This window comes from Kosakonia sp. N21, assembly GCF_050587465.1.
Classification (GTDB): domain Bacteria; phylum Pseudomonadota; class Gammaproteobacteria; order Enterobacterales; family Enterobacteriaceae.
Window position 1 is genome coordinate 57,167 of sequence record NZ_JBOBHR010000001.1, and the last position, 115,343, is coordinate 172,509.

The window sequence follows — 115,343 nt, forward strand, 5'->3', positions numbered from 1 at the left end:
GCACCCAACCGATCATCATCCGACGGTGCGCGAGCGCCTTAAGCAGTTGAATGTACCGCCAGATAATGTGTTACTGATGCGGGCTTCACGTCAGGTCAATGAAGCCGATTATCTCTGGCTGCATCATCTGTTGCCTGACTTCCCGGCACTTTGCCGGGCGCTCACCGCACAAGTCAACGATGAACTGAATGCCAACCATCATGCTTACCTGGAGCAGTTGCAAGAGATGGCTGCACAGGCCAGTGATGCCGTCGTGGTGTCGCTGAAAAAAGGCAATGTATGGGGCTACATTGCGCTGGCGATGATAGTGGGTTTCCCGGCATGCGTATTGTTTATCCTGAACAGGCTGTGGGGTTTGACTTTTCTGCAGTTTGATATTGTGGTGGGCGGCCTGGCAGCGATGTCGCTAATTTTGGCGCTGGGTGCCTGGGCGATGTATCAACGCGTACGGCAACCCTTGTTGACTCTGCACCCGCAAGCGATTGAGAGTTATCAGCTCAGTGCGCCGTTGGCGCTGTCGAAGATTGAAGCGACCCATGTCAGCAAGTTTCGCGGGCAGAACTGCATCGAGCTGTACTGGACTGAGGGATATCAGCCGCCGGAATGTATTGTCGGGCGGTTTGTGCATAATTTCATTTTTGATACGCAAAAGCGCAAAGTCATCATCACGATCCCTGGCGGGATGACACAGGGCGAGGCGCGAGAAAACATCACCCTCGGCGAGTTGCATACGCGTATCCGCGAATACATTGGCGCAGCCTGGGCGCGGCAGACGCTCAACGATCTCTAACCGGACTGGCAGACCCGGTGTTTTTCACTCTATGTTGCCTCCAGCAGCAATAAATCCATCAACAGCACCAGGTTGGATTCAAACGAGGTGATCCCCGCCGCTTCCGCCGCGAAATGCACTGCTTCGTCGTAGAGTGCGAAATGGATATCTGCCAGCGCGGCCAGTGAGTTCGCAGACGCGCGGGTAAACGCGACGACCGTCATGCCGACGGTGTGCGCGATCCGCGCTTTATCCAGCACTTGTTCGGTTTCACCACTGCGCGATACGGCGATAAACACCTGATAGCGCGACGCATTGCTGAGAAAGATATTGCGGCTGTCACCCGGACCGGAGATAAACGCCGTCTTGCCCAACACCTGTAGCTTCTTGGTTAAATACTCCGCGAACAAATATGAGAAACCTGCGCCATAGAGAAAGAAACTCTCTTTGTCGCGCAGCAGTGCGGCGAACTGGCTGCGCTTTTCTGTCGTCACCCATTGAAAAGTTTGCTGGTAATTCGCCAGAAACTGCTGAAACAGCGCCGGTAGTTCAACGCTGCCTTCACTGCGTTGATCCGCAATGTGCGGCGTATCGGATAAAAGCTGTTTGCAGTGCCAGATAAATTCGCTAAAGCCGCTGAAGCCCAGTTTCTGGCACAGACGGATAATGGTGGCGGTGGAGACATACGTGGCCTGCGCCAGTTGCCGCACGGTGATGTTGCCTACCAGCAGCGGGTGCTCCGTCAGGTGCGCCAGTACGCGGTACTCGGCGCGGGTCAGTGACTCCCCGCGCGTCAGCAATGGCGCAAGTCGGTTATCCATTTACGCCGGTTCTACGGGTAAATCGTCGCGTGCGCCCCATTCACTCCAGGAGCCGTCATACAGCGTGACGTTATCCGCGCCCAGAGTTGCCAGCGCGAGAATCACCACCGACGCAGTGACGCCTGAACCGCAGCTGGCGATAATCGGCTTATGCAAATCCACACCCTGGCGGCGGAAAATGGCGGCCAGTTCATCGGTGGTTTTCAGCTCGCCTTCCGTCACCAGATCGCCCCACGGCACATTCTTCGCACCGGGAATATGACCGCGTTTCAGCCCCGGACGGGGCTCGTCCATTTCGCCATTAAAACGCGGTGCCGGGCGCGCATCGACAATCTGTGCTGTTCCTTCGTGACTGACTAACAGGACATCCGTCAGCTTTTTCACCACGGAGGGGTCAAAGTTGGCGTTAAAATCGGACTCCGGCAACGCCACATCGCCTTTTTGCAGCGGCAGGGCATCGCGTTGCCAGCCCGCCAGGCCGCCGGCAAGAATCGACACCTTTTCCACACCGTAATTGCGCAGCATCCACCAGGCGCGCGGGGCAGAGAAGAGGTTGCCTTCATCGTAGACCACAAGGTGCTTCTCCTGGCTAATGCCCAGTTCGCGCATCGCGACAGCAAACGCTTCCGGGCGGATGAGCATGTGCGGTAAGGAAGAGGTGTGATCGGAGAGGGCTTCAATATCAAAAAATACCGCACCGGGGAGATGCCCGGCGCGGTATTCCGCTTTAAGGTCACGATGTTCCTGTCCCGGGGGCGCCATACGGGCGTCAATCAGCTGGATTTCAGGATCATCGCTGTGTTCTATCAGCCAGTCGGCCGCGACAAAAAACGAGGTAGACATGGTTGCCTCCGTGTCATCAACAGTAACCTGAATTGTTCACGTTTTTTCCTGACCCGACAAGCCACCTTCGCTCATGTCGCGAGCAACCTCGTTATTTTTGTATGGCTTTGCCGTTTTCCCAGGCTTTTTGCAGCGCAGGCCAGTAATCCCGGTTCGCTTCAATCATCTCATCAAGGATCGCTTTCGCATGCTGCATGGTGGGCACGGTTTTGTTCAGCGTAAAGGCCTGCAACGCTTTTTCGTAACTGCCTTCAATGGTGGCTTCGACCAGCAGTTGTTCAGAGGCCAGTTGCTGCATCAGCAGGGTCTGGTGGAATAAAGGCACCGCCCCCATACGCACCGGCTCCGGGCCTTCGCTGGTAATATAGGCAGGCACTTCGACCATCGCATCGTACGGCAAATTGGCAATCGCGCCTTTGTTTTCCACAATCACCAGATGGCGCTGACGCAGGTCAAACGCCAGTGAACAGGCAACATCAACAATAAACGCGCCATGCACGCCCACGTGGAAGGCATCCGGCAGGATCCCGCTGCGCTTATACTCCTGGGCGGCGGCAAACAGTTTTTTCTCGCGCCCGTCCATCACTTCATTGGCGCGGGTGTAGTCGGGATCCTGATGGGCGACGATCTCGTTTGGCATCAGGTAGTACTGCAAATAGGGGTTTGGCAGATATTCCGGAAAGTGATCCATGATCGGTTTGATATTGCGCCAGGTTTTCACCCATGACGGATCGGCATGCTGCGGGTCCGTTTGGGCGGCATCTTCAGTCAGCAGACCAAAACGGGCAATATGCTCGCGCAACGCCGGCAGGCAATCCTCGCCATCTACGCGCACCTGGGTAAACCAGCCAAAGTGGTTCAGGCCAAAGTAATCGACCTCCAGTTTATGGCGATCCACGCCGAGGATAGCGCCCATATTGCGCATCGCCGCCACGGGCATATCGCAGATATTGAGTACCCGCGCCTTCGGGCGCAAACGGCGTACGCCTTCGGCCACGATGGCCGCCGGATTGGAATAATTGACGATCCAGGCTTTTTTATCGGCGTAACGCTCCACCAGATCGATCAGCTCTACCATTGGCAGAATAGTGCGTAACCCGTAGGCCAGCCCGCCAGGACCGCAGGTCTCCTGACCCACCACACCATGGCGCAAGGGAATTTTCTCATCCTGCTCGCGCATTTTGTACTGACCGACGCGCATCTGAGCAAAAACAAAATGTGCGCCGCTGAGCGCCGTTTCGGCATTGCTGGTCACGGTAAATTTGATGCTCTGGCTGTGGTCGCGGATCACTTTCTCCACCACAGGCGCAATGGTGTTCTGCCGCGCTTCATCAATGTCATACAGGCGAATTTCCGCCAGCGGGAACGCCTCCAGTCTGACCATCAGGCTTTTCACGATGCCGGGGGTATAGGTGCTGCCGCCACCGGCGATGGATAAAATAAACGGGGGTTTAACCATTTCTGGACTCCTTCAGAGAAACATCTCAACGGCTTCTCGCATTTTTTTGACATGCAGCCCGTAGACCACCTGAACGTTATTACCTTGTTTGATTACGCCTTTTGCACCGGTTGCTTTCAGTTGCGGTTCATCAATCGCCGCCACATCGATCACCGTCACGCGCAGGCGGGTGTAGCAGTTGTCCACCACGTCAATATTGGCGCGCCCGCCCAGACCTTCGATAATCGCTGCGCCTACGCCAGCATTACTGCCTTTTGCCTGATACTCCTGCTTGCTGTACAGACGCGTCTCCTGCTCATCATCTTCACGGCCGGGTGTCTTCATGCGGAAGTGCAAAATCAGGAAGCGGAAGATAAAGAAGTAGAGGGCGAACATAATGAGCCCAACGAGGATGTAAATCGGCCAGTTGGACTTTTCGGTGCCGAGGGGCAGGTTGTAGAGCACAAAATCGATAATGCCGTTCGCGCCAATGGCATGAACGCCAAGCAGTGAGAACAACATCATGCCGATACCGGTGAGCACGGCATGCACCACAAACAGCAGCGGGGCGACAAACAGGAAAGCAAACTCGATAGGCTCGGTGACGCCGACCAAAAATGAGGTGAGCGCAGCAGGGATCAGGATCGCTTTGGCCGCAGCTTTGCGCTCGGGTTTCGCTGTCACATACATCGCCAGCGCGGCGGCGGGCAGACCGAACATTTTACTGATGCCGCGCGCATCCCAGACGACGGTGCTGCTGAGTTGCGTCACGCTCGGGCAGGCTATTTCGGCAAAGTAGATGTTACGTGCACCCTGATAAGTCGTACCGCAAATATCCGCCGTACCGCCGAGTTCGGTGTACAAAAAGGGCGTATAGACCAGATGGTGCAGCCCGGTCGGCACCAGAATGCGCTCAAGGAAACCGTAGACCGCAACGCCGAACGGCCCCGCGCCTTTGATCGCCATCGCCAGGGCGCTGATGCCATGCTGGGCGAAAGGCCACAGTTCGCTCATGACCACACCCAACACCATCGCCACCGGTAGCATGATAATGGCGACGAAGCAGTGACCCGAGTAGATAGCCATCGCCCCGGAAAACTGTACACCGGAATATTTATCGTACAGATAACCTGACAGCGCACCGGTGAGGATCCCGGCGAAGACGCCCATCTCCAGTACCTGCACGCCTAACACCATGCCCTGGCCTGCGGCTTTCATCTGCGCAGCAGGCGCCAGCGCCCCCTGAAATTGCAGCATGACATTCATGGCGTTAATAAAAACGATAAAGGTCACCAGACCAATCAGCGCCGCATAGCCTTTATCCCGCGAGGCAAGACCCACCGGAATGCCGACCGCGAAGACCAGGGCAAGGTTAGCCAATACCGATACAGCGGATTTGGCAATCAACTGACCGATTTGTTGAATAATAGTGTGGCCAAGAAAGGGCAGATACTCGGCCAGGTTGCCATTGCCGAAGATATTTCCGCAGGCAATAAATAAGCCGACAATCGGCAAAATGAGCACCGGACCAAAGAGGGACTTACCAAAATTTTGTAGGGCATTCACGGCTCTGGACATAATGTTCTCTCTGATTAGAACCGCGCACAAAGGTGCACAGACAGCTTAACGGTAGCAGCACTCTGCGTTGCTTTTCCATCTATCTCATTGTTTTAAAAACAAATGACATGAAACGTAACATGTTACGTTTCGCACTGTGATCCGCGTAACAGGGCGTGCGGAAAAACGTGACGAGACTTTGCGAAGCGCTTTCCAGAACCAAAGACACATTTTGTAATTCCTGTCGTTGCGAATAATAATGTCTGGCAATGTTCAACAGGCTGTACAGGCCAGGGATAAAGAATGAAACCGCTACGCATTGCGGCGCTGACCGTCGCGCTGTTCACTACGTTTACGTTAGTCGGCTGTGATAACAACGATAAACCGCAGGCAGCCAGCTCGCCTGCTGCGGCATCCGCGCCGCAGCAAAGCCAGGCAGCCCCCGCGCAAAGTAAAGAGAAACTGGCGCAGCTTGCCGCGCGTAGCGAAGGTAAGCCGCTCACGCTGCTGGATGCCTCTGAAGTGCAACTGGACGGTGCCGCCACGCTGGTGCTGACCTTCTCCGTTCCGCTTAACCCCGATCAGGATTTTGCCTCGACCGTCCACCTGGTGGACAAGAAGAGCGGCAAAGTCGATGGTGCCTGGGAACTGGCGCCGAATCTGAAAGAGCTGCGCTTGCGCCATCTGGAGCCGAACCGCGAACTGCTGGTGTCGGTGGATCGCGGGCTAACGGCGCTGAACAAAGCCACGTTCGGCATTGATTACGAAAAAGCCATTACCACCCGCGACGTGCAGCCCAGCGTCGGCTTTGCCAGCCGCGGTTCGCTGCTGCCGGGCAAAGTGGTGGAAGGACTGCCGGTGATGACGCTGAACGTCGATAACGTCGACGTGAATTTCTACCGCGTGAAACCGGAGTCGCTGGCGGCGTTTATCAGCCAGTGGGAATACCGTAACGCCCTGTCAAACTGGGAGTCGGACACGTTACTGAAAATGGCCGACCTGGTGTATACCGGCCGTTTTGACCTCAACCCGGCGCGCAATACCCGTGAGAAGTTACTGTTGCCGCTCAGCAGCATTCAGCCATTGCAACAAACCGGGGTCTACGTCGCCGTAATGAATCAGGCCGGGCATTACAACTACAGCAATGCCGCTACCCTGTTCACACTCAGCAATATTGGTCTGTCTGCGCACCGTTACCATAACCGTCTGGATATCTTTACCCAGGGGCTGGAAAACGGCGCGGCGCTCTCCGGCATCGAGGTGATGCTGCTCAATGAGAACGGGCAAACGCTGGCGCAGGCCACCAGTGACAAAGACGGTCACGCAACGTTAACCACCGACAAAGAAGCGGCGCTGATCCTGGCGCGTAAAGACGGTGAAACCACGCTGCTGGATCTGAAATTACCGGCGCTGGATCTGGCGGAATTCGCCATTACCGGCGATCCGGGCTACAGCAAACAGTTCTTTATGTTTGGCCCGCGCGATCTCTATCGTCCGGGGGAAACCGTGATCCTCAACGGTCTGCTGCGCGACAGCGACGGTAAGCCGTTGACCGCGCAACCGGTGAAACTGGACGTCGTGAAACCGGACGGGCAGGTGATCCGTACGGTGGTCAGCCAGCCGCAGAACGGGCTGTATCATTTTACCTACCCGCTGGAAGCCAGCGCGCAAACCGGGATGTGGCATATCCGTGCCAATACCGGTGACAACCAGCCGCGCGAGTGGGGCTTCCATGTTGAAGACTTTATGCCGGAGCGCATGGCGCTGAATATCACTCCGCAGACATCGCCGGTTGCACCAGCGGATGACGTGGTGTTTAACGTGAACGGTCACTATCTCTATGGTGCGCCCGCCAGCGGCAACACGTTGCAAGGGCAGCTCTATTTACGCCCGCTGCGCGAAGCCGTCCAGGCGTTGCCAGGGTTCCAGTTTGGCGACATCGCGGAAGAAAACCTCAGCCGCAGTCTGGATGAGGTGCACCTGACGCTGGATGACAACGGTCATGGCGAAGTCACCACCGCCAGCCAGTGGCAAGAGAGTCACTCGCCGTTAGAAGTCATTTTGCAGGCCAGCCTGCTGGAGTCGGGCGGTCGCCCGGTTACCCGCCGCGCGCAGCAAGCCATCTGGCCTGCACAGGCGCTGCCGGGTATCCGCCCGCAGTTTGCTTCAAAAGCGGTCTATGACTATCGCACCGACACCACCGTCAACCAGCCGATTGTGGATGAAGACAGCAACGCGGCGTTCGACATCGTCTATGCCGATGCCGAGGGCAAGAAAATAGCAGTCAGTGATTTGCAGGTGCGGTTGATCCGCGAACGTCGCGATTACTTCTGGAACTGGTCAGAAAGCGAGGGCTGGCAGTCGCAGTTCAATCAGAAAGATTTGGTTGAAGGCGAGCAGAGCCTCAACCTGGCGGCGAATGAAACCGGTAAAGTGACCTTCCCGGTGGAGTGGGGCGCCTATCGTCTGGAGGTGAAAGGGCCGGACGATACCCTCAGCAGCGTGCGTTTCTGGGCCGGTTACAGCTGGCAGGATAACAGCGACGGTGCGGGCGCTGTTCGCCCTGATCGCGTCACCATGAAACTGGATAAACCGGCCTACAAACCGGGCGATACCGTCAAGCTGCACGTGACTGCGCCTGCTGCGGGCAAAGGTTATGCGATGATCGAGTCGGCCGAAGGCCCGCTGTGGTGGCAGGAAATTGATGTGCCGGCAGACGGCCTCGAGCTCTCTATTCCTGTCGATCAGAAATGGCAGCGCCACGATCTGTACATCAGCACGCTGGTGGTTCGCCCTGGCGACAAGTCGAAGTCCGCGACGCCGAAACGCGCCGTCGGTCTGCTGCATCTGCCGATGGGGGATGAAAACCGCCGTCTTGATGTCACGCTGAATACCCCGCAAAAAATGCGCCCGAACCAGCCGTTAACGGTGAAAGTGAAGGCGGCAGTGAAAAATGGCGAAACGCCTAAACAGATCAATGTGTTGCTTTCCGCAGTAGACAGCGGTGTGCTTAACATTACGGATTACGTGACGCCAGATCCGTGGCAGGGCTTCTTCGGCCAAAAACGCTACGGTGCGGATATTTACGATATCTACGGCCAGGTAATTGAAGGACAGGGGCGTCTTGCTGCGCTGCGTTTCGGTGGTGACGGCGATGAAATGAACCGTGGCGGTAAACCGCCGGTCAACCATGTCACCATTATTGCCCAGCAGGCGCAGCCGGTCACGCTGGATGAGCACGGTGAAGGCACGGTGACGCTGCCAATTGGTGATTTCAACGGTGAACTGCGCGTGATGGCGCAAGCCTGGACGGCGGAAGATTTTGGCAGCAGCGAAGGTAAAGTGATTGTTGCGGCCCCGGTGATTGCCGACATGAATATGCCGCGCTTCCTTGGTAGCGGCGACACTTCCCGCCTGACTCTGGACGTCACTAACCTTACCGATCAGCCGCAAACCCTGAATGTGGCGCTGGCAGCGAGTGGATTGCTGGCGTTGGAAAGTGGTCAGCCTGAAGCGGTAAAACTGGCTGCCGGGCAGCGTAAGACGTTGTTTATTCCGGTGCGTGCGCTGGACGGTTTTGGCGAGGGTGAAATCAGCGCGCAAATCAGCGGGCTGACGCTGCCAGGCGAAACGTTTGCGCCGCAGCAGAAACAGTGGAAACTTGGCGTGCGTCCGGCATTTGCTGCGCAGACCGTCAACAGCGGCGCGATGCTGAACCCCGGTGAGAGCTGGCATGTCCCTGCGCAGCACCTTGCCGGAATTTCCCCGGCAACGCTGCAAGGGCGTGTACTGTTCAGCGGCAAACCCCCGTTGAACCTTGCGCGCTATATTCAGGAACTGAAAGCCTATCCGTACGGGTGCCTGGAACAAACCGCCAGCGGCCTGTTCCCGTCGCTGTACACCAACGCCGCACAGCTTAAAGCGCTGGGCATTAAAGGTGAGAGCGACGAGCAGCGCCGTGCTGCGGTGGATCTGGGTATCTCCCGGTTGTTGCAAATGCAGCGTGACGACGGTGGTTTCTCGCTGTGGGATAAGAGCGGTTCAGAAGAGTACTGGTTAACTGCCTACGTCACTGACTTCCTGGTCAGCGCCTCCGCTCAGGGTTACAGCGTACCGACAAATGCGCTGAATAATGCCAACAATCGCTTGCTGCGCTACCTGCAGGATCCGGCGACGATGGCGATCCGTTATAGCGACGATCTACCCGCCACCAGGTTTGCCGTACAAAGCTATGCTGCGCTGGTGCTGGCACGTCAGCAAAAAGCCCCGCTGGGCGCACTGCGTGATGTCTGGCAGCGCCATGAGCAGGCCAAAGCGGCGCTGCCGTTGATGCAACTGGGTGTGGCGTTAAAACTGATGGGCGATGCGCAACGCAGCGAACAGGCGATCAACCTGGCGCTGAAAACGTCACGGGTGCAGAACAACCGCTGGCTGGCGGATTACGGCAGCGATCTGCGTGATAACGCGCTGATGCTGGCGCTGTTGCAGGACAACAACCTGCTGCCGCAAGTGCAAACGCGCCTGCTGACCACCTTGTCTGAACAAGCGTACGGTCAGCGCTGGTTATCGACTCAAGAGAGTAACGCGCTGTTTTTGGCCGGGCGTAACCTGCAAAACGCATCCGGTAGCTGGCAGGCGCAAACCTCGCTCGATGCCGCTGCATTGGGTGGCGATAATGCGCAGAGCCGTAACCTGGATGCCGATCAACTGGCTTCACTGCAGGTAACCAACAGCGGCTCAACCCCGTTATGGTTACGCCTGGACAGCAGCGGTTACCCGGATCATGCGCCGACGCCTTCCGCCAATGTGCTGCGTATTGAACGCAACATTCTGGGTACTGATGGTCGTAGCAAGTCCCTCTCATCGCTGAAAAGCGGCGATTTGGTGCTGGTATGGCTGGAAGTGAGCGCCAGCCAGAACGTACCGGATGCGCTGGTGGTGGATTTACTGCCTGCCGGGCTGGAGCTGGAAAACCAGAATCTGGCCAGCAGCAGCGCCAGCTTGCAGGACAGCGGCAGTGAAGTGCAGGAACTGCTAAACCGTATGCAGCAGGCGGATATCCAGCATATGGAGTTCCGCGACGATCGCTTTGTGGCGGCGGTTCCGGTAAGCGAAGGTCAACCCGTTACGCTGGTCTATCTGGCGCGGGCGGTGACGCCGGGTCATTACCAGATTCCTGCGCCGCAGGTGGAATCCATGTACGTACCGCAGTGGCGGGCGACAGGCGCGACCAGCGGCTCGCTGACTATCGTGCCGTAACGTGAAGATTGTGCGTCTGATGCGCACCCGCTGGCGCTGGCTGGTGGGTGCGCCCCTGTTATTGGTGCTGGCGGTGATCGCTGCGGATAACATCTGGCCATTACCGCTCAGCGAGGTGGATCCCGCGCGCGTGGTGGTGGCGGAAGATGGCACACCGCTATGGCGTTTTGCCGATGCTGACGGTATCTGGCGCTATCCGGTGACCATCGAAGAGGTTTCGCCGCGTTACTTGCAGGCGCTGATCCAGTATGAAGATCGCTGGTTCTGGGATCATCCCGGCGTGAACCCGTTTTCCATTCTCCGTGCAGCCTGGCAGGATCTCAGCTCCGGGCGCGTGGTGTCGGGCGGCAGTACACTCACTATGCAGGTCGCTCGCCTGCTTGATCCTCACCCACGGACTTTCGGTGGCAAAGTGCGCCAACTCTGGCGTGCGCTGCAACTGGAGTGGCACCTTTCCAAACGCGACATTCTCACGCTCTACCTGAACCGTGCGCCCTTTGGCGGCACGTTGCAGGGCGTGGGGGCGGCAAGCTGGGCTTACCTGGGCAAACCACCTGCAAAACTCAGTTATGCCGAAGCCGCGTTGCTGGCTGTCCTGCCGCAAGCGCCAAGTCGTCTGCGCCCTGACCGCTGGCCGGAACGGGCGCAGGCGGCGCGCGACAAAGTGCTTGAGCGCATGGCGTCACAGCAAGTATGGCCTGCGGCGCAGGTGAAAGAGTCGCGGCAGGAACCGGTCTGGCTGGCACCCCGGCAAATGCCGCAACTGGCGCCGCTGTTTGCCAGACGTATGCTTGGCGAAAGCCGGGCGTTAAAAATCACCACCACGCTGGACGCCACTTTGCAACGGCAGCTTGAAGAGCTGGCGCTGAGCGTCAAAACGCGTCTGCCGCTGCGCAGTTCGCTGGCGATGATCGTGGTTGATCATACTGATATGAAGGTGCGCGGCTGGGTTGGCTCGGTAGACATCAATGATGACAGTCGTTTCAGCCATGTGGATATGGTCAGCGCGGTGCGTTCGCCAGGATCGGTGCTGAAGCCGTTTATCTACGGTATGGCGCTGGATGAAGGATTAATCCACCCGGCGTCGTTACTGCAGGATGTGCCGCGGCGAGTCGGGGATTATCGTCCCGGCAACTTTGACAGTGGTTTTCACGGCCCTGTCAGCATGAGCGAAGCGCTGGTGCGTTCGCTGAATTTACCGGCGGTGCAGGTGCTGGAAGCCTACGGGCCGAAAAAGTTTGCCGGTAATCTGCGTAATGCCGGATTGCCGCTGAGCTTACCGGCCGGGGCTGAACCCAATCTGTCGCTGATCCTCGGCGGCGCTGGGGCGCGGCTGGAAGATATTGCTGCCGCTTACAGTACCTTTGCCCGCGGTGGTAAAGCCGGGCAACTGCGCCTGACGCCGGATGCGCCGCTGGTGGAACGACGGTTAATGTCGCCGGGCGCGGCGTGGATCATCCGCCGTATTCTGGCCGGGGAAGCGCAACCGATGCCGGACGCCGTATTGCCGCAGGTCGCGCCGCTGGCCTGGAAGACGGGCACCAGTTATGGCTACCGTGATGCCTGGGCTATCGGTGTCAATGCCCGCTACGTGATCGGGATCTGGACCGGCAGGCCGGATGGCACGCCGGTCGCCGGGCAGTTCGGTTTTGCCAGCGCCGTACCGCTGCTTAACCAGGTGAACAACCTGCTGCAGGCGCGTTCGGCGCTTGAGCAGGGGAAATTGCCGCGCGATCCACGCCCGCAATCGGTCAGTCAGGGCGTGATTTGCTGGCCTGGCGGGCAAAGTTTGCCGGAGGGAGACAGCAATTGCCGTCGCCGTCTGGCAACCTGGTTGCTGGAGGACAGTCAGCCCCCCACCTTGCTGATGCCAGAGCAGGAAGGGATGCACGGCATCAATTTCCCGCTGTGGTTAAACCGTGAAGGCCGACGCGTTGCGGCAGACTGCCCGGATGCGCAGCAGAAAACCTGGATTGTCTGGCCGTTGCCGCTGGAGCCCTGGCTACCGCCGGGAGAACGGCGGGCGGCGCGTTTACCCCCGGCAGATAAGCACTGCCCGCCGCGTAATGACAATGCGCCGCCGCCGCTACTGCTCAGTGGCGTGCGTGATGGCGCGGTGATTAAGCGTATTCCGGGGCAAGCTTTTGTGCTGCTGCCGGTGCAAAGCAGCGGCGGGGAAGGGGGGCGCTGGTGGTTTCTGAATGGTGAACCCCTGTCGCCGCACGAGAATTTATTGAGCCTGAAACTTGATAAGACCGGTGAGTATCAGTTATTGGTTATGGATGACGCGGGGCAGGTCGCTGCGGTGCAGTTTACTGTGCAATAATCTGTTAAATAGTGAGTTTAGTGAAAGGTGTTGCTGAAACTCGTCTTATTTTAAAAAAATGTTACCTTAATCCATAGGCAACGCCCCCGTTGCTCTTTATAATCCGCGCCAGGTCATACTCATATGTATGTACGACAACAGAACAACTTACAGAGGTAATCATGGCTATTGAACGTACTTTTTCCATCATCAAACCAAACGCGGTGGCAAAAAACGTTATTGGCGGCATCTTCTCTCGCTTTGAAGCGGCAGGATTCAAAATTGTCGGCACCAAAATGCTGCATCTGACCGTTGAACAGGCTCGCGGTTTTTACGCTGAGCACGAAGGTCGCCCATTCTTTGACGGTCTGGTTGAGTTCATGACTTCCGGCCCGATTGTGGTCTCTGTTCTGGAAGGCGAAAACGCGGTACAGCGTCACCGTGACCTGCTGGGCGCAACCAATCCGGCGAACGCACTGGCGGGCACGCTGCGTGCTGACTACGCTGACAGCTTCACTGAAAACGGTACCCACGGCTCTGATTCCCTTGAATCTGCTGCCCGCGAAATCGCTTACTTCTTCGCTGAAGGCGAAGTGTGCCCGCGCACCCGCTAATCACCCGTTAAGCTGTGTAACGAGTTTTACACTTTAATTTGTGAAATGCCGCGTGCAAACGTGGTATCTGTGCGTCAGAATTTGTACAATGCTGCGCCCCAGGATGAGCAGACGCTTACCTGGGGCGCTTCTTTTTAACCCTCCAGGGGCCATAACGTGTAATAACGAGGCCGGAATAAATTATGTCTGAACAAATTGTCATACCTGAGAACGACGCTCTCACGATCCCCAATAAAGATGCAAAAATTAACCTGCTGGATTTAAACCGTCAGCAGATGCGCGAGTTTTTCAAAAACTTAGGTGAGAAACCCTTCCGTGCCGATCAGGTCATGAAGTGGATGTATCACTATTGCAGCGATGACTTTGATGAAATGACCGACATCAACAAAGTCCTGCGCGGCAAGTTAAAAGAAGTCGCCGAGATCCGCGCGCCGGAAGTTGTTGAAGAGCAACGCTCTTCCGACGGCACCATCAAATGGGCGATTGCGGTAGGCGATCAGCGCGTCGAAACCGTTTATATCCCGGAAGAGGATCGCGCCACCTTATGCGTCTCTTCACAGGTCGGTTGTGCGCTGGAGTGTAAATTCTGCTCAACCGCACAGCAGGGCTTTAACCGCAACCTGCGCGTTTCCGAAATCATCGGCCAGGTGTGGCGTGCGGCGAAAATCATTGGTGCGGCAAGAGTCACCGGCAACCGTCCTATCACCAACGTGGTGATGATGGGCATGGGCGAGCCGCTGCTGAACCTGACCAACGTCGTTCCGGCGATGGAAATCATGCTGGATGATTTCGGCTTTGGTCTGTCCAAACGCCGCGTGACGCTCTCTACTTCTGGCGTGGTTCCGGCGCTGGATAAACTGGGCGACATGATCGACGTCGCACTGGCGATTTCCCTGCATGCGCCGAACGATGAAATTCGTGACGAAATTGTACCGATCAACAAAAAGTACAATATCGAAACCTTCCTCGCGGCGGTGCGCCGCTACCTGGAAAAATCCAACGCCAACCAGGGGCGCGTGACTATTGAGTACGTCATGCTCGATCATGTGAATGACGGCACTGAGCATGCGCACCAACTGGCGGAGTTGCTGAAAGATACACCGTGCAAGATCAACCTGATCCCCTGGAACCCGTTCCCGGGCGCACCGTATGGCCGCAGTTCTAACAGCCGTATCGATCGCTTCTGTAAGGTGCTGATGAGCTATGGTTTTACTACAATTGTACGTAAAACTCGCGGCGACGATATCGATGCCGCTTGCGGTCAGCTGGCGGGCGATGTGATCGACCGGACCAAACGTACCCTGCGTAAGCGTATGCAAGGCGAACCGATTGCGGTGAAGTCACTGTAATGTGAAAACGCAGCACGAAGAATGTGCTGCATTTTCTAAAAACGACGAATATTTGGCCTGTACGTATGCAGGTCATCAATAATTACGGTGCGTTTCTCCTGACTTTGAGGCAGTATGTAGTGATGGAACAACGGCTTAGCAAAAAGTGCTGAAAGCTGTTCTGTTATGCAAAGCCTGACAGTCTTATACTATGGGTCCAGTCTTAATTGACCCGGTTTTTTCGCGGCGCGTGTGGGCATTGCGGTCACGCGCGCCTGAATGTTTAATTTCACGTACCAGTAGTTGTAGCGAATGAATACTGAAGCCACTCACGACCAAAATGAAGCACAAACCACTGGCGTACGTCTGCGCAGCGCCCGTGAACAACTTGGACTCAGCCAACAAGCGGTTGCAGAGCGCTTGTGCCTGAAGGTTTCCACGGTACGCGATATCGAAGAAGACAGATCCCCTGCCGATCTGGCTTCTACCTTTGTGCGTGGTTATATCCGCTCTTATGCCCGCTTAGTGCACATCCCGGAAGAAGAATTACTGCCGATGATTGAAAAGCAAGCGCCGGTCAGAGCTGCGAAAGTAGCTCCGATGCAGACGTTCGCTTTGGGCAAACCGCGTAAGAAACGCGACGGCTGGCTGATGAGCTTTACCTGGCTGGTGCTGTTTGTGGTTATTGGCCTGACGGGTGCCTGGTGGTGGCAAAACCATAAAGCGCAGCAGGAAGAGATCAGCACCATGGCCGATCAATCTTCTGCTGAACTCAATGCCAACAACAGCAATGAGCAGAGTGTTCCACTGAATACCGACGCCTCCTCCGCGCCGGTAGATAACTCCTCTACGCCAGTTGAACAGCCCGCGCCAACCACAACAGCTCAGGCTCCGGCTGTTGCACAGCAAGCTCCGGCAAACACGGCTAACCAGAATGCCGTGGTACCGCCGTCTCAGGCTAACGTTGATTCTGTTCCTGCGACAATGGCGAACAATGGGCAACTGCCGACCGATCAGGCGGGCGTTGCTGGCGCGGTTGCCAACAGTAATGGTCTGGCGATGACCTTTAACGCTGATTGCTGGCTGGAAGTGAGCGACGCGACGGGCAAAAAACTGTTCAGCGGCATGCAGCGTAAAGACGCGACGTTGAATCTGGCGGGCCAGGCGCCGTATAAACTGAAAATCGGCGCGCCATCAGCTGTTCAGATCCAGTATCAGGGTAAACCTGTCGATCTGAGTCGTTTTATCAGAACTAACCAGGTTGCGCGTCTTACCCTCAATGCCGAACAATCAGCAGTACAGTAACAGACGGGCAACGCGGGAGATTTTTCATGCATAACCAGGCTCCGATTCAGCGTCGGAAATCGAAACGGATTTACGTTGGTAATGTGCCAATCGGCGATGGGGCTCCTATCGCCGTGCAGTCAATGACAAACACCCGCACCACGGATGTTGAAGCCACAGTTAACCAAATCAAAGCTCTTGAGCGCGTCGGCGCGGATATCGTCCGCGTTTCCGTCCCGACGATGGATGCGGCGGAAGCGTTTAAACTGATCAAACAGCAGGTGAGCGTTCCGCTGGTAGCGGATATTCATTTTGACTACCGTATTGCGCTGAAAGTGGCGGAATACGGAGTGGATTGCCTGCGTATCAACCCCGGCAACATCGGCAACGAAGAGCGTATTCGCACCGTTGTTGATTGCGCGCGTGACAAAAACATCCCTATCCGCATCGGCGTTAACGCCGGATCGCTGGAAAAAGATCTGCAGGAAAAATACGGCGAACCGACGCCGCAGGCGCTGCTCGAATCTGCCATGCGCCATGTGGATCATCTCGATCGCCTGAACTTTGATCAGTTCAAAGTCAGCGTCAAAGCCTCTGATGTGTTCCTCGCTGTTGAGTCTTATCGCCTGCTTGCTAAGCAGATCGAACAGCCGCTGCATCTGGGCATCACCGAAGCCGGTGGCGCACGCGCGGGCGCGGTGAAGTCGGCAATTGGACTTGGTCTGCTACTGTCTGAGGGCATTGGCGACACGCTGCGTATTTCACTGGCGGCCGATCCGGTAGAAGAGATCAAAGTCGGTTTCGATATCCTGAAATCGCTGCGCATCCGCTCCCGCGGTATTAACTTTATCGCTTGTCCGACCTGTTCCCGTCAGGAGTTCGATGTTATCGGTACGGTTAACGCGCTGGAGCAACGCCTGGAAGATATCATCACGCCAATGGATGTTTCTATTATTGGCTGTGTGGTGAACGGTCCGGGCGAAGCGCTGGTCTCTACGCTGGGCGTGACAGGCGGCAACAAGAAGAGCGGCCTGTATGAAGACGGTGTGCGCAAAGATCGCCTTGATAACAGCGACATGATCAGCCAGCTTGAAGCCCGCATTCGCGCGAAAGCGTCGATTCTGGATGAAGCGCGCCGTATCGACGTGCAACAGGTAGAAAAATAACGTGACTGGGAAGCGGCTGGCTTCCCGTGTATGATGAACCCGCCAGGCGCTCCGGCCCTGAGGGTTCATTTTTTGTATTCATAAAGAGAATAAACGTGGCAAAGAATATTCAAGCCATTCGCGGCATGAACGATTATCTGCCTGGCGAGACCGCCATCTGGCAGCGCATTGAAGGCACCTTAAAAAACGTGCTCGGCAGCTACGGTTACAGTGAAATCCGTTTGCCGATTGTAGAGCAGACCCCGTTATTCAAACGCGCGATCGGCGAAGTGACCGACGTGGTTGAAAAAGAGATGTACACCTTTGACGATCGCAACGGCGATAGCCTGACACTGCGTCCCGAAGGTACGGCGGGCTGTGTACGCGCCGGCATCGAGCATGGTCTTCTGTACAATCAGGAACAGCGCTTGTGGTACGTCGGGCCGATGTTCCGCTACGAACGTCCGCAGAAAGGGCGCTACCGCCAGTTCCATCAACTGGGTGTCGAAGTGTTTGGTCTGCAAGGGCCGGATATCGACGCCGAGCTGATTATGCTAACCGCCCGCTGGTGGCGTGAACTGGGTATTGCTTCCCACGTTGCGCTTGAACTTAACTCCATCGGTTCGCTGGAGGCGCGTGCGACCTACCGTGATGCGCTGGTGGCGTTCCTGGAACAGCATAAAGATAAGCTCGACGAAGATTGCCTGCGTCGCATGTACACCAACCCGCTGCGCGTGCTGGACACCAAAAATCAGGACATCCAGACGCTGCTGAACGATGCGCCGAAACTGGGTGATTACCTGGATAACGAGTCCCGCGAACACTTCGCGGGTCTTTGCGCGTTTCTGGATGCGGCAGGCATTGCCTACACCGTGAACCAGCGCCTGGTGCGCGGTCTGGACTACTACAACCGCACCGTGTTTGAGTGGGTCACCACCAGTCTGGGCGCGCAGGGCACCGTGTGTGCCGGTGGTCGTTATGACGGTCTGGTCGAGCAACTGGGTGGGCGTGCGACCCCTGCGGTAGGCTTCGCAATGGGCCTCGAACGACTTGTTTTGTTAGTTCAGGCAGTTAATCCGGAATTTAAAGCAGAATCCGTTGTCGATATATACCTGGTGGCGTCTGGCGCCAATACGCAATCCGCTGCAATGCAGTTGGGTGAACAGGTGCGTGATGCGTTACCTGGCGTACGGCTGATGATGAACCACGGCGGCGGCAATTTCAAAAAGCAATTCGCACGTGCAGATAAGTGGGGCGCTCGCGTCGCACTGGTGCTCGGTGAATCTGAAATCGCCGACGGTAATGTTGTGGTGAAGGATTTACGCTCTGGTGAGCAGAGTACGGTAACGCAGGACAGCGTTGCGGCGCATTTGCGCACACTACTGGGCTAATCTCCCCGGTGAATTATCGTTAAGGAGAAGGACTGCGTGGAAATTTACGAAAACGAAAACGACCAGGTAGACGCGATTAAGCGCTTCTTTGCCGAGAACGGCAAAGCGCTGGCTGTTGGCGTTGTTTTAGGTATCGGTACGCTGGTTGGCTGGCGTTACTGGACCAGTCATCAGGCTGATACAGCAAAAGCCTCATCGCAAGCTTATGAAACCGCGGTTTCCGCGCTTCAGGCTGGCAAACCGGAATCGTTCGTAGCGGCGGAGAAGTTCGCTGCTGACAACAAAAACACCTACGGTGCGTTGGCTTCGCTGGAACTTGCACAGCAGTATGTTGAGAAAAACGAGCTGGATAAAGCCGCCGCCCAGTTGCAACAAGGGCTTGCGGCAACCAGTGATGAGAATCTGAAATCGATGATCAACGTGCGTCTGGCCCGTGTTCAGGTACAACTGAAGCAGCAAGATGTGGCGCTGAAAACGCTGGATGCCGTCAAAGGCGACAGCTGGTCGGCTATCGTGGCTGATTTGCGTGGCGAGGCACTGCTGAGCAAAGGCGACAAACAAGGCGCGCGCACCGCATGGGAAAACGGCATTAAAAACAATGCTTCTCCTGCGTTGAGTGAAATGATGCAAATGAAAATTAATAATTTGTCCATCTAAGAGGGACCCGATGCAATTGCGTAAATTACTTCTGCCTGGACTGCTTTCCGTTACGTTATTGAGCGGCTGTTCCCTGTTCAACGGCGAAGAAGATGTTGTCAAAATGTCCCCGCTGCCGGTTGTTGAAAACCAGTTTACGCCGTCAACGGCGTGGAGCACTTCCGTTGGCAACGGTATCGGCGACTTCTATTCCAACCTGCATCCGGCCTTTGCGGATGGCGTGGTGTATGCCGCCGATCGCCATGGTGTGGTGAAAGCCCTGCATGCCGAAGATGGTCGTGAAGTCTGGTCCGTGAATCTGGCCGAAAAAGATGGCTGGTTCTCTACCCGCGCTGCACAGCTTTCCGGCGGCGTGACCGTTTCCGGTGGTCATGTGTACGTCGGCAGCGAAAAAGCCCGCGTTTATGCCCTGAACACCAGCGATGGTTCCGCAGCCTGGCAAACGAAAGTGGCCGGTGAGGCGCTGTCTCGCCCGGTAGTCAGCGACGGTCTGGTACTGATCCATACCAGCAACGGCCAATTGCAGGCACTGAATGAAACTGACGGTGCAGTGAAATGGACCGTTAACCTGGATATGCCTGCGCTCTCCCTGCGCGGTGAGTCTGCACCGACTGCTGCTTTTGGCGCTGCCATTGTTGGCGGTGACAACGGTCGCGTGAGTGCGGTGTTGATGCAGCAAGGCCAGTTGATTTGGCAGCAGCGCATCTCCCAGGCAAACGGACCGACGGAAATCGATCGTCTGAGCGATGTGGATACCACGCCGGTCGTGGTCAATGGCGTGGTGTACGCGCTGGCCTACAATGGCAACATGACGGCGCTGGATCTGCGCAGCGGTCAGATCATGTGGAAGCGTGAGCTGGGTTCCGTCAGCGACTTTATCGTCGATGGCAATCGTATCTATCTTATCGATCAGAATGACCGCATTCTGGCGCTCACCACTGACGGTGGCGTGACCCTGTGGACACAAAGCGACCTGTTGCACCGTAACCTTACCGCTCCGGCGTTGTATAATGGTTATATTGTGACAGGCGATAGCGAAGGCTATGTGCACTGGATTAATGTCGAGGACGGCCGTTTTGTGGCGCAGCAGAAAGTCGACAGCTCTGGTTTCCTGACCGAGCCGGTCGTTGCCGATGGCAAACTGCTGATCCAGGCAAAAGACGGTACGCTGTACGCCATCACGCGTTAATCGCGCTGAGGTTGTCGTTCCCGAAGACGGCTCCTGTTGCAGGGGCCGTTTTCCTGTTTTTAAAACGCTGCGTAAATCGCACCGTTTTGCTAATGAATTTTCTGTAATGAGGCTTCAAACATGGTACCTGTGGTCGCGCTTGTCGGGCGCCCTAACGTTGGAAAATCCACGCTATTTAACCGTTTAACACGCACCCGTGATGCGCTGGTAGCGGATTTCCCGGGTCTGACTCGTGACCGTAAGTACGGTCGTGCTGAAGTGGAAGGCCGTGAATTTATCTGCATCGATACCGGCGGTATCGACGGCACGGAAGATGGTGTCGAAACCCGCATGGCGGAACAGTCGCTGCTGGCGATTGAAGAAGCTGATGTGGTGCTGTTTATGGTGGATGCGCGCGCAGGCCTGATGCCTGCAGACTCTGCCATTGCGAAGCATTTGCGTGCGCGTGAAAAACCGACCTTCCTCGTGGCGAACAAAACCGATGGTCTGGATCCGGATCAGGCAACGGCAGATTTCTACTCGCTGGGTCTTGGTGAAATTTACGCGATTGCCGCGTCGCACGGGCGCGGCGTGACCAGCCTGCTGGAACACGTGCTGATGCCGTGGATGGACGAGCTGAACCCGCCGGAAGAGGTGGACGAAGACGCGGAGTACTGGGCGCAGTTCGAAGCCAACGAAAACGGCGAAGAAGAAGAGCCGGAAGACGATTTTAACCCGCAGGATCTGCCGATCAAGCTGGCTATTGTCGGTCGTCCGAACGTCGGTAAGTCCACACTCACTAACCGTATTCTTGGTGAAGACCGCGTGGTGGTGTACGACATGCCGGGCACCACGCGTGACAGTATCTACATTCCGATGCAGCGCGATGAACGTGAGTACGTACTTATCGATACGGCGGGCGTGCGTAAGCGCGGCAAAATCACCGATGTGGTGGAGAAGTTCTCCGTTATCAAAACGTTGCAGGCAATCGAAGATGCTAACGTGGTGCTGCTAGTGATTGATGCCCGCGAAGGCATCTCCGATCAGGATCTGTCGCTGCTGGGCTTTATCCTCAACAGTGGTCGCTCGCTGGTGATTGTGGTCAACAAGTGGGATGGCCTGACCCAGGAAGTGAAAGAGCAGGTTAAAGAGACGCTGGATTACCGCCTCGGCTTTATCGATTTTGCCCGCGTGCACTTTATCTCTGCGTTGCACGGCAGTGGCGTTGGTAACCTGTTTGAGTCGGTTCGCGAAGCCTACGACAGCTCTACCCGCCGCGTTAGCACCGCGATGCTGACCCGCATTATGACCATGGCATCGGAAGATCATCAGCCGCCGCTGGTGCGCGGTCGCCGCGTGAAGCTGAAATACGCGCACGCCGGGGGTTATAACCCGCCGATTGTGGTGATCCACGGTAACCAGGTGAAAGACTTGCCTGATTCCTACAAACGCTATCTGATGAACTACTTCCGTAAATCGCTGGATGTGATGGGTACGCCGATCCGTATTCAGTTCAAGGAAGGGGAAAACCCGTTTGCAGAGAAGCGCAACACCCTGACGCCAAACCAGATGCGTAAACGTAAGCGCCTGATTAAGCACATTAAGAAAGGTAAGTAACCATTCGCTCAAAACCCGCCGGTTGGCGGGTTTTTTGTCTGCGGCGGTGTATGATAAGCCCAGCGAAACATTAAGGAGCACGTTATGGATTTAAAATGCCCGACCTGCCACAACCCGCTGGAACTGGTAGGAACGCATGCCCACTGCCACGGCTGCGATACAGACATTGACGTACAGGCCAACTGCCCGGAGTGCCACCAGCCTCTGGAGGTGTTAAAAGCCTGTGGCGCGGTGGACTTCTTCTGCCAGCACGGCCACGGGCTGATTTCCAAAAAACGCGTTGAATTTACCCTGCGTTAAGACTTGCAGATACACGCTTCACCTTCGCGCCACAGCTCGACAAACGAGGGTGGTGCTTTGCTTTCCGGGATCAGCAACAGCACATCTGTCGGCTGTGAGGCCCAGGTTATCTGCACACGGTAAAAGCGCTGATCGCCGCGTCCTGGTGAGTCTGGCTGCCCGGGCGGTTGCCCGAGCGGCAACGCCTGATGAAGGATCTCAACCAGGCGCTGGCGCTGCTCGGCGCTGAGCCGGGCAAGGACTATCCGCCGTTTGCCGCTCAGCGCTGGCATAAAAGCCAGCCCGCCTTCACGGGCTAACTCCACCACCGCATCGTCGGTTAATTCCGGTTCGTTCATCATAATACTCCGACATCTTTCCACGCCCGCTCAATGGCCGCCGACACCTTTTTGCCGGAGCGTTTTTCGCCGTGTTTGATGGTGAGTTTCGCAAAGGCGGCGAAATCCGCGTCTTGCGCCAGTGACTTATCGCAGACGGTATCGTACCAGGCGTACCCTGTTTGCTTCCAGGCATGTCCACCAACGGCGGTCGCCGCCAGGTAAAACGCGCGGTTAGGAATACCTGAGTTCAGATGTACGCCGCCATTATCTTCCCGGGTTTTGACATAGTCCTTCATATGCGCGGGCTGCGGATCTTTACCCAATAACGGGTCATCATAGGCGGTGCCAGGCTCAGACATCGAACGTAGCCCGCGGCCGTGAATGCCTTTTGCCAGCAAACCTTCGCCAATAATCCAGTCTGCTTCGGCGGCGGTTTGTTGTTTGTGATACTGCTTCACCAGCGATCCAAAAACATCCGATAGCGACTCATTCAGTGCGCCCGCTTGTTCAAAGTAGATTAAGTTCGCTTCTGTTTCTGTGACGCCGTGGCTGAGTTCGTGCGCCACCACATCAATGGCTATCGTAAAGCGGTTAAAAATCTCACCGTCGCCATCGCCAAAGACCATCTGCTGACCGTTCCAGAAGGCGTTTTGATACTCTTTGCCGTAATGCACGGTGCCACTGAGGATCATCCCCTGGTTATCCAGCGAGTTGCGCTGGTAAATCTGCCAGAAGAAATCGTGCGTGACGCCAAGGTAGTCGTAAGCTTCATTCACCGCGACATCACCGTTCGACGGCTGACCTTCGTAGCGCACCTGTTCACCGGGCAGGGTCTCTTTTTGTTTGGCGTCGTAAATATCGCGCACCAGTTCACCGGGCGAGGTCACCAGCGGCGCATCCACTTTACCGTGGCTGTGCGCCATTAGCGTTTGCACGTGCGTTAAGGTCTGGCGGGCGCAACGCTGTTGCAGCTCGGAACCATTATCGATAATGCGGCGAAGGATATAGGGCGGGATAACGCTGTACGGGCGATATGAATGCATGTTGATCTCCTTGATAAAACAAAAAAGAACAACGAAAAGTATAGGACCGCAGGATCCGGGGGGCGGACAAATTAGGAGGATTTACGCTGGCGCGGTTTTTTTACGGGCTTGACGGCGCTGACTTCACTTTCTACCCAGCCATCGTTCAGCCGCGTGGTCAGCTTATCGCCTGCTTTCACCTGTTTAGTCTGTTTCAGCACTTTGCCATCCGTCGCGGTGGTCACGCTGTAGCCACGCGCCAGTGTCGCCAGCGGGCTGACCGCTTCCAGGTGGGTGATTGTGGTACCAAAGCGTTCACGTGTGTGACTTAAGCGGTCGCGAATGGTCTGGCTGAGACGATACTCCAACTGCTGCACGCGGGTTTGCGCCCGGTGAATACGCGGCTGCGGGTTTTGCTGGCTCAGACGCTGCATCACGCGCTGCTGGCGTAACGATGCGCGCTTTAATTGGGTATCCAGCGCGTTGTGCATGCGCTGTTGCAAACGTTCCAGCACGGTTTGCTGACGAGCCAGCCTCAATTGCGGGTGCTGCTGTTGCAGGCGATGATTCAGTTGAGCAAAGCGGCGGTTGCGGCCTGCCAGGTAATAATCCATCGCCATTTCGAGACGCTGCTGCATCGCCTGCACCTGGCGCAGCAGTTCCAGTTGATTACGGCTGACGATTTCTGCTGCCGCAGACGGCGTTGGTGCTCGCAGGTCTGCGACAAAATCGGCAATCGTCACATCGGTCTCATGCCCGACGGCGCTAACCACCGGAATGGTGCTTGCAAAAATCGCCCGCGCCACGCGTTCGTCGTTAAAGCTCCACAAATCTTCCAGCGAACCGCCGCCGCGCCCGACAATCAGCACATCGCACTCCTGGCGCGCATTCGCCAGTTCGATGGCACGCACAATCTGTGCCGGGGCGTCTTCACCCTGGACTGCCGTCGGGTAAATCACCACTGGCAGCGACGGATCGCGGCGTTTCAGCACATGCAGAATATCGTGCAGCGCAGCGCCGGTTTTCGAGGTGATGACGCCAACACAGTGCGCAGGCGAGGGGAGCGGGTGTTTAAACTGCTGATCAAACAGCCCTTCGGCAGCGAGCTTCGCTTTAAGCTGCTCGTATTTCTGTTGCAGTAAACCTTCGCCCGCCGGTTGCATGCTTTCGACCACGACCTGGTATTCACCGCGTGGTTCATACAGCGTGATATTGGCGCGCACCAGCACTTGCTGACCGTGCTGCGGGCGGAAGGTGACCCGGCGGTTGCTGTTGCGGAACATCGCGCAGCGCACCTGGGCGGTGTCGTCTTTTAAGGTGAAGTACCAGTGACCGGAAGAGGGCTGGGTAAAGTTGGAGATTTCGCCGCTGATCCACACCTGGCCAAGTTCGCGTTCCAGCAGTAAGCGCACCGACTGATTGAGGCGGCTGACGGTATAAATGGAAGGGGATTGGAACGATGACATGTGAGCCAGATCAAATTCTAAATCAGCAGGTTATTCAGTCGATAGTAACCCGATACGAGGGGATAGCAAGTATTTTTCTTAAAAAAGTGTGGATGCAATCGGTTACGCTCTGTATAATGCCACGGCAATATTTAACCCCCCAGGTCAGAGATATTGCCCATGCTACGTATTGCTAAAGAAGCACTGACGTTTGACGACGTCCTCCTCGTTCCCGCTCATTCCACCGTTCTGCCGAATACTGCCGACTTGAGCACGCAGCTCACCAAAACCATTCGCCTGAACATTCCTATGCTCTCTGCGGCGATGGATACCGTGACTGAAGCGCGCCTGGCAATCGCCCTGGCACAGGAAGGCGGCATTGGCTTTATTCACAAAAACATGTCGATTGAGCGTCAGGCGGAAGAAGTTCGCCGCGTGAAAAAACATGAATCCGGCGTGGTTAAAGATCCACAGACCGTACTGCCGACCACCACCCTGCGCGAAGTCAAAGAGCTGACCGAACGTAACGGCTTTGCCGGTTACCCGGTTGTCAACGGCGACAACGAACTGGTTGGCATCATCACCGGCCGTGATGTGCGTTTCGTGACCGACCTGACTCAGCCAGTCAGCGTTTATATGACGCCGAAAGAGCGCCTGGTGACCGTTCGCGAAGGGGAATCCCGCGAAGTCGTGTTCGCTAAAATGCACGAAAAACGCGTTGAGAAAGCGCTGGTTGTGGACGACAGTTTCCACCTGCGCGGCATGATCACCGTGAAAGACTTCCAGAAAGCAGAACGTAAACCGAACGCCTGTAAAGATGAGCAGGGTCGCCTGCGCGTTGGCGCGGCAGTTGGTGCAGGCGCAGGCAACGAAGAGCGCGTGGATGCGCTGGTTGCCGCAGGCGTTGACGTACTGCTGATCGACTCCTCTCATGGCCACTCCGAAGGTGTGTTGCAGCGCATTCGCGAAACCCGTGCTAAATACCCGGACCTGCAAATCATTGGCGGTAACGTTGCAACCGGCGCAGGCGCACGTGCGCTGGCGGACGCGGGCGTGAGCGCGGTGAAAGTCGGTATCGGCCCAGGCTCCATCTGTACCACCCGTATCGTGACTGGCGTGGGCGTTCCGCAGATCACCGCGGTTTCCGACGCGGTGGAAGCGCTGGAAGGCACCGGCATTCCGGTTATCGCTGACGGCGGTATCCGCTTCTCTGGCGACATCGCCAAAGCAATTGCTGCTGGCGCAGCAGCCGTGATGGTTGGCTCCATGCTGGCGGGTACTGAAGAATCCCCGGGCGAAATCGAACTCTACCAGGGCCGCTCTTACAAATCTTACCGTGGTATGGGCTCTCTGGGCGCGATGTCCAAAGGTTCTTCCGACCGCTACTTCCAGAGCGATAACGCTGCCGACAAACTGGTACCGGAAGGCATTGAAGGCCGCGTTGCCTATAAAGGCCGCCTGAAAGAGATCATTCACCAGCAGATGGGCGGCCTGCGTTCCTGTATGGGTCTGACCGGCTGTGGTACTATCGACGCCCTGCGCACCAAAGCGGAATTTGTGCGCATCAGCGGTGCGGGCATCCAGGAAAGTCACGTTCACGACGTGACCATCACCAAGGAATCCCCGAACTACCGTATGGGTTCTTAATGATTTTCGCGCCCGGTTTTACCGGGCGCTTTCGTAACTTGCCTCGGAAGTAGCGTCAATGACGGACAACATTCATAAACATCGTATTCTGATCCTCGACTTTGGTTCCCAGTACACCCAGCTGGTTGCGCGCCGCGTGCGTGAACTGGGCGTTTACTGCGAACTGTGGGCGTGGGATGTCACCGAAGCGCAGATCCGCGACTTCAACCCAAGCGGCATCATCCTTTCCGGCGGCCCGGAAAGCACCACCGAAGACAACAGCCCGCGCGCGCCGCAGTATGTGTTCGAAGCAGGCGTGCCGGTGCTTGGCGTGTGCTACGGCATGCAGACCATGGCCATGCAACTGGGCGGCCACGTTGAAGGCTCCAGCGAACGTGAATTCGGTTATGCGCAGGTAGAAGTTCAGACCGACAGCGCGCTGGTTCGCGGCATTGAAGACTCCCTGACCGCAGACGGCAAAGTGCTGCTGGACGTGTGGATGAGCCACGGCGACAAAGTAACGGCTATTCCGTCTGACTTTGTGACCGTTGCCAGCACCGAAAGCTGCCCGTTCGCGATTATGGCGAACGAAGAAAAACGCTTCTACGGCGTGCAGTTCCACCCGGAAGTGACCCACACCCGCCAGGGTCTGCGTCTGCTGGAGCGCTTTGTGCGCGACATCTGCGAATGTGAAGCACTGTGGACGCCGGCAAAAATCATCGATGACGCCGTTGAGCGCATCCGCCAGCAGGTGGGCGAAGACAAAGTGATCCTCGGCCTTTCTGGCGGCGTGGACTCTTCCGTCACCGCGATGCTGCTGCACCGCGCCATCGGTAAAAACCTGACCTGCGTATTTGTGGACAATGGTCTGCTGCGTCTGAACGAAGCCCAGCAGGTGATGGACATGTTCGGTGACCACTTCGGTCTGAACATTGTTCACGTGGAAGGCGAGTCCCGTTTCCTGTCTGCGCTGGCTGGCGAGAACGATCCGGAAGCGAAACGTAAGATCATCGGTCGCGTGTTCGTGGAAGTGTTCGACGAAGAAGCACTGAAGCTGGAAGACGTGAAATGGCTGGCGCAGGGCACCATCTACCCGGACGTGATCGAATCTGCCGCTTCAGCTACCGGTAAAGCGCACGTTATCAAATCTCACCACAACGTGGGCGGCCTGCCGAAAGAGATGAAGATGGGCCTGGTTGAACCGCTGCGTGAGCTGTTCAAAGACGAAGTGCGTAAAATTGGTCTGGAACTGGGCCTGCCGTACGACATGCTGTACCGCCACCCGTTCCCGGGTCCGGGCCTTGGCGTTCGCGTACTGGGCGAAGTGAAGAAAGAGTACTGTGACCTGCTGCGTCGTGCCGATGCGATCTTTATTGAAGAGCTGCATAAAGCCGATCTCTACAACAAAGTGAGCCAGGCCTTCACCGTGTTCCTGCCGGTACGCTCCGTGGGCGTGATGGGCGACGGTCGTAAATACGACTGGGTCGTCTCTCTGCGTGCAGTCGAAACCATCGACTTTATGACCGCGCATTGGGCGCACCTGCCGTACGATTTCCTCGGCCGCGTCTCCAACCGTATCATCAATGAAGTCAACGGCATCTCCCGCGTGGTATATGACATCAGCGGCAAACCGCCAGCTACCATTGAGTGGGAATGATTTAACGTCTGGCAACAGCCTGCACGTAAAAGCAGTAAAGTACCCCTAAGCCCGCGTAACTGCGGGCTTTTTTGTTTTTATGTCTGGCACTTTCTAGCAGCTGTTAGCAGCGGGAAGCACGGTTTTTTCAATGGAATTTTTGATGGTACTCTCTGGTTTTGAATTCAGGTTTGAAAAAGTACCATGTGATAAATTTCGGTTGAGTTATGGTATTTATTTTTTATAACTTGAATCGCCACGGATAATCTCGACAAAAATTACCACTACAGTCAGTGCTCGAAACCTCGACATAATCAGATTAAGGAAGATATGTAAGAAAGGCGATTATCGTGAACAGCGTAAAGCCAAGATGCAGGACTGAGCTGATATGATTGACGAGTGGGCATTATGGTGTCCGAAAGATCAGTGGTCCAAAACGGGGAGATAAGAATGAATATGGAAGAAGATCGAAAGAAGGCTGTTGCTTCTTTATTAAAGGATATGGAATCCACTGCTGCCCGAATGCATGAGTTGATTGTCAAAATGCCTCCGCATGATTTGCTCGGGTACATCTACGCTCAGCACATGATGAAAACAATGGGAAACCAAATTGGGGGTGAAAAGCAAGTTCAAGAGGATGGTCCCGATGACGTGTTTAATGAAACCCAGTTCTTACTGGAGTATGTTCACGCTGTTCTGGCATCTGATGCCGCACCTGCGGATATGGAATTCGACGAAGCACAGTGCACTGAGCTGTTTGAACTTGGCCGAAAACTAAGAGAACAGGCCATGTTCTTTGCTATGTTCACCTCCGCTGATACCAAAGATGGCATCTTCGGTCCTAACGCGGCCGACATTGAATTCCGTGCGAAATCCACCTGGGTCATGATCCGTGGGAATCGTTATCAAGTTTTGGAAGGCGAGTTTTATCGATACGTTCTGGCACCTCACAATGATGTTTTGGAGGAGGTGTATGGTGTTGGTGCAACCGATATTGCAGAAGGCTTTCAGGCTATGGCCGACGCCACTCGTACCGGGCACGCCAACGCAATTATGGAGATGAAGAAGCAGTTTGAGGCGGCAAAGGCCTTTTCGATAGAGCAAGGTAAGTCTATGGAAGACGCTATGGAGTCATGGGTTGCTGAAAATGAGGAGCAGTCCAAAGCGGCCCGAGGGGCGATGGAGGATATGCTTCGCGGTGGTATTGCCAATGTAAGCCGTCACACGAAGTTGCCACCGACATTGCTAGCAGACTTGTCATACCAGCGAGGAGAAGATACTGAGTTCTTCGCCGCGGGCGATTTTAAGGGGACACCCTTTCGGACACTGCCAGCACGTAAGAAACCTCTAATTCAGCTTGGGTCGGACTACTACGCAGTCGATCCCTGTTTTGCTCGCGATGCGGGGTATCGTGCGCTCCTATTTAACCTCCTTCAGCGAAAGCCGGATTACAATAAGGCCTTTAAAGATCGGCAGAAAATGATGAGCGAAGCAGCCTTTGCCGACATTCTCTATGCCCAGCTTCCGGGAGCCACAGTTCTCCAGGAGGTTTACTACAAGGATCCTGACAGCAAGCAGTGGTCCGAAAACGATACTCTAATCTTGGTCGATGATGTGCTGTTACTAGTTGAGGCCAAGGCTGGTGCAGCTGCCACCATTGCATCACCGGCGCTTGATTTTGGCCGCCATGCTCAATCAGTGCAGGACTTAGTACTCAAGGCATATAAACAATGTGCGCGCTTCTTCAATTATATGAATTCGGCGGATGAAGTGTCTCTCTATCACCTCGTGGATGGCAAATACGAAGAGTGTTGCCGTGTGCGTCGCTCTGACTACCGGGTGATGGTGCCGATTGGGTTGACAGTCGAGTCGTTCTCGCCCTTTTCCACGTACTGTAAAGAATTACCGCAGGTTGAGCCTTTACTTGGAAAGCACGCTTTCATTTCACTGTCCATCGACGATTTGTTTGTGCTCAAGCGACTCCTACCCACGCCCGGCGAGTTCATGCACTACATAGAAGTGCGGCAAGCTGTGGCTGGGATACGTGGAGCTCATCTCTTCGACGAGTTTGATCACTTGGGTGCTTATCTTAAGAAGAATCGTTTCGATCAGGATATTGTCGAGCAGCTGAAGGAAGGGAAAGCGAACATGCTTGTCTGGGATGGCATGAGTGACATCGTTGACAGGAGCTTCGAGGGTGAAGAGTGGGAAAGCAGACCGTTCCCAAGGCAGGAGTTCCCAGAGGAGGTGCTGAAGCTGCTTGGAGCACTCGATAGCACCCGAGCTAGTGGCTGGCTTTCAGCAGAGAGTCATATCCGTGACCAAGGAGAGGAAGGCCGGAATAATCTGGCCAAGATGCTGTCCGACCTTCGAAAAACACTGATTCAGCATCCCGTTCGTTACTTTGTTCTGGGCGGGGACGGTGTGCCGCTCTTCGTTTGGCTTCAACGGCATGGCCATCCAATTGACTGGACTAAGGTGAACAATAAGGCCAGCGCAGGTGCGTTGAGCGTCAAGGCGACTAACGTCATTGGCGTTGTGGCTGAAGTCAGTGCCGATGGTACTTATGTCCAAGCGCGGTCTTTCAAAGTTTGCATACCGACAGAGCAAACGTCAGAAAACGTCCACATTTATGAAGACGCGGCGAAAATGGCTAACCCTGCACGTACAGTCAATCTAAACCGGGGAAAACAAATCTCCCCTAGTCGCAAGAGCTTAAAAATTGGCCGTAATGTACCTTGTCCATGTGGCAGTGGCATGAAATACAAGAGGTGTCATGGTCGGTAAAATGTGTCTGCACGGCTGACTACAATCTGCTTAGGAGTTCAAAGGGAGATTGTGCATGGTTTTATGTAATGTACTGATTTTTATATGTTAAATTCAATATCAAATGCATGTTATGCGAGAATCTTCTCAGCATGGGCCTGAGCTGAATAAACGTCGATGAGCAGAAAAAACAAAAAAATTCTCCGCATGGTATAGATTATGGTATCGAGAATGATCGACTTTATAACTAACTGTTATTTAAACTGATTTTACTTTTATTGATAATTGAGAGGGAATGAGATTTAATTCCTGTTGATATATTAAATATCAAATATTGAAACCCGCGAAAGCGGGTTTTTTTGTTCGGGCATTATGGGAATTAATTACCGATTTGACCTGCTAAACATGTCGGATGCACGCAGTATTAGATATGCTCCTCATATATAACATAAATGACCGCTATCCTGGATGCCTGCTGTGTGCCAGGAACTGGCCAGGATACGGGACAGCGTCTCTATCTTTTATCCCTTTTATATCGAATCCTCTCTGGCTGCGTAGGTGCGCAAATAATACTTTTCCTGCAGCGAGAGTCTCTGATGAAACGCAGACGGTGTTCTTCAGAAAAAAACGGGAGAAAATCTATAAAACGGTTCGTGATACGCTGACAGGAATTGAACTGGGGGCCATGTTGAGCACATCTGACCACCGGCACGCAGAGCTGAAACATATCTCTGGGACAAAGTCCTGCCAGTGTCTGGAAGAACCTCTGAGATAGCGGCACGATGCCTTTCTGCTGCGCAGATGTTTCATTATATTGGCCGGAACCCGATGAGTGCAAAGGTTGAGAATGCTGCTCCCGTACTTTGTCTGGCCTCACTCTCAGCGGTAACCTGCGTAAAAATCCCGCCGGTTCCGGATGATGAAAGTTGGCAGCAATTAAAAAATTCTCCTCTGGATCTCGCGCCACAACCCTCTCACTTTAATGCTTTATGCAGGACTATGATCCCTAAGACGTTTTTTTATCGTAAAATGTTATGACTTAGATAAGACAAAGGAAGAGATGATGTCTGACGTTAAAGGTAACGTAGCGAATGCCGGGTTTAGTAAGCTGGAACTGCTTGGTTTTAAGCACCAGTTATGGGAATTAAAAAAAACCTATCATCCCAACCTGACTGAGCAGCTTTCGCTTCACACATTGATAATTGAAGAGGCCAGGAAATCGCTCATATCGACCAGATACTATATCGTCGCGATTGTCGTATTTTCTATTGCTGCACTGATGTTTGGTGAGTGGGATTATATCTACATGCCTGTCGGGATGATTTTCTTAGCATTACTGGATATTCGTTCTTCAGCCAAAGAGGCGAATCGAACGATTAAAAGCCAGTTAAAGCTTATGAGACTTGCGGTAACACTATGGTTTTAATAGTCGAATTTATAATCTTCATCGATAAACTCAGCTTTAGCTTTATGGAAAGAGCTACCTGTGAAATATAACTTCATTGCACCGTTCTTGCTGGCCCATTTGGATATAAAATCATTACTCACATGCCGAAATAACTTTCCAGTTCCTGGTTGATCACCAAGATATTTAATGGCCAACCGGCCTGGGTTCTGGGTAAGTACCGGAGTTCTGATAGCAGCATACACAGTCAGAGAAAACTCAACACCGCTATAAGCAAGGTCCCCTGCATCATCATCAAAACCCGAAATTTTTGCCGCTTCCCGATATATTTTACGTAACAAACCTGGTTTCTGATGTTCATAAATTAACGGCGAAACTGATTCATAGACATTGTTCAGACCATGAGCGGCGAGCATAACACCTATCCCACGCATAGCGCGTAAATTGAGAGATTTTCCAAGTCTGTTAAGTCGGAATCCCCCCCAGGTCTCTAATCCGCCGCCAACCACACCACCTGCAATTTTGGCATATTTCAGAACGCCATGCTCTTCAAATACATCAGTAACAACATAGATGACCCGATCTTTCATTCTGAGCATCTGATACTCTCTTTCCGTGAGTTTAACCTCCGCTTTCAGTTCTTCAATAATTTCTATCCTTTTTTGAGGGTTCATTTCCGCGTCGAAACGCGACTGATAATCCCGGATACTATTATCAATCTCGAGGAGATAGTCACTGCGGATTAATGAGTCTTTTATCAGAAATGAGGCCGCGAGAGTGGATATGCGCTGTAATTCAAGAATGTAATTATCAAGATCGTATCTAAGGTGAGAAAATGCACTCGTGCCCATGAGATCCTCTACGTATCAGAAGTAAGATGTTGAGTTTTTAATATCCCAGCCCATACGGGTTTCGGCACCTTTGCCACCCAAACCACCTTGTTCCCAGTACTGAAATTTCACCTTATCTGCTTCGAATTCGTATTCAATATCCGTTGCCGCCCCGTGATCCCTGAGAAGTACCTCAACGAGAATGACATTTTCCAGCGTAATTCTGTAATACTCCATTTGCCCGTCGCCGGCTTTACAAGCTGACAACTCAACAGTTCTGATCCTGTTACCGTTTGATGCGAATAACAAAGCGCCCGCGGTCGTCTTGTCTACCTGACAATGAACTGTCAGGTTATGATAATTAACCTTGCCATTGGTACCCGGCATGCCACTACGTCCACTTCTTTTTGAACCCCACGAATAAGCATTCACATCTGTCCATCCAGAATGCTGTGCATCTTTTGATTCACCGTTTATTCCATCAATTTTCAAAAAAATATTATTCATCCGATCCCTGCTCCGGTTAATTTGACCTTTATCTTTGTCTGCACTAGCCAATGTATTATCACTTAAAAGTGAAATTTATAAAACATCAGAGGGTATTTATCGCAGGACTGGCATCAGGCAGATATTATTGCGGGTTTACGGAAAAAAGGGACATCGTTGGCGGCGCTTTCCCGTGAATCGGGGCTGGCTTCATCCACGCTCGCCAATGCCTTAACCCGGCACTGGCTGAAAGGGGAGCGGTTAATTGCTGAAGCGTTAGATACCCGACCAGAAGCAATCTGGCCGTCGCGGTATCCGGGGTGTAAATCCGAGCAGTGTGCGTATGAAGAGCAGAGCGTATAAAGGCTGAAACATAAAACGGTAATGCCCCCGTGCCAGGGGCATTACCGCCTTCTCAATACATCCATTTCTCCACAACCTCATTGCCGAGGTGTTCGCGCAGCAGATCTTCATTATCCTCTTCGTCGTGGGCGGCTAGCAGGCATTTGAACATCAGCACGTCGAGGTACTGGCCCGCGTCGCTGAAAATCTGCGTCAGCATCGGCGAGCTGTCGTGATCGAAGTACCACACTTCGCCCGTTTCCCGGTGGAAGCACCACAAATTGCCGTTGCCGAGGTAGTCGCCAAAAGCAACCAACTGATCAACCAGCGCCGACAGCTGTTCTGCGTCCGGCGCATCTTCCAGGATGTCGCTAATGCCAGGGTAAGCATCCAGCAGCGGTTCGATGTTGGCGTATTTCTCGGGCGTTACGCTGCACAGCCTTTCCGCAAGGTCGAGTGTGCCAATCTGTTCATGATAACGGCGCAGCAGCGGTGGAAGGGCGCAGCCCAGCCGCTGTTCCAGTGCGTCTACATCCAGAGCTTTAACCGGAGCAATGGGCGGCGGGTTATTCCACAGGTCGAGGTAAGCCTGCGCACAGGCGCGCCACCACGCCAGCCGCTCTGCTTCGTCGGTAAATGCTGGCCACGCAAGTGGCGGCAGTGCCTGGTCATCTGAAGTCATTATCGTGTCCCGATTAATAAGTCTGGCTGTCGACAGTGAAGCGGTAATTCATATCCATATCGGCGGTTGCGTGCTCGCGTTCTGTTTTCTTCAGCACGAACTCAATAGCAGGTTCGTAATCGTCGCTGCGCAGCACTTCCCCGGCAAGGATCTCAACCTCATACATACCGTTGTCGATGTCAATTTGCGGTCGCCCTGGCTGGCGATAACGCTCCTCAAGCGCGCTGATTTGCGCATCGGTGAAGTTTTGCAGGACTCGCCAGGTGAAGAGCCGAAGCTGGCGGTTTTCGACCCGCAGCACATAGCCGCCGCGCTGGTGCTGTAAGCAGCTCTCTGGCTTGAGCAGTTCCGGTGTCTCACCAGAAAGGGTGAAAATAATGGTGTACGGGTAATTTTCGATGCCCGCGAGCGGGATGACGATGCCCTCCTGCACAGCCCGGTCGCTGCTCTCATTGCTGACAAACTCGGATGCCAGATCGTCATCAAGTGCTTGCTCTTCCTTCCAGGCCTGCAACAGGCGGATGTCACCCAGCAAAAAGTAATCAATCAGATCGTTGAGCACCTCAACAAATTCATAACGCATCATCAGTTCCTTTGTCAGCCTTGCCGCCATTGGGGGATAAGGTAACGCACTGTAGAGGTCGTGAGAACAGGTTATTGATCTTGCTGGTAGTATTGCCCATCGGCTGCGGCTTTTTATTCAGCATCCTGCACTTCCCCTTGGTATTAAAATTGGCATTTTTAAGCGGCGATTTTGCGTTTATTTCTGCCATTGAGAATTTACCGAATGTATTGCAAACCTGTTTAACCAGTGGCATATCTATTAAAAATACGAAAATAAAGCTACCTGCGAAATGTATATTTCGCGGGTTATGTTAGCGTCAGGGATAAGGTTTTATGCGTAAAGGTAAAATTATTGTTGCATCGATGATGTTATTTTGTGTTCTGTGTTTTGCGGCGGTGGCGTTATATTTTCTGGTGCTGAAAAGTGATGATGGGCAATCGGCAGATCAGCCACATGCCGCCGCCATACTTCAGGTCGCCGGGTTAGTGAGTGCTAATAAACCTGACCCGGAAACGATCAAAACGCTTTTCGCGCGCCGGGTTATTGTTCGCCAGGTCAACCTGGACAGTGGTGAATTACTGCCGGTGGCAGCGCATCAGGACACGCAAAAAACCTGTGTGACGCTGGCGACCGATCAGGATCCGGCGCAGGTACGCCAGCGTTGCAGCATTGTCGATATCTATATCATTCAAAACAATGAGCATGAAATTCAGCAGGTTATCCTGCCCGTTTCGGGCAAGGGTGCGAAGTCGATGATGCATGCGTTTCTGGCACTGGAGAGCGACGGGCGCACGGTGAAAAACCTGCTGTATTACGATCAGGATGAAACACCGGGCCTGGGTGCGAAGGTGGATGATGCAGACTGGCTGCGCCAGTGGCCGGGCAAAAAAGTGCTGGATGATCGGGCGCAACCGGCGTTGAAAGTGGTTCAGCAGAATAGCGGAAATAGCGATGACTACACGGTGGATGGTATTACCGGCGCGACAATGACCTCGGTTGGCGTGGAGAAAAGCATTAATTTCTGGACGGGCGATCGCGGTTATGGCCATTTCCTGCAACGCCTGATGAAAGATAAGCAAATATTATCGAATCAGTAATCCGTACCGCAGTTATTTACGTTAAGTATAAATACGCCAGCCATGTTGTTATTGCTGGCTTTTTATTAACGTTTAGCGAATGTTATTTCCCTGATCGCTGTGCGGGAAAATGCACAGCCGTTCTGCACCTTGCCAAAAAATAGACTGCGCTTACTTTCATGGAAAGTAAGGTTATTTCTGCCCGTTCTTCATCATTTATTTACATAACTTGTCACTGTTTGACAGTTTCATGATCCTGGTCATGTACAAAAACCAAAAAAGAATCATGATAATCATTATCATTTGTATTTAACGGGTGTGCGCAGTGGTGACTTTCCGTTCTTTTCTGGTGGCTCTGTTTGGCCTGTTCTTCAGCGCATGCGTATGGGCGGAGACCAACTACGCACCGTTCATCCAGGACATTGAGCAACGCCTTGATAAAACGGCGGAACTCTATCAGCAGCAAAAAACCAATGACGCCCGCCGCGAAGTACAAATGGCCTATTTTGAGGTGTTCGAAAACCTCGAAGGACCAATCCGCATTAACTTCTCTGCCAGTAAAAGCTACGAGATGGAAAGCACCTTCGGCGAGATCCGCAAAATGATTGGCGAAGGCAAGCCGCTCAGCGAGGTGCAGGGCAAAATCGACGGGCTGAAAAAAGCGCTGCGTGAGGTGGAACCGGTGCTCGATGGCGGGCATAAACTGGTTGCCGAAGAGCAGCATTCGGCGCTCTCCCGCGATGACATTGCCGTGTACTGGCAAAACAGCTTCCGCAGCATCGACGATCTCCTGGCCCAGGCGGTCACCGAATATCAGGCCGGGAACTTCACCGCTGCCAGCCAGCGCGTACAGCAGGCGCATTATCAGGGCTTTAAAAACTCCGAAATGGAGATGTCGGTGCGACAGAACCGTTCAGCGAAAGACGCCGCCGCCATCAACCAGCAGTTCACCGCACTGATTGCGCTGGCCGCACAGCCCGATCATCTCAATGATGTCTCGTATCAGGTGACTTCGCTGTTGCAGGACATCGAAGATCTGTTACCTGGCCTGCCGACCACGCGTGACGATCAACCCGTGAGTGCGCCGAAAAAAAGCGCCGCCACTGCGCCTGTCGCCAGCGACGCGCCAGAGAATGCCGACTGGGCCAGCATCGCATCCGCGATTAATCACAGCATCAGTAGCGCTATCACGCTCTACCAGAACGGCAGTGCACAAGAGGCGATCCTCGCGGTGCAAGACACCTACTTCGATCGCTTTGAAGCCACCGGCATGGAGAACAAAATCGGTTCCCGTGACTCGGCGTTCAAAACCACGCTGGAAAACCACTTTACCCGCCTGGTGAGCCTGATGAAGGTCGGGCAGCCGGTTGGCGCTCTGCTTACCGAGGCCAGCGCCCTGCAAAACGATCTGCAAAATGCCGTCACCATGCTGGGCGAGGGGGAAGAGACCCAGTGGAGCCTGCTGCTCTACAGCCTGATGATCATTGTTCGTGAGGGGCTGGAAGCCTTGCTGATTGTGGCGGCGATTGTCGCCTACATGGTGAAAAACAATCATCAGGACAAAATGCCGCTGATCCGCCAGTCGGTGATTGTGGCGCTGGTCGCAAGCGTAGTCACGGCGGTTATTTTCCAGATGCTGTTCACCAACTCCGGTGCCAGCCGTGAGTTGCTCGAAGGCTTCACCATGCTGATTGCCGTGGTGATGCTGTTCTCCATGAGCTACTGGCTGCTCTCAAAAGTGGAGGCCCGGCACTGGAAAGCCTGGCTGGAGGGCAAACTGTCCCACTCGTTAACCCGCGGCTCGCTGGTCGGCTTGTGGCTGACCTGCTTCCTTGCTGTCTATCGCGAAGGTGCCGAAACGGTGCTGTTCTACTTTGCGCTGATTGGTGATGCGAAAGACGTTGCCGGTCATCTCTCCATTGGCGCGGGGTTTGCCATTGGTTGTGTGGTGTTGCTGGTGGCCTGGCTGGTGATGCGCTACTCGGTCGTCCGCTTGCCGCTCAAACCGTTCTTTATGTTTACCGGCAGTTTTATGTACCTGATGGCATTCGTCTTTGCCGGTAAAGGGGTGCTCGAACTGGTGGAAGGCAAGTTGTTCCAGCCAACATTGATTAATGGCATGCCAGAAGTCAGTTGGCTGGGCATTTATCCCTATGTGGAAACGTTGGTGCCGCAGGCGGTATTGCTGCTTGCCGCATTGGTGGCGCTGTGGGTGATGCGCCGCCGCAACCACCTCCCGGGGGAGATGATTAAAAATAATTGATCGCCAATTTTACGACGAGAGGATAAGTCCAATGACCATGAAGAAAGCGCTTATTGCCGGTGCGGTAATGACCGGCATTTTCACTGCACCAGTAGCCCTGGCATTCCAGGAACACCCGGCGGGCGAGCCGGTAAAAATGAATGAAATGGAGCTGGCTGCCGTTTACTTGCAGCCGATCGATATGGAACCGCGTGGCATGGGGCTGCCTGCCGCTAAATCCGACATCCACCTGGAAGCCGACATTCACGCCACCGAAGGTAACAAGAACGGTTTTGGTGCGGGTGAATGGGTGCCGTATCTGACCATCAGCTACAGCCTGGTCAACACCGACACCGGCGAAAAACAGGACGGCACCTTCATGCCGATGGTCGCCAGCGATGGCCCGCACTACGGCGCGAACATCAAAATGATGGGCGTGGGCAACTACAAAGTGACCTACCACATTGAGCCGCCTGCCAAAGCGGGGATGCACCGCCATACGGACACCGAAACCGGTGTGGGCCGCTGGTGGAAGCCGTTCGACGTGAGCTATGAATTCAAATATGTCGGCCTGAACTGATTAAAGCGCAGGTGTTGATGTCGGTATCGCGGCGTGATTCCGCGATACCGTTACCCGCGCAGAGCCACTCTTTGTTTGCCCTACCCGAGTCGATGTCATGAGTTACTTTTTTGTCACCACACTTCAGGTTTTTTTCTGCGTAGCCCTGCTTTGCGGTCTGCTCTGGAGCCGTGGCCCGTGCCCGGCGGTGCGGCCACTGGTGTGGTCGTCGCTTGGCGGGTTGGCTGCCGGTCTGCTGTGCGGGCTGTTTTTCCGTGGCTCGCAGTCGGTTCAGTTGCTGCTGGTCTGCGCCGAAGTGCTGGTGTCGCTGCTGTTCTTGCTGAGCTTTTGGTGGGTGCCGCACCGCGTGCGCTACCTGTTGCAGGGCGTGCTGGTGCTGGGTGCCGCGCGTCACTGGGGGCTGGACCCCAACCTTGGTGGTCTCACCAGTACCCACGTTCTGAATACCGACCTGCTGCTTAATCTCACTTCCCTGGTGCTGGCCTTCGCGGTGCTGAGTCTGGCGGCGGTGCTGTGCGGGATGCTGGTCAGCCGTCTGCGCTGGCTTTACTGGCCGCTTACGCTGGTGGTGATGGTGCTGATCTGGTTGCCACTGAGCGGCAACGTGTTGTTACTGCTGATGAAACTGCAAGTCGTGCCGTTGCTCAAGCCGCTGCTGAGTTTTGTCGCGCGGGTAACGAATAACGCTGAGCTGTACAACTGGGCGGGCGCGGGTGTGTTGCTGCTCCTTGCGGTGTGCTGGCTGCCTGCGTTGAGCCGTCGTTTTCGCGCTGTGCGCCTTCAGCAGGAGCCGATTGCACACCGTCTTGCCCGCGCGCAACGCCGCAATGCCACACGTCTGTTACTGACCACCATCGCGTGTGCCGTCGTGGTGATTGCCGGTCAGCTTTGGTGGAACCTGGTCGCGTCGCAGCCGCCGCAGTTATCACAGGCGCAGCCGGTCACCCTGGCAAGCGACGGCATGGTTCATCTGCCGGTGGCGCAACTGCGCGATGGCAAGCTGCACCGTTTTGTCTGGGTGGCGGATGACGGTAAAGCGGTGCGCTTTTTCATCATCAACCGCTATCCGGACAAGCTGCGCTTTGGCGTGGTGTTCGACGCCTGCCTGCTGTGTGGCGATCAGGGCTATGTGATGGAAGGCAACCAGGTTATCTGCGTGGCCTGCGGCGTGCATATTTTTATTCCGTCTATTGGTAAGGCGGGGGGCTGTAACCCGGTGCCGATCGACAACTGGCGCAACGACGAGAAAGAGCTGACCATCCCGCGCGATGCGCTGGCAGCCGGGGTGAACTACTTCTCGACGGTGATGACCATCAGCGTGACTGACCCGGTGGATAAAACCACACTGACCAATACCTCTGCCGAATACAAATACAGCTGGGGTGGTAAAACCTGGTTCTTTGCATCTGAAGCAAACTATAACCGCTTCCGCAGTGCGCCTGAGCAGTTTGCGCCAGGCCTGGCGAAGGAGGAGTAGCCATGTTATGGCGAATGCTACGGCAATCCTGGGGGCGTAATATCCGGCGTAAGGCGCTGGCGATACTGACCGTTTTTCTGGCCTCCAGCCTGATTTCGGCGCTGCTGGCGGTGTCGATTGATATCGGCGACAAGATGTCGCGTGAGCTGAAATCCTACGGCGCGAACATCCTGATTGAACCTGCCGGGCAGGCTGCACTCCCGGCGATGTTCAGTGAGAAAAGCAACCCGCTCTCTGGCCAGGATTTCCTGGATGAGTCGGAATTACCCAACATTAAAGATATCTTCTGGCGCAATAACATTGTTGGCTTCGCCCCGATGCTTGGCGGCGAAGTGACGGCCAATGGCCGTGAGACGCCGGTGTTAGGCACCTTCTTCAGCCAGCCGGTCGACATCCCGGATGAAGAGGGGTATCAGACCGGGCAGCGCACGGTCAGCCCCTTCTGGCAGGTGGATGGCGCGTGGCCGCAGGAGCCGGTTGGTGAGGTTCCGCAAGTGCTGGTGGGGCATGCGCTGGCGCGTAACAGTGGCTGGAAAGTGGGCGATAAGATTGCGCTCCGCGCCGGGGAACACGCTCAGAATGTGGTGGTCAGCGGCATCCTCTCCAGCGGTGGCGAAGAAGATAATCAACTGGTGATGCCGCTCGCTACCGTTCAGCAACTGCTGGGGTTGCAGGGCAAGGTGCAGGCGATCCGCGTTTCGGCGCTCACCGTGCCGGAAAACGAACTTTCACGCCGCGCGCGGGAAAACCTCGAAGCGCTGAACGCCGAAGAGTACGACCTCTGGTACTGCACAGCGTATGTCTCCTCGATTGCTCATCAGCTTGAAGAAGCGATTTCCGGGGCGGAAGTGCGCCCGGTCTGGCAGGTTGCCGCGTCAGAAGGCGTGGTGATCGACAAGATCCAGTTGCTGATGGGCGTGGTGACGCTCGCCGCACTGGTGGCTGCCGCGATGGGGATTGCCTCGCTGATGACCAGCACCATTATGGAGCGCGCCAAAGAGATCGGTCTGATGAAAGCGCTGGGCGCGCGGCAGTGGCAAATTCTGCTGCTGTTTTACCTGGAAGCTGCCTCCAGCGGCCTGGCGGGTGGCGCGCTGGGGTGCGTTGCCGGTTGGGGGCTGGCAAAAGCCATCGGGTTAATGCTGTTTGCTGCCCCGCTTAATTTTGCCTGGATTGTGGTGCCTTGCGTGCTGGTGATTGCGGTACTGATTGCGTTGATTGGCACCTGGTTCCCGGCGCGGCGCATTGCCCGTCTTTACCCTGTGGAGGTGCTGTATGGCCGCTAAGCGCGACATGCTCTGGTTGCTGGTGTGGCGTGCGTTGCGCCTGCGTTTACAGCGCGTCAGCGTGGTGTTCGCAGCGCTGACCGTTGGGGCGATGATCGTCACCGCGCTCTCTGCCGTGTGGTTTGATATCAACAGCAAGATGAGTGAAGAACTGCGCACCTTCGGGGCGAATTTCTACATCGGGCCTGCGCACGGTTCGGGTATGCCGCAGCCGGAATTGCAGGCCATTCTGGATAACGCCCCTGCCGGGCTTATCCATGGCGCCAGTCCGTGGCTGTATGGGATGGCGCGCACCGAACTGGAAAAAGTGGTGATCGTCGGGGTGTGGTTTGAATCAATGCAAAAACTGGCGCCGTACTGGCAGGTTACCGGCAACTGGATTGGCGTGAGCTTTGACGATCGCAACGCGATGATCGGCGTCAAGCTGGCTGAGCGTCTCAACGTCCGGCCAGGCGACAGCATCACGCTTGTTGATCATCAGGCGCGTAAAAAGTTGCTGATTAAAGGCGTTGTCGAGGCAGGCGATGCGACCGACAACATGCTGATCGTCAGTCTGGATGTGGCGCAAAGCTGGCTGCATCAGCCGGGCAAAATCAGCCATGCTTTGCTGAGCGTGAGTAACGATGTCGGGCAGGTGGAAAGCTATGCGCAGGGTTTACAGCAGCAATACCCGGATCTTGAGATCCGCCCGGTGCGTAAAGTCTCGGCTTCTGAAGGCCAGGTGCTGGACAAGATCAAAGGGCTGATGGGGCTGGTTTCAATCGTTATCCTGGCGCTCTCATCGCTGTGCGTGAACACCACGTTGATGGCGATTGTGGGTGAGCGTTCGCGTGAGTTTGCGCTGCAAAAAGCGCTCGGCTCCAGCAATGGCGACATCATGCGCCAGATATTACTGGAGACCGGCATTATCGCGCTGGCGGCGGTGGTCTGCGGTTGGGTGTTGGGCTATTTGCTGGCGCAACTGCTGGGAATGACGGTGTTTAACGCCACCATTTCCCTGCGCCTGCCGGTACTGCCCATTACCCTGGTTCTGTCGTTACTGGTCGCGGTGCTCGCGGCCATTGTTCCGGTGCGGCGCGCGGTTAGCGTTGAACCGGCAAAAGTGCTTAAAGGAGAGTAACGCGATGTCTGTAACGCACATGCCGCAGATGGCTATCGAAACCCGCCATCTGTACAAGCGCTTCGGCGACGTCACCGCGCTGGACGATATCAATCTGCGCATCGAACGCGGTGAGTTCGTGGCGATCATGGGCGCATCCGGCTCCGGTAAAACAACGCTGATGAACATTCTGACCTGCCTGGACACGGCCACCGAAGGGCAGGTGATCCTCGACGGTACCGATGCCGCAGCACTGGATGAAGAGGGGCGGCGGCGTTTTCGTGCAGAGAAAATTGGCCTGGTGTTCCAGCAGTTCCACCTGATCCCGTTTCTTACCGCGCTGGAAAACATCATGCTGGCGCAGCACTACCACAGCGTGGTGGATGAAGCCGCCGCACGTGCCGTACTGGCGCAGGTGGGGCTGGAGCACCGCATCACCCACCTGCCAAGCCAGCTTTCGGGCGGTGAACAGCAGCGAGTGTGTATTGCCCGTGCGCTGGTGAATGAGCCGCCGGTGATTTTTGCCGATGAACCAACCGGTAATCTGGATGAAGAGAATGAGCAGCGGGTACTGGATTTGTTAACCGATTTACACCGCCAGGGGCGCACGATTGTGATGGTGACGCACAACCCGGCACTCGGTCAGTTTGCCGATCGGATCGTGCGCTTACAGCACGGGAAATACCTTGGCGAGGAGAGAACACACCATGCGTTGGCTTAACGGGATGGTACTGCTGCTGGTGGTGTTATTAGGCGGCTGTAAAGAAGAGAAACTGGCGCAGGGCGCGCCCGCACCTGCGCTGGCGGCATTTGATTTGCACGGCAAAGATGCCAGCCTCGAGAGCTGGAAGGGTAAGCGGGTGTATCTCAATTTCTGGTCAGCAAGCTGCGGCGGCTGCCTTGCTGAGATGGACTCGTTGCAGGCGCTGAGCCAGCAGTGGGGCGATAAAATCGTGGTGGTGGCGGTTAACACCGATCCGGATTCCGTGGACATTAATGCGCTGTTGGCGAAGCACCAGATAACCTATCCGGTATTGCGCGATCAACTGAAGATCACCCAGGAGCGTTACCAGGTGATTGGCACGCCAACTTCGGTGTTGATTGATGAACGGGGAAGGGTGCTCAGCCTGCATCAGGGGGCACGTAATCTGCCGGAATTACAGGAAACATTTACCCAACTTGCCCGTCAGTAAAACAGACGATGAGGGAGTGCGTGTATGGCATTTATCTGGACAGATAAGAAGGTGAGTTTTCTGCGTAAAAGCGCGGGGATACTGACAACACGCCAAATCGCCGACAAGCTAAAGACCAATATCACGGTGGTGCGCAATATGGCCTACCGTCTCGATTTACATCTCCGGGTGCCGAAATATAACGAGAAGCACCTTGAGCGGGTGCTGGCGCTGTATGACTCTGCGGAGAATTTCAGCCTGAAAGAGATTGCGCAAAAAACCGGGCTGACGCTCAGTACGCTGCATTACATTCTCTATGTTAAAAGCAACCTTCCCCTGTGCAGTAAAACGGAATATGTGGTGTTTGATACCGACGATGCCGTGCAATACCGTGTCCCGAAAGAGGTGCTGGATCTTGAAAGCTCAAGCCTGGATGGACCCAGTAACGACGACAGCGTACGCGATATTTACCTTATTGATGGCACCCGCTATGCTGCCCGCAATATCCGGCAGGAAGTGGTGATCAGTCGCAATCGCGCCTGAACGGCTTGCCGGGAAAAAGGAGCGAGCCATGCAGTCAGTACGGCGAATGGGGGACGGGTATGAACCGCAGGTCTGGCAGGAAGGCGACCGGCTGACTTACTCGCTGCCTGTGGAGTCCGGCTTTGTCAGCTTCGATTTCACCTTCGATATTCAGCCACGCGATCTGGATGTTCTGCTCGCCGACGACTACCGCCGCGCGGTGCTTGAAATTGTGGCTCACACACTGCTCCAGCGCGCAAGCGTGCGCGCCAGCTTTACGCAGAGCGACTTCGATAAACTGATCGCAGAGACGCTCCACGCTTCGCCCGAGGTTCTCCAGGCGTTAATTTCCCGCATCGCTCAGGAGCATAACATTGCGATTGAGCAGTACGTGCAGGAAGCCATCAAGCGGCGATCGCTGTAGACGCAAATGCAGCGCGACCCGCGACGACATTGTTAGCGGCAACCGGTGCTGGCTGTGCTGTGTCAGCGTTGTGTTCCCGGCCATCATCTCGCTGAACGGTTTTAGAAAACATAACCCGCTTTTGTCGACTTCAATTTTTGCCGTATTTCTCCCCTGTTATCCCACCAAATCCGGTAGCCCGGCGCTGTCATCCCGGCGTGAAGACGCTATAGTGCACTTTCGCCAGAGGCCGGTCGTTGGAATGGAAGAAGGGAATCTCGCATGTCGGGCAGTCAGAAATTCGTCTTAATTCTCCTTGCGTTAGCACTGCTGTTCGTGGCGGGGATTGGGTATTACTCCACGTGGTTTAACGCACTGTTCGTTGCCATTTTTATCTGTGTGATGCTGCTCATCGCTCGCCCGCTGTTGATGCCCGCCGGGTATGGCGCAAACAAAATACGCGCGCTGACCGTGGTGCTGGGGATGGGCATTATTGGTAGCGGCTCCAGCGTGCTGAATACGTTGTTGCCCACCATCTGGTCTTTGCCGGTGCTGCAAAATGCCCCGGCCTGGCTGAAGAGTATTCAGTTTATCAGTCAGCCCTCGCCGTGGGTCATCACCTTTGCGGGGCTGGTGGTGATCGGCGTCTTCTACTGCATGCGGGATAAAACGGTCAGCGGCGGTCACCCGAAACCGCTGAAAGACGATTTCCCTGAAGAGAGCTTCCCCAAAAAATTGCAGGCGTTTTGCAATGCGCTGGAGCGGGATTTGATCACCGTCGACCAGGACAGCAACTGGAGCCCGGAATACTATACCGAGCTACAGGCCGAAGTGGAGATCCGCAAAACGAACGGCGTTGCATCGCGCAAAAAAATCATGCGCCTGCAAGATGCCATCCGCAAAGACCGAAAGTCACAATCGTTTCTGATTCTGGGTGTGCCTGGTGCCGGGAAAAGCGTGGCGCTGCGCAAACTGGCTAAAGACATGCTGGCGGAAGTCAAAAAAACCAACCGCGTACCTATCTATGTCAACCTGCGCGAATGGGTGCCGACCAGCGCCGCGGCAGGCAACCGCTCCGGGTTCACTGTTCGCGAGCTGGAAGAGTTTGTCATCAACAATGTCTCCCAACGCGGCGACGTGTTCACCAAAGATTTTATGGATAAGTACTTCCGGGATCTCTGGCGTACGGGGCGCTTATTTTTTATTTTCGACTCGTTTGATGAAATCGCCGAACTGCTGGACGCCAACGAAGATTCCGATGTCATTAACTCGCTTTCCAGCGTTATCTCTAAGTTTATGGCTACGCACCCTGCGTCGCGCGGCGTTTTATCGTCGCGGATTTTCAGGCAGCCGACGCGGGCGTTTCTGGCAGATAAAGTGCTGGAGATCCGCCCGCTGTCCGAGTCCGGTATTTCGGAAGCATTAAGCCGGTACCCGCAGTTTACTGAGCAGGTCAGAAATGAACTGTTCAGCCATCGTCAGGATTTGATGCCGCTGGCGCGTAACCCCTTCATTATGGCGCTGCTGGGGGAGTGGATTGCAGTAAAAGAGCAACTCCCGGCAAACCAGGCGGAGATTTACAAAAACTATATCGATCGCCGCTTGCAGCTTTGCCATCACCGTCTGAGCAACGCGGGGATCACGGCGCAGGAAGTGATTGCGGTCTCGACCGATATCGCCTGGTTTGTCTTTCGCTCATCGAAGTTCGGACTTGAAGCACCGGTTAAGGTGATCAGTCAACACTTCAACTCCGGCAAGGTGGACGCGGTGTTAGAGGTGCTGCGCTATGCCAGAATTGCCAGAGTTACTTCCGGCGATGAGAAGTCATTCGCGTTCGTGCATCGTCGCTTCCTGGAGTACTTCGTCACCGCCCGGCTGCTGCAAACGCCGGAAGAGGTGCCGACTTCGCACATTCCAACGGATTCGCGTGGGCGCGATGCGCTGGTGCTGTATGCTCAGTTGTGCGAACCGGCGGAAGCACAAAGGTTAGCGGATCTCTGCTGGAGCGAGATCCAGCAGCATTTTGCCAATCCGCGCCAGCGGTTAAGGGCGATCCACTGCCTGCGATTTTTAATTGATGCGTTTGGCTCGCGGCGGGAGGTGATCCTGCCGTTTGAAGATGCACTGAGCGACTTTGTTATGGAGCACGTCAAAACCGGCGATAGCATCATCCTGGCGAAAATTTGCCTTGAAGCGACCGGCATACTCTCTGAATCGCGCGCTGCGCCGATCCTTGCTGTCGCCATTGTCGGCACGGATGGCTGGCTGCGGGAAACGGCCTTCCGGGCCTGCCGCCACTTGCCGAAAATGGAATCCGGGCTGGAAGAGGGGATTAAGAAATATGTGCTGAGCATCTCCGATGTTCATTTCTGGGCGAGCCGTAAGAATATCCTGCTGAGTTTATCCCTGTCGGATGCGTTAAGCGGCGTCTACCGGGTCGCGCAATTGCGCCTGTGGAACATGAAAGTCTCGATGGTCTGTTGCGCACTGCTTTGCGTGGTGATGCCGTTTATCGTGGCTTTCGGCGCGTCTTACGCGGCGGCGGCCAGCGCGTCTCTTTTTTTCGTGACAAAAACAGGAAAGAAAGAGAAACCTGATAACAGCCAAGGGAATAAGCCCGCCAGGCGATCTTTATCGTCGTTAACCGAATCCGGCTTTTTCGCCTGTAGCGTGGTGTTGTTCAGGATGCTGGGGTGTCTCATTCTGGCGTTTATGAGCATTATTGGGCTGTTCTCCGGGGTGATGGCCCATACGATCGCACCTTTTGCCGCTTATGGTGGGTTCGGTGGTGCGTATCGCTGGTGGACTGCCGCGCTGATTGTCGTTTCCGGCCTGCTTTTGCTGGACTGGGTGAATATCTGCCAGTTTGTTCGCCGCAACATCAAGGCTCTGCTTAATCTGCGAAAATGGCTCTCGAACCTGTCTATTCTGGCCGTGTCGGCATTGATGGTATGGGGCATGTTTACGCTGATCGACTATGTCACCAGGCGTCCGCTGGCGACGAAGGTGTTTGTCGGCATTATCCTCCTGACTTGCGCCGGGTTTGTTGTGGTTGTGGCAATAAGGGTTTTTGTGGCGTTAAGGGAGTGCTTGCGGGATCGGCGCATGCTCCGGTCGTTAACGTTGTCCCCAGCGCTTACCCGCACGGAGATCGCCCGCGTCTTTTCAGCCTGTTTATCCCACTATGGCCGTTTGCAGTATGTGCAGAAACTGGAAGCCGCCGGGGTTTCTCCGTCCGGGGAGTGGCCGGCGGAATTCCGTCTGGCTGTCGGCCTTGGCGACGCCTGGACGGCGCTGGCGCGGCTGGAGGAGCGCTGGTTAAAACTGGACAGATAAAAACAGAACAGACGCCCGATCGGTTCAGATAACGGTCGGTTTACTTTTATTCAGATGTGCGCATATCCACGCGGTGAAGCGTGTCGTAAAAGGGCGTTAAATTTTAGCGTTGTGCGGTGGGATCGATAGTCTGACTAACTTGTTGCGACTGGACTTTATCCTGATGATGATACCAGGCGCCAATAGTGGAATAGACGAAACGGCCGAAGAAAAAGAGAAAGCTGATAAGAAGTACGATACGGGTCATGCGACTGTCAAATCGATGTCGTTTTCGCATACTGGGTGCCTGACTCACAATGGTTCCTTTAGGAAAGCCCGATAAACGGGCGACAATGACATTAAGGCACAGTCTCCGGGGAAGGTCAATTCAGCCTGGCGCAAAAATGCCATGAATAAAAAATAAACAACAATTATATAAGATAAATTAAATATTTATGTGCGGAATATAATTTGCGCACAAAAGTGAAAAAAGCCGTGGAATAAAATGGCTTGCCGAGATTTTCTTGATATATATCAATTATAAGTTATTGTTCAGCACTAAACTTTCGGTTTCTTCGGGCATTTTTACCCCTTGCCCGGCATGGCCAGGTTGGATGCCTGCCTGAAATGCCCACCCGGATCAGGTTTTTTCGTTGAGCATCTATGACATTGATAAAAAAATATAATCATCTGAAAGATCAGTGGTGGGCACTGCCTCTCATCGTCCCCTCGATACTGTTTCCATTATTTAGTCTGGCTAATACATTTGCTGTAGTCTCCGGGCAGCATGTCATTCTTTACTATCTGCCGATGGCGCTGCTGATAAGCCTGATGATGTTTTACGGCTGGGCGGCATTGCCCGGTATTCTGGTGGCGCTCGTTTTACGTTACGGCGCTCTTGAGCCGTTAGTCCTGTTTCTGCAAAGCATGCGTTTACTGGTTCCGGTGATACTGAGCTGGGGCGGTTATCGCGTTTTCGTTACCCGGCGGCATCGCGTGTCGTACGGCACATCGATGCTGGTTTCCCAGCGCATCTTCTGGCAGGCGCTGTGCCCGGCTACCGTTTATCTGATCATTCTTGAAGTGGGCGTCTGGCTGAACCTGTACGATAAACCGCTCAGTGAGACGAATGCTCTGGCGCTCAATGTGCCCATGCTGATTAATTATCAGGGGTTGCTGGTCGGGTTGCTCACCGGCGTCCCCTTCAGCTATCTGGTGATCCGCATTATTCGCCATCCGCGTTATGTCATCACCTGGTTCTCGCAGTTGCGCCATGAGTTCGACCCAAAAGTCACGCGCGTGGAGGTGCTGGTATGGTCCCTTATTGTTGCCGGGATCGTCTTTTTACTGCTGATGCCGCTCAACATCCACAGCTCTATTTTTAGCACCAACTACACATTATCGTTGCTGTTACCGGTCATGCTGTGGGGGGCGATGCGTTACGGCTACCGTTTTATCTCGTTTGTCTGGACGCCATTACTGATCGTCTCCATTCACTATTTTGATCGCTATCTGCCCCGGTTTCCCTCATACGATCTGCAACTGGCTATTGTCTCTTCAAGCTACCTGGTGTTCTCGTTCATCATTATCGCCATGGCGGTGATGGCGACCCGGCAGCGTACTGTGAATGACCGCGCTCGCCGCCTGGCGTTTATCGATCCGGTAACGAATATGCCCAACCTGCGGGCGCTTAACCGCGCGCTGGCGGAAACGCCCTGGTCGGTGCTCTGTTTTTTACGCATACCGGAGCTTGAACTGTTAGGGCGCAACTATGGCGTGATGTTACGCATTCAGTACAAACAGCGGATGGCAAACTGGCTACAGCCTCTATTGATGGCGGAGGAGTGCGTCTACCAGCTCTCCGGCCACGATCTGGTGATCCGCCTGAACACCCAGTCGCATCAGACGCGCATTGAGGAGCTGGATGCGCGTATCAAAGCGTTCCGCTTTGTCTGGGATGAGATGCCGCTGCAACCGCAGGTCGGGCTGAGCTACTGCTATGTGCGCTCACCGGTGAAGCACTTGTCTTTGTTGCTGGGAGAAATGAGCACCATTGCGGATTTGTCGCTGGCGACCAACCATCCGGAAAATCTGCAAAACCGTGGTGCAACGAACCTGCAACGCAGCCTCCGGCTGAAAGTGGACATGATGAATCGCTTGCAATTGGCGCTGGAGCAGAACCAGTTTGTGCTCATGGCGCAGCGGATCCACGGCGTGCGCGGTGACGATTACTACGAGATCCTGCTGCGGCTCGGCGAGGAGGGGGGCGAGAGTATCAGTCCGGATGTGTTTTTGCCGGTGGCGTATGAGTTTGGTTTGTCGTCGCGCATTGATCTGTGGGTTATTGAGCATGTATTGCACTTTATGGCGCAAAACCGCGAGCGCCTGCCTGCGCAGCGTTTCGCCATCAATCTTTCCCCGGCGTCAGTGTGCCGCAAACCGTTCAGTCAGGAAGTCCGCCGTTTACTGCGCAAATACAGCATTGAAGCCTGGCAACTGATTTTTGAAGTCACCGAAAGCAATACGTTGAGCAGCATCATGCAGGCGAACCAGACGCTGGTGCACTTACAGTTGATGGGCTGCCGGGTGGCGATTGATGATTTTGGCACCGGTTATGGCAGTTATGCGCGGCTGAAAACGGTGAATGCCGATATCCTGAAAATCGACGGCAGTTTTATCCGCAATATTGTCTCTAACAGCCTGGACTACCAGATTGTGTCATCCATTTGCACGCTGGCGCGGATGAAGAAAATGCATGTTGTGGCGGAATATGTCGAAAGCGAAGAGATACGCAGCGCGGCCATTGCGCTGGGGATCGATTACTTGCAAGGGTATGTGATTGGTAAACCTGCGCCGCTCGAACAGCTTATTGCGCCGCCAGCGCAGGTTTAATCATGCTGCGTGGCGGATCAGGCCGCCACGTCAGACTGCTCTTCTTCGATTTTCAACCGCCAGCCGGTTACGGCTTCCCAGTATTCCTGCTCTTTTTCCAGATCGAGCAGCACCAGTGCATTCTGGCTGAACCAGTCATACGGGAAACTGAGCGTCCAGTGATTGTCATCGGTTTTCAGGTGCAGCGTCGGCGGTGTGGTGGTCGCCTGGCGCTGGTTATTCAGCAACACGCCCAGACGTAAAATCTGCACCAGCGGCAAATACTGCTTCTTCTTGAACAGCGTAAACCGCGGCAACTCGTCGAGCTTGATCCCTTTACGATGGCAGCGAACCAGCGTCGCCATCATCAGTTGCTGCTCCTGGTTAAAGCCCGGCAAGTCACTGTTTTGCAGAATGTACGCGGAATGGCGATGCATGCCGCTGTGGTTAATGTTCAGCCCCACCTCGTGCAGCATCGCCGCCCACTTCAGCAGCGCCGCCAGTTGTGGGTTGGCGAGCTTCGGGTTTTGCGCCTGCCACTGATCGTACATCAGGGTAGTGGTTTCCAGCACGCGACGCGCCTGTTCGCGGTCAATATTGTACTGGCTGGCAAGGCTCTGTGCCGTGCGGCTGCGAATGTCCTGGTGACGGAAACGGCCTTCCATCTCATACAGCACGCCTTCACGCAGCGCGCCGTCGGACAGGCGCAGCTCACGGATAGCCAGCGCATCGAATACGCCACACAGAATCGCCAGGCCCGGCACAAACACCGCTTTGCGCTCTTCGGAAAGCCCTGGCAGGCTGAGTTCGGCGAAGTTTTTATACTTCAGTACTTCAGCGACCAGTTTTTCCAGACGTTCCGGGGTGATAATGCCATCTTTCTCGCCGGAGGCCAGCAGCACTTCATGGGCAGCTTTAATGCTGCCGGATGCGCCAAGCGCCACATTCCAGCCCTGAATACGGAACTGCCACGCCAGCGATTCCAGCTTTTGCGTAGCCGCCATGCGCGCGCGGCGGAAATTTTCGCCGTTAATGCCGCCGCCGGGGAAATACATTTGCGCGAAACTGACACAGCCCATCCGGCGGCTTTCAACCAGTTTGGGTTCGAAATCTTCACCGATCACCAGCTCCGTCGAGCCGCCGCCGATATCGATCACCAGTTTGCGGCCTTTTTCCGGTTGCGTGTGCTCTACGCCCATAAAAATCAAACGGGCTTCTTCATTGCCCGAAATGATCTCAATCGGGTAGGGGATCACTTTCTCGGCGCGTTTGAGAAAATCGGTGGCATTCAACGCCTGGCGCAGAGTGTGCGTGCCGACGATGCAAACGCTCGAGGGATCGAAACCCTGCAAGCGTTCGGCAAAAAGCGACAGGCAGGCCAGCCCGCGCTCGATGGCCTCTTCACTCAGCATGTTATTGCTGTCCAGTCCATCCGCCAGATGAACGCGTTGCTTAAGGCGACCAATGATCTGCATGGCGCCGTCCACCACACGTGCTATCACCATGTGGAAACTGTTGGAACCCAAATCGACCGCAGCAAACTCTTCCGGTCGTGGTGTCTTCTCTTGTATCGGCATAGATTAGTCGGGCTGTTCGAGTGATTTGATGTAGTCGTAAATCGCCAGTTGTGCGCGTACTTTACGGCGGTTGCCGCGCGGCACATAGCGATTACTCAGTTCTTTATCGATATACCTGGCTTTCACGGTATCACCTAAAAGCAAATCGATGATATCCAGAACGCGCTGTTTAAGGCGCGGATCGAGCAGCGGCGCCGCCACTTCAATACGGTAATCGATGTTACGCGTCATCCAGTCAGCGGAAGAAAGATAGACTTGCTTATCGCCGCCGTTCTCAAAAATATAGATGCGATCGTGCTCAAGATAACGGTCAACAATGCTGGTTACGCGAATATTTTCGCTGATGCCTTCGAGATCCGGGATCAGCGAACACATTCCTCGCACCAGCAGGTTCACCGGCACACCGGAACTGGAGGCGGCATACAGTCTGTCTACCAGTCCTTTGTCCACCAGGTTATTCAGCTTCAGCGTAATCCCCGACGGTTTGCCCTCTTGTGCGTTGGCAATCTCGGTATCGATCATGTCATACAACAGGCGACGAGAGTTCTGTGGCGAGACCAGCAGATACTCAAAGTTAACCGGGCGATACGGGTTTTCAATAAAGTTAAACACCCGGCGTACTTCATTGGTAATGCGTGCATCGGCGGTGATCAGCGAATAGTCGGTATAAAGCCGCGCGGTTTTTTCGTTAAAGTTCCCGGTACCGATGTGGGCATAACGCACCACCTCTTCCCCTTCCATACGGGAGATCAGGAACAGTTTGGCGTGAATTTTTAAGCCCGGCGCGGAGAAGATAACCTGCACACCCGCTTCGGTCAGGCGTTTGGCCCAGTGGATGTTCGCCTCTTCATCAAAACGCGCTTGCAGCTCCACCACCACTGTCACTTTCTTGCCGTTATGGGCGGCGTGGATCATGGAGTCAATAATGCGCGAGTCTTTCGCCACGCGGTAAATATTGATTTTTATCGCCAGCACGCTCGGGTCGAACGACGCCTGACGCAGCAGCTCCAGCACGTGCTCAAACGTGTGATACGGGTAGTAGAGCAGCACATCGCGTTCGCGAATGGCATCAAAACCGTTACGGAATTTATCGAACCAGAGATGGCGCAGGCGCGGCAGCGGTTTATTGACCAGGTTGGATTTGCCGACGTTCGGGAAGCCAATAAAGTCTTTAAAGTTGTGGTAACGCCCGCCAGGAATAATGGAGTCATAGCGGGAGATGGTCAGTTTCTCACGCAGCATTTCCACCATCGCATCCGGCATGTCGCGCTGATAAACAAAACGCACCGGTTCTGCGGTCAGTCGCTGCTTCAGGCTGGAGGACATCAGCTCCATCAGGCTTGATTCCATCTCGTGCACCAGATCGTATTCGGCGTCACGGGTCATCTTCATCGAGTAGGCGTTGAGAGTGTCGTAATCAAAGAAGCCTTTGAAAATATCATCCAGGCAGTAGCGCAGGATGTTATCCAGCAGGATCATCGGTTTACGACGGCGCGGCGTTTCCGGCGGCAGGTTAACAAAGCGCGGAACCTTGTCCGACGGGATCTCCAGCAACGCATAACGAATATTGTCGCCACGAATGATCTCCACCGCCAGATAGGTGTAATCATCCTTCAGGAAGCGCACCAGATTGGTTTCGCGGTTGATAAGCGTCGGGGTGATGTGCTGGCGCAGGTACTGTTTAAAGTAGTTACGCAGCCAGCTCTGCTGGTTTTGCGAAAGCTGGCGTTCGTTGATCAGGAAGATCTGATTACGCGCCATTTCCAGCAGCAGATCGTTGTACAGGCTGTCGAACTCCTGGTCGGCTTTCAGTACGCGGGACTGAATTTTCCCCAGCAGATGACGCGAATTAGTGGGAAGGCCTTGCTCTTCACTGATGATCAGCCGGCGTTTCAGCTCTGCAAAACGCACTTTATAGAATTCATCGAGGTTATTGGAATAGATCCCCAAAAAACGCATGCGCTCGATCAGCGGGTTACTCTTGTCTGCGGCTTCCTGGAGAACGCGTTCATTGAAGCACAACCAGCTTAGTTCTTTTTCGAGATATAACTTTTCCTGACCCATTCCTGTTTACACTCCGGTTCAATCTCGGGACACAGCAAGTCCATCTCGCTCTCGCGGCGTCCCGACTTACAGGTGAACGTTGCTGGCGTTCCTTCGTATGACACAACTTATTATGGCGAGCTTTGCCACCAGATGTCCAACTGTGCCAAAAAAGTATGACAGTATTCTGTTTTCTGACCTAAGGTGATGAAAATACAGCGGGGAAGGGATAAACAAGCCGGATAAGACGGAGACACCATCCGGCATAAGTGATGTAGCAGAGAAATTATTCGTCAGCCGCATAGCCCTGCGGTGGTAAGCAGACGCCATCCAGCCAGGCGGCGTTGTTTTCCATCTTCAGGCGACCGTCGACAAACCAGCTCACCACCAACGGGTAAATGGCATGTTCCTGCGCCTGAACACGTGCGGTGATCTCCTCTTCTGTATCACCATCGAACACCGGCACTTTTGCCTGCAAAATCACCGGGCCGCCGTCCAGCTCATCGGTGACAAAATGCACGGTGGTGCCATGCTCTTCATCGCCGTTTTCCAGTACCTGACGGTGCGTATGCAGACCGGGATATTTCGGCAGCAGGGAAGGGTGGATATTCAACAGACGCCCGGCGTAGTGGGAGACAAATGCCGGACTGAGGATGCGCATATAACCCGCCAGCACCACCAGATCCGGCGCATAGGCGTCGATTTCCAGCATCAGTTCGCGATCGAACGCATCACGACTGGCGAACTGGTCAGCAGTGAGGGCATGTGCGGGAATCGCTGCTTCCCGCGCACGTTCAAGGCCGAACGCATCGGCCTTATTACTGAATACCGCCCGCAGGGTGCCGTTGATTTTCTTCTGTTTGCAGGCATCAATAATTGCCTGCAAATTGCTTCCGTTACCGGAAATCAGCACCACGATATTTTTCATTCAATGACCACGCGCTCACTGGAATCGGATGCGTTGATGATACCGATTTTCCACGCGTTTTCACCTTTAGCGTTCAGTAATGCGATGGCTTTATCTGCTTCAGCCGCTGGCAGCGCAATCACCATCCCGACGCCGCAGTTAAAGGTGCGATACATTTCATGACGGCTGACGTTGCCCGCGCTCTGCAACCAGTTAAATACTGCCGGCCACTGCCAGGATGACTCGTCGATCACCGCCTGGGTGTTGTCTGGCAGTACGCGCGGGATGTTCTCCCAGAAGCCGCCGCCGGTCAGGTGCGCAATGGCGTGTACATCCACGTTTGCAATCAGCTCCAGCACCGATTTCACATAAATGCGCGTCGGTTCCAGCAGGTGATCGGCCAGCGGTTTGCCTTCAAGCTGCGTTGTTTGCGGATCGCAACCGCTCACTTCGATCACTTTGCGCACCAGTGAGTAACCGTTGGAATGCGGACCGCTGGAGGCCAGTGCTACCAGCACATCACCGTCGGTCACTTTTGAACCGTCGATGATTTCTGACTTTTCCACCACGCCGACACAGAAACCGGCCACGTCGTAATCTTCACCGTGATACATGCCCGGCATTTCTGCTGTTTCACCGCCGACCAGCGCACAACCGGATTGCAGGCAACCTTCAGCGATGCCGTTGATCACGCTGGCCGCTGTATCGACATCCAGCTTGCCGGTTGCGTAATAATCCAGGAAGAACAACGGCTCTGCACCCTGTACCACCAGGTCGTTTACGCACATCGCCACCAGGTCGACGCCAATGGTGTCGTGACGTTTCAGATCCATCGCCAGACGCAGCTTGGTGCCCACGCCGTCAGTGCCGGAAACCAGTACTGGCTCACGATATTTTTGCGGCAGAGCGCACAGCGCGCCGAAGCCGCCCAGACCGCCCATGACTTCCGGGCGGCGGGTTTTCTTCACCACGCCTTTGATTCGGTCAACCAGAGCATTGCCCGCGTCGATATCAACACCGGCATCTTTGTAGCTGAGAGAGGTTTTATCGGTCACTGCTTCAGTCCCCACGCGTTTACTTGCGGTAGAAATAAAATTCGGCGCAATTCTAACAGCCAAGGCAAACGTTTGCGAGTCCATTATTTCAGGGCGCTGAGGATTCTTACGATATACTCTTTTCCAGTCTGATTGATCGTGATCAAGCGCCTGCCTGTAGCGCAACGGAAAAAAAGCGGTATAATCCGGCGATTTTTTTTGTGGCTGCCACCTGTCTGGGGAAAGGAGAAGAGTATGAAGATCGTGGAAGTAAAACACCCACTCGTCAAACACAAGCTGGGTCTGATGCGAGAGAACGACATCAGCACCAAACGCTTTCGTGAACTCGCCTCGGAAGTGGGCAGCCTGCTGACCTATGAAGCGACTGCGGACCTCGAAACGGAAAAAGTGACCATCGAAGGCTGGAACGGCCCGGTCCAGGTTGAGCAAATTAAAGGGAAGAAAATCACCGTTGTGCCAATCCTGCGCGCAGGTCTGGGCATGATGGAAGGCGTGCTGGAGCACGTACCGAGCGCGCGCATCAGCGTGGTCGGCATCTACCGTAACGAAGAGACGCTGGAGCCGGTGCCGTACTTCCAGAAACTGGTGTCCAATATCGACGAGCGTATGGCGCTGGTGGTTGACCCGATGCTGGCAACCGGCGGTTCGATGATCGCCACGATTGACCTGCTGAAAAAGGCGGGCTGCCACAGCATCAAAGTGCTTGTGCTGGTTGCTGCGCCGGAAGGTCTGGCGGCGCTGGAAAAAGCGCACCCGGACGTGGAACTGTACACCGCGTCGATCGATAAGGGCCTCAACGAGCACGGATACATTATTCCGGGCCTCGGCGATGCCGGCGATAAAATCTTTGGTACGAAGTAATTGCTTAAAAATCGAAAGCCGACTTTGATAGTCGGCTTTTTTTTGGGATTCAAAACACTGCCCGCCGTTAAGGACGGGGAGATAAACAACAACACTCAGAGGAAAACACTATGACGCGCCGTGCTATCGGGGTAAGTGAAAGACCACCGCTTTTGCAGACCATCCCGCTTAGTCTACAGCACTTGTTCGCCATGTTTGGCGCAACCGTGCTGGTGCCAATCCTGTTTCACATTAACCCGGCCACCGTGCTGCTGTTTAACGGTATCGGGACACTGCTGTACATCTTTATTTGCAAAGGGAAAATTCCGGCGTACTTAGGCTCCAGCTTCGCCTTTATCTCACCGGTGCTGCTGCTGTTGCCGCTGGGCTACGAAGTGGCGCTTGGCGGTTTTATCATGTGCGGCGTGCTGTTCTGCCTGGTCTCCTTTATTGTGAAAAAAGCAGGCACCGGCTGGCTGGACGTGATGTTCCCGCCTGCGGCGATGGGCGCAATCGTTGCGGTCATCGGTCTGGAGCTGGCGGGCGTGGCGGCGAACATGGCCGGTCTGCTGCCAGCAGAAGGGCAGTCTGCGGATTCCAAAACCGTGATCATCTCGCTGGTGACACTGGGCGTGACGGTGTTTGGCTCCGTGCTGTTCCGCGGCTTTATGGCCATTATCCCGATTTTGATTGGCGTGCTGGCGGGCTACGCGCTCTCCTTCGCGATGGGCGTTGTTGATACCACGCCGATTGCGCAGGCACACTGGTTCGCGCTGCCGACCTTCTACACCCCGCGTTTTGAGTGGTTTGCGATTTTCACCATTCTGCCTGCGGCGCTGGTGGTGATTGCCGAGCACGTGGGTCACCTGGTGGTCACGGCGAATATCATCAAAAAAGATCTGATTCGCGACCCGGGCCTGCACCGCTCGATGTTTGCCAACGGTCTGTCTACCATGATCTCCGGCTTCTTCGGCTCCACGCCGAACACCACCTATGGTGAGAACATCGGCGTGATGGCCATCACCCGTGTGTACAGCACCTGGGTGATTGGCGGTGCGGCGATTATCGCTATTCTGCTCTCTTGCGTGGGCAAACTGGCGGCGGCTATCCAGATCATCCCGGTACCGGTAATGGGCGGCGTTTCGCTGCTGCTGTACGGGGTTATCGGCGCGTCCGGTATCCGCGTGCTGATCGAATCCAAAGTGGATTACAGCAAAGCGCAAAACCTGATCCTGACGTCCGTGATCCTGATTATTGGTGTGAGCGGGGCGAAAGTGCACATTGGTGCGGCGGAGCTGAAAGGCATGGCGCTGGCGACCATTGTGGGTATCTGTCTGAGCCTGATCTTCAAACTGATTAGCGTGCTGCGCCCGGAAGAAGTGGTGCTGGATGCGCCTGACAGTGACGTAACGAAGTAATTTTTATGTGGGTTTGAGCCGGGTTTCGCGCCCGGTTCAAACCGAACGGGATTTTATGATAAACTCACTGCGTTTTTTGTAAGCCCTGTTGAGGTCCCTCTGAACACACCGGCACAGCTCTCCCTGCCATTATATTTACCCGATGACGAAACCTTCGCGAGTTTCTGGCCGGGTGATAACCCCTCTTTACTGGCGGCGTTGCAAAACGTTTTGCGCCAGGCGCATAGCGGATACATCTATATCTGGTCGCGTGAAGGCGCGGGGCGTAGCCATTTGCTGCATGCCGCCTGTGCCGAACTCTCCCAGCGCGGCGATGCTGTGGGCTACGTGCCGCTGGATAAGCGTACCTGGTTTGTGCCGGACGTGCTGGAAGGGATGGAACAGCTTTCGCTGGTCTGCATCGACAATATCGAATGCGTCGCTGGCGATGAGCTGTGGGAGATGGCGATCTTCAACCTCTATAACCGCATTCTGGAGTCGGGGAAAACCCGGTTGTTGATCACCGGCGATCGTCCTCCGCGCCAGCTTAATCTCGGGCTGCCGGATCTGGCTTCACGGCTGGACTGGGGGCAAATCTACAAGCTGCAACCGCTTTCTGATGAAGATAAATTGCAGGCATTGCAGTTGCGTGCTCGCTTACGCGGTTTTGAACTGCCGGAAGACGTGGGCCGTTTTCTGCTCAAGCGGCTGGATCGGGAAATGCGTACCCTGTTTGATACGCTGAACGAACTGGATCGCGCGTCCATTACCGCGCAGCGCAAGCTGACCATTCCGTTCGTGAAAGAGATCCTCAAGCTGTAATACCAGGCCGGATAAAGACAACCCCCTCCGGCCTGTGCCTGTTATAAAATCGCCAGTACCTGCTCCGGCGGGCGACCAATGCGCGCTTTGCCGTTGGCAATCACAATCGGGCGTTCAATCAGCTTCGGATTCTCCACCAGCGCCTGCACCAGGTCTTCCTCTGCAAGCGTGCTGTCGCCAAGCTTCAATTCTTTATAAAGATCTTCTTTTGTCCGCATCAGTTCCCGCGCGCTGGACATCCCCAACATCTGCAATAACGTGCGCACGGTTGCCGCATCCGGCGGCGTTTCCAGGTAGAGCACCACATCCGGCTCCACGCCGTTTTCTTTCAGCAGGTTCAGCGTCTCACGGCTCTTTGAGCAACGCGGGTTATGGTAAATTTGTACGCCGTCTGACATCTTTTCTCCTTATTACATCTTCTGATACGGTTTGAAACGCTGCTGCATCTGCCGTAGCTGATCAATTCGCGCATCGTAACGCGCCTGTTGCAGGCTGCCGAGTTTCACCTGTGCGCTGGCGTTGCTCAGTAAGCTTATCGCCTGATCCAGTTTGCCCACCAGCGCCAGACCTTCCGCCCGTGCAGCAAGCTCCTGATCGCGATGATTCAGCGCAGCTTCGGTCTGCGCCAGCAAATCCCAGCCGTTCACATCCTCTTTATTACTGAAGGTATAACGGTTCAGGATGCGCTCCGCTTCTGCGGGTTGACCGCCTTCGAGCCAGGCATTCGCCAGGTTGAGCTGCAATACCGGGTTGGTTTTCAGCTCGCGGGCAGCGTTCAGACGCTTGATGGCATCGGCGCTTTTGTGCTGGCCTAAATCGATGTCGGTCGCCAGGTCGAGGAACCAGGCATTGTCAGGATCGGCGCTGAGCAGCGGTTGCAGGTTTTTGGCGGCATCAGCGTAGTTTTTCGCATCCATCGCCTGCAACGCCCGGCCATATTGTGCGGCGCGCTGCTCGCGCACGTTGCCTTTCGCCCAAGCGTCAAGCTGGTCGCTGGTCAACTGATTGCGCCCGGAATTGTACATCCCCAGCGCCCTGGCTTTCGCCATATAAAACGCCTCGGAGGATTGCACCACCACCGGACGCATCTGGTTGGCGCGGTTGCGGGCATCCGAGAGACGGCTTTCCGGTAAGGGGTGGGTCAGCAGAATTTCCGGCGGACGGGTGGAGTAACGCGACTGGTCGAGGAGTTTCTCCAGAAAGGTGGGCATCGCCTGTGGATCGAAACCGGCGCGTTGCAGCACCTGAATCCCGATACGGTCCGCTTCCTGTTCGTTCTGCTGAGTAAAGCTGATCATCCCTTGCTGCGTACCCGCCAGCGTACCGGTTAACGCTGCCATCCCGGCTTGCGGGTTGGCCATTGCCAGCAGAATCGAGCCGAGCGCCCCGGCCCACGTCAACGGCGCGCTGCGTTTTTGATCTTCCATCGCGCGCGCCAGGTGGCGTTGCGTAACGTGAGAAATTTCGTGCGCCATCACCGACGCGAGCTGGCTCTCGTTGTCCGCGTAGCGGAACAGGGCGGAGTGCAGCACCACGTTGCCGCCAAAAAAGGCGAAGGCGTTGATTTCGTCGTTATTGACGAGATAAAAATGGAAGGGCGTTTTTACCGAATCCGCATGGGCTACCAGCCGCATCCCCAGCCCGTTGATGTACTGGACCAGCAGCGGGTCGTTAATCAGCGGTGCGCTGCCTCGCAACTGGCGAACATAGTAGTCGCCCATTTGCATCTCCTGACCAATGGAGAGCGTGCTTCCGGCGGACGTTCCCATATCCGGCAGGCTGTCTGCCGAATCCGCAAACGCCATTGTCATCGGGCCTGAGGCGAGTGCAGCAATAAGGGTGGCGACCAGCGTGCGTTTCAACTGCCTGAACATAACCTCTTCCTGTATTTGGGGGGTAGTATTATGACCGGTGTTCGGGGTCTTCGTTCCGGGTTTCCCGCTTTGCGAGTGTAGCCGCGTTGGCGGGTGAAGAAAATCCCATTCAGCAGAATGTTATGTTTCCCCGAAAGGATACGAAAAGCGAAGTCTTTTTTGTGACATTTCGATACAATTCCACTCCTTAACTCCCGCCAAAGAGGCTCAAGAAAAAACGTTATGCTCGAAATGTTGATGCAGTGGTATCGCCGCCGTTTTAGCGATCCGGAGGCGATTGCACTGCTGGTCATTCTCCTTGCGGGTTTCTGTATCCTCTTCTTTTTTAGCGGCCTGCTTGCGCCCCTGCTGATGGCGCTGGTGATAGCGTATCTGCTGGAGTGGCCCACCGCACGTCTGCAACGCATCGGCTGTTCGCGCAGCTTTGCCGCCACCCTGGTGTTGATGATGTTTGTCGGCATTCTGCTGGTGATGGCGTTTGTGGTCATGCCCGTAGCCTGGCAGCAGGGCATCAATCTGATCCGTGACATGCCCGGCATGTTGAACAAACTCTCTGATTTTGCCGCGACCCTGCCGCGTCGTTACCCGGCGTTGATGGATGCCGGCATTATCGATGCGATGGCGGAGAATATGCGTTCGCGCATGCTGACCATGGGCGACTCGGTGGTGAAATACTCCCTTGCCTCACTGGTCGGGCTGCTAACGCTGGCGGTATACCTGGTACTGGTGCCGTTAATGGTCTTCTTCCTCGTCAAAGACAAAGAGCAGTTACTGAATGCCGTACGCCGTATATTGCCGCGCAACCGCGGGCTGGCGGGGCAGGTATGGAAGGAGATGAACCAGCAGATCACCAACTATATCCGCGGTAAAGTGCTGGAGATGGTGGTGGTCGGTGTCGCCACCTGGATTGGCTTTATCCTGTTTGGCCTCAACTACTCATTGTTGCTGGCGGTGCTGGTGGGGTTCTCGGTACTGATCCCTTACATTGGCGCGTTTGTGGTGACCATTCCGGTCGTTGGCGTGGCGCTGTTCCAGTTTGGCCTGGGCACCGAGTTCTGGAGCTGTTTCGCGGTCTATTTAATTATCCAGGGACTGGACGGCAACCTGCTGGTGCCGGTGCTGTTCTCTGAAGCGGTCAACTTGCACCCGTTGGTGATCATCCTGTCGGTGATCATTTTCGGCGGACTGTGGGGATTCTGGGGCGTATTTTTCGCCATTCCTCTCGCCACGCTGATCAAGGCGGTGATCCACGCCTGGCCGGACTCACCGGCTATCGAAGAGTGACGATGCCGGGCGGTACACGCAGCGCCGCCCGGTCATTGGCTTAATGTGCAGCGTTCTGATTGCGCAGATAGATAATCCAGTAGGTGATGCCCACCAGCAGCCCCCCACCGATAATATTCCCGATAGTCACCGGGATCAGATTGGCAGTAATAAAGTTGCCGACGGTCAGCGCCGGGAAGTTATCCGGCGAGGTATGTACGGCGCTCCAGAAGCCCTCCGGCGCAAAATAGCGAATGATGATCGCCAGCGGGATCAGAAACATATTGGCGATACTGTGCTCAAAACCGCTGGCGACAAACATGCCGATCGGCAACAGCATCGCCATTACTTTATCCGTGAGCGTATGGCCGGAGTAACTCATCCACACCGCCAGGCAGACCATCAAATTGCACAGCGTCCCCAGGCAGACCGCTTCAATAAAGGTGTGGTGCATTTTATGATCGGCGGTTTGCAACACATTCAGTCCCCATAGCCCGTTGCCGCTCATGGTCTGACCGGCAAACCAAATCAGCGCGACAAAAAACAGTGCGCCTGTCAGGTTGCCAAAATAGACGATGATCCAGTTGGTGATCAGTTGCCGCCAGCTCACCAGCCCACTGGCTTTTGCCATTACCGTCAGCACGGTGGAGGTAAACAGGTCAGCGCCACAGACCACCACCAGAATTAATCCGAGAGAAAAACAGAGTCCGCCCGCCAGTTTTGCCAGCGCACTGGCCGGGGCCGGCCCGCTGGTGACGGTGATATAAAACACAAACGCAATCGAGATAAATACCCCTGCCGTGACCGCGAGAAAAAACGACAGCTCTTTCTTTTTAGTGACTTTATACAGACCAGATTGTTCGGCGACTTTTGCCATTTCCGCAGGAAGTCGCAGGTCAAACGCGTTGCCGGTATCCATTTGATTCTCCTGATTCAATGCACATAAGTGAGATACCCGCGGTCATATGCATAGCGCATACCAGCGGCAATCGGGAGATTGTTAACGGCTTCACATAAAGAAAGAAGGGTTACAGCACTTCGCGCACGGCAATACCGAGGCGCTGCATGCGGGATAACAGGGTAGTGCGTTTCATTCCGAGTTTCGAGGCGGCACCGCGCGGCCCGGCGACAATACCGTTGGTTTCGCGCAGCACCTGGATGATCCGCTGGCGTTCTTCTTCGTCATTTTCCGGCGGCTCCGGGTGCATCATCTCCGCCACTTTCGGCAGGGTAAACGGGAACGGATCGTGCGCCACAGGTTGCACCATGCTGACCGGTTGGGCATGCAGATGCAGGCTCAGGGTATTGTCGCGCGCCAGCAGTACGGCGCGTTCAATCACATTTTCCAGCTCGCGCACGTTGCCCGGCCACTCATAGCGCATCAGCTGGCGCATCGTGTCCGGAGGAATGGTGTCGATGGTGCGGTTTAAGCGGCGCGCCAGTTTTTGTGTGAAGTAACGCGCCAGCAGGGGAATGTCGTCCGGGCGCTCACGCAAGGGCGGCAGCACCAGCGGGAACACGTTCAGACGGTAGAAGAGATCGTTGCGAAACTCCCGGTCAATCACCATCTGGCGCAGGTCGCGGTTGGTGGCGGCAATCACCCGTACGTTAACCGGAATGGTGCGGGTGCCGCCAATGCGTTCGATCTCCCGCTCCTGTAAGACACGCAGCAGCTTCGGTTGCAGTTCGAGGGGCATATCGCCAATTTCATCCAGAAACAGCGTCCCCTCATCGGCCATTTCAAAACGCCCGCGGTGGGCATTTATCGCGCCGGTAAACGCCCCTTTGTCGTGACCGAACAGCTCGCTTTCCAGCAGGCTGGCGGGAATGGCGGCGCAGTTTATTTTCACCAGCGGTTTGTCTTTACGTGGGCTCATCTGATGCAGGGCGCGGGCGATGATCTCTTTGCCTGTTCCTGTTTCGCCGAGGATCAATACGGTGCTGTCGCTCAAAGCCACAATGTTGACCTGCTGGAGCACGTCGCGCATCGCATCGCTCTGGTAAATGATGTCGCCGAAGCTCTGGCTGGAGAAGATCTGCTCGTTCAGCTTACGGTTTTCACTGTTCAGATTCTCTTTCAGATGCGTGACCTGGCGATACGCGTCGGCATTATCGACGGCGATGCCAATTCTGTCGGCGATCTGTTGCAGCAATCGACAGTTTTGCTCATTAAAAACGCTGCTATCCCGATGCGACAACAGCAGGACGCCGGTGGATTTATGGCTGAACGCCAACGGTAAAATCAGCGCAGCGTCCAGTTCCTGAACCGCCAGTTGCTGTAATACCGGATCGTTTTGCCAGAGCGCTTCATCCTGCTCCCGGCGCAGTAATGCGCTGCGATGATCGTTTAATGCCGCCAGCAGCAACGGACTTTCATTGCGCAGCGGGAACTGTTCGGTACCCGGCGGGCAGGTGGGAAAGTGGGTGGCATGGCAGATCAACTGGCGCGCATGCAGGGTGTCGCGCAGGACGATACGGACGTTATCAATACCGAAAAAACGGTGGATCTCCCGGGAGACATCAGCAACCAGTTCGTCGAGATCGAGATGCGACAACACCGAGTTGGTGATATCCACCAGCACCCGGTCGTGATCGCGCTCCTCCTGGAGTTGTGCAACCGACTGGCTCAGTTGCTCGCGGGCGCACTGCTCTTCCAGTGCCTGGGTCGCCAGCCGCGCCAGCCATGCGAACATGGCGTTGTCGGCGTCATTAAACACGCCGTTGTCGGTGCGCACAAAACGCAGCTCCACCACCTCGCGCTCATTGAGCAGGGCGATATGTACTGAACTGTCGCTGATTTTTCCGTTGTAGGCGTGGTCGCTGCACTCGACGCTGCCATCATCGAAGCAGCGCCAGAAGTGTGTGTTATTGAGACATAATTCGATGTACTGGATGGGGCTGAAGGGGGGCGGCAGCGGGATAAATGCCCGAAGTAGTGAAGCCTGCAAATTATCTTGTAAGATCATGGATACGTCGCCCTTCCAGATTTACCTGCCATCCCTCAAAGTGAGTATGGATAGTACAATATCCCCTGTTTTTGTAGTGTTACAAGCTTCACGTATAAGTCATTGTCCTGGCATTAATTGCCTGAATACCTCTAATTGAGCACCCGCACCATCAGATAGAGCGCGGGCTCATGGGCCATATCCTGCAAATGTTGCAGTATTTGCAGGCTCCATCCCCGCCACGGCTCGGCGGCGGTTTTCGACAGTGCGGCAAACGCGGGTGCCAGCGTGTCAATGTGGCTGGCGTCTATGATGATTTCGCCAAAGGTCAGCAGCCCCTGCATTTTGCGCCGTGCGGTCCCTTCTTCCAGCAGCGTCAGCCACTGCTGGTAGTCGGTGAGCGGGCACTCCAGCACAACATTCAGGCAATCAATCACCCCGACGTGATGGCCAATCGCCAGCGAGTAATACATCACCTGGCGACTCTTCTCTTCCAGCTCCACGCTGTCATCGACAAACTTTTGCCGCAGTGCCCAGAACATCACTTTTGCCGGATTGTCAGACATGGCTGCGCTCCAGTACCTGCATCAGTTGCTGCACAATCGCCGTCAGTCGCGGATCGTCAGCCTGCTGAAGCCAGGCGTTAACGCGTGCCGTGCTCTGGTTCGGATCGCCATTGCTCAACAGTGTAAACAGGCGATCGGTGATTTCACGCCCCTGCCGGTATCCCGCCAGTTGCCGCGCTTCTCTCTCCATAGTCACGCGTAGCGCCAGCGGCAGGGAGGGCCAGCGTACGCTGGCGACTTCATTGACCGCTTGCTGGTGGTCAACCGCGTGCAGTTTTTGCTCCAGCAAACCCAATGCCACCGCAAAACCGTGAATGGTCGCCGCCGGGGTGGGCGGGCAACCGGGGATCCACACGTCAATCGGCACGATGGTGTCGCTGCCGCCCCACACGCAGTAAAGATCGTGAAAAATCCCGCCGCCCACGCCGCATGCGCCGTAAGAGATGGCGATTTTGTGATCCGGTGCGGCCTCCCAGGCGCGCAGAGCTGGCATGCGCATGGCGCGCGTGACTGCGCCGGTAAACAGCAAAATGTCGGCGTGGCGCGGTGACGCCACCACTTTGATACCAAAGCGCTCCGCATCAAACAGCGGGGTGATGGCGGCGAAAATCTCGATTTCACAGCCGTTACAGCCGCCGCAGTCAACGCGGTAAACATAGGCGGAACGCTGGATATCGCGCAGCAGCAGTTGTTTGATTTTCTGCGCCGACTCATCAAGCTGAACCGGCTGGCTGACATGCTGGGTCAGCACCTTGAGATCGGAACTCATGCTTGCTCCTCAAGATAATAATGAACGTTGACGCTGCCGCGATGCTCCAGCGCGTCGCGGCGTCGGCACGCCGGGCAGATGCAGGCCTGAGCGCGTAACGTGTCGGCCAGTTCAGGGGCATTCTGATTGAGGGTCAGCAGCTCCACCGCCAGCGCAACGGATTTCTCCGGCGCGAAAGGCACGCCGCACCGGCTACAGTGCTGCAAGCGGAAGGTGGCCCGCACGTACAAATCCGCTTTGTTGGTGACCGCCAGTTCAAACTCTTCAGACAGGTGGATAGCCCGCGTCGGGCACACCTCTTCGCAGCGCCCGCAATAAATACAGCGGCCAATAAACAGTTGCCAGACGCGGCTGTTCTCGTCGGCGAGGGTTTCCATGGTCAGCGCATTCGCCGGGCAGGCGGTCGTGCAGGCACCACAGGCGATGCACTGCTGGGGATCCAGCTCCGGTTTACCGCGAAATCCCGGGCAAACCTCCAGCGGCGCGAACGGGTATTTCACCGTGACTTCGCCCGCCCTGAGGATGGTTTTCAACAATTTCAGCATCGTTTCTTTCCTTACTTCAGCGGCGAATGGCGACGTTCAATGCCGTAACGTTCGATCTCTTTATAGGGCACCGTGGTCGATTTACGTTTGCGCACGTCGACCAGCGTGACCCGGTCGGTACAGGAGTAACAGGGATCGAGACTGCCGATAATCAACGGCGCATCGGAGACGGTATTGCCGCGCAGCATATAGCGCAGCACCGGCCAGTTGGCGTAGGTCGCCGCACGGCAACGCCAGCGATACAGCTTCTGGTTATCGCCCAGCATGCTCCAGTGCACATCTTCGCCACGCGGCGCTTCAACATAACCGAGAGCGAACTTATGCGGCTGATAGCTGAAGCCTTCTGTCAGCAACGGGGTGTCCGGCAGGTTATCGAGGGCAAACTCGATCATCGAAAGCGAGTCGAACACCTCTTTGACCCGCACCATCACGCGGGAGAAAACGTCGCCATCCGGCCAGGTGAACAGGGTTTTGGGCAGGCTGCCATAGTCGGCATACGGGTGGTCGAAGCGTAAATCGCGGGCAAAACCGCTACCGCGGATCAGCGGGCCGACCGGGCTGTAATCCCGCGCGACCTGGCGATCAAGCACGCCAACGCCCTGGGTGCGCTGTGCCATGTTGGGCGTGGAGAGCAGCATATCCACCAGTTGTGCGACTTCCGCGCGCATCTCTTTCACCAATTGAATGGTCTTCACGCGCTGCTCTTTCAGGATGTCACGACGGATGCCGCCAATCAGGTTAAGGCCGTATGTTTTACGCGAGCCGGTCAGCAACTCCGCCATGGTCATCGATTTTTCACGGATGCGGAAAAACTGCATAAACCCGGTATCGAAGCCGACAAAGTGGCTGGAAAGGCCGATATTCAGCAGATGGCTGTGCAGGCGCTCCACTTCCAGCAGCACTGAGCGGATGGTGTGCGCACGTTGCGGCACAACGATGCCGAGAGCATTTTCCACCGAGGTGGTATAGGCCACGCTGTGGGCAAACCCGCAAATCCCGCACACCCTGTCCGAGAGGAACGTGACCTCGTTATAGCCCATCCGGGTTTCCGCCAGTTTTTCCATGCCACGGTGCACATAGAACAGGCGGTAGTCGGCATCGACAATCCGTTCCCCGTCAACGAACAGACGAAAGTGACCGGGTTCATCAGAGGTAATGTGCAGCGGACCAATGGGGACAATGCGCGCCGAGCTGCCGCCATCGTTAACAAACGAGTAGTTTTCCGTCTCGCTGGTGGGTTCCGGACGCAGGCGGTAATCCATGGTGTCTTTGCGCAGCGGATGCAAATCATCCGGCCAGTCATCTGGCAGTACCAGCCTGCGCTGATCCGGCAGACCCACCGGGATCAGGCCGTACATATCGCGGATTTCGCGCTCGCCCCATACCGCCGCCGGTACGCGTGGCGTAACCGACGGGAACTCACGGGTTTGCGCATCCACCAACGCTTTGACGACGATCCAGCACTTTTCCGCCCCTTCCATCGACAGGGCGTAATAGATCGCGTAGTGGCCGTTCAGGGTCCGTTCATCATTACCAAACAGCACCGGAAGCCAGCCATCATGCTGGTAGTAAAGGTAGTGCACGATATCCGGCAACAGATTGAGTTTCACTGTAATGGTGACCTGTTCAAAGGTCTGACGCTCTTCATCCAGCACCGCGCCGGGGAACTGTTGTTTTAATGCAGCAAGACAGGCTGTGCCGCGGGGTTGTTGCAGACTCACACTGGCTAAATAACTCACTTTCACTCTCCCTGAACACGCGGTGACGTTACGGGCGCGGCGGTGGTCTCAAACGAGGCCCACAGCCAGCTAAATTGGGTGGATGGTTGATCGTTGCCGGACAGAACAATGGTGGAGGCATTGGCCAGTAAGCGGCTGACCGGCTGCGGAATATGCGTTCCCATCACCAGCATCATCACCAGTAAAATCACCATTGGCAGGGTGGTCAGCCAGCCGAGCTCACCGGTGACGACCTGCTGCGGCGGCGTTGCGAACAGCGCTTTGGCGACCATGCGCACCAACCCGCCGAGCACCAGCGTAAGCAGCAGCAACAGCAGGATGGTGACGAACAGATGCTCTGCCGCCAGGCCTGCGGTGACGGTCATAAACTCGCTAAGAAAGATGTTAAAGGGGGGCATACCGCCCAGCGCCAGCGCGCCGCCGCCAAGCAGTACCGCCGTAAACGGCATCACTTTTAGCATGCCGCACACCACATCCAGGTTGCGGGTGCCGTATTTCAACAGCACGTTGCCTGAACCGCAGAACAGCAACGTTTTGGCCAGACTGTGGTTCAGCGTATGCAGCAGTGCCGCCAGAATACCGAGCGGTCCGCCAATACCCAGCGCCACCGCCACCAGCCCCATGTTCTCGACGCTGGAGTAGGCCAGCAGGCGTTTCATATCCTGTTGCACGAGGATAAAGAAGGCCGCCACCGCCACCGACAGCATGCCAAATATCAGCAGTAACCTGTTCGGGAAGGTGTCGCCAATCGCATGGCAGATGATGATGTAATAACGGATCAATACCAGTAGCGCGCAGTTCAGCAACACCGCCGACAGCAGGGCGCTGACCGGGCTGGGCGCTTCACTGTGCGCATCCGGCAGCCAGGCGTGCATCGGGAACAGGCCGGTTTTAGTACCGAAGCCAATCAGCACAAAGACGAAAGCCAGCACCATTAACGTGGGGTCCAGTTTGCTGCTCTCTTTCAGCACTTCGGTCCAGAAAATCGCATGATCCGGTTGCGCCATAAAACTGGCGGCGTTGGCATAAACCAGCACCGTACCGAACAGGCCAAACGCAACGCCAACGGTACAGATAATGATGTATTTCCATGCGGCTTCCAGCGATGAACGCTGACCGTAAATCCCCACCAGAAACGCAGAGCTGAGGGTGGTGGCTTCAATGGCTGCCCACATCACAATCAGGTTATTGCTGGTGACCACCAGCAACATGGTGAACAGAAACAGGTGAAAGAAGCCGTAATAGTTGCACAGCGTGGGAACGGTGATTTCGCCGTGGTCCACCTCATGGCGCATATAACCAATGGAGTAGAGACCGGTAAGAAAACCGATAATACCCAGCAACGACAGGAATAACCCGCTGAGACTGTCAATGTGCAGCCAGCGATGCGCCGCGAAAATTTCACCTTCGCCCACCGCTTCCGCCACCGTCCACAGGGCGATAAACAGCAGGAGGGTGATCCCGAACGTGTGCACTGTGGTCACCAGATTACGGGCTGCTGCGCCGCTCAGGCGACAGGCGAAACAGAGCACGGAGACCACCAGTGGCGTCAGCAGCAACAGCGTGAACATCAAGGCATGACTCATGGCGTTACCCCTTCAGCGCGGTGAGATTGTTAACATCCAGCGTGCCGTGGGTACGCCAGATTTTGCGCGCCAGCAACGCCATCACGATCACGGCAAAAATGGCATCCGTGGCGATGCCAATCTCCACCAGCTCCGGTGCGCGCCAGGCCAGCAACGCCAGCACCAGATGCGATCCGTTTTCCATCAGGCAGTAGCCAAACACCTGACGCAGGATGTTGCGCTGGCTGATGATGCACAGCAGCCCCAGCAGAAAATGACCAAGGGCAACCGCCAGCGCCGGTTTCAGTTGCGCGACCATCGGTAACTGCACCGGGCGCACCACAAACCAGCACAGCAGTACGATGGCAGCGGCCATCAACACCAGCGCCGCCGGGCCGAACAGTCTGCCGCCTTCGCCATCGGGCGCCATTTTGCGAAACGCATACCCCATGATCAGCGGCACCAGCAGCACCTTGGTGAAAAAGGCGCTAAACGACCACATCAGCAACTGCTCGGCATGGAGTAGCTGCGAGAGGGTAAAAAAGAGGGACACCAGCACCAGCGATTGCAGGGCATACAACCAGCAGGAGACGGAATAGCGTCTGGCGCAGGTGACCAGCAGCGAGGTAAACATCATCAGCCCCGCCAGATTGTTGACTATCAATGTTCCGGTCATCATCGACTCCCTTATCCAAGCCACGCCGAAGCAATCACGCTTGAGCACAGCGACATCACAATCAGAACCACCAGCACCAGCTGCATGGCGTACGGCAGCGGCGCGGCCTGCGCCACCTCTTCACTGGGTTCACCCGGCACCACGCGCCCGAACCAGTAAATAAACCAGCCAAAGCTGGCGACCGATTCCACCAGCGCCAGTATCATCACCGGCAGCAGGATCGGGTACTGGCTGGAAAGAGAGAACCCGGCAGCAAAGAGCGGGAACTTACTGAAGAAACCATTGAAGGGCGGAACGCCGGTGATTGCCAGGGCGGCCACGCAAAAGCCGATGCCCGCCAGCGGCAGCGTGCGCATCACACCGCGTAAACGTGGCAACAGACGGGTGCCGCAGCTGTAGCTGAGCGCGCCGGCAACGAGGAAGAACAGGCTTTTGGCGAACGCGTGGTTGAAGATGTAAACAATCCCCGCGTTGAAGGCCATCTTCGAACCGAAAGTAGAAAGCGACAAGGCAAGGAACATCCACGCCAGTTGCGAGATGGTCGACCATGCCAGTAAGCGCTTCATGTCTTTTTGCGGCAGGTACATTAAAAAGCCGTACACCAGCGTCAGGGTCGCCATGCCCACGCCAACCCAGCTTATAACGTGTGGAATTTCACCGCCCTCCGCGATGGCGCGGGCAAAAATATAAACCCCGACCTTCACCATTGACGCGGCATGTAAGTACGCACTGACCGGGGTTGGCGCTTCCATGGCGTCCGGCAGCCAGGCCTGCAACGGCAACTGGGCTGATTTACCCCACGCGGCAAAGAGGATGCCGCCATACACCAGATACGCAGCTGGGCCCTGTAACTGGCTGATGGCGCTCAGTGCAAAGGTGCCGGTATTGAGAAACAGTGTGGCGGCCGCCAGATACAAACCCAGTGACCCGACGTGGGTGATCAGCAGCGCTTTCATTGCCGAACGCTGGGCTTTTTCACTCTGGTAGTAGCTGATCAGCGCCCAGGAACATCCACCGGTGATTTCGAAAAACAGCAATTGCCCCAGCAGCGTGGAGGAGAGCACCAGACCGGACATCGCACCGATAAAAATCAGTAAAAACGCGTAGTAGCGGTTGCTGCCGTCGTGCGGATGTTCGCGGTTGCCACGGGTCAGATAACCGGTGGAGTAGAGCGCCACCAGCAGACCGAGAAACACCACCACAAACAGGATCAACGTGCTGATGCGGTCAACCAGCAAACCGAACAGCGCCACCCGTCCTGCCGCCAGCAGCGGGATATCGACGGTTTCGCTGCCCGCAGTGTAAAAATTCAGCGCCAGCGAAAGCGTTGCAACGGTCGCCAGCAGCGCAAACAGGGTCGCCAGCCGCGGGGCGGTTTGCCGGGGAGCCAGAGAGACGACCAGTGCGCCAACAAAGGGCAGCAGCAGCGTCGTCAGAGCGAGAGTTTCCATAATGTTCCAGTGCTCCTTACAAACCGGTTAGCCAGAGAACGTACGACAGCGCAGCCAGACTGAAGCCGAGCCAGGTCAGGTGGTGCGTCAGCAAAAAGCGCCCGCGCGCCAGCGCGTTTTCCACCAGCGACGCCAGCGTGAACACCACCAGCAGTTTGAGCAGCGTGGTGACCAGCGACAGCGCCATCGCCCCGATGCTCAGGGTGGCGGCATTACCAAAGGGGAAAAACAGCGCGAGGAACAGCGAAGCCATCACCACTTGTTTCAGGCCCACGCCCCATTTCACCAGCGCCAGACCCGCGCCGGAGTATTCGGTGAGCGGTCCCTCCTGCAACTCTTGTTCGGCTTCCGCCACATCGAAGGGGATTTTGCCCATCTCAATAAAACAGGCGAATCCACAGGCCAGCAACGCCAGCAACGTCGCCACCGGGGAGATCCAGCCCGCCGCCAGCGTCGTGCTGATGGCGCTGATGTTGGTGGAGCCAGCCAGCAAGGCCAGCACCAGTAGCGAGAGGATCAGCATCGGTTCAACCAGAATGCCCAACGTCAGCTCGCGGCTGGCGCCAAGCCCGGAGAAGGGGCTGCCGGTATCCAGCCCGGAGAGGGCAAAGAAGAAACGGAACAGGGCGAAGAGGTAAATTAAGGTGATCAAATCGCCCGCCCCGGCGAAAGGCGAGGTGCGAATAAACAGCGGCAGGGTCATCGCCACCAGCAACATGCTGCTGAGCAGTACCCACGGCATGGCACGGAACATCAGCCCGGATGACGCTGGCGCAACCGCCTGGCGCTTCAGCAGTTTTTGTAAGTCGCGGTAATCCTGCAAGATGCCCGGCCCGCGGCGGGAGTGCATGCGCGCGCGGATCTGGCGGGATATCCCGGTAAACAGCGGGGTCAGCGCCAGCAGCAGAATAGCCTGACAAAGGGCGAAGACCCCCATCGACCATGCAGACGTCTGTTCTAACATTGTCTTTTTCTCCTTACAGCGCAATCGTCAGCAACAGGACCACCAGCGCGGCGATCATATACAGGCAGTAGAGCCGGAAATCGCCGCTTTGCAGATGCTGTACGATCTGCGCAATACGCCGGGTGGTACGCACCAGCGGGCGGATAATTTTCTCGTCCCAGAACGGTTCCGTGCGGGTTGCTGCCTGGGTAATGCCGCCAAGGCTTCGCTGGAGCGGTTGCGCCGGATCGAGCTGTTGGCGCAGGCGATAGAGCGGGCCGAACATCACCCGTAACGGTTGGGTAAAACTGCCTGCCGACGGGGCCATGCCTTTTTCCCACGCGTAGCCGCAAGCCCAGGCATCACCGCTGCGACGGTATGCCCCGCGCGTCTGGCGATTGACATACCACAACACGGCGGGCAGCAGCGGCAGCACTAACAACAGCAGGAACACCGTCGATGGCGTGAGCATGGCTTGCTGCACATCGCCGGGGATCAGCGTTGCGTCCTGGGCCACCGCCAGCGTGGCGGGAGGGGTTAAGGTAAGGACAATCTGCATCAGATGCGGTGCAACAACGCTTGCGCCGACGCCGGTCAGTACGCACAGCAGCGCCAGCGCACACATGGCGACGACCATCGGCCAGGGCACTTCCCGCGCCTGATCGGCTTTTTCGCTACGGGGATTGCCGCAAAAGCTGACACCGTACACTTTGACAAAGCACATTGCCGCCAGCGCCCCGGTGATCGCCAGCATCACGATGGCAATGGGGCCGGCAAGGCGTGGAATGATGGCGTCAATGCGGGTCAGTGAAAACAGCGACTGATAGGTGTACCACTCGCTGATAAACCCGTTGAGCGGCGGCATGGCGGAAATGGCAAGACACCCCACCAGAAATGCGCCTGCCGTCCACGGCATGCGTTTGGCCAGCGCGCCCATTTTCTCCATGTCACGCGTATGCAGGCGATAGATAATGGCCCCGGAGCCGAGAAACAGTAGTCCTTTGAACAGCGCGTGGTTAAGCAGGTGAAACAGCGCGCCCAGCAAGCCGACGGCGGCGATCACCGGCTGGTGCAGCGCAATGCCCGCCATACCGACGCCCACGCCCATCAGGATAATGCCGATGTTCTCAACGGTGTGCCACGCCAGCAGGCGTTTGATATCGTGCTCCGCCAGTGCGTACAGCACGCCCAGCACCGAAGAGACCGCGCCAAACGCCAGCACCAGTACGCCCCACCACAGCGGAATGCCGCTATGACCGAGCAGATCGATGCCGACTTTGATGATGCCGAAAATACCGATTTTAACCATCACGCCGGACATCAGCGCCGAGGCATGCGAAGGCGCTGCCGGGTGTGCACGCGGTAACCAACTGTGTAACGGCAGCATCCCCGCTTTTGCGCCGAAACCAAAGAAGGCCAGCAGGAAGACCGCCGATGCTGTGCCGGGCGTCAGTGATAAGGTGCGGAAGCTGGCGAAATCCAGGCTGGCGCTCTGCCGCCACATCAGGAAGAAGGCGATCATGATCAGCACGGAACCAGCATGAGCAATAAAGAAGTAGAGCAGCCCGGCGTGGATCGACTCTTCATCCTGGTCGGTGATCACCAGGAACCACGACGCGAGGGACATCATTTCGAACAGCACGATGAACCAGAAGGCGTTATCCATCACCACCAGTCCGACCATTGAAGCGATAAACAGGTTCATAAAGAACCCCATCGCGCCTGGCCCTTTGCCGAGATACTCACGCACATAAGAGAGGGAGTAGAGCCCGCAGAACGTTACCAGCAGGGAGATAACCAACACCATAAAGGCGCTGAGACTGTCCATGCGCACCACGAAATGCGCAAAGCTGAACGGACCTGCGGCCTGCCAGCTTAGCGGCTCTCCAACGCTGAGCGCTGCCAGCGCGCTGAGTACGCCAAGCGCGCCGCCGATCATCGCGGAAATCCCCGCGACCTTGATCGCCAGCGCCTGTTGGCGGGCAAGCAACAGTGAGGCGACCCCGCCGGCAACGTACAGCACAATTGACCACATCAGTAATTGCAGGGCATCCATTAGCGTTGCTCCGACGATGAGGGAAGGGAAGCGAAAGTCAGATCTGTCGAACTGAGGGCGGCCAGCTCTCTACGTGTTTTGAGCTGTTTATGCAGGGAGACGTCGGTCACCAGATGCAGCGCGTTCGTTGGGCAGGCGCGCACGCAGGAAGGTCCTTCAGGCAGGAAGTGGCACAGATCGCATTTCACCGCGATGGTTTGTACACCTGCGTTCCAGCGTAAAAAGGGGTGATCCGTTTGCGCGCTGGCGGGGACATCCCGCAGTTGCTCCTCAGGAATGTGGTGCTCGTAGCGGGCGGGAATATTCAGCGGGCGGCTGCCGGACGGGGTGATGGCGCCGAAAGGGCACACCAGCCCACACAGTTTGCAGCCAATGCACAGCGTTTCATTGAGATAAACGGCGTCATCCTGAAACGAAATAGCGTTGACCGGGCACACCTGTTTGCAGGGGGCATCGTCGCAGTGGCGGCAGAGCACCGGCGCGGTTTTGGTTTCCGTTCGCACCAGCGTCAACCGGGGATGCTGCTGCAACCCCTGAATTTTATGCACATCCGAACACGCAGCAAGGCAGGTATTGCATCCTATACACCACTCGGGATTGGCAATCACAAAGCGGTTCATGTCGGCTCCTTGAAATAAAAGCTAAAACGTTGAGCCTGCTTAAGCATAAGCTGTGCCATGATTGAAATGTCTTAAATTTCATTGGGTTGTGATTTATGGCTGCGTGGGGCGAACAAAAGTGATGGTCAGGTCAGAACGAAAAATAACCTGTCGACACGAGTGACGAGCGGGGAAAATAAAGTGTGATGGAGTTCAAATATTGCAGTGGAAGTGGAGGGCGACCCGGTCGGGCAGCCCTCAGAGAAAGGTGTTGCGATCAGGCGTTTTCTTTCAGCCAGGCGACCACGATGTCGTGGTGATTGCTGGTTTTGAAATCATCAAACACATGCTCGACTTGACCGTCAGCATCAATAAGGAAGCTGATACGGTGGATGCCGTCATAGGTTTTGCCCATAAACGACTTTTCGCCCCAGACGCCAAATGCCTCGCAGACCTGATGGTCTTCATCAGAAAGCAGCGTAAAGTTGAGCAGCTCTTTTTCGGCGAAACGGGAGAGTTTTTCTGGCTTGTCGGTGCTGATACCCAGCACTTCCACACCCGCTTTCTTTAACTCATCCATGTTATCGCGCAGGCCGCAAGCCTGGACAGTACAGCCTGGTGTCATGGCTTTCGGGTAGAAATAGACCAGAACACGCTGTCCCTGGAAGTCGGCCAAATTTACTTGTTCTCCGTCTTGATCCGGCAAGCTAAATTTCGGTGCAATATCACCGGCTTTCAGTGGATTCATTACTTAACTCCATCCTGTTCATCATGCTGTGAATAGTTGACGATGTTTATACTGCCTTGTGCGTTCAGTTCTGTACATAGTGCTTTGAACGCCTGGTCAATATTTGATGCGTCTTGCGACGCCGGACTATGAGCCGTTATCTGAATAAACAACTGTGGCGCGCCCGCGTCATTGCCAGGCTGCGTGCGGGAAACCAGCTCCGCGATATTCATCTCGTGTGCATCAAAAAGCGCGGTAAAACGCTCAATCAGATGCGGCGAATCAGGGACTTCAACCTGCACCCAAACGGTGGCTGGCATATCAGGACGCGGGCGGGCCTCGGTGCGTTTCATGACGATCAGCAAATCCAGTTCGGCGCCTTTCAGCGGCAACGTTGATTCAATGAGCGTAATGGCGTTCCACGACCCGGAAAGCAGCATAATGAACGTGAACTCTTCCCCCAGCATGGCCAGACGGCTGTCTTCGATATTACAGCCGCAGCTACTGACGTGGCGTGTGATTGTGTTCACAATGCCAGGCCTGTCGGCCCCCAGCGCAGTGATAACCAAAAAATGTTGTGATGAGGCTGTCAAACCTGTGCTTCCTGTCAAACATGAGGTAATCATAAGGAAAGCATAAAAAAAACCGGCATACAACCGCCACAGAGCCTCAGGTCTCTTGCTTTTCTTACAGCACCGCACGTACCATTGAGAATCTTGTTTGCACAGAGGATGGCCCATGTTCACGGGAAGTATTGTCGCGCTTGTCACGCCGATGGATTCGCAAGGTAAAGTCTGCCGGTCAAGCCTGAAAAAACTGATTGATTATCATGTCGCCAATGGAACCTCGGCGATCGTTTCGGTAGGGACTACCGGTGAATCCGCCACGCTGAGCCACGACGAACACGGCGATGTGGTTATGCTGACGCTGGAGCTGGCTGACGGGCGCATCCCGATTATTGCCGGAACAGGTGCAAATGCAACCGCAGAGGCCATCAGCCTGACGCAACGTTTTAACGACAGCGGCGTAGTAGGCTGCCTGACCGTTACCCCGTATTACAATCGCCCGACTCAGGAAGGCCTGTTCCAGCATTTTAAAGCCATCGCTGAACATACTGACCTGCCGCAAATTCTGTATAATGTGCCGTCGCGCACCGGCTGCGATATGCTGCCGGAAACCGTGGGCCGTCTGGCGAAAATTAAAAATATTATCGGTATTAAAGAAGCGACAGGGAACTTAAGTCGTGTTCACCAGATCAAAGAGCTGGTTTCAGATGACTTTATCCTGCTGAGCGGCGACGATGCCACTGCGATGGACTTTATGCAGCTCGGCGGTCACGGTGTGATTTCCGTTACCAGCAACGTAGCGGCGCGCGATATGGCCGATATGTGCAAACTGGCGGCTCAAGGGCACTATGCCGAAGCGCGCGTGATCAACCAGCGTCTGATGCCGTTACACAACAAACTATTTGTCGAACCCAATCCGATCCCGGTCAAATGGGCATGTATGGAGTTGGGACTTGTAGCAACCGATACGCTGCGTCTGCCGATGACGCCTATCACCGACCACGGTCGTGAGGTTGTCCGCGCAGCGCTTAAGCATGCCGGTTTGCTGTAAAGTTTAGGGAGATTTGATGGCTTACTCAGTACAGAAGTCGCGCCTGGCGAAGGTAGCGGGTGTTTCACTTGTGATGTTGCTCGCCGCCTGTAGTTCCGATTCACGTTACAAGCGTCAGGTTAGCGGTGACGAATCCTATCTGGATGCTGCTCCGCTCGCTGAACTTCATGCGCCGGCCGGGATGATCCTTCCGGTGCAGAACGGGGATTACAACGTCCCTGTGACCAATGGCAGCGGCGCCGTTGGCAAACAGTTGGATATCCGCCCACCGGCTCAGCCGCTGGCGCTGGTGAGCGGTGCGCGCACCCAGTTTACCGGCGACACTGCAACGCTGATGGTCGAAAAGGGCCGTAACAGCACGCTGTGGCCGCAGGTGGTGAGCGTTCTTCAGGCGAAAAATTACGTCATCGCCAAACGTGACGATGCGTCGCAGACCCTGACAACCGACTGGGTTGACTGGAACCGTCTGGATGAAGATCAGCAGTACCGTGGTCGTTATCAAATCTCGGTAAAACCGCAGGGTTATCAGCAGGCGGTGGTGGTGAAACTGGTGAACCTGGAACAAGCAGGCAAACCGGTAGCGGATGCCGCATCGCTGCAGCGCTACAGCACCGAAATGCTGAACGTGATCTCCTCCGGGCTGGATAAAACCGCGACCGATGCGCAAAACGCCGCAGAAAAACGCAGCGTAACGTCTCTGGATGTTCAGAGCGCGGCGGATGATACCGGTCTGCCAATGCTGGTGGTGCGTGGTCCGTTTAACGTCGTGTGGCAGCGTCTGCCTGGCGTGCTGGAAAAAGTGGGCATGAAAGTGACCGACAGCACGCGCTCTACCGGCAGCATGGCGGTGACGTACAAGCCACTGTCTGACAGCGGCTGGCGCGATCTTGGCGCGCGCGATCCGGGCCTCGTTTCCGGCGACTATAAACTGCAGGTCGGCGATTTAGACAACCGCAGCAGCCTCCAGTTTATTGATCCGAAAGGTCATACCCTGACGCAATCGCAGAATGATGCGCTGGTAGCCGCATTCCAGTCTGCCTTTAACCACTAATCCCGAAGGCCGGATCGCATCCGGCCTTTTTTATTATGGTGACGCAAACGTGTGCGTCGGCGTAAAATAGCCAAATTCGATTTATATCATCACACCTGGAGTAACAAAGATGCAAAAGCAAGCTGAGTTGTATCGTGGCAAAGCGAAGACCGTTTACAGTACGGAAAACCCGGATCTGTTGGTGCTCGAATTCCGCAATGATACGTCAGCAGGGGATGGCGCGCGCATCGAACAGTTCGATCGTAAGGGCATGGTGAACAACAAGTTCAACCATTTCATTATGAGTAAACTGCAAGAAGCGGGTATCCCGACCCAGATGGAAGCGCTGCTCTCCGATACCGAATGCCTGGTGAAAAAACTGGAGATGGTGCCGGTCGAGTGTGTTGTCCGCAACCGCGCCGCCGGTTCGCTGGTGAAACGTCTGGGTATTGAGGAAGGCATCGAGCTGAATCCGCCGTTGTTCGATATGTTCCTGAAAAATGACGCCATGCACGATCCCATGGTTAACGAGTCATACTGCGAAACCTTCGGCTGGGTGAACAAAGAAAACCTGGCGCGCATGAAAGAGCTGACTTACAAAGCCAACGACGTACTGAAAAAACTGTTTGATGACGCGGGTCTGATCCTCGTCGACTTCAAACTGGAATTCGGTCTGTTTAAAGGCGAAGTGGTGCTGGGCGACGAGTTCTCTCCGGACGGTAGCCGCCTGTGGGACAAAGAGACGCTGGATAAAATGGACAAAGACCGCTTCCGCCAGAGCCTCGGCGGCCTGATTGAAGCGTATGAAGCCGTTGCGCATCGCCTGGGTGTGAAACTCGACTGATTGCCTGTCTGCGTAATAACCAGAGGGTCGCGGCATCCTCTGGTTTTCTGCACCGTTTTTCCTGTGCTAATCCTTCCCTAAGCGCCTACGATCATATATACACTGAGTCCATTATTGGGAGAGTGAGGTTGTTATGCGTTGGCAAGGGCGTCGAGAAAGTAACAATGTAGAAGACCGGCGCGATGAGTCGGGTGGTCCGTTCATCCGGGGACCGGGTTTTCGCCTGCCTGGCGGCAAGGGCGGGATCATTCTGCTGTTTTTGGTGATGGTGGCCAGTTACTACGGTGTCGATTTAACCGGCCTGTTAACCGGTCAACCCGTCAGTTCCCCCTCACAGCAACAACACATCAGCCCGCAGGAGGATGAGTCCGCGCGTTTTACCAGCGTGATATTCGCCACCACCGAAGAGACCTGGGGGCAACTGTTTGAAAAAATGGGGCGTCACTACCAGCAGCCGAAACTGGTGCTGTACCGTAACCGTTTCAATACGGGGTGCGGTACCGGGCAAGCCATTATGGGGCCGTTCTACTGCCCGGCGGACAGCAAGATCTATATCGATCTCTCTTTTTACGACGAAATGAAAACCAGGCTGGGCGCGAATGGCGATTTTGCGCAGGGCTATGTCATTGCCCATGAAGTCGGCCACCACGTACAAAAATTGCTTGGCACCGAAGAGAAGGTCCGCCGCCTGCAGCAGAATGCCTCGCCGACGCAGGTTAATGCGCTTTCCGTGCGGCTGGAGCTACAGGCGGATTGCTATGCCGGTGTCTGGGGCCACAGCATGCAGCAACAGGGCGTGCTGGAGCCGGGCGATTTGGAAGAGGCGCTGAATGCCGCGCGGGCCATTGGTGACGACCGTTTGCAACAGCGCAGCCAGGGGCAGGTGTTCCCGGACAGCTTCACTCATGGTACGTCGGAGCAACGCTATAACTGGTTCAAGCGCGGTATGGACAGCGGCGATCCGGCGCAGTGCGATACCTTTAGCGGGCAGTTGTAATCCCTTGTGATGCAGGCATTTATTCAACACAGCGCGCGGATGGCGCAGGAAGGCATTCGTCGGTTACTGGTGGTGAGCGGCCAGGATGCGTGGTGCGAGCAGCAGGCTGAGGCGTTACGCGCAACCGTGCCGGGAGACTGGCTGTGGGTTGGTGAGCCTGCTGGCTGGTCGCCGCACTGTTCGCCGCGCGCACTGGCAACCCTGCTCGGGCGCGAATTCCACCATGCGGTTTTTGATGCGCGTCAGGGCTTTGATGTCGCGGCTTTTGCCGCACTGGGCGGAACGTTAAAAGCCGGTAGCTGGCTGGTGCTGTTAACGCCGCCGCAGGCGCAGTGGCCGCACTTGCCGGACGCAGACAGTTGCCGCTGGAGCGACACGGTCGATCCCATCCCCGTCCCCACGTTTGTTCGACATTTCTGCCAGACCGCCGCCGCAGACGGTGAGACGGTGCAGTGGCATGAAAACCAGCCTTTAATGCTTCCCCGTTTTGCTGCCCGCCCGGCCTGGCATCCGGCGACGGGAGAGCCTGAACAAGAGCAAGCGCAGATCCTTACCGCGCTGCATACCATGCCGCCTGGCGTGATGGTGGTGACGGCCCCGCGAGGTCGCGGCAAATCGGCGCTGGCGGGGATGCATATCGCGCAGTTATCCGATCCGGTGGTGATCACCGCTCCGGCGCGTGCGGCAACCGATGTGCTGGCGCGCTACGCCGGAGAACGCTTTACCTTTATCGCCCCGGATGCGCTATTGCAGCAGATTGAGCGCACCGGCGCGCAGCCTGGCTGGCTGGTGGTGGATGAAGCCGCGGCGATCCCTGGTCCGTTGCTGCATGCCCTGACGGCAGCCTTCAGCCATGTGTTACTGACCACCACGATTCAGGGGTATGAAGGTACCGGTCAGGGATTCCTGCTCAAATTCTGCGCGGGTTTCCCGCACTTGCGTCATTCCACGCTGAGCACGCCGCTGCGCTGGGCGAAAGGCTGCCCGCTGGAGCGCTTTATTAGTACGCTGCTGCTGTTTGATGACGCGCCCCCCGCGGATGTTTCGGAAGGCGAATGCATAATGCAGCCGCTGGCGCAGAGTGCATGGCAGCACAATCCCGCGCAACCTGCCGCGCTCTATCGCCTGTTGGCGAGTGCGCATTACCGGACTTCTCCGCTCGATTTACGGCGCATGATGGATGCCCCCGGGCAGCATTTCTGGCTGACAGAAAAAGCACGGACCATCGTGGCGGCGTTGTGGCTGGTGGAGGAGGGGGGACTCAGTGAGGCGTTAAGCCAGGCGGTGTGGGCCGGTTTTCGTCGACCACGCGGCAACCTGGTGGCGCAATCGCTGGCGGCGCACGGTGGCAGTCCACTGGCGGCAACCCTGCGCGGGTTGCGGGTTAGCCGTATTGCGGTCCATCCCTACAGCCAGCGAGAAGGCATCGGTTCGGCGTTAATCACCCGGGCGCAGGCGAACAGTGGTGGTGTCGATTATCTCTCTGTCAGTTTTGGTTACACGCCCACGCTGTGGCGTTTCTGGCAGCGCTGTGGTTTTTTGCTGGTGCGCCTGGGCAGTCACCGGGAAGCCAGCAGTGGCTGTTACACCGCCATGGCGTTGTTGCCATTAACGACGGCCGGGCACGAATTAGCGGCGCGTGAGCAAGTGCGACTGGCCCGCGACCTGCCCTGGCTTTCCCACTGGCAACAGGAAACGTTACCCCTCCCGTCGGGACAAACGACTACCCTTAATGATGATGACTGGCTTGAGCTGGCGGGGTTTGCTTTCGCCCATCGCCCGCTATCCACGTCGATGGGCGCATTACACCGTTTGTTGAACCGTAGCGCACTACCGCTGGCGGCGTTGCGCGGCCAGCTTACCGCTGGCGAGTGCGAGCAAACGCTGTGCGAGCGGTTATCCCTTTCCGGGCGTAAAGCCTTGCTGGCGCAGCAACGTGCGGATGCCGGACAGGCGCTGTATGCGCTTGATGCGCAACGCACAATAACGCTGAAAGAACAGGTGCAGAAACTGCAATTTTTTTAACTAACTCATTCAGTTAAATGGCATGGTCATTCTTGCTCCCCGGCGTAAACTGCATCCAACACGTTAAGGAGACAACCATGAAACATGACCATTTTGTCGTGCAAAGCCCCCAATCCCCGGCGAAACAATTGCTGCTGCTGTTTCATGGCGTCGGCGATAACCCTGTTGCGATGGGCGAAATCGGTAGCCGGTTCGCCGTGCAATTCCCGGACGCGCTGGTGGTCAGTATCGGCGGCGCCGAAGCCAGCGGCCCTGCACCAGGGCGTCAATGGTTTTCCGTGGCTGGCGTAACGGAAGAGAACCGACAACAGCGTGTGGATACCATTATGCCGGTGTTTATCGACACCGTGCGCTACTGGCAGAAACAGAGCGGGCTTGGTGCCCGGGCGACGGCACTGATCGGTTTTTCTCAGGGCGCGATCATGGCGCTGGAAGGGGTAAAAGCGCAGCCGGATCTGGCCTCGCGGGTGATCGCCTTTAATGGTCGCTATGCCACGTTGCCGCAGGCGGTTTCTGCTGCACAGACCATTCACCTGATCCACGGTGGGGAAGACCGGGTTATCAATCTGGCCTGGGCCGTTGCTGCACAGGAAGCCTTGCAGAACCTGGGAGGGGATGTGACGCTGGATATCGTGGAGGACCTGGGGCACGCCATTGACGACCGCAGCATGGCGCTGGCACTGAACCATCTGTGTTACACCGTGCCGAAGCACTATTTTGATGAGGCGTTAAGCGGTGGCAAACCTGATGACGACGATATCATTGAACTGATATAAAACAGCCACTCCCGGGCGGGAGTGGCGTGCAGTGCGTTACTGTTTCGGCTGATCTTTTTTCGGCCAGTCGTCTTCATCATCCCACTTGTCGTTAAAATCACGATGGGGGGGAAGCTCCGGTTTGTTGGCGAGGAATTTTTTATGATCGACGCGATTGAGATCTTTAATCACATTCAGGATCACGCCGAGTAAAAACACCAGCACCAGGATCCACCAGTATTTAGCAAGCCAGTCCATGCAATCCTCCAGGCCCGTCAGGCGATGAGTTGTTCCATAATGCGTTGATACATACGGGCAAGCATCTGCAAATCCGCCGCGTTCACGCATTCGTTAATCTTGTGAATGGTGGCGTTGACCGGCCCAAGTTCAACCACTTGCGCGCCCATCCGCGCGATGAAACGACCATCCGAGGTGCCGCCAGTGGTTAACAACTGCGGTTTAATCTCATTATAGTGCTCAATGGCGTTCACGACCGCATCCACCAGCTTGCCGCGCCCGGTCAAAAACGGTTGCCCGGAGATCCACCACTCAACGGTATAACGCAACTGATGTTTTTCCAGCAGGGCAATGACTTTCGCTTTGATCATCTCATCCGTCAGTTCGGTACTGAAGCGGAAGTTAAACTGCACAAACAGATCGCCAGGAATCACGTTGTTGCTGCCCGTACCGGCTTTGATATTGGCAATCTGCATGCTGGTCGGCGGGAAATAGTCGTTGCCTTTATCCCATTCAATGCCCACCAGTTCGCTGATCATGGGGGCGGCGCGGTGCACCGGATTGTCGGCGAGGTGCGGGTACGCCACGTGGCCCTGTACGCCGTGGATGGTCAGGTTGCAGGTCATCGAACCGCGGCGGCCATTTTTTACCACGTCGCCCACTACTTCAGTGCTCGACGGTTCGCCCACCAGGCAGTAATCCAGACGTTCGTTGCGCGCCATCAGCGCTTCCACCACTTTGACCGTGCCGTTCGCGGCGCTGGCTTCTTCATCGGAGGTGATCAGAAATGCGAGGCGGCCTTTATGCTGCGGGTGCTGAGCGACGAAACGCTCGGCAGCGACAACCATGGCCGCCAGTGACCCTTTCATGTCTGCCGCGCCACGACCAAACAGCATGCCATCGCGGATGGTGGGTTCAAACGGGGGGTTGATCCAGCGCTCCGCATCCCCGGCCGGGACCACGTCGGTATGACCGGCGAAGGCCAGCGTTTCACCTTGGCCACGCCATGCCCAGAAGTTTTGCGTGTCGCCAAAATCCATCGGCTCAACGGTGAAACCGATAGCACGCAGGCGCGCAATCATTAACGCCTGACATCCCGCGTCATCGGGGCTGAGAGAAGGGCGACGAATAAGCTGCTGTGTCAGCTCAATAACCGGGCACGACATAAACTACACCTCGTTGATAAACTTCTCATAACTGGATTCATTGAAACCCAGCAGCATAGGCTTACCGGGCGCACAGAGCAATGGGCGTTTGATAATTGCCGGCATTTCCAGCATCAGTGCCACGGCGGCATCGGCGTGGGTGATGGTGTCGCGCAGGGAGGCATCCAGCTTGCGCCAGGTGGTGCCCCGGGTGTTCAGCAGCGCTTCCCAACCCAGTTCGGCGATAAAGGTATGCAGCAGTTGTGCATCAATACCGTCTGCCCGGTAATCATGAAAGCGATACTCCACCTGGTTTTCCTCCAGCCAGCGACGGGCTTTTTTGATGGTGTCGCAGTTTTTGATACCGTACATTGTGAACATGGTGAATCCTTTTGTCTCATCTTTGGTTATTTGCACAAGAAATTAGAATAACGGAATTTAAAAAGAATATCATTCGCCTGTTAATGATAATTCAGCGAATATAGCCACTCTGCTCCAGCTTGAATAAACTCTCAGATGTTGCGCATACCATTCCTGTTGTTAAAAAGCGAAAACCATATTGTTGATAAAATCCCGTTTTTTCCGGCACCGAATAAATAAAGGTTTTACCGTAAGGTAATAATGTTTTAACGATGTCCATCATTAATTGTTTACCATAACCGCGCCCCTGCATTTGCGGTGCGACAACTATATCAGCCACATAGCTTGCCCACGTCAAATCGCTGATGGCGCGGGCAGTGGCGACCAGCTTGCCGTCATGGTAACCGAACCAGCAAAATGTGCTGTTACGCCACGCCTGCTCTACGAGTGCAGGCGGGCGCTGGTTGAGTCCGCCCGCGTCGAGCAGGGCGCTTAATTCCACCCAGTCAACCTCATTAATGGAATGTTTATCACACAATGTGAATGTCATTTCATTTGGCCCTAAAGTTTTTACGGAATATTGCCGTTACTCACATTAAATGACAGGTGAACGGCGCATAGTGAAACCAGTTATTAAACATACCCTGCTAACAACGATTAAAGCAATTGGTTGAAGTATCTTCACAGTGGTCACCGTTTTTAGTAGAATGACCGCAATAATAAGAGAGGTAGTTATGATTGAACATGAACTGGGGAACTGGAAAGATTTTATCGAAGGCATGCTTCGTAAATAACATCCAGAAGAATGATTAAGCAGTGAGAGCTTATAGCTAAACATGTGAAAGTAACCACATGAAAAAAGGCGACCCGCAGGTCGCCTTTTTTGTTTTCCATCGCTTAACTCTCCCCTTTCGGGGAGAGGGGATTATCTTACTGCGCACGTTCTTTCAGCGGGAAGCGGCGACGCACCAGCACAAAGAACAGCGGCACAAAGAAGATGGCGAGTAATGTTGCGGAAATCATGCCGCCCATCACGCCGGTGCCTACTGCATGCTGGCTACCGGAGCCCGCGCCGGTGCTGGTGGCCATCGGCAGCACCCCGAAGACAAACGCCAGCGAGGTCATCAGGATCGGACGTAAACGCTGGCGGCAGGCATGCAGGGTCGATACCAGCAGATCTTCACCTTTCGCGTTCATATCATTGGCGAACTCGACGATCAAAATGGCGTTCTTCGCCGACAACCCGATCACCGTCAACAGGCCGACCTGGAAATAGACATCGTTTTCCAGCCCGCGCATCCAGGTCGCTAACAGTGCGCCAATCACCCCAAGCGGTACGACCAGCATCACCGAGAAGGGCACAGACCAGCTCTCATACAGCGCGGCCAGACACAGGAACACCACCAGCAGGGAAACCGCATACAACGCAGGTGCCTGTGCGCCGGAGAGGCGTTCCTGATAGGACATGGCGGTCCATTCCAGACCAAACCCGCCAGGTAACTGGCTGACCAGTTTTTCCATCACATCCATGGCTGTACCGGTACTGACGCCAGGGGCGGACTCGCCTACAATCTCGACCGCAGCATAGCCGTTGTAGCGCTCCAGACGGGGCGATCCGGTTTCCCAGTGCGACGTGGCGAAAGCCGAGAACGGCACCATGCCGCCGCTGCTGTTACGCACATACCACAGATTAATATCATCCGGCAGCATGCGGTATTTTGCCGCTGCCTGTACGTAGACCTTCTTCACGCGACCGCGATCCATAAAGTCGTTTACGTAGCTGGAACCCCATGCGGTTTGCAGCGTGTCGTTAATATCATCAATGGAGACCCCCAGCGCTTGCGCTTTGCGCTGATCGATATCGATCTGCAACTGCGCGCTGTCATCGAGGCCATTATGGCGGACGCGGGTTAACGTGGGCTCTTTGGCCGCAAGCTCAAGCAGGCGATCGCGCGCATTCATCAGCGCATCGTGGCCTGCACCGGCGTGATCCTGTAGCTCCATGTCGAAACCGGCGGAGCTCCCCATCCCGCTGATAGCCGGAGGGCTACTGGCGAAAACGCGGGCCTCTTTAATACGGTTAAAGGCTTTGGTGGCGCGTTCAATAATAGCGAAGGCGCTGCCGCTGTTCGGATCGCGCGCGTCCCAATCTTTCAGACGAATAAACAAACGCGCGACGTTTTGCCCGTTACCGCCAGGGCCGGAGCCGACGGTGGAAAACACCGACGCGACATTCTCTTTTTCATGGGTGAAGAAATAGTCTTCGACCTTCTGGACCACTTTCAGTGTCTGCTGTTGCGTTGCGCCGCTGGGCAATTGCACGGAAGTGGTGAACATCCCGCGATCTTCCTGCGGCAAAAACGACGTGGGCAGGCGCAGGAACAGCAACACCATGGCGCCAATCAGCAACACATAGAGCAAAATCCAGCGCAGGCTGCGGTGCAGCACCCGGCCTACTGCCGTTTCATAACGGTCGGCGTTACGGTTGAAAATGCGGTTAAAGGCTCCGAAGAACCCTTTCTGCCCGTGCAACTCACCTTTGTGCAGCGGCTTCAGCAGCGTGGCGCACAGGGCGGGCGTGAGGATCATCGCCACCAGCACCGACAGCACCATCGCCGACACAATGGTGATGGAAAACTGGCGGTAAATTGCACCGGTGGTACCGCCGAAAAACGCCATCGGGACAAATACTGCCGACAGCACCATGGCAATCCCGACTAACGCTCCCTGGATCTGCCCCATTGATTTACGCGTTGCTTCCCGTGGCGACAGACCCTCTTCGGTCATTATGCGCTCGACGTTTTCCACAACAACGATGGCATCATCCACCAGCAAACCGATCGCCAGCACCACCGCGAACATGGTCAGCGTGTTAATGCTGTAGCCAAAGGCGTACAGCACAGCGAATGTCCCGAGCAGCACCACCGGCACGGCAATGGTGGGGATAAGCGTGGCGCGGAAGTTTTGCAGAAACAGATACATCACGAGGAAAACCAGCGCGATGGCTTCAAGCAGGGTTTTCACCACGTCGATGATGGAGGCTTTAACGAACGAGGTGGTTTCGTAAGCGACTTTATACTCCAGACCATGCGGGAAAAAGGGCGCCAGCTCATCGAGGCGTTTTATCACCAGTTCCGCCGTCTCCATTTCGTTAGCCCCGGAGGCCAGTTTGACCCCAAGGCCCGATGCGGCCTTACCGTTAAAACGGCTGAGGTTGTCGTATTTTTCCGCGCCCAGTTCCACCATTGCGACATCGCCAAGCTTGACTTCCGAGCCGTCCTGGTTGACGCGCAACGTAATATTGCGGAACTGCTCCGGGGTTTGTAATAACGATTGGGCATTGATGGTGGCGTTCAGCGCCTGGCGATCAACCGACGGCGTTCCGCCAAGCTGACCCACGGCAATCTGCGCATTCTGCGAAGAGATAGCGCTTGTCACGTCGGAAGCAGTCATCTGATAGCTGTTGAGCTTCGCCGGATCGAGCCAGATACGCATCGAGTATTGCGTGCCATAGGCATCAATATCCCCCACGCCATTCACGCGGCTGATAGGATCCTGAATATTACTGGCGACATAATCGGCGATATCCTGTTTATCCATCGAGCCGTCGGTTGAGACAAAGGCGAGGGTCAGGATGTTGGTGTCACCGGTTTTACGCACGGTGACGCCCTGGTTTTGCACCTTTTGCGGCAGCTTACGCAGCGCAGATTGTAACTGGTTCTGTACTTGCTGGACGGCTTCGTCAGGATCGGTCCCGGCTTTAAAGTTGAGCGTGATCGTGGCCTGGCCCGTTGCGCTACTTTGTGAGGACATGTACATCAGATTATCGAGCCCGGTCATATTTTGTTCGATAACCTGCGTCACGGTATTTTCCAGCGTTTGCGCAGATGCGCCTGGATAATTCGCGGTGATACGGACGTTCGGTGGGGCTAAATCAGGATATTGTTCGACCGGTAACGAAATAATGGCAAGTGTTCCCGTGAGACAGATCAGGATCGCCAGCACCCACGCAAAAATGGGGCGATCAATAAAAAAATTCGCCATCAGAAGCCAGACCTCTATTGCTGCGTATCGTTATAGTGACATTGCTTGCATCAATGTAGCGGCAATGCAGAAATCAATCGTGGAGAAAATAAGGAGAAAATGTAAATTATCATGCTTAGTTAAGGCATAACTATGCAAAGCGCGACTTAAGCAAAATTCCTCCCGCCAGATCATGTAATTTTATGCTTTTCTTTACATTTATTGACGTTTGGGCTGCCCGGCTTGCGGAAAGCGAAGCTGCACCTGCGTTCCGCCGCCCGACGGTGAAACAATGTCCAGCGTGCCATTCAGTCGTTCTGCCCGCTCGTGCATGATGCTCAACCCATAATGCCCGTCCGGTTCCGCCGTGGTGCTCATACCTATGCCGTTATCGCGAATATAGATGGAGTGCAACCCATCGGGATCGGTGACGCAAGTGACGTTAATGTCGCTGGCGCCGGAATGCTTGATGGCGTTGATAACCGCTTCGCGGATAATCTGCAGCACATTGATTTGCTGCTGGGCGTCCAGCGTCTGGGTCGGCAGGCGGCAATCCAGGCTTAGTTTCGCCTGTGTCTGGCCTTGCAGCAGATCCAGCGCTTCGCGCAATGCCGCCGTCAAATCACTCTGCTGTAGCGACAGACGGAAGGTGGTCAACAGCTCGCGCAACTGGCGATATGCGTTATTCAGCCCACGAGAAAAGTCATCAATGATGGCATGCGCTGGTTCGTTTTCGTCCGGTACGGCGCGCTTCAGTAATGTTAACTGGATGCGTAAATACGAGAGCATCTGCGCCAGCGAATCGTGTAGCTCGCGGGCAATCGTGGCGCGCTCCTCCATCAGGATCAATTGCTGATACTGTTTTTGCGTCTGATTGATATACAGCCCGCGCCCGAGAATAGTGGCGATATTGCGCATTAACGGGATGGATGCCTGCTGCTGCGTGCTTTGCCAGCGCAGCTCGCCCAGGACGTTATCCTGCATATTCACCGGCAAACTGCCCAGGGGACGTTGCGGATCCTGCTTTCCCTGTTGCAGACACCAGTTATCATCCGCCGTCAGTTCCAGATAACTGGCCGCCTCATGTTCATAGACAATACGCAGTACATGGCGCAATGAGTGCACATCAAGCTGGCTGGTGTTAAGCGCCTGCGAACACTGGTACATCACCTCCAGGCGGCGATGAGCGTCATGCAGGTCGCGGGTTTTTTCCTCAACGGAGGCTTCCAGCGAGCGATACAGCTTTAACAACTCGCCGGACATCCGGTCGAATGTCGAGGCCAGCTGGCCCAGTTCGTTATCGAGTTGAATGTTGAGCAGCGGGTAAGAAAAGTGCCCTTGCTGGATTTGCTGGCTGGCGGTCATCAGCTGGCGGAGCGGTTTCACCACTTGCTGGCGGATGCGGTGTAGGGTGAAAAACACGAGGATGAAAATCCCTGCGGCTCCCAGCAGTGAAATGATCACCACCAGGATCATTTTGCGTTCGGCATAGTGCTGAAGCGCCAGCACAAACAGATCGATATTGCCGACGTAACCCTGAATATTCTGCTGATACCACTGTGCATCATGCTGTGCCAGACGCGCGTCCATCTGTTGCCAGCTCTCGTGCAATTGCCCATAACGCTGTTGGACGTCCTGCGGAATATACCAGCGATGAAGATGTTGCAGCACCGGCGAGTTCAGCGTCTGCTGATAGCGCTGGCGGTGCTCGACCAGCTTGTCGGGATCGGTGCGCAGATCGTAGCCGAGACGATAGCTTTGCATACGCAATGATCCGGCAATGTTAATGGCTTCCGCATCGCGCAGGCTGCTGGCAAGGGTAATCAATGCGATACCTGTTGAGAGTAACGACAACAGGACAATATAGAAAAAGGCTTTGGCGAGACTGGATGACACAGGTCTTTTTACTGACACAGTCGCTGTTCCCGATTCCTGATGTTACGTGCGGCAGACGGCAGCGCGAACGCCCATCGAATGAAATTAGTGTTCAGAAATCCTGAAATAAATTGATCTGCTACAAGTTCGTGACAAATAGATAACCTATCTGGGCAATTGTACATTGCCAGCGTGAAATTGCCCCGGTAAATACAATGCTCATATAAAAAATAGGGTTTATTAAACCAGAAAAGAAGGGTGCCATGAATCGTTTTATTATGGCGAATAGCCAGCAATGTATAGGATGTCGTGCCTGCGAAGTGGCGTGCGTAATGGCTCACAATGAGGAGCAGCATGTCTTAAGTCCGGCGCATTTTCATCCGCGCATTACGGTGATTAAACATCAGCAGCAACGCAGCGCGGTGACCTGCCGCCACTGTGAAGCTGCACCCTGTGCCCACAGTTGCCCGAACGGTGCGATCAGTCGTGTCGATGATGCCGTGCAGGTCAACCAGCAGAAGTGTATCGGCTGTAAGTCCTGCGTTGTTGCGTGCCCGTTCGGCACCATGCAGGTGCTGGTAACACCCATAGGCGAAGGGATGGTGAAAGCCACCGCACACAAATGCGATCTGTGCCGCGATCGGGCGGAAGGCCCGGCCTGTGCGCAAAACTGCCCGGCCGATGCATTGCAGCTGGTAAACGGCGATGCGTTGTCGGGGATGTCGAAAGCGCGTCGTCTGCGTGCGGCCAGCCATGAAGCACAGCCGTGGCACAGCGTTGCGGCGCTGACGCCAGCATTTGACGATCGCAAAGTGCGACAAATGCGTAAAACACCGCCGCGCGGCGAGCCGGACAAACTGCCGCTGGCGGTGCGTAAAACCGGTTTCGACGAAATCTATCTGCCGTTTCGTGCCGACCAGGCGCACCGCGAAGCGGAACGTTGCCTGACGTGCGGCGAACACAGCGTATGTGAATGGACCTGCCCGCTGCATAACCATATTCCGCAGTGGATTGAGCGGGTAAAAGCGGGTGATATCGCCGCGGCGGTTGAGCTTTCCCATCAGACCAACTGCCTGCCGGAAATCACCGGCCGCGTTTGCCCGCAGGATCGTCTGTGCGAAGGGGCCTGCACGGTGCGCGACGAATATGGCGCGGTCACCATTGGCAACATCGAACGCTATATTTCCGATCAGGCATTGGCGCAGGGCTGGCGACCGGATTTACAGCAGGTGCAGGCGGTGAATAAGCGCGTGGCGATCATCGGGGCCGGACCGGCGGGACTGGCCTGCGCCGATGTGCTGGCGCGTCATGGCGTGAGCGCGACGGTTTTTGATCGCCATCCGGAAATCGGTGGGTTGCTGACCTTCGGCATTCCCTCCTTTAAGCTGGATAAATCGCTGCTGGCGCGTCGCCGGGAGATCTTCAGCGCCATGGGCATCCGCTTTGAACTGAACTGCGAAATTGGCAAAGACATCTCCCTCGATACGCTGCTGGGTGAGTATGACGCCGTGTTTGTGGGCGTGGGAACCTACCGTTCCATGAAAGCCGGTTTGCCGAATGAAGATGCGCCGGGGGTTTACGATGCGCTGCCCTTCCTGATTGCTAACACCAAACACGTAATGGGGCTGCCGGACAGCGCCGAAGAGCCGTTTATCAACACCGAAGGGTTGAATGTGGTGGTGCTGGGCGGCGGCGACACGGCGATGGATTGTGTGCGTACCTCGCTGCGTCATGGCGCCAGCAAAGTCACTTGCGCCTATCGCCGCGACGAAGCCAACATGCCGGGCTCGAAGAAAGAGGTGAAAAACGCCCGCGACGAAGGGGCGGAGTTTGAATTCAACGTGCAGCCGGTGGACCTGGAACTGGATAGCGAAGGTAAGGTGTGCGGCATCCGTTTACTGCGTACACAACTCGGCGAACCGGACGCCAAAGGCCGTCGCCGCCCGGTGCCGATTGCCGGCAGTGAGTTTGTGATGCCTGCTGATGCGGTGATCATGGCGTTTGGTTTTAACCCGCACGCCATGCCGTGGCTGGAGCATCAGGGCGTTCGTGTGGACGACTGGGGGCGGATTTCCGCCGGTGTTGACAGCGTTTATCGTTATCAGACCAGCAACCCGAAAATCTTCGCTGGTGGCGATGCGGTGCGCGGTGCCGATCTGGTAGTGACAGCGATGGCAGAAGGTCGCCACGCGGCACAGGGTATGATGGACTGGCTGGGCGTAAAAGCACCGGGTAAACATTAACGCTCTTCGCGACAAAACAGGCTCCACGGCGTAGTATGACGCCAGATTGTTAGCGCTTTGGAGCCTGTATGTCGCTGAAAATTGAAGTTATCAAAGATAAACTCCTCTCTGAAAATTATTTTATCCTGCGCAATATCACCTACGATCTGACCCGCCAGAACGGTGAAGTCGTGCGTCATAAGCGCGAAGTCTACGATCGGGGCAATGGCGCCACGATCCTGCTGTATAACCGCGAAAAACAGAGCGTGGTGCTGATTCGTCAGTTCCGTATTGCCACATGGGTTAACGGCAATGAAGATGGGCGCTTAATTGAGTCCTGTGCGGGTTTACTGGATGACGATGAACCGGAAGTTTGCATTCGCAAAGAGGCCATCGAAGAGACCGGTTACCAGGTTGGCGAGGTGCGTAAGGTCTTCGAACTCTATATGTCGCCGGGCGGCGTAACGGAACTCGTGCACTTTTTTATTGCGGAATACAGCGATGCGCAACGCGCCAATAACGGCGGTGGCGTGGAAGATGAAGACATTGAAGTGCTGGAACTGCCCTTCCATCAGGCATTATCCATGATGGCAAACGGTGAGATACGCGACGGCAAGGCGGTGATTTTACTGCAATACTTACAATCGTCAGGGATAATGAACTGAATTTTAAGGTTTTTTGTTCCATCTTTCGGATGAAGCTATCCGACAAATCCGATTGAGCCAGCGCCCCCGGAAACCGAAGATACGCACGTCGCGCTTCTCTTCTTCCGGGGTTTGTACCATTCATGCGTTATCGCAGCTTATTCACGTTGCTATGCGGTCTGTTTACCGCACCATTACTGCAGGCTGCGCCCGCACAGCAGACGTTCTCCGACTGGCAGGTCACCTGCAATAACCAAAACTTTTGCGTTGCCCGCAACACCGGAATGCATGGCGGCCTGGTGATGACGCTCGGGCGCAGCGCCGGGGCGCGCACCGATGCCACACTGCGTATCGATCTTGGCGGTAAAGACGCGCCGCCGGTAAAAGAGTCACCGATTGCCGATCGCTTGTTACTGGATGAACAGCCCCTGAAACTGACGGCGACACACTGGCAGCTCTCACCCTGGCATTTGATGACCGATAACGCCGTTGGTATTACTGACTTCCTGAAAACGATTCAGGAAGGGCAGGCCATCACGCTTGCGGGCAGTAAAGGCAAGATTTCACTGTTGGGTCTTAAAGCCGCGCTGTTGTTTATCGACACACAGCAAAAGCGTGTGGGTAGCGAAACCGCATGGATCAAAAAAGGCGATGAGCCGCCGTTGAGTGTACCGCCCGCGCCTGCGCTAAAAGAGGTGGCGCTGGTGACGGCGATGCCCGTACCGCTCACCCACCAGGAGCTGAACGATCTGCTGGATTATGCCAACTGGCGTATGAACAACACCCAGTGTTCGCTGGACCCCATGCGCCGCGAGGTGCGTGTCACCGCGCTGACGGACGATAAAGCTTTGCTGATGATTGATTGTGAAGCGGGCGCGTACAACACCGTTGAGCTGGCATGGCTGGTTTCGCGAGAAAAGCCCTTTGCTTCGCGCCCTGTGCGTTTGCATCTGCCATTCACGCCGGATAACGGTAATGACGAAATGGAGCTGATGAACGCCGTGTTTGATGAGAAAACCCGTGAACTGACCACCTTGTCAAAAGGGCGCGGCCTGGCGGACTGCGGTGTAGCGAGCCGCTGGCGTTTTGATGGGCAGGGTTTTCGTCTGGTGCGTTACGCCCAGGAACCCACCTGCGATAACTGGCACGGCCCCGATGCCTGGCCGACGCTGTGGGTGACGCGATAAGCGTAAGTTATTTATAATCCTCCCGAATATTTTATCCGGGAAAGAGAGAATGAAGCACATATACGCCCAATGGATTGCCACCTGTCTGCTGTTCATCGCCGCCCTGCCTGCGCAGGCGGAGCTCAGTGCTGCCGACCGGCAGGAGATCACCCGGCAGGTTGAACGGTGGAATCACTATCTTAATGGCGAACAGAATGCCACCGGCAGCGATCTCTACACCGCGCAGGTGCAGTGGTTTGGTCAGCCACTTGCCAGCGACGCGGTACTGAACAAACAGCACGATTTTCAAACCCGTACGCCGCAATTTTCCCAGCGCATTATCAGTACTCTCGATATCGCCGAAGATGAGGCGGGGCAGGCGTGGGTAGAGTTTGTCAAACAGGCGGGCACTGATGGCAAACAGGTCAAAAACTATCCCGCACAGTTGATGTTCAAAAAAGAGGCGGGCGGCTGGCGCATCAGCGGTGAAACGGATTTACTCACCCGGCTGAATCAAAAAGACACCGCCGTGGAAGGCCGCGTCGCCAAGGGTAAGTTTGACGGCGTCAATAAAGATATCGTCTGGCTTAGCGCCCGCGATCCGCAAAACGGCGGCAGCTGCGATATGGATGGCGACTGCCAGTGTTCTGTCTGGAGCAGCAACCCGGCCATTCAACCGGCCATTCTGCCGCAGTGTATTGGCGGCGGGGTGCAGGTGCTTTCGCAACTGGATGACAGCGGGCGCGACAGGGTAGTCATCTTCCCGGAGTGGTGGACCAGCGCCTGGCGGGTGGTGTATGTCTACGACATTCAGCAAGGGCAGTGGATTAAAGCCATTCCGTCGTTTCCGATGAACACCAATATGCAGGAAGAGGATGATGCCGCCACGCTGGTGAAGCGCGACCCGCAGCACAGCGGCAATGTGCTGGTGAAAAAAGCGCTCTGGGATGAGAAGCAGGAAGATATCATCACCCCGCAAAACAGCGAGGCATTGCAGGTGCTGAAATAGCGATGACGCGCCAGCGAACAGTAAACGCTGGCGCGCCTTTGCGCTTATTTTTTCAGAACCGATTTGGCTTTCGCCACCACGTTTTCCACGGTAAAGCCGAAGTACGGGAACAGCTTATCCGCCGGGGCGGACTCTCCGTAACCGGTCATGCCGACAATCGCGCCTTTCAGGCCGACATATTTGTACCAGTAATCGGCGATCCCCGCTTCCACTGCCACGCGTGCGCTGACGTTTGATGGCAATACCGATTCGCGCCAGGCTTCATCCTGTGCATCGAAAATATCGGTTGAAGGCAGGGACACCACCTGCACCTGATGGCCTTCCGCACTGAGCTGTTCGGCCGCTTTCATGGTGATCTCCACCTCGGATCCGGTGGATATCAGGATAAGATCCGGTGTGCCCTGGCACGCTTTCAGGATATAACCGCCACGGCTGATCGCCTCCACCTGCTCCGGCGTTCTCTCCATTTGCGCCAGGTTCTGGCGTGACAGGATCAACGCAGTCGGGCCGCTATGCCGTTCTATTGCCAGCTTCCAGCCGACGGCGGCTTCAACCTGGTCGCAGGGACGCCAGGTGCTGAAGTTGGGCGTCAGGCGCAGGCTGGCCAGTTGCTCCACGGCCTGGTGAGTCGGGCCATCTTCCCCAAGCCCAATCGAGTCATGGGTATAGACCATAATTTGCCGCGCTTTCATCAGCGCTGCCATACGCGCTGCGTTACGGGCATATTCCACAAACATCAGGAATGTGGCGGTGTAGGGTACAAAACCACCGTGATGGGCAATGCCGTTAGCAATCGCCGTCATACCAAACTCACGCACGCCGTAATGGATATAGTTACCAGCAGGATCCTCTTTCAGCGAGGTGGAACCCGACCAGATAGTCAGGTTGCTGGGCGCGAGATCCGCCGAACCGCCGAGCAGTTCCGGCAACAACGGGCCATAGGTGTTGAGGGCATTTTGCGAGGCTTTACGGGTGGCGATTTTCGCCGGATTGGCCTGCAGCTCGTTAATCCACTGCCGGGTGGTTTTTTCCCACGCTTCCGGCAGTTCGCCGCGCATCCGGCGCGTAAACTCAGCGGCCAGTTCCGGGTAGGCTTTTGCCCAGGCCTCGCGTTTTTCATTCCAGACCTGCTGGGTTTTCGCACCACGCTCGCGGGCATCCCATGCCTGATAAATCTCTTTCGGGATCTCAAACGCTGGGTAGTGCCAGCCCAGTTTCTGCCGGGTCAGCGCCACTTCCTCTTCCCCGAGCGCCGCGCCGTGCGACTCCTCTTTCCCTGCTTTATTCGGTGAACCAAAGCCGATGACCGTACGGCAGATAATCAGCGACGGTTTATCTTTCACACTTTGCGCTTCCAGAATGGCTTTTTTCACCGCTTCCGCTGAATGACCGTCGATATCGCCAATCACATGCCAGTTATAGGCTTCAAAGCGTTTGGCGGTGTCGTCGGTAAACCAGCCTTCGGTTTCGCCATCAATGGAGATGCCATTGTGATCGTAAAAACCGATCAGTTTCCCGAGGCCCAAAGTGCCCGCCAGCGAGCTGACTTCATGGGAGATCCCTTCCATCAGGCAGCCATCGCCCATAAACACATAGGTGTAGTGGTCGACAATGTCGTAGCCGGGGCGGTTAAACTGCGCCGCCAGCGTGCGTTCGGCAATCGCCAGCCCGACCGCATTCGCCAGCCCCTGACCCAGTGGGCCAGTGGTGGTTTCCACCCCAGGTGTATAGCCGATTTCCGGGTGTCCCGGCGTTTTAGAGTGCAACTGGCGGAAGTTTTTCAACTCATCAAGCGATAAATCGTAACCACTCAGATGCAGCAGGCTATACAGCAGCATCGAGGCGTGGCCGTTGGAGAGAATAAAACGGTCGCGATCGTACCAGGTGGGGTCCGCCGGGTTATGGTGCAGAAAGTCGTTCCACAGCACTTCAGCGATATCCGCCATCCCCATTGGCGCACCAGGGTGGCCGGAATTGGCTTTTTGCACTGCATCCATACTCAGGGCGCGAATGGCGTTAGCTAGCTCTCTACGGGACATAGTTCACTCCGTGGCAAAGGGTTAAAGTTTGGCGGCGATTAGATCTTCCAGTTTGCGTTGGTCCACGGCGAACTGGCGGATGCCATCCGCCAGTTTTTCCACTGCCATCGGATCCTGGTTGTGCTCCCAGCGGAACTCCGCTTCCGTAAGCGGTTCCGGGCGATGGAAGGTTTGCCGCGACGGCACCAGCTTGCGTTCAACCGTGCCTTCCTGCGCCTGCAACTCTTTCAGCAGCCCCGGGGAGATGGTCAGGCGGTCGCAGCCTGCCAGCGCAAGGATCTGCTCGGTGCGGCGGAAACTGGCGCCCATCACAATGGTGGTATAGCGGTGTTGTTTGAAGTAGTCGTAGATGTTGCGCACCGACTTCACGCCGGGATCTTCATCCACCACATACGGGTCAAGCGGTTTGCGGTCGTTATACCAGTCATAAATACGCCCCACGAAGGGGGAGATAAGAAACACGCCCGCTTCTGCGCAGGCGCGCGCCTGAGCAAACGAAAACAGCAGCGTCAGGTTGCAGTGGATGCCCTCTTTTTCCAGCTCTTCTGCCGCGCGGATCCCTTCCCACGTGGATGCCAGTTTGATCAGGATGCGTGACTTATCGATACCCTGATCGTGATAGAGCGACACCAGGCGGCGCGCTTTGGCGATGCTTTTTTCTTTATCGTAGGAGAGACGGGCATCGACTTCCGTGGATACGCGTCCCGGTATGCTTTTCAGAATTTCCGTACCGAAATTAACCGCCAGTTTGTCGCTGGCTTCCGCCACTTGCTGCTCCTGGGTTTTACCGCGCGCTTTACCATAGGCAATGGCGTCGTCAATCAGGTGGGAGAAGTGTGCCAGCCCGGCTGCCTTCAGGAGCAGGGAGGGGTTGGTGGTGGCGTCTTCCGGCTGGTAGTGGCGAATGGATTCGATGTCGCCGCTGTCTGCCACCACGGTGGTGAATTGTTTCAGGCCGTCTAAGTGATTCATGAAAATAACTCCTTTAAAAGCAATGTATTACTGGAGTGCTTTCGCTCGCACTTTTGTGAGGATGAGAGGTGCATAACAAAAAAGCATAGCAGACGGGCACCTGACCTGCCGTTAGTGACCGGTAACAAAAATGTGATGAATTGATAGCAACTTTGTTTATGGAATGACGAGATTTTGGCTATGTTCAAAGTTTGCCGCTGCTTCAGGGGCCATACTAGGCGGCGCATCGGGATCGTAATCACGCTTTATCACACTGAAAGCAACGTGAAAGGAACCTCAAATGGATGACCAGTTAAAACAAAGTGCCCTCGATTTCCACGAATTTCCTCGTCCGGGGAAAATTCAGGTTTCCCCGACCAAGCCTCTGGCTACCCAGCGCGATCTGGCGCTGGCGTATTCGCCGGGCGTTGCGGCGCCGTGCCTTGAGATCGAAAAAGATCCGCTGGCAGCCTACAAATACACCGCGCGCGGTAACCTGGTGGCAGTGGTGTCCAACGGTACCGCCGTGCTGGGGCTTGGCAACATTGGCGCGCTGGCCGGTAAACCGGTGATGGAAGGAAAAGGGGTGCTGTTCAAGAAATTCGCCGGTATCGACGTGTTTGATATCGAAGTCGACGAGCAGGATCCGGACAAACTTATCGATGTGGTCGCCGCGCTGGAACCGACATTCGGCGGCATTAACCTGGAAGATATTAAAGCGCCGGAGTGCTTCTATATTGAAGCCAAATTACGCGAGCGCATGAACATCCCCGTGTTTCATGACGATCAGCACGGTACGGCGATTATCAGCACTGCCGCCATTCTGAATGGCCTGCGCGTGGTCGAGAAAAACCTCTCTGATGTCCGCATGGTCGTTTCCGGCGCGGGAGCGGCTGCGATTGCTTGTATGAACCTGCTGGTGGCGCTCGGTATGCAGAAGCACAACATTGTGGTCTGCGACTCGAAAGGGGTGATTTACAAAGGGCGTGGGCCGAATATGGTGGAAACCAAAGCCGCCTACGCGGTGGAGGATGACGGCAAACGCACGCTGGCGGATGTGGTGGCCGGTGCGGACATTTTCCTTGGCTGTTCCGGGCCGAAAGTGCTGACGCCGGAAATGGTGAAAGAGATGGCGCGCCAACCCCTGATCCTCGCACTGGCTAACCCGGAGCCGGAAATTCTGCCGGACCTGGCGAAAGCGGTGCGTCCGGACGCCATTATCTGCACCGGGCGTTCTGACTATCCCAACCAGGTGAATAACGTGCTGTGCTTCCCGTTTATCTTCCGCGGCGCGTTGGATGTGGGCGCGACGGCGATTAACGAGGAGATGAAACTGGCCGCAGTCAAGGCTATCGCGGAGTTGGCCCATGCCGAGCAAAGCGAAGTGGTGGCGTCTGCCTATGGCGATCAGGATCTGAGCTTTGGCCCGGATTACCTGATCCCGAAACCGTTCGATCCGCGCCTGATTGTGAAAATCGCGCCAGCAGTGGCAAAAGCTGCGATGGCGTCCGGCGTGGCGACAAGACCGATTGCTGATTTCGATGCCTATGTCGATAAACTCACCGAGTTTGTCTACAAAACCAATCTGTTTATGAAACCGATCTTCTCCCAGGCCCGCAATGCGCCTAAACGTGTGGTGCTGGCGGAAGGGGAAGAGCCGCGTGTACTGCATGCCACTCAGGAACTGGTGACGCTGGGGCTGGCAAAACCGATCCTTGTCGGGCGACCGGGGGTGATTGAGATGCGGATCCAGAAGCTGGGTTTGCAAATCCGCCCGGGTGTTGATTTTGAAATTGTGAACAACGAATCCGATCCGCGTTTTAAAGAGTACTGGATGGAGTACTTCGCGATCATGAAACGCCGGGGGATCACTCAGGAGCAGGCGCAACGTGCGGTGATTAGCAATACCACCGTGATTGGCGCCATCATGGTTCATCGTGGTGAAGCGGATGCGCTGATTTGCGGCACCATTGGTGATTACCTCGAGCACTTTAGCGTCGTGCAGGAGATCTTCGGCTATCGCGATAGCGTGCATACTGCGGGTGCGATGAACGCGTTGCTGCTGCCAAGCGGCAACACCTTTATTACGGATACCTACGTCAATGAAGATCCGAGCGCGGAACAACTGGCGGAGATCACCTTGTTGGCGGCAGAAACAGTGCGCCGATTCGGGATTGAACCGCGCGTGGCGCTGCTGTCTCACTCGCAGTTTGGTTCCTCCAATGCCCCGGCGGCGGTGAAAATGCGCGACACGCTCACCCTGGTGCGTGAACGGGCGCCGGATCTGATGATCGACGGGGAAATGCACGGCGATGCCGCGCTGGATGAGGCTATCCGCCATGAACGTATGCCGGACAGCCCGCTGAAAGGGGCGGCGAATATCCTGATTATGCCGAACGTTGAGGCGGCGCGTATCAGCTATAACCTGTTGCGTGTTTCCAGTTCGGAAGGGGTCACCGTCGGGCCGGTGCTGATGGGGGTGGCGAAACCGGTGCATGTGCTGACGCCCATTGCTTCCGTACGCCGTATCGTCAATATGGTCGCGCTGGCGGTGGTCGAAGCACAAACGCAGCCGCTGTGATGCGTTACGCCATCAGGTTAACCGTGCCTGATGGCGGTTTCGTCTTATCGGGGCGGTAAAATTAAACCCACTCTCTGACTTTAATAAACTCACTGAGGGCGGCCTCCGGGCTGCCTTCTGCGGGGTGATAGTTGTATTCCCAGCGCACCAGCGGCGGCATTGACATCAGGATCGACTCGGTGCGCCCGCCGGTTTGCAAACCGAACAACGTTCCGCGATCCCACACCAGATTAAACTCCACATAGCGCCCGCGGCGATAGAGCTGGAAATCCCGCTCGCGCTCGCCATAAGGGATGGCTTTGCGACGTTCAACAATCGGCAAATAGGCGTCGGTATAGCCGTTGCCAACGGCCTGCATAAAGGCGAAGCAGCGATCAAAATCTGGCGTGTTCAGATCGTCAAAAAACAGCCCGCCAATACCGCGCTGCTCATTGCGGTGTTTGAGGTGGAAATAGTCGTCACACCATTTTTTGTAACGCGGGTAGACCTCGTCGCCAAACGGCAGGCAGAGATCCCGCGCGGTGCGATGCCAGTGCTGCGCATCTTCCTCAAAACCGTAATAGGGGGTGAGATCGAAACCGCCGCCAAACCACCATACCGGATCCGCGCCGGGTTTCTCGGCAATAAAAAAGCGCACATTGGCATGGCTGGTGGGAACGTACGGGTTACGCGGGTGCACGACCAGCGAGACGCCCATCGCTTCGAAACTGCGCCCGGCCAGTTCAGGGCGGTGTGCGGTGGCGGAAGCGGGCATGGCATCGCCGTGCACATGGGAGAAGTTAACCCCGGCTTGTTCAAATACGCCGCCGTCGCGCAATACGCGGCTGCGCCCGCCGCCCCCTTCCGCGCGCTGCCAGGCGTCTTCGACAAACGCTGCGCCATCCATCGCCGAGAGCTGGCGGCAGATCTCATCCTGCAAGCTGAGCAGGGCGGTTTTTACCGGGTGTACGTCGGGTGTGGTCATCAGCGTTTCTTCGTATGGGTTTTATGGTTATCAAACCAGTTAAAGTAACTGAGTATACCGTCGGCGATCGCGTTGGCGATCTTCTGACGAAACGCGGCGGTACCCAGCAGTTTCTCTTCCGCCGGGTTGGTGATAAACGACGTTTCCACCAGCACGGAGGGGATTGACGGTGATTTTAGCACCACAAATGCTGCCTGCTCTGTATTGCGGCTGTGCAAGCGGTGCACGGGTTTGATCTGTTTAAGAATGTGCGAACCCAGCGTCAGGCTGTTTTTGATGGTGTCGGTCTGCACCAAATCGAACAGCACCTGTTGCAGCAGATGATCTTTATCCGTCGCTTTTTTCCCGGCGACTTCATCGGCGGCGTTCTCTTTGTCCGACAGGTATTTCGCCATCGCGCTACTGGCACCGCGATTCGAGAGGGCAAAAACGGATGCGCCCGCCGCGCTGGGGTTGGTAAAGCCGTCGGCATGGATCGACATAAACAGATCTGCGCCATGCTGGTGGGCGATCTCGACACGATCGTACAACGGGATAAAGGTATCGCCGGTGCGCGTCAGTCTTGCGTCAATGCCCTGGGCGCGAAGCTGGGCGCGGACATTTTTGGCGATCGCCAGCACAACATGTTTCTCTTTTGAGCCATTATGACCAATGGCGCCGGTATCAATCCCACCGTGACCAGGGTCAAGCATCACAATGCGCCTGGCGCCTGCTTTCTTTGCTTTTGGCTTGCTGTGGCCGGTGGTGGTTTTTAGCGGCGTCTCGTCCTTTGCGATGGCGCGGGACATGCCCGACAATGTCAGGGCGGCCAGACCTGCTTTCAGCAGCTGGCGACGCGAGGTGAGTGTTTTTAAAGGTTTAAAAGTGCTCATACAGCCTGAGTTGTATTATCCGTGGTCCCTGGTGTTATATCGTATCGTGTTTACCGTTACGACAGTCCGTAAGAACTATTGTTTTACTTTTCATTTCAATACGTGACAGAGTGACATTATGCCATTTTTCAACAGCGATCTCGCTGGATATTGGCTACGGCGGCGCTTAGGGCCATAATCGCTATTTTCACAGTTGAAAAAGATGGGGAATACCATGGAGATACGCGTTTTTCGCCAGGAAGATTTCGAAGAAGTGATCACCTTGTGGGAGCGCTGTGGTCTGCTGCGGCCCTGGAACGATCCGGAAATGGATATTGAGCGCAAAGTGAATCACGACGTCAGCCTGTTTCTGGTGGCTGAAGTGGGCGGCGAAGTCGTCGGGACGGTAATGGGCGGCTATGACGGTCATCGCGGTTCTGCGTATTATCTGGGCGTGCATCCTGAGTTTCGTGGGCGTGGGATTGCCAACGCGCTGCTCAACCGGCTGGAGAAAAAATTGATTGCCCGTGGCTGCCCGAAAATTAACCTGATGGTGCGTGAAGAGAACGAGATGGTGATCGGCATGTATGAACGGTTGGGCTATGAACATATGGACTCTGTGAGCCTGGGCAAGCGTTTGATTGAAGATGAAGAGTACTGAGATCAATCCCGCCGATTACGACAGTCTCGGTCGTCTTAAGCTGCCTTTTCTGTTCTGGTTTGTGCTGTTATTACAGGCCCGCACCTGGGTGCTGTTTCTCATGGCAGGCGCGTCACGCGGGCAGGGAGATGCACTGCTGGCATTGTTCTACCCCGACCACGATGATTTCTGGCTGGGATTGCTCCCCGGCGCGCCTGCGGCGTTGGCCTTTGTCCTGAGCGGTCGCCGCGAACAGTTTCCCCGTCTCTGGCGCACGATCTATCCCTTATTATTGCTGGCGCAACTGGTGTTGTTGTTATGGCAACCCTGGCGCTGGTTAACCGGCGAGGCGTTATCCGGTCCGGCGATAGCGCTGGTGATTGCCGACGTTGTCTCGCTGTTATGGTTGGTGACAAACCGTCGCCTGCGCGCCTGTTTTTATGCCGATCAACATTGAACGGCACTTTTTGCCCTTACCGGACTCCAACAGGCGTTAAATGAACAAGAAAGGAATGTGTATGAAATCCCTGCGTATGGTTGTTTGCGTCCTGCCGCTGGCGTTGGCGGGCTGTTCGACCCTCTCCTCCGTAAACTGGTCAGCGGCGTATCCGTGGAACTGGTTTGGTTCCTCCGTTGACGTTAGCGATAACGGCGTGGGTAAGATCACGGCGGCAACACCGCTGACTGAACAGGCGATCAGCGATGCATTAAGCGGCGATTACCGTCTGCGCAGCGGTATGAAAACGGAGAATGGCGCGGTCGTGCGTTATTTCGAAGCGCTGAAAGATAACCAGCTGGCGCTGGTGGTCAACGGTGAAAATGGCGCAGTCAGTCGTATTGACGTGCTGGACCACGATATTGCCAGCGACAAAGGGGTGAAAATCGGGACGCCTTTCACTGAGCTGTATGACAAAGCCTTCGGCAACTGCGTGAAAGCAACCGGCGATGACAGCAATGGCGTGGAGTGTAAAGCGCCGGGTAGCCAGCATATTAGCTATGTGTTCACCGGTGGGTGGAGCGGCCCGGAAGGGTTGATGCCTGCGGATGACGTCCTGAAAAACTGGAAAGTCAGCAAGCTTATCTGGCGCCGTTAATTTGATCGAATCGCGCCGGTCAGCGCTAAAAAACAGGTACAATGCTGCTATCAATGCCACGGATGCGTGGCATTATTTTTTCAGGAGGAGTGATGTCTCAGGTTCAGAGTGGCATTTTGCCAGAGCATTGCCGTGCGGCAATTTGGATTGAAGCCAGCGTGAAAGGGGACACAGATGCCCTGCGCGCGGGCAGTAAAGCGTTCGCCGATAAGCTGGCGACATTTCAGACGACATTCCCGGACGCCAACCTCGGTGCGGTGGTTGCCTTTGGCAACACGGTGTGGCGCGCGCTGAGTGGCGGGGAAGGGGCGGCAGAGCTGAAAGATTACCCCTCGTACGGTAAAGGTCTGGCACCGGCAACGCAGCACGATGTGCTGATCCATATTCTTTCCCTGCGTCATGACGTGAACTTCTCGGTGGCACAGGCAGCGCTGGACGCGTTTGGTGATGCGCTGGAAGTGAAAGAAGAGACGCACGGTTTCCGTTGGGTGGAAGATCGCGACTTGAGCGGTTTTGTCGACGGCACGGAGAACCCGTCAGGGGCGGAGAAACGCCGTGACGTGGCGATTATTCAGGATGGCGTCGACGCTGGCGGCAGCTATGTGATGGTGCAACGCTGGGAGCATAATCTTAAGCAGCTCAACCGCATGAGCGTAGGCGATCAGGAAATGATGATCGGCCGCACCAAAGAAGCCAATGAGGAGATCGACGGCGATGCGCGTCCGGTGACCTCTCATCTGACCCGTGTCGATCTGAAAGAAGACGGTAAAGGGTTGAAAATTGTCCGTCAGAGCCTGCCTTACGGTACGGCCAGCGGCACGCACGGTCTTTATTTTTGCAGCTACTGCGCCCGTCTTTATAACATCGAACAGCAACTGCTGAGCATGTTCGGCGATGCCGATGGCAAACGCGATGCGATGCTGCGCTTTACCCGCCCGGTAACCGGGGGGTATTACTTCGCACCGTCTCTCGACAGATTGCTGGCGCTGTAAGCGCAACACGCGTCATAGCAAGGCCGGGCGGGGATATTTGCGCCCGGCATACTCCCTTCTGCTTATACTCTTTTCTGATTCCAAATCACCAATTGGTATATAAAACCGTTACTGCTTTCACACTCGTTATAAATAAACTGAAGGCCGGAGAGTCATCAGCTTATAAGGGTGCGCAATGGTCGTTAACTTACTCAAAAAAGGATATCTGACGCTGACAGCGTTGACGCTGTTTGCTGCACAGGCGCAGGCGACGGAATTGCTTAACAGCTCATACGACGTGTCGCGTGAGCTTTTTGCGGCCCTTAATACGCCGTTTGAACAGCAATGGGCGAAAGAGAATGCCGGCGATAAGCTGACGATCAAGCAGTCGCACGCCGGGTCGTCCAAACAGGCGCTGGCTATTTTGCAAGGCCTGAAAGCCGATGTCGTGACCTACAATCAGGTCACCGATGTGCAAATCCTGCATGACAAAGGCAACCTGATCCCGGCGAACTGGCAGAGCCGTTTGCCGAATAACAGCTCACCGTTCTACTCCACCATGGCGTTCCTGGTGCGTAAAGGTAACCCGAAAAATATCCACGACTGGAACGATCTGGTGCGTGATGATGTGAAACTGATTTTCCCGAATCCGAAAACCTCCGGTAATGCGCGTTATACCTATCTGGCGGCCTGGGGCGCAGCGGATCAGGCTGACGGTGGCGATAACGCCAAAACGCAGCAGTTTATGACCCGTTTTTTGAAAAACGTCGAAGTGTTTGATACCGGCGGTCGCGGCGCGACCACCACCTTTGTTGAACGCGGTCTGGGCGATGTGCTGATCTCATTTGAGTCGGAAGTGAATAACATCAGCAAACAGTATGCGGCGCAGGGTTTTGAAGTGGTGGTGCCGAAAGTGAATATCCTCGCCGAATTCCCGGTGGCCTGGGTGGACAAAAACGTGCAGGCCAACGGCACCGAAAAAGCAGCGAAAGCCTATCTGAACTGGCTCTACAGCCCGCAGGCGCAAACCATCATCACGGACTACTACTACCGCGTGAACAACCCGGAAGTGATGGCAAAACTGAGTGACAAATTCCCGCAGACTACGTTGTTCCGCGTCGAAGACAAGTTCGGTAGCTGGCCGGAAGTCATGAAAACCCATTTTGCCAGCGGCGGCGAGCTGGATACGTTATTGGCGGCGGGGCGTAAGTGATGTTTGCAGGATCGGCTAAGCGTGTGTTGCCGGGCTTTGGTTTGAGCCTTGGCAGCAGCCTGTTTTTTGTTTGTCTGGTATTGCTGCTGCCGTTGAGCGCGCTGGTCATGCAACTGGCGCAAATGAGCTGGGCGCAATACTGGGAGGTGGTCACCAACCCGCAAGTCGTGGCGGCGTACAAAGTGACGTTGCTGGCGGCGTTTGTCGCCTCGGCGTTTAACGGCGTGTTTGGACTGCTGATGGCATGGATCCTTACCCGTTACCGTTTTCCAGGGCGTACGCTGCTGGATGCACTCATCGACCTGCCCTTTGCATTGCCGACCGCGGTAGCCGGCCTGACGCTGGCATCGCTGTTTTCGGTGAACGGTTTTTACGGCGAATGGCTGGCGACATTTGATATCAAAGTGACCTACACCTGGCTGGGTATTGCGGTGGCAATGGCGTTCACCAGCATTCCGTTTGTGGTGCGCACCATTCAGCCAGTGCTGGAAGAGCTTGGTCCGGAGTATGAAGAAGCGGCGGAAACCCTCGGCGCAACGCCCTGGCAGAGCTTTCGCAAAGTGGTGCTGCCGGAGCTGTCTCCGGCGCTGATGGCCGGTGTGGCGCTCTCTTTTACCCGTAGCCTGGGCGAGTTCGGCGCGGTGATTTTTATCGCCGGGAATATCGCCTGGAAGACGGAAGTGACCTCGCTGATGATTTTTGTCCGTTTGCAGGAGTTTGATTACCCGGCTGCCAGCGCGATTGCTTCCGTGATCCTCGCGGCTTCACTGCTGTTGCTGTTTTCCATCAATACCTTGCAAAGTCGCTTTGGCCAGCGTGTGGTAGGTCACTAATGGCGGAAATAACCGAATTGAAACGCTATGACAAACCTCAGGTGAACTGGGGTAAATGGTTGTTGATTGGCGCGGGCGTCCTGCTCTCGGCATTCATTCTCGTCGTGCCGATGGTGTACATCTTCGTGCAGGCGTTCAGTAAAGGGCTGGCGCCAGTGCTGGAAAACCTGGCCAACGCTGACATGCTGCACGCGATCTGGCTGACCGTGCTGATTGCCTTAATCACCGTGCCGGTGAATCTGCTGTTCGGCACGCTGCTGGCCTGGCTGGTAACCCGTTTTAACTTTCCTGGCCGTCAGTTGCTGCTGACATTGCTGGATATTCCGTTTGCGGTTTCGCCGGTGGTGGCGGGGCTGGTGTATCTGCTGTTTTATGGCTCCAACGGCCCGCTTGGCGGCTGGCTGGATGCGCATAATCTGCAAATTATGTTTGCCTGGCCGGGCATGGTGCTGGTCACCGTATTTGTCACCTGCCCGTTTGTGGTGCGTGAGCTGGTGCCGGTGATGTTAAGCCAGGGCAGCCAGGAAGATGAGGCGGCGATTCTGCTTGGCGCGTCCGGCTGGCAGATGTTTAAACGCGTGACGCTGCCGAATATTCGCTGGGCGCTGCTGTACGGCGTGGTGCTGACCAATGCTCGTGCGATTGGCGAGTTTGGCGCGGTGTCGGTGGTGTCTGGCTCCATTCGTGGGGAAACGCTGTCGCTGCCGCTGCAAATTGAATTACTGGAGCAGGATTACAACACAGTGGGGTCTTTTACCGCTGCCGCCCTGCTGACACTGATGGCTATTTTGACGTTGTTTTTGAAGAGTGCGTTGCAGTGGCGTTTGAACAACCAGGAAAAACGCCAGCAACAGGAGGGAAATCATGAGCATTGAGATTGCCAATATTAAGAAATCTTTTGGTCGCACCCAGGTGCTGAATGATATCTCTCTGGATATCCCTTCCGGGCAAATGGTTGCGCTGCTGGGGCCATCCGGTTCCGGTAAGACCACTCTGCTGCGCATTATTGCCGGGCTGGAACACCAGACCAGCGGTCGCATTCGCTTCCACGGGACGGACGTTAGCCGTCTGCACGCCCGCGAGCGTCGCGTGGGATTTGTGTTTCAGCACTATGCGCTGTTCCGCCATATGACGGTGTTCGACAATATTGCGTTTGGCCTGACGGTGTTGCCTAAACGCGAGCGTCCAAATGCAGCGGCGATCAAAGCCAAAGTGACGCAACTGCTGGAAATGGTGCAACTGGCGCATCTGGCGGATCGTTACCCGGCGCAGCTCTCCGGCGGGCAAAAACAGCGCGTCGCGCTGGCCCGCGCACTGGCGGTGGAGCCGCAAATTCTGCTGCTGGATGAACCCTTCGGCGCGCTGGATGCCCAGGTGCGTAAAGAGTTGCGCCGCTGGCTGCGTCAGTTGCATGAAGAGCTGAAATTCACCAGCGTGTTTGTTACCCATGACCAGGAAGAGGCGACGGAAGTGGCCGATCGCGTGGTGGTGATGAGCCAGGGGAACATTGAGCAGGCGGATGCGCCGGATCAGGTGTGGCGTGAACCGGCGACCCGCTTTGTACTGGAATTTATGGGGGAAGTGAACCGCCTGCGAGGAACCGTCCGCGGTGGGCAGTTCCATGTCGGCGCGCATCGCTGGCCGCTGGGTTATACGCCCGCTTATCAGGGGGATGTCGACCTGTTCCTGCGCCCGTGGGAAGTGGACGTCAGCCGTCGCACCAGTCTTGATTCTCCGTTACCCGTACAAGTGCTGGAAGCCAGCCCGAAAGGGCACTATACGCAACTGGTTGTGCAGCCATTAGGCTGGAATCCGGAGCCGCTGACCGTGGTGATGCGTGATGAACAACCGCCGCACCGGGGTGAACGCCTGTTCGTGGGGTTACAACACGCCCGCTTGTATAACGGTAATGAACGGATTGAAGCCCCGCAGGCGCTTGCTCTGGCGGAGTCCGCCTGATAGGTTAAACAGACGTGGTTTCTGCCGGATGGCGCTATGCTTATCCGGCCTACAAACCCGGTATGCATAATGCGACCGGGTTTTTTATTGGACAGCGCTCGTGAACACATTAGAACATACCATCGGCAACACGCCGCTGGTCAAACTGCAACGTCTGACGGCGGACAACGGCAGTGAAATCTGGGTCAAACTCGAAGGTAATAACCCCGCAGGTTCGGTCAAAGATCGCGCCGCATTGTCGATGATTGTGCAGGCGGAAAAGCGCGGGGAAATTAAGCCCGGCGATGTGCTGATTGAAGCGACCAGCGGAAATACCGGGATTGCGCTGGCGATGATTGCGGCGTTAAAGGGTTACCGCATGAAATTGCTGATGCCGGACAATATGAGCCAGGAGCGCCGTGCCGCGATGCGTGCTTACGGTGCTGAGCTGATTCTGGTCAGCAAAGAGCAGGGGATGGAAGGCGCACGCGACCTGGCCCTTGAAATGGCAGCGCGCGGTGAAGGCACGTTGCTCGATCAGTTCAATAATCCTGATAACCCGTACGCACATTACACCTCGACCGGCCCGGAAATCTGGCAGCAGACGGCCGGGCGTCTTACCCATTTTGTCTCCAGTATGGGCACCACCGGCACCATCACCGGCGTTTCGCGCTTTTTACGTGAACAACAGAAAAAGGTCACCATTGTTGGTCTGCAACCGGAAGAGGGCAGCAGTATTCCCGGTATTCGCCGCTGGCCTGCTGAGTATATGCCGGGCATTTTCAACGTCGATCTGGTCGATGAGGTGCTGGATATCCACCAGCGCGAGGCGGAAAATACCATGCGGGCGCTGGCCGTGCAGGAGGGGATCTTCTGCGGTGTCAGTTCCGGTGGTGCGGTAGCCGGGGCATTACGCGTTGCAAAAGCAAACCCCGGCGCGATCGTGGTGGCCATTATTTGCGATCGCGGCGATCGCTACCTGTCCACCGGCGTGTTTGGTGAAGAGAGTTATTCGCAGGGTGCGGGGATTTAACCCCTTAAGGAGACAGAATGGAGATGATCCTGTTCAGGGATAAAACCCGGGCGCAGCAGGCCGATATTGTCGCAGTTCAGTCACAGGTGGTGTACGGCAGCGTGGGTAACAGTATTGCTGTGCCCAATATCCGCCAGCACCAGTTGAACGTGCTGGCGGTGCCTACGGTGCTGTTCAGTAATACGCCGCACTATGACACCTTTTACGGTGGCGTGATCCCTGATGAGTGGTTTAGCGGCTATTTGCAGGCGCTGGAAGAGCGCGATGTCCTGCGCGAAGTGAAAGCGGTGACCACCGGGTATATGGGCAGCGCCAGCCAGATAAAGCTGCTGGCGCAGTGGCTCACGACGCTACGGGAAAAACATCCGCAGCTGGTGATCCTCGTCGATCCGGTGATTGGCGATACCGACAGCGGTATCTATGTAAAACCGGAAATTCCTCAGGCGTATTGTGAGCATCTGCTACCGCTGGCTCAGGGGATCACGCCGAATGTGTTTGAGCTGGAAGTGTTAAGCGGTAAACCGTGTCGGGATCTGCAAAGTGCCATTGAGGCGGCGCAGGGGTTACTCTCCGATACGTTGCACTGGGTCGCCATCACCAGTGCACCGGTGGAGGTGGATGACGGGCACATCCATGTAGTGCTGGTCACGGCTGATGGGGTTACGGTCAGCGGCTATCCGCGTGTCGCGACGGATCTGAAGGGGACCGGCGATCTGTTCTGTTCCGAGCTGGTGAGCGGCATTATTCAGGGGAAAACGCTGGATGCGGCGGTGCGCGCGGCGGGCGACAGGGTGGTGAACGTGATGGGCTATACCCTGGACAAGGGTTATGACGAGCTGATTTTACCGCCGTGTTAAAACAAAAATGGCGCCTTGCGGCGCCATTTTTATATGCGGTGAGCTTACTTCTTGATGCGGATAACCGGGGTTTCGCCCACGGTCACGCTACCAGACAGTTTGATCAGCTCTTTGATTTCGTCCATGTTGGAGATAACCACCGGCGTCAGGGTTGACTTGGCTTTTTCTTCCAGCAGCGGCAGATCAAATTCGATTACCGGGTCGCCAACTTTCACGCGCTGGCCTTCTTCCGCGATGCGTTTGAAACCTTCGCCTTTCAGTTCAACGGTGTCGATACCGAAGTGAACGAACAGCTCAATGCCGCTATCGGATTCGATAGAGAAGGCATGGTTGGTTTCAAAGATTTTGCCGATAGTACCGTCAACCGGAGCTACCATTTTGTTGCCGGTTGGTTTGATAGCAATGCCATCGCCAACGATTTTCTCAGCGAAAACGACATCAGGTACATCTTCAATGTTGACGATTTCACCAGAAAGCGGGGCAACAATCTCAATGGTTCCGGTGTCTTTTTTATCATCAGAAACCAGAGATTTCAGTTTATCGAACAAACCCATGATCTTCTCCTAAGCAGTAATTTGGGCCGCATCTCGTGGATTAGCAGATTGTTTTTTCTTCAATGAACTTGTTAACCAGCGTCATTAACTCGTCCGTTGTCGGTTGAGCAAGAGCCTGCTCTGCTAACACCTTCGCATCTTCGAAGTTCGTGTTACGAATAATCTTCTTAATGCGCGGGATAGAAATGGCACTCATACTGAATTCATCCAGACCCATCCCCAGCAACAGAAGTGTAGCACGTTCGTCGCCAGCAAGCTCACCACACATGCCTGTCCATTTGCCTTCAGCATGAGAAGCATCAATAACTTGCTTGATCAAAGTGAGTACGGACGGTGACATCGGCTGGTAAAGATGTGAAATCATATCATTACCACGGTCAACTGCCAGGGTGTACTGCGTTAAATCATTGGTACCGATACTAAAGAAATCAACTTCTTTGGCCAGGTGACGAGCGATAGTCGCCGCGGCAGGGGTTTCCACCATGACGCCAATTTCAATGCTCTCGTCGAAGGCTTTACCTTCACTACGCAGTTCCTGTTTGTAGATTTCGATCTCTTTTTTCAGCGCACGCACTTCTTCAACAGAGATGATCATCGGGAACATAATGCGCAGTTTGCCGAAAGCAGAAGCGCGCAGGATAGCGCGAACCTGATCGCGAAGGATCTCTTTGCGATCCATGGCGATACGCACAGCGCGCCAGCCAAGGAACGGGTTCTCTTCTTTCGGGAAATTCATGTACGGCAGTTCTTTGTCGCCGCCAATGTCCATGGTGCGAACGATAACGGCCTGAGAGCCACAGGCTTCAGCAACTGCTTTGTACGCTTCGAACTGCTCTTCTTCGGTCGGCAGCG

General features: G+C 55.6%; 99 protein-coding genes (2 of these 99 running past the window's edge). 55 read left to right on the forward strand and 44 right to left on the reverse strand.

Annotated elements, in window-relative coordinates; all coding sequences use genetic code 11:
- A protein-coding gene (locus tag ACQ3G7_RS00275) for a M48 family metalloprotease (RefSeq protein ID WP_430888424.1) crosses the window boundary here: on the forward strand, positions 1 to 790 show its 3' portion. The gene continues 1,199 nt to the left of window position 1, outside the view; only the last 790 of its 1,989 coding nucleotides appear in the window; the start codon falls outside the window, past its left edge; its stop codon occupies positions 788 to 790.
- A gap of 29 nt (positions 791 to 819) precedes the next feature.
- Here the strand turns inward: ACQ3G7_RS00275 and ACQ3G7_RS00280 are convergent, their stop codons facing one another.
- The 4 genes from ACQ3G7_RS00280 to ACQ3G7_RS00295 all read right to left on the reverse strand — a co-directional run bounded on the left by ACQ3G7_RS00280 (position 820) and on the right by ACQ3G7_RS00295 (position 5,449).
- Positions 820 to 1,590, reverse strand: a complete 771-nt coding sequence (locus tag ACQ3G7_RS00280) for a MurR/RpiR family transcriptional regulator (protein ID WP_430888425.1) — start codon at positions 1,588 to 1,590, stop codon at positions 820 to 822.
- On the reverse strand, positions 1,591 to 2,433 hold the full coding sequence (sseA, locus tag ACQ3G7_RS00285; protein WP_430888426.1) for a 3-mercaptopyruvate sulfurtransferase: 843 nt from the start codon (positions 2,431 to 2,433) through the stop codon (positions 1,591 to 1,593).
- A gap of 91 nt (positions 2,434 to 2,524) precedes the next feature.
- A complete protein-coding gene (locus ACQ3G7_RS00290) occupies positions 2,525 to 3,892 on the reverse strand; it encodes a 6-phospho-alpha-glucosidase (RefSeq protein ID WP_430888427.1) in 1,368 nt (455 codons plus the stop codon).
- Positions 3,893 to 3,904: 12 nt separating this feature from the next.
- Positions 3,905 to 5,449: a PTS transporter subunit EIIC gene (locus ACQ3G7_RS00295; RefSeq protein ID WP_430888428.1), complete on the reverse strand. Its 1,545-nt coding sequence runs from the start codon at positions 5,447 to 5,449 to the stop codon at positions 3,905 to 3,907.
- Positions 5,450 to 5,731: 282 nt separating this feature from the next.
- On the opposite strand from ACQ3G7_RS00295, the gene ACQ3G7_RS00300 reads away from it, so the two are divergent.
- The 11 genes from ACQ3G7_RS00300 to ACQ3G7_RS00350 all read left to right on the forward strand — a co-directional run bounded on the left by ACQ3G7_RS00300 (position 5,732) and on the right by ACQ3G7_RS00350 (position 22,496).
- Positions 5,732 to 10,687 carry an alpha-2-macroglobulin family protein gene (locus tag ACQ3G7_RS00300; protein WP_430888429.1) on the forward strand — a complete coding sequence of 1,652 codons (4,956 nt, stop codon included), beginning with the start codon at positions 5,732 to 5,734 and terminating at the stop codon, positions 10,685 to 10,687.
- Position 10,688: 1 nt separating this feature from the next.
- The gene (gene pbpC / locus ACQ3G7_RS00305) at positions 10,689 to 13,013 is read left to right on the forward strand and encodes a peptidoglycan glycosyltransferase PbpC (protein WP_430888430.1); all 2,325 of its coding nucleotides are present in this window, start codon (positions 10,689 to 10,691) and stop codon (positions 13,011 to 13,013) included.
- A 161-nt stretch (positions 13,014 to 13,174) separates the two neighbouring features.
- Positions 13,175 to 13,606 (forward strand): nucleoside-diphosphate kinase, encoded by a 432-nt coding sequence (gene ndk / locus ACQ3G7_RS00310; RefSeq protein WP_263099792.1) that lies wholly within the window; start codon positions 13,175 to 13,177, stop codon positions 13,604 to 13,606.
- Positions 13,607 to 13,788: 182 nt separating this feature from the next.
- Positions 13,789 to 14,955: a dual-specificity RNA methyltransferase RlmN gene (rlmN, locus tag ACQ3G7_RS00315; RefSeq protein WP_263099793.1), complete on the forward strand. Its 1,167-nt coding sequence runs from the start codon at positions 13,789 to 13,791 to the stop codon at positions 14,953 to 14,955.
- A gap of 291 nt (positions 14,956 to 15,246) precedes the next feature.
- Entirely contained in the window at positions 15,247 to 16,239 is a 993-nt protein-coding gene (gene rodZ, locus ACQ3G7_RS00320) for a cytoskeleton protein RodZ (protein ID WP_430888431.1), read from the forward strand.
- A gap of 26 nt (positions 16,240 to 16,265) precedes the next feature.
- Positions 16,266 to 17,384: a flavodoxin-dependent (E)-4-hydroxy-3-methylbut-2-enyl-diphosphate synthase gene (ispG, locus tag ACQ3G7_RS00325; protein WP_263099795.1), complete on the forward strand. Its 1,119-nt coding sequence runs from the start codon at positions 16,266 to 16,268 to the stop codon at positions 17,382 to 17,384.
- A gap of 95 nt (positions 17,385 to 17,479) precedes the next feature.
- A complete protein-coding gene (hisS, locus tag ACQ3G7_RS00330) occupies positions 17,480 to 18,754 on the forward strand; it encodes a histidine--tRNA ligase (RefSeq protein ID WP_430888432.1) in 1,275 nt (424 codons plus the stop codon).
- Positions 18,755 to 18,790: 36 nt separating this feature from the next.
- Positions 18,791 to 19,411 (forward strand): YfgM family protein, encoded by a 621-nt coding sequence (locus tag ACQ3G7_RS00335; RefSeq protein WP_430888433.1) that lies wholly within the window; start codon positions 18,791 to 18,793, stop codon positions 19,409 to 19,411.
- A gap of 10 nt (positions 19,412 to 19,421) precedes the next feature.
- Positions 19,422 to 20,600 carry an outer membrane protein assembly factor BamB gene (gene bamB, locus ACQ3G7_RS00340; RefSeq protein ID WP_430888434.1) on the forward strand — a complete coding sequence of 393 codons (1,179 nt, stop codon included), beginning with the start codon at positions 19,422 to 19,424 and terminating at the stop codon, positions 20,598 to 20,600.
- Positions 20,601 to 20,720: 120 nt separating this feature from the next.
- Positions 20,721 to 22,196 carry a ribosome biogenesis GTPase Der gene (gene der, locus ACQ3G7_RS00345; RefSeq protein ID WP_430888435.1) on the forward strand — a complete coding sequence of 492 codons (1,476 nt, stop codon included), beginning with the start codon at positions 20,721 to 20,723 and terminating at the stop codon, positions 22,194 to 22,196.
- A gap of 84 nt (positions 22,197 to 22,280) precedes the next feature.
- On the forward strand, positions 22,281 to 22,496 hold the full coding sequence (locus ACQ3G7_RS00350; RefSeq protein ID WP_430888436.1) for a zinc ribbon domain-containing protein: 216 nt from the start codon (positions 22,281 to 22,283) through the stop codon (positions 22,494 to 22,496).
- Here the strand turns inward: ACQ3G7_RS00350 and ACQ3G7_RS00355 are convergent.
- The 3 genes from ACQ3G7_RS00355 to xseA form a co-directional block, all read right to left on the reverse strand.
- Entirely contained in the window at positions 22,493 to 22,834 is a 342-nt protein-coding gene (locus tag ACQ3G7_RS00355) for a protealysin inhibitor emfourin (RefSeq protein WP_430888881.1), read from the reverse strand. The two genes, ACQ3G7_RS00350 and ACQ3G7_RS00355, sit on opposite strands and share 4 nt — an antisense overlap.
- Positions 22,834 to 23,859 (reverse strand): M4 family metallopeptidase, encoded by a 1,026-nt coding sequence (locus ACQ3G7_RS00360; protein ID WP_430888437.1) that lies wholly within the window; start codon positions 23,857 to 23,859, stop codon positions 22,834 to 22,836. The genes ACQ3G7_RS00355 and ACQ3G7_RS00360 overlap by 1 nt, the downstream gene beginning before the upstream one ends.
- A gap of 71 nt (positions 23,860 to 23,930) precedes the next feature.
- Positions 23,931 to 25,304, reverse strand: a complete 1,374-nt coding sequence (gene xseA / locus ACQ3G7_RS00365) for an exodeoxyribonuclease VII large subunit (RefSeq protein WP_430888438.1) — start codon at positions 25,302 to 25,304, stop codon at positions 23,931 to 23,933.
- 159 nt (positions 25,305 to 25,463) lie between these two features.
- On the opposite strand from xseA, the gene guaB reads away from it, so the two are divergent.
- The 4 genes from guaB to ACQ3G7_RS00385 all read left to right on the forward strand — a co-directional run bounded on the left by guaB (position 25,464) and on the right by ACQ3G7_RS00385 (position 32,737).
- Positions 25,464 to 26,930, forward strand: coding sequence for an IMP dehydrogenase (gene guaB, locus ACQ3G7_RS00370; RefSeq protein WP_263099803.1), 1,467 nt, complete (start codon positions 25,464 to 25,466; stop codon positions 26,928 to 26,930).
- Between the two features lie 58 nt (positions 26,931 to 26,988).
- Positions 26,989 to 28,566 carry a glutamine-hydrolyzing GMP synthase gene (gene guaA, locus ACQ3G7_RS00375; RefSeq protein ID WP_430888439.1) on the forward strand — a complete coding sequence of 526 codons (1,578 nt, stop codon included), beginning with the start codon at positions 26,989 to 26,991 and terminating at the stop codon, positions 28,564 to 28,566.
- Between the two features lie 429 nt (positions 28,567 to 28,995).
- Complete coding sequence (locus ACQ3G7_RS00380; protein ID WP_430888440.1) at positions 28,996 to 31,332, forward strand: YecA family protein; 2,337 nt, start codon at positions 28,996 to 28,998, stop codon at positions 31,330 to 31,332.
- Positions 31,333 to 32,374: 1,042 nt separating this feature from the next.
- Positions 32,375 to 32,737 (forward strand): hypothetical protein, encoded by a 363-nt coding sequence (locus ACQ3G7_RS00385; protein ID WP_430888441.1) that lies wholly within the window; start codon positions 32,375 to 32,377, stop codon positions 32,735 to 32,737.
- Here ACQ3G7_RS00385 and ACQ3G7_RS00390 read toward each other — a convergent pair.
- Together ACQ3G7_RS00390 and ACQ3G7_RS00395 are read right to left on the reverse strand one after the other, a co-directional pair.
- Positions 32,734 to 33,567: a DUF4225 domain-containing protein gene (locus ACQ3G7_RS00390; protein WP_430888442.1), complete on the reverse strand. Its 834-nt coding sequence runs from the start codon at positions 33,565 to 33,567 to the stop codon at positions 32,734 to 32,736. The two genes, ACQ3G7_RS00385 and ACQ3G7_RS00390, sit on opposite strands and share 4 nt — an antisense overlap.
- Before the next feature lie 15 nt (positions 33,568 to 33,582).
- Positions 33,583 to 34,053: an Hcp family type VI secretion system effector gene (locus tag ACQ3G7_RS00395; RefSeq protein WP_430888443.1), complete on the reverse strand. Its 471-nt coding sequence runs from the start codon at positions 34,051 to 34,053 to the stop codon at positions 33,583 to 33,585.
- 84 nt (positions 34,054 to 34,137) lie between these two features.
- On the opposite strand from ACQ3G7_RS00395, the gene ACQ3G7_RS00400 reads away from it, so the two are divergent.
- Complete coding sequence (locus tag ACQ3G7_RS00400) at positions 34,138 to 34,395, forward strand: helix-turn-helix domain-containing protein (protein WP_430888882.1); 258 nt, start codon at positions 34,138 to 34,140, stop codon at positions 34,393 to 34,395.
- 52 nt (positions 34,396 to 34,447) lie between these two features.
- Here the strand turns inward: ACQ3G7_RS00400 and ACQ3G7_RS00405 are convergent, their stop codons facing one another.
- Both ACQ3G7_RS00405 and ACQ3G7_RS00410 read right to left on the reverse strand, forming a co-directional pair.
- Positions 34,448 to 35,056, reverse strand: coding sequence for an SMI1/KNR4 family protein (locus ACQ3G7_RS00405; RefSeq protein ID WP_430888444.1), 609 nt, complete (start codon positions 35,054 to 35,056; stop codon positions 34,448 to 34,450).
- Positions 35,057 to 35,069: 13 nt separating this feature from the next.
- Positions 35,070 to 35,642 (reverse strand): hypothetical protein, encoded by a 573-nt coding sequence (locus tag ACQ3G7_RS00410; RefSeq protein ID WP_430888445.1) that lies wholly within the window; start codon positions 35,640 to 35,642, stop codon positions 35,070 to 35,072.
- A 311-nt stretch (positions 35,643 to 35,953) separates the two neighbouring features.
- On the opposite strand from ACQ3G7_RS00410, the gene nqrC reads away from it, so the two are divergent.
- The 11 genes from nqrC (at position 35,954) to ACQ3G7_RS00465 (ending at position 48,814) form a co-directional block, all read left to right on the forward strand.
- Positions 35,954 to 36,718 (forward strand): NADH:ubiquinone reductase (Na(+)-transporting) subunit C, encoded by a 765-nt coding sequence (nqrC, locus tag ACQ3G7_RS00415; protein ID WP_430888446.1) that lies wholly within the window; start codon positions 35,954 to 35,956, stop codon positions 36,716 to 36,718.
- A 304-nt stretch (positions 36,719 to 37,022) separates the two neighbouring features.
- A complete protein-coding gene (locus tag ACQ3G7_RS00420; RefSeq protein WP_430888447.1) occupies positions 37,023 to 38,960 on the forward strand; it encodes an FTR1 family iron permease in 1,938 nt (645 codons plus the stop codon).
- Positions 38,961 to 38,991: 31 nt separating this feature from the next.
- Positions 38,992 to 39,519, forward strand: coding sequence for an iron transporter (locus ACQ3G7_RS00425; RefSeq protein ID WP_263099814.1), 528 nt, complete (start codon positions 38,992 to 38,994; stop codon positions 39,517 to 39,519).
- A gap of 97 nt (positions 39,520 to 39,616) precedes the next feature.
- On the forward strand, positions 39,617 to 40,996 hold the full coding sequence (locus ACQ3G7_RS00430) for a Fe-S-containing protein (RefSeq protein WP_430888448.1): 1,380 nt from the start codon (positions 39,617 to 39,619) through the stop codon (positions 40,994 to 40,996).
- A 2-nt stretch (positions 40,997 to 40,998) separates the two neighbouring features.
- A complete protein-coding gene (locus tag ACQ3G7_RS00435; RefSeq protein ID WP_430888449.1) occupies positions 40,999 to 42,282 on the forward strand; it encodes an ABC transporter permease in 1,284 nt (427 codons plus the stop codon).
- Positions 42,272 to 43,402 carry an ABC transporter permease gene (locus ACQ3G7_RS00440; protein WP_430888450.1) on the forward strand — a complete coding sequence of 377 codons (1,131 nt, stop codon included), beginning with the start codon at positions 42,272 to 42,274 and terminating at the stop codon, positions 43,400 to 43,402. The genes ACQ3G7_RS00435 and ACQ3G7_RS00440 overlap by 11 nt, the downstream gene beginning before the upstream one ends.
- A gap of 4 nt (positions 43,403 to 43,406) precedes the next feature.
- Complete coding sequence (locus ACQ3G7_RS00445; protein WP_263099818.1) at positions 43,407 to 44,102, forward strand: ABC transporter ATP-binding protein; 696 nt, start codon at positions 43,407 to 43,409, stop codon at positions 44,100 to 44,102.
- Positions 44,089 to 44,574, forward strand: a complete 486-nt coding sequence (locus ACQ3G7_RS00450; RefSeq protein ID WP_430888451.1) for a TlpA family protein disulfide reductase — start codon at positions 44,089 to 44,091, stop codon at positions 44,572 to 44,574. The genes ACQ3G7_RS00445 and ACQ3G7_RS00450 overlap by 14 nt, the downstream gene beginning before the upstream one ends.
- Before the next feature lie 24 nt (positions 44,575 to 44,598).
- Positions 44,599 to 45,096: a hypothetical protein gene (locus tag ACQ3G7_RS00455; RefSeq protein WP_430888452.1), complete on the forward strand. Its 498-nt coding sequence runs from the start codon at positions 44,599 to 44,601 to the stop codon at positions 45,094 to 45,096.
- A 28-nt stretch (positions 45,097 to 45,124) separates the two neighbouring features.
- Entirely contained in the window at positions 45,125 to 45,499 is a 375-nt protein-coding gene (locus tag ACQ3G7_RS00460) for a hypothetical protein (protein WP_430888453.1), read from the forward strand.
- Between the two features lie 261 nt (positions 45,500 to 45,760).
- Positions 45,761 to 48,814 carry an NACHT domain-containing protein gene (locus ACQ3G7_RS00465; RefSeq protein WP_430888454.1) on the forward strand — a complete coding sequence of 1,018 codons (3,054 nt, stop codon included), beginning with the start codon at positions 45,761 to 45,763 and terminating at the stop codon, positions 48,812 to 48,814.
- Between the two features lie 103 nt (positions 48,815 to 48,917).
- On the opposite strand, the gene ACQ3G7_RS00470 is transcribed toward ACQ3G7_RS00465, so the two are convergent.
- The gene (locus ACQ3G7_RS00470) at positions 48,918 to 49,109 is read right to left on the reverse strand and encodes a YfgG family protein (RefSeq protein ID WP_430888455.1); all 192 of its coding nucleotides are present in this window, start codon (positions 49,107 to 49,109) and stop codon (positions 48,918 to 48,920) included.
- A gap of 347 nt (positions 49,110 to 49,456) precedes the next feature.
- Here ACQ3G7_RS00470 and ACQ3G7_RS00475 point away from each other — a divergent pair, with 347 nt between their 5' ends.
- Entirely contained in the window at positions 49,457 to 51,685 is a 2,229-nt protein-coding gene (locus tag ACQ3G7_RS00475; protein WP_430888456.1) for an EAL domain-containing protein, read from the forward strand.
- A gap of 17 nt (positions 51,686 to 51,702) precedes the next feature.
- Here ACQ3G7_RS00475 and ppx read toward each other — a convergent pair whose 3' ends face one another.
- The 4 genes from ppx to purM all read right to left on the reverse strand — a co-directional run bounded on the left by ppx (position 51,703) and on the right by purM (position 57,246).
- Entirely contained in the window at positions 51,703 to 53,241 is a 1,539-nt protein-coding gene (gene ppx / locus ACQ3G7_RS00480) for an exopolyphosphatase (protein ID WP_430888457.1), read from the reverse strand.
- Positions 53,242 to 53,244: 3 nt separating this feature from the next.
- Positions 53,245 to 55,305, reverse strand: a complete 2,061-nt coding sequence (ppk1, locus tag ACQ3G7_RS00485; protein WP_430888458.1) for a polyphosphate kinase 1 — start codon at positions 55,303 to 55,305, stop codon at positions 53,245 to 53,247.
- Between the two features lie 265 nt (positions 55,306 to 55,570).
- On the reverse strand, positions 55,571 to 56,212 hold the full coding sequence (purN, locus tag ACQ3G7_RS00490; RefSeq protein ID WP_430888459.1) for a phosphoribosylglycinamide formyltransferase: 642 nt from the start codon (positions 56,210 to 56,212) through the stop codon (positions 55,571 to 55,573).
- Positions 56,209 to 57,246, reverse strand: coding sequence for a phosphoribosylformylglycinamidine cyclo-ligase (gene purM, locus ACQ3G7_RS00495; protein WP_430888460.1), 1,038 nt, complete (start codon positions 57,244 to 57,246; stop codon positions 56,209 to 56,211). Before purM ends, purN begins: the two co-directional genes overlap by 4 nt.
- A 234-nt stretch (positions 57,247 to 57,480) precedes the next feature.
- Between purM and upp the strand changes: the two genes are divergently transcribed.
- The 3 genes from upp (at position 57,481) to ACQ3G7_RS00510 (ending at position 60,305) form a co-directional block, all read left to right on the forward strand.
- A complete protein-coding gene (gene upp / locus ACQ3G7_RS00500; RefSeq protein ID WP_061493742.1) occupies positions 57,481 to 58,107 on the forward strand; it encodes a uracil phosphoribosyltransferase in 627 nt (208 codons plus the stop codon).
- A 110-nt stretch (positions 58,108 to 58,217) separates the two neighbouring features.
- Entirely contained in the window at positions 58,218 to 59,504 is a 1,287-nt protein-coding gene (gene uraA, locus ACQ3G7_RS00505) for a uracil permease (protein ID WP_263099829.1), read from the forward strand.
- A gap of 99 nt (positions 59,505 to 59,603) precedes the next feature.
- Positions 59,604 to 60,305 (forward strand): DnaA inactivator Hda, encoded by a 702-nt coding sequence (locus tag ACQ3G7_RS00510; protein ID WP_071889908.1) that lies wholly within the window; start codon positions 59,604 to 59,606, stop codon positions 60,303 to 60,305.
- A 41-nt stretch (positions 60,306 to 60,346) separates the two neighbouring features.
- Here the strand turns inward: ACQ3G7_RS00510 and arsC are convergent, their stop codons facing one another.
- Positions 60,347 to 60,703, reverse strand: a complete 357-nt coding sequence (arsC, locus tag ACQ3G7_RS00515; RefSeq protein WP_430888461.1) for an arsenate reductase (glutaredoxin) — start codon at positions 60,701 to 60,703, stop codon at positions 60,347 to 60,349.
- Between the two features lie 12 nt (positions 60,704 to 60,715).
- Positions 60,716 to 62,179 (reverse strand): beta-barrel assembly-enhancing protease, encoded by a 1,464-nt coding sequence (gene bepA, locus ACQ3G7_RS00520; protein WP_430888462.1) that lies wholly within the window; start codon positions 62,177 to 62,179, stop codon positions 60,716 to 60,718.
- Positions 62,180 to 62,401: 222 nt separating this feature from the next.
- Here bepA and ACQ3G7_RS00525 point away from each other — a divergent pair, with 222 nt between their 5' ends.
- A complete protein-coding gene (locus ACQ3G7_RS00525; RefSeq protein ID WP_430888463.1) occupies positions 62,402 to 63,463 on the forward strand; it encodes an AI-2E family transporter in 1,062 nt (353 codons plus the stop codon).
- Positions 63,464 to 63,503: 40 nt separating this feature from the next.
- On the opposite strand, the gene focA is transcribed toward ACQ3G7_RS00525, so the two are convergent.
- The 14 genes from focA to ACQ3G7_RS00595 all read right to left on the reverse strand — a co-directional run bounded on the left by focA (position 63,504) and on the right by ACQ3G7_RS00595 (position 78,616).
- Complete coding sequence (gene focA / locus ACQ3G7_RS00530; RefSeq protein ID WP_263099833.1) at positions 63,504 to 64,361, reverse strand: formate transporter FocA; 858 nt, start codon at positions 64,359 to 64,361, stop codon at positions 63,504 to 63,506.
- 109 nt (positions 64,362 to 64,470) lie between these two features.
- Positions 64,471 to 66,408, reverse strand: a complete 1,938-nt coding sequence (locus ACQ3G7_RS00535; RefSeq protein ID WP_430888464.1) for a sigma 54-interacting transcriptional regulator — start codon at positions 66,406 to 66,408, stop codon at positions 64,471 to 64,473.
- A 131-nt stretch (positions 66,409 to 66,539) separates the two neighbouring features.
- Entirely contained in the window at positions 66,540 to 66,953 is a 414-nt protein-coding gene (locus ACQ3G7_RS00540; protein ID WP_430888465.1) for a formate hydrogenlyase maturation HycH family protein, read from the reverse strand.
- Positions 66,946 to 67,722 (reverse strand): NADH-quinone oxidoreductase subunit B family protein, encoded by a 777-nt coding sequence (locus ACQ3G7_RS00545; protein ID WP_430888466.1) that lies wholly within the window; start codon positions 67,720 to 67,722, stop codon positions 66,946 to 66,948. Before ACQ3G7_RS00545 ends, ACQ3G7_RS00540 begins: the two co-directional genes overlap by 8 nt.
- A complete protein-coding gene (hyfH, locus tag ACQ3G7_RS00550; RefSeq protein WP_263099837.1) occupies positions 67,719 to 68,267 on the reverse strand; it encodes a hydrogenase 4 subunit H in 549 nt (182 codons plus the stop codon). Before hyfH ends, ACQ3G7_RS00545 begins: the two co-directional genes overlap by 4 nt.
- 11 nt (positions 68,268 to 68,278) lie before the next feature.
- Positions 68,279 to 69,988: a hydrogenase large subunit gene (locus ACQ3G7_RS00555; RefSeq protein ID WP_430888883.1), complete on the reverse strand. Its 1,710-nt coding sequence runs from the start codon at positions 69,986 to 69,988 to the stop codon at positions 68,279 to 68,281.
- A 20-nt stretch (positions 69,989 to 70,008) separates the two neighbouring features.
- Positions 70,009 to 71,592, reverse strand: coding sequence for a hydrogenase 4 subunit F (hyfF, locus tag ACQ3G7_RS00560; protein WP_430888467.1), 1,584 nt, complete (start codon positions 71,590 to 71,592; stop codon positions 70,009 to 70,011).
- Positions 71,593 to 71,596: 4 nt separating this feature from the next.
- Complete coding sequence (hyfE, locus tag ACQ3G7_RS00565; RefSeq protein ID WP_263100851.1) at positions 71,597 to 72,247, reverse strand: hydrogenase 4 membrane subunit; 651 nt, start codon at positions 72,245 to 72,247, stop codon at positions 71,597 to 71,599.
- Positions 72,248 to 72,258: 11 nt separating this feature from the next.
- Complete coding sequence (locus tag ACQ3G7_RS00570) at positions 72,259 to 73,698, reverse strand: hydrogenase 4 subunit D (protein ID WP_430888468.1); 1,440 nt, start codon at positions 73,696 to 73,698, stop codon at positions 72,259 to 72,261.
- Positions 73,699 to 73,714: 16 nt separating this feature from the next.
- Positions 73,715 to 74,662, reverse strand: coding sequence for a respiratory chain complex I subunit 1 family protein (locus tag ACQ3G7_RS00575; protein WP_263099840.1), 948 nt, complete (start codon positions 74,660 to 74,662; stop codon positions 73,715 to 73,717).
- A gap of 13 nt (positions 74,663 to 74,675) precedes the next feature.
- On the reverse strand, positions 74,676 to 76,697 hold the full coding sequence (gene hyfB / locus ACQ3G7_RS00580; protein WP_430888469.1) for a hydrogenase 4 subunit B: 2,022 nt from the start codon (positions 76,695 to 76,697) through the stop codon (positions 74,676 to 74,678).
- Positions 76,697 to 77,317, reverse strand: coding sequence for a 4Fe-4S dicluster domain-containing protein (locus ACQ3G7_RS00585; RefSeq protein WP_430888470.1), 621 nt, complete (start codon positions 77,315 to 77,317; stop codon positions 76,697 to 76,699). Before ACQ3G7_RS00585 ends, hyfB begins: the two co-directional genes overlap by 1 nt.
- A 256-nt stretch (positions 77,318 to 77,573) precedes the next feature.
- Entirely contained in the window at positions 77,574 to 78,044 is a 471-nt protein-coding gene (bcp, locus tag ACQ3G7_RS00590; protein WP_263099843.1) for a thioredoxin-dependent thiol peroxidase, read from the reverse strand.
- Positions 78,044 to 78,616, reverse strand: a complete 573-nt coding sequence (locus tag ACQ3G7_RS00595; RefSeq protein WP_263099844.1) for a glycine cleavage system transcriptional repressor — start codon at positions 78,614 to 78,616, stop codon at positions 78,044 to 78,046. Before ACQ3G7_RS00595 ends, bcp begins: the two co-directional genes overlap by 1 nt.
- 145 nt (positions 78,617 to 78,761) lie before the next feature.
- Between ACQ3G7_RS00595 and dapA the strand changes: the two genes are divergently transcribed.
- The 6 genes from dapA to ypfH all read left to right on the forward strand — a co-directional run bounded on the left by dapA (position 78,762) and on the right by ypfH (position 85,312).
- Positions 78,762 to 79,640: a 4-hydroxy-tetrahydrodipicolinate synthase gene (gene dapA, locus ACQ3G7_RS00600; protein WP_263099845.1), complete on the forward strand. Its 879-nt coding sequence runs from the start codon at positions 78,762 to 78,764 to the stop codon at positions 79,638 to 79,640.
- Positions 79,641 to 79,656: 16 nt separating this feature from the next.
- Positions 79,657 to 80,691: an outer membrane protein assembly factor BamC gene (gene bamC / locus ACQ3G7_RS00605; RefSeq protein ID WP_263099846.1), complete on the forward strand. Its 1,035-nt coding sequence runs from the start codon at positions 79,657 to 79,659 to the stop codon at positions 80,689 to 80,691.
- 109 nt (positions 80,692 to 80,800) lie between these two features.
- A complete protein-coding gene (purC, locus tag ACQ3G7_RS00610; RefSeq protein WP_263099847.1) occupies positions 80,801 to 81,514 on the forward strand; it encodes a phosphoribosylaminoimidazolesuccinocarboxamide synthase in 714 nt (237 codons plus the stop codon).
- Between the two features lie 133 nt (positions 81,515 to 81,647).
- The gene (gene ypfJ, locus ACQ3G7_RS00615) at positions 81,648 to 82,511 is read left to right on the forward strand and encodes a KPN_02809 family neutral zinc metallopeptidase (RefSeq protein WP_263099848.1); all 864 of its coding nucleotides are present in this window, start codon (positions 81,648 to 81,650) and stop codon (positions 82,509 to 82,511) included.
- Positions 82,512 to 82,520: 9 nt separating this feature from the next.
- A complete protein-coding gene (locus ACQ3G7_RS00620; RefSeq protein ID WP_430888471.1) occupies positions 82,521 to 84,536 on the forward strand; it encodes a tRNA(Met) cytidine acetyltransferase TmcA in 2,016 nt (671 codons plus the stop codon).
- Between the two features lie 77 nt (positions 84,537 to 84,613).
- The gene (ypfH, locus tag ACQ3G7_RS00625) at positions 84,614 to 85,312 is read left to right on the forward strand and encodes an esterase (RefSeq protein WP_430888472.1); all 699 of its coding nucleotides are present in this window, start codon (positions 84,614 to 84,616) and stop codon (positions 85,310 to 85,312) included.
- 36 nt (positions 85,313 to 85,348) lie between these two features.
- Here ypfH and ACQ3G7_RS00630 read toward each other — a convergent pair whose 3' ends face one another.
- The 4 genes from ACQ3G7_RS00630 to ACQ3G7_RS00645 all read right to left on the reverse strand — a co-directional run bounded on the left by ACQ3G7_RS00630 (position 85,349) and on the right by ACQ3G7_RS00645 (position 87,583).
- On the reverse strand, positions 85,349 to 85,549 hold the full coding sequence (locus ACQ3G7_RS00630) for a YpfN family protein (RefSeq protein WP_430888473.1): 201 nt from the start codon (positions 85,547 to 85,549) through the stop codon (positions 85,349 to 85,351).
- Positions 85,550 to 85,566: 17 nt separating this feature from the next.
- Positions 85,567 to 86,694, reverse strand: a complete 1,128-nt coding sequence (gene dapE, locus ACQ3G7_RS00635; protein ID WP_430888474.1) for a succinyl-diaminopimelate desuccinylase — start codon at positions 86,692 to 86,694, stop codon at positions 85,567 to 85,569.
- Between the two features lie 3 nt (positions 86,695 to 86,697).
- A complete protein-coding gene (locus ACQ3G7_RS00640; RefSeq protein ID WP_430888475.1) occupies positions 86,698 to 87,054 on the reverse strand; it encodes an ArsC family reductase in 357 nt (118 codons plus the stop codon).
- Positions 87,055 to 87,145: 91 nt separating this feature from the next.
- The gene (locus ACQ3G7_RS00645; protein ID WP_263099854.1) at positions 87,146 to 87,583 is read right to left on the reverse strand and encodes a GNAT family N-acetyltransferase; all 438 of its coding nucleotides are present in this window, start codon (positions 87,581 to 87,583) and stop codon (positions 87,146 to 87,148) included.
- Positions 87,584 to 87,767: 184 nt separating this feature from the next.
- Here ACQ3G7_RS00645 and ypfM point away from each other — a divergent pair, with 184 nt between their 5' ends.
- On the forward strand, positions 87,768 to 87,827 hold the full coding sequence (gene ypfM, locus ACQ3G7_RS00650) for a protein YpfM (protein WP_100181659.1): 60 nt from the start codon (positions 87,768 to 87,770) through the stop codon (positions 87,825 to 87,827).
- 136 nt (positions 87,828 to 87,963) lie between these two features.
- Here the strand turns inward: ypfM and acrD are convergent, their stop codons facing one another.
- Together acrD and narQ are read right to left on the reverse strand one after the other, a co-directional pair.
- Positions 87,964 to 91,077, reverse strand: a complete 3,114-nt coding sequence (gene acrD / locus ACQ3G7_RS00655; protein ID WP_430888476.1) for a multidrug efflux RND transporter permease AcrD — start codon at positions 91,075 to 91,077, stop codon at positions 87,964 to 87,966.
- Between the two features lie 198 nt (positions 91,078 to 91,275).
- Complete coding sequence (gene narQ / locus ACQ3G7_RS00660; RefSeq protein WP_430888477.1) at positions 91,276 to 92,970, reverse strand: nitrate/nitrite two-component system sensor histidine kinase NarQ; 1,695 nt, start codon at positions 92,968 to 92,970, stop codon at positions 91,276 to 91,278.
- A gap of 224 nt (positions 92,971 to 93,194) precedes the next feature.
- On the opposite strand from narQ, the gene aegA reads away from it, so the two are divergent.
- From aegA to ACQ3G7_RS00680, 4 genes are all read left to right on the forward strand, one after another.
- The gene (aegA, locus tag ACQ3G7_RS00665) at positions 93,195 to 95,174 is read left to right on the forward strand and encodes a formate-dependent uric acid utilization protein AegA (RefSeq protein ID WP_430888478.1); all 1,980 of its coding nucleotides are present in this window, start codon (positions 93,195 to 93,197) and stop codon (positions 95,172 to 95,174) included.
- 68 nt (positions 95,175 to 95,242) lie between these two features.
- Positions 95,243 to 95,818 carry a GDP-mannose pyrophosphatase NudK gene (gene nudK / locus ACQ3G7_RS00670; RefSeq protein WP_430888479.1) on the forward strand — a complete coding sequence of 192 codons (576 nt, stop codon included), beginning with the start codon at positions 95,243 to 95,245 and terminating at the stop codon, positions 95,816 to 95,818.
- Positions 95,819 to 95,940: 122 nt separating this feature from the next.
- Complete coding sequence (locus ACQ3G7_RS00675) at positions 95,941 to 96,984, forward strand: DUF1176 domain-containing protein (protein WP_430888480.1); 1,044 nt, start codon at positions 95,941 to 95,943, stop codon at positions 96,982 to 96,984.
- 49 nt (positions 96,985 to 97,033) lie between these two features.
- Positions 97,034 to 97,972 carry a hypothetical protein gene (locus ACQ3G7_RS00680; protein WP_430888481.1) on the forward strand — a complete coding sequence of 313 codons (939 nt, stop codon included), beginning with the start codon at positions 97,034 to 97,036 and terminating at the stop codon, positions 97,970 to 97,972.
- A 44-nt stretch (positions 97,973 to 98,016) separates the two neighbouring features.
- Here the strand turns inward: ACQ3G7_RS00680 and tkt are convergent, their stop codons facing one another.
- Positions 98,017 to 100,011: a transketolase gene (gene tkt, locus ACQ3G7_RS00685; protein ID WP_430888482.1), complete on the reverse strand. Its 1,995-nt coding sequence runs from the start codon at positions 100,009 to 100,011 to the stop codon at positions 98,017 to 98,019.
- A 21-nt stretch (positions 100,012 to 100,032) separates the two neighbouring features.
- The gene (gene tal / locus ACQ3G7_RS00690; protein WP_430888483.1) at positions 100,033 to 100,983 is read right to left on the reverse strand and encodes a transaldolase; all 951 of its coding nucleotides are present in this window, start codon (positions 100,981 to 100,983) and stop codon (positions 100,033 to 100,035) included.
- 280 nt (positions 100,984 to 101,263) lie between these two features.
- Here tal and maeB point away from each other — a divergent pair, with 280 nt between their 5' ends.
- The gene (maeB, locus tag ACQ3G7_RS00695; protein WP_430888484.1) at positions 101,264 to 103,543 is read left to right on the forward strand and encodes an NADP-dependent oxaloacetate-decarboxylating malate dehydrogenase; all 2,280 of its coding nucleotides are present in this window, start codon (positions 101,264 to 101,266) and stop codon (positions 103,541 to 103,543) included.
- Between the two features lie 61 nt (positions 103,544 to 103,604).
- Here the strand turns inward: maeB and hemF are convergent, their stop codons facing one another.
- Together hemF and amiA are read right to left on the reverse strand one after the other, a co-directional pair.
- The gene (gene hemF, locus ACQ3G7_RS00700; protein WP_430888485.1) at positions 103,605 to 104,507 is read right to left on the reverse strand and encodes an oxygen-dependent coproporphyrinogen oxidase; all 903 of its coding nucleotides are present in this window, start codon (positions 104,505 to 104,507) and stop codon (positions 103,605 to 103,607) included.
- Positions 104,507 to 105,379 carry an N-acetylmuramoyl-L-alanine amidase AmiA gene (gene amiA / locus ACQ3G7_RS00705; protein WP_430888486.1) on the reverse strand — a complete coding sequence of 291 codons (873 nt, stop codon included), beginning with the start codon at positions 105,377 to 105,379 and terminating at the stop codon, positions 104,507 to 104,509. The genes hemF and amiA overlap by 1 nt, the downstream gene beginning before the upstream one ends.
- A 214-nt stretch (positions 105,380 to 105,593) precedes the next feature.
- Between amiA and ACQ3G7_RS00710 the strand changes: the two genes are divergently transcribed.
- The 10 genes from ACQ3G7_RS00710 (at position 105,594) to pdxK (ending at position 113,937) form a co-directional block, all read left to right on the forward strand.
- Entirely contained in the window at positions 105,594 to 106,019 is a 426-nt protein-coding gene (locus tag ACQ3G7_RS00710) for a GNAT family acetyltransferase (protein ID WP_061493783.1), read from the forward strand.
- The gene (locus ACQ3G7_RS00715; RefSeq protein ID WP_430888487.1) at positions 106,006 to 106,455 is read left to right on the forward strand and encodes a DUF2919 domain-containing protein; all 450 of its coding nucleotides are present in this window, start codon (positions 106,006 to 106,008) and stop codon (positions 106,453 to 106,455) included. Before ACQ3G7_RS00710 ends, ACQ3G7_RS00715 begins: the two co-directional genes overlap by 14 nt.
- Before the next feature lie 61 nt (positions 106,456 to 106,516).
- Positions 106,517 to 107,092 carry an RpoE-regulated lipoprotein gene (locus ACQ3G7_RS00720; RefSeq protein WP_430888488.1) on the forward strand — a complete coding sequence of 192 codons (576 nt, stop codon included), beginning with the start codon at positions 106,517 to 106,519 and terminating at the stop codon, positions 107,090 to 107,092.
- 92 nt (positions 107,093 to 107,184) lie between these two features.
- Positions 107,185 to 108,084: a Dyp-type peroxidase gene (locus tag ACQ3G7_RS00725; RefSeq protein WP_430888489.1), complete on the forward strand. Its 900-nt coding sequence runs from the start codon at positions 107,185 to 107,187 to the stop codon at positions 108,082 to 108,084.
- Between the two features lie 175 nt (positions 108,085 to 108,259).
- Positions 108,260 to 109,276 (forward strand): sulfate ABC transporter substrate-binding protein, encoded by a 1,017-nt coding sequence (locus ACQ3G7_RS00730; protein ID WP_430888490.1) that lies wholly within the window; start codon positions 108,260 to 108,262, stop codon positions 109,274 to 109,276.
- The gene (gene cysT / locus ACQ3G7_RS00735) at positions 109,276 to 110,109 is read left to right on the forward strand and encodes a sulfate/thiosulfate ABC transporter permease CysT (RefSeq protein WP_430888491.1); all 834 of its coding nucleotides are present in this window, start codon (positions 109,276 to 109,278) and stop codon (positions 110,107 to 110,109) included. Before ACQ3G7_RS00730 ends, cysT begins: the two co-directional genes overlap by 1 nt.
- Positions 110,109 to 110,984 (forward strand): sulfate/thiosulfate ABC transporter permease CysW, encoded by an 876-nt coding sequence (cysW, locus tag ACQ3G7_RS00740; RefSeq protein ID WP_430888492.1) that lies wholly within the window; start codon positions 110,109 to 110,111, stop codon positions 110,982 to 110,984. Before cysT ends, cysW begins: the two co-directional genes overlap by 1 nt.
- Entirely contained in the window at positions 110,974 to 112,068 is a 1,095-nt protein-coding gene (gene cysA, locus ACQ3G7_RS00745) for a sulfate/thiosulfate ABC transporter ATP-binding protein CysA (protein ID WP_430888493.1), read from the forward strand. Before cysW ends, cysA begins: the two co-directional genes overlap by 11 nt.
- A gap of 100 nt (positions 112,069 to 112,168) precedes the next feature.
- Positions 112,169 to 113,080 (forward strand): cysteine synthase CysM, encoded by a 912-nt coding sequence (gene cysM, locus ACQ3G7_RS00750; protein WP_430888494.1) that lies wholly within the window; start codon positions 112,169 to 112,171, stop codon positions 113,078 to 113,080.
- 17 nt (positions 113,081 to 113,097) lie between these two features.
- Complete coding sequence (gene pdxK / locus ACQ3G7_RS00755) at positions 113,098 to 113,937, forward strand: pyridoxine/pyridoxal/pyridoxamine kinase (protein ID WP_430888495.1); 840 nt, start codon at positions 113,098 to 113,100, stop codon at positions 113,935 to 113,937.
- A 44-nt stretch (positions 113,938 to 113,981) separates the two neighbouring features.
- On the opposite strand, the gene crr is transcribed toward pdxK, so the two are convergent.
- Both crr and ptsI read right to left on the reverse strand, forming a co-directional pair.
- Positions 113,982 to 114,491 carry a PTS glucose transporter subunit IIA gene (gene crr, locus ACQ3G7_RS00760; RefSeq protein WP_000522253.1) on the reverse strand — a complete coding sequence of 170 codons (510 nt, stop codon included), beginning with the start codon at positions 114,489 to 114,491 and terminating at the stop codon, positions 113,982 to 113,984.
- A 40-nt stretch (positions 114,492 to 114,531) separates the two neighbouring features.
- Positions 114,532 to 115,343, reverse strand: the end of a protein-coding gene (gene ptsI, locus ACQ3G7_RS00765; protein WP_061493793.1) for a phosphoenolpyruvate-protein phosphotransferase PtsI. The gene runs 916 nt beyond the window's last position; the window shows 812 of its 1,728 coding nt (coding positions 917-1,728); the start codon falls outside the window, past its right edge; it ends in the stop codon at positions 114,532 to 114,534.

Bases quoted from the DNA above. Each gene is read 5' to 3' on its own strand.
- pdxK (WP_430888495.1), top strand. From the start codon at position 113,098: ATGGAGATGATCCTGTTCAGGGATAAAACCCGGGCGCAGCAGGCCGAT.
- ypfH (WP_430888472.1), top strand. From the start codon at position 84,614: ATGAAACATGACCATTTTGTCGTGCAAAGCCCCCAATCCCCGGCGAAA.
- rlmN (WP_263099793.1), top strand. From the start codon at position 13,789: ATGTCTGAACAAATTGTCATACCTGAGAACGACGCTCTCACGATCCCC.
- rodZ (WP_430888431.1), top strand. From the start codon at position 15,247: ATGAATACTGAAGCCACTCACGACCAAAATGAAGCACAAACCACTGGC.
- cysW (WP_430888492.1), top strand. From the start codon at position 110,109: ATGGCGGAAATAACCGAATTGAAACGCTATGACAAACCTCAGGTGAAC.
- purC (WP_263099847.1), top strand. From the start codon at position 80,801: ATGCAAAAGCAAGCTGAGTTGTATCGTGGCAAAGCGAAGACCGTTTAC.
- upp (WP_061493742.1), top strand. From the start codon at position 57,481: ATGAAGATCGTGGAAGTAAAACACCCACTCGTCAAACACAAGCTGGGT.
- uraA (WP_263099829.1), top strand. From the start codon at position 58,218: ATGACGCGCCGTGCTATCGGGGTAAGTGAAAGACCACCGCTTTTGCAG.
- ppx (WP_430888457.1), bottom strand. From the start codon at position 53,241: ATGCCGATACAAGAGAAGACACCACGACCGGAAGAGTTTGCTGCGGTC.
- guaA (WP_430888439.1), top strand. From the start codon at position 26,989: ATGACGGACAACATTCATAAACATCGTATTCTGATCCTCGACTTTGGT.
- hyfB (WP_430888469.1), bottom strand. From the start codon at position 76,697: ATGGATGCCCTGCAATTACTGATGTGGTCAATTGTGCTGTACGTTGCC.
- dapA (WP_263099845.1), top strand. From the start codon at position 78,762: ATGTTCACGGGAAGTATTGTCGCGCTTGTCACGCCGATGGATTCGCAA.
- hemF (WP_430888485.1), bottom strand. From the start codon at position 104,507: ATGACCACACCCGACGTACACCCGGTAAAAACCGCCCTGCTCAGCTTG.
- ACQ3G7_RS00645 (WP_263099854.1), bottom strand. From the start codon at position 87,583: ATGACATTCACATTGTGTGATAAACATTCCATTAATGAGGTTGACTGG.
- ACQ3G7_RS00675 (WP_430888480.1), top strand. From the start codon at position 95,941: ATGCGTTATCGCAGCTTATTCACGTTGCTATGCGGTCTGTTTACCGCA.
- hyfE (WP_263100851.1), bottom strand. From the start codon at position 72,247: ATGACCGGAACATTGATAGTCAACAATCTGGCGGGGCTGATGATGTTT.
- ACQ3G7_RS00445 (WP_263099818.1), top strand. From the start codon at position 43,407: ATGTCTGTAACGCACATGCCGCAGATGGCTATCGAAACCCGCCATCTG.
- nqrC (WP_430888446.1), top strand. From the start codon at position 35,954: ATGCGTAAAGGTAAAATTATTGTTGCATCGATGATGTTATTTTGTGTT.
- acrD (WP_430888476.1), bottom strand. From the start codon at position 91,077: ATGGCGAATTTTTTTATTGATCGCCCCATTTTTGCGTGGGTGCTGGCG.
- ACQ3G7_RS00350 (WP_430888436.1), top strand. From the start codon at position 22,281: ATGGATTTAAAATGCCCGACCTGCCACAACCCGCTGGAACTGGTAGGA.
- ACQ3G7_RS00280 (WP_430888425.1), bottom strand. From the start codon at position 1,590: ATGGATAACCGACTTGCGCCATTGCTGACGCGCGGGGAGTCACTGACC.
- nudK (WP_430888479.1), top strand. From the start codon at position 95,243: ATGTCGCTGAAAATTGAAGTTATCAAAGATAAACTCCTCTCTGAAAAT.
- ACQ3G7_RS00455 (WP_430888452.1), top strand. From the start codon at position 44,599: ATGGCATTTATCTGGACAGATAAGAAGGTGAGTTTTCTGCGTAAAAGC.
- dapE (WP_430888474.1), bottom strand. From the start codon at position 86,694: ATGTCGTGCCCGGTTATTGAGCTGACACAGCAGCTTATTCGTCGCCCT.
- ACQ3G7_RS00390 (WP_430888442.1), bottom strand. From the start codon at position 33,567: ATGGGCACGAGTGCATTTTCTCACCTTAGATACGATCTTGATAATTAC.
- ACQ3G7_RS00725 (WP_430888489.1), top strand. From the start codon at position 107,185: ATGTCTCAGGTTCAGAGTGGCATTTTGCCAGAGCATTGCCGTGCGGCA.
- focA (WP_263099833.1), bottom strand. From the start codon at position 64,361: ATGGATACCGGCAACGCGTTTGACCTGCGACTTCCTGCGGAAATGGCA.
- maeB (WP_430888484.1), top strand. From the start codon at position 101,264: ATGGATGACCAGTTAAAACAAAGTGCCCTCGATTTCCACGAATTTCCT.
- ACQ3G7_RS00440 (WP_430888450.1), top strand. From the start codon at position 42,272: ATGGCCGCTAAGCGCGACATGCTCTGGTTGCTGGTGTGGCGTGCGTTG.
- ACQ3G7_RS00720 (WP_430888488.1), top strand. From the start codon at position 106,517: ATGAAATCCCTGCGTATGGTTGTTTGCGTCCTGCCGCTGGCGTTGGCG.
- ACQ3G7_RS00300 (WP_430888429.1), top strand. From the start codon at position 5,732: ATGAAACCGCTACGCATTGCGGCGCTGACCGTCGCGCTGTTCACTACG.
- bcp (WP_263099843.1), bottom strand. From the start codon at position 78,044: ATGAATCCACTGAAAGCCGGTGATATTGCACCGAAATTTAGCTTGCCG.
- ACQ3G7_RS00575 (WP_263099840.1), bottom strand. From the start codon at position 74,662: ATGTTAGAACAGACGTCTGCATGGTCGATGGGGGTCTTCGCCCTTTGT.
- ACQ3G7_RS00410 (WP_430888445.1), bottom strand. From the start codon at position 35,642: ATGATGCGTTATGAATTTGTTGAGGTGCTCAACGATCTGATTGATTAC.
- ACQ3G7_RS00730 (WP_430888490.1), top strand. From the start codon at position 108,260: ATGGTCGTTAACTTACTCAAAAAAGGATATCTGACGCTGACAGCGTTG.
- bepA (WP_430888462.1), bottom strand. From the start codon at position 62,179: ATGTTCAGGCAGTTGAAACGCACGCTGGTCGCCACCCTTATTGCTGCA.
- xseA (WP_430888438.1), bottom strand. From the start codon at position 25,304: ATGTCATCGTTCCAATCCCCTTCCATTTATACCGTCAGCCGCCTCAAT.
- tkt (WP_430888482.1), bottom strand. From the start codon at position 100,011: ATGTCCCGTAGAGAGCTAGCTAACGCCATTCGCGCCCTGAGTATGGAT.
- ACQ3G7_RS00680 (WP_430888481.1), top strand. From the start codon at position 97,034: ATGAAGCACATATACGCCCAATGGATTGCCACCTGTCTGCTGTTCATC.
- ACQ3G7_RS00475 (WP_430888456.1), top strand. From the start codon at position 49,457: ATGACATTGATAAAAAAATATAATCATCTGAAAGATCAGTGGTGGGCA.
- ACQ3G7_RS00710 (WP_061493783.1), top strand. From the start codon at position 105,594: ATGGAGATACGCGTTTTTCGCCAGGAAGATTTCGAAGAAGTGATCACC.
- ACQ3G7_RS00290 (WP_430888427.1), bottom strand. From the start codon at position 3,892: ATGGTTAAACCCCCGTTTATTTTATCCATCGCCGGTGGCGGCAGCACC.
- purN (WP_430888459.1), bottom strand. From the start codon at position 56,212: ATGAAAAATATCGTGGTGCTGATTTCCGGTAACGGAAGCAATTTGCAG.
- ACQ3G7_RS00640 (WP_430888475.1), bottom strand. From the start codon at position 87,054: ATGTTCACAATGTACGGTATCAAAAACTGCGACACCATCAAAAAAGCC.
- ACQ3G7_RS00540 (WP_430888465.1), bottom strand. From the start codon at position 66,953: ATGTCTGACAATCCGGCAAAAGTGATGTTCTGGGCACTGCGGCAAAAG.
- ACQ3G7_RS00385 (WP_430888441.1), top strand. From the start codon at position 32,375: ATGTCTGACGTTAAAGGTAACGTAGCGAATGCCGGGTTTAGTAAGCTG.
- ACQ3G7_RS00545 (WP_430888466.1), bottom strand. From the start codon at position 67,722: ATGAGTTCCGATCTCAAGGTGCTGACCCAGCATGTCAGCCAGCCGGTT.
- amiA (WP_430888486.1), bottom strand. From the start codon at position 105,379: ATGAGCACTTTTAAACCTTTAAAAACACTCACCTCGCGTCGCCAGCTG.
- ACQ3G7_RS00525 (WP_430888463.1), top strand. From the start codon at position 62,402: ATGCTCGAAATGTTGATGCAGTGGTATCGCCGCCGTTTTAGCGATCCG.
- ACQ3G7_RS00395 (WP_430888443.1), bottom strand. From the start codon at position 34,053: ATGAATAATATTTTTTTGAAAATTGATGGAATAAACGGTGAATCAAAA.
- ACQ3G7_RS00405 (WP_430888444.1), bottom strand. From the start codon at position 35,056: ATGACTTCAGATGACCAGGCACTGCCGCCACTTGCGTGGCCAGCATTT.
- ACQ3G7_RS00715 (WP_430888487.1), top strand. From the start codon at position 106,006: ATGAAGAGTACTGAGATCAATCCCGCCGATTACGACAGTCTCGGTCGT.
- ACQ3G7_RS00535 (WP_430888464.1), bottom strand. From the start codon at position 66,408: ATGATCTTACAAGATAATTTGCAGGCTTCACTACTTCGGGCATTTATC.
- der (WP_430888435.1), top strand. From the start codon at position 20,721: ATGGTACCTGTGGTCGCGCTTGTCGGGCGCCCTAACGTTGGAAAATCC.
- ACQ3G7_RS00360 (WP_430888437.1), bottom strand. From the start codon at position 23,859: ATGCATTCATATCGCCCGTACAGCGTTATCCCGCCCTATATCCTTCGC.
- ypfJ (WP_263099848.1), top strand. From the start codon at position 81,648: ATGCGTTGGCAAGGGCGTCGAGAAAGTAACAATGTAGAAGACCGGCGC.
- ACQ3G7_RS00630 (WP_430888473.1), bottom strand. From the start codon at position 85,549: ATGGACTGGCTTGCTAAATACTGGTGGATCCTGGTGCTGGTGTTTTTA.
- ACQ3G7_RS00570 (WP_430888468.1), bottom strand. From the start codon at position 73,698: ATGGAAACTCTCGCTCTGACGACGCTGCTGCTGCCCTTTGTTGGCGCA.
- ispG (WP_263099795.1), top strand. From the start codon at position 16,266: ATGCATAACCAGGCTCCGATTCAGCGTCGGAAATCGAAACGGATTTAC.
- sseA (WP_430888426.1), bottom strand. From the start codon at position 2,433: ATGTCTACCTCGTTTTTTGTCGCGGCCGACTGGCTGATAGAACACAGC.
- ACQ3G7_RS00380 (WP_430888440.1), top strand. From the start codon at position 28,996: ATGAATATGGAAGAAGATCGAAAGAAGGCTGTTGCTTCTTTATTAAAG.
- ACQ3G7_RS00450 (WP_430888451.1), top strand. From the start codon at position 44,089: ATGCGTTGGCTTAACGGGATGGTACTGCTGCTGGTGGTGTTATTAGGC.
- ACQ3G7_RS00465 (WP_430888454.1), top strand. From the start codon at position 45,761: ATGTCGGGCAGTCAGAAATTCGTCTTAATTCTCCTTGCGTTAGCACTG.
- ACQ3G7_RS00295 (WP_430888428.1), bottom strand. From the start codon at position 5,449: ATGTCCAGAGCCGTGAATGCCCTACAAAATTTTGGTAAGTCCCTCTTT.
- ACQ3G7_RS00460 (WP_430888453.1), top strand. From the start codon at position 45,125: ATGCAGTCAGTACGGCGAATGGGGGACGGGTATGAACCGCAGGTCTGG.
- ACQ3G7_RS00435 (WP_430888449.1), top strand. From the start codon at position 40,999: ATGTTATGGCGAATGCTACGGCAATCCTGGGGGCGTAATATCCGGCGT.
- aegA (WP_430888478.1), top strand. From the start codon at position 93,195: ATGAATCGTTTTATTATGGCGAATAGCCAGCAATGTATAGGATGTCGT.
- ACQ3G7_RS00430 (WP_430888448.1), top strand. From the start codon at position 39,617: ATGAGTTACTTTTTTGTCACCACACTTCAGGTTTTTTTCTGCGTAGCC.
- hyfH (WP_263099837.1), bottom strand. From the start codon at position 68,267: ATGCTGAAATTGTTGAAAACCATCCTCAGGGCGGGCGAAGTCACGGTG.
- ndk (WP_263099792.1), top strand. From the start codon at position 13,175: ATGGCTATTGAACGTACTTTTTCCATCATCAAACCAAACGCGGTGGCA.
- bamB (WP_430888434.1), top strand. From the start codon at position 19,422: ATGCAATTGCGTAAATTACTTCTGCCTGGACTGCTTTCCGTTACGTTA.
- ACQ3G7_RS00425 (WP_263099814.1), top strand. From the start codon at position 38,992: ATGACCATGAAGAAAGCGCTTATTGCCGGTGCGGTAATGACCGGCATT.
- hyfF (WP_430888467.1), bottom strand. From the start codon at position 71,592: ATGAGTCATGCCTTGATGTTCACGCTGTTGCTGCTGACGCCACTGGTG.
- ACQ3G7_RS00585 (WP_430888470.1), bottom strand. From the start codon at position 77,317: ATGAACCGCTTTGTGATTGCCAATCCCGAGTGGTGTATAGGATGCAAT.
- arsC (WP_430888461.1), bottom strand. From the start codon at position 60,703: ATGTCAGACGGCGTACAAATTTACCATAACCCGCGTTGCTCAAAGAGC.
- ppk1 (WP_430888458.1), bottom strand. From the start codon at position 55,305: ATGGGTCAGGAAAAGTTATATCTCGAAAAAGAACTAAGCTGGTTGTGC.
- guaB (WP_263099803.1), top strand. From the start codon at position 25,464: ATGCTACGTATTGCTAAAGAAGCACTGACGTTTGACGACGTCCTCCTC.
- cysA (WP_430888493.1), top strand. From the start codon at position 110,974: ATGAGCATTGAGATTGCCAATATTAAGAAATCTTTTGGTCGCACCCAG.
- ACQ3G7_RS00620 (WP_430888471.1), top strand. From the start codon at position 82,521: ATGCAGGCATTTATTCAACACAGCGCGCGGATGGCGCAGGAAGGCATT.
- cysT (WP_430888491.1), top strand. From the start codon at position 109,276: ATGTTTGCAGGATCGGCTAAGCGTGTGTTGCCGGGCTTTGGTTTGAGC.
- tal (WP_430888483.1), bottom strand. From the start codon at position 100,983: ATGAATCACTTAGACGGCCTGAAACAATTCACCACCGTGGTGGCAGAC.
- ACQ3G7_RS00355 (WP_430888881.1), bottom strand. From the start codon at position 22,834: ATGAACGAACCGGAATTAACCGACGATGCGGTGGTGGAGTTAGCCCGT.
- crr (WP_000522253.1), bottom strand. From the start codon at position 114,491: ATGGGTTTGTTCGATAAACTGAAATCTCTGGTTTCTGATGATAAAAAA.
- bamC (WP_263099846.1), top strand. From the start codon at position 79,657: ATGGCTTACTCAGTACAGAAGTCGCGCCTGGCGAAGGTAGCGGGTGTT.